General features: G+C 63.8%; 105 protein-coding genes and 1 tRNA gene (2 of these 106 cut by a window edge). 49 read left to right on the top strand and 57 right to left on the bottom strand.

The genetic code is table 11. From position 1 onward, the window contains the following. Positions 1-516: the 3' portion of an SAM-dependent methyltransferase gene (locus BM136_RS09335; RefSeq protein ID WP_092971582.1), read on the top strand. It extends 216 nt beyond the left edge of the window; 516 of the gene's 732 nt are visible here — the last part of the coding sequence; its start codon lies off the left edge, out of view; it ends in the stop codon at positions 514-516. 16 nt (positions 517-532) lie between these two features. On the opposite strand, the gene BM136_RS09340 is transcribed toward BM136_RS09335, so the two are convergent. Genes BM136_RS09340 through BM136_RS09355 form a run of 4 tightly spaced genes read right to left on the bottom strand, consistent with a single transcriptional unit; the run spans position 533 to position 3,753 of the window. Further along, positions 533-1,645: a S49 family peptidase gene (locus BM136_RS09340; protein WP_092971583.1), complete on the bottom strand. Its 1,113-nt coding sequence runs from the start codon at positions 1,643-1,645 to the stop codon at positions 533-535. Between the two features lie 39 nt (positions 1,646-1,684). Continuing rightward, positions 1,685-2,086, bottom strand: coding sequence for a Rieske (2Fe-2S) protein (locus BM136_RS09345; RefSeq protein ID WP_092971584.1), 402 nt, complete (start codon positions 2,084-2,086; stop codon positions 1,685-1,687). After that, positions 2,079-2,738: an HAD-IA family hydrolase gene (locus BM136_RS09350; protein ID WP_004635673.1), complete on the bottom strand. Its 660-nt coding sequence runs from the start codon at positions 2,736-2,738 to the stop codon at positions 2,079-2,081. The genes BM136_RS09345 and BM136_RS09350 overlap by 8 nt, the downstream gene beginning before the upstream one ends. Then, on the bottom strand, positions 2,719-3,753 hold the full coding sequence (locus tag BM136_RS09355; protein WP_092971585.1) for an RluA family pseudouridine synthase: 1,035 nt from the start codon (positions 3,751-3,753) through the stop codon (positions 2,719-2,721). The genes BM136_RS09350 and BM136_RS09355 overlap by 20 nt, the downstream gene beginning before the upstream one ends. Before the next feature lie 738 nt (positions 3,754-4,491). On the opposite strand from BM136_RS09355, the gene BM136_RS09360 reads away from it, so the two are divergent. The 5 genes from BM136_RS09360 (at position 4,492) to BM136_RS09380 (ending at position 11,181) form a co-directional block, all read left to right on the top strand. After that, positions 4,492-7,497, top strand: coding sequence for an Rne/Rng family ribonuclease (locus tag BM136_RS09360; protein ID WP_092971586.1), 3,006 nt, complete (start codon positions 4,492-4,494; stop codon positions 7,495-7,497). A 183-nt stretch (positions 7,498-7,680) separates the two neighbouring features. Beyond that, entirely contained in the window at positions 7,681-8,802 is a 1,122-nt protein-coding gene (gene moaA, locus BM136_RS09365) for a GTP 3',8-cyclase MoaA (protein ID WP_092971587.1), read from the top strand. A gap of 20 nt (positions 8,803-8,822) precedes the next feature. Continuing rightward, positions 8,823-9,437, top strand: coding sequence for a molybdenum cofactor guanylyltransferase MobA (gene mobA / locus BM136_RS09370; RefSeq protein WP_092971588.1), 615 nt, complete (start codon positions 8,823-8,825; stop codon positions 9,435-9,437). A 33-nt stretch (positions 9,438-9,470) separates the two neighbouring features. After that, on the top strand, positions 9,471-10,751 hold the full coding sequence (glp, locus tag BM136_RS09375; protein ID WP_092971589.1) for a molybdopterin molybdotransferase MoeA: 1,281 nt from the start codon (positions 9,471-9,473) through the stop codon (positions 10,749-10,751). 151 nt (positions 10,752-10,902) lie between these two features. Next, a complete protein-coding gene (locus tag BM136_RS09380) occupies positions 10,903-11,181 on the top strand; it encodes a hypothetical protein (RefSeq protein ID WP_004635681.1) in 279 nt (92 codons plus the stop codon). Between the two features lie 84 nt (positions 11,182-11,265). Here BM136_RS09380 and BM136_RS09385 read toward each other — a convergent pair whose 3' ends face one another. The 5 genes from BM136_RS09385 to pncB all read right to left on the bottom strand — a co-directional run bounded on the left by BM136_RS09385 (position 11,266) and on the right by pncB (position 17,309). Further along, entirely contained in the window at positions 11,266-12,750 is a 1,485-nt protein-coding gene (locus tag BM136_RS09385; RefSeq protein ID WP_092971590.1) for a DNA recombination protein RmuC, read from the bottom strand. A gap of 12 nt (positions 12,751-12,762) precedes the next feature. After that, positions 12,763-13,764, bottom strand: coding sequence for a 2-hydroxyacid dehydrogenase (locus tag BM136_RS09390; protein WP_092971591.1), 1,002 nt, complete (start codon positions 13,762-13,764; stop codon positions 12,763-12,765). A 19-nt stretch (positions 13,765-13,783) separates the two neighbouring features. After that, on the bottom strand, positions 13,784-15,193 hold the full coding sequence (locus tag BM136_RS09395; RefSeq protein ID WP_092971592.1) for a sodium:proton antiporter: 1,410 nt from the start codon (positions 15,191-15,193) through the stop codon (positions 13,784-13,786). A gap of 137 nt (positions 15,194-15,330) precedes the next feature. Beyond that, complete coding sequence (locus tag BM136_RS09400) at positions 15,331-16,050, bottom strand: LutC/YkgG family protein (protein ID WP_092971593.1); 720 nt, start codon at positions 16,048-16,050, stop codon at positions 15,331-15,333. 89 nt (positions 16,051-16,139) lie between these two features. Further along, complete coding sequence (gene pncB, locus BM136_RS09405) at positions 16,140-17,309, bottom strand: nicotinate phosphoribosyltransferase (protein WP_092971594.1); 1,170 nt, start codon at positions 17,307-17,309, stop codon at positions 16,140-16,142. A gap of 180 nt (positions 17,310-17,489) precedes the next feature. Here pncB and prfB point away from each other — a divergent pair. The 4 genes from prfB to BM136_RS09425 all read left to right on the top strand — a co-directional run bounded on the left by prfB (position 17,490) and on the right by BM136_RS09425 (position 21,939). After that, positions 17,490-18,594, top strand: a protein-coding gene (gene prfB / locus BM136_RS09410; RefSeq protein WP_139219361.1) for a peptide chain release factor 2 whose coding sequence is annotated in 2 segments (ribosomal slippage) — positions 17,490-17,570 and positions 17,572-18,594 — 1,104 coding nt in all. Because the reading frame shifts where the segments join, the coding sequence is not laid out codon by codon here. 25 nt (positions 18,595-18,619) lie between these two features. Then, positions 18,620-19,360, top strand: coding sequence for an SDR family oxidoreductase (locus BM136_RS09415; RefSeq protein WP_092971595.1), 741 nt, complete (start codon positions 18,620-18,622; stop codon positions 19,358-19,360). Positions 19,361-19,384: 24 nt separating this feature from the next. After that, positions 19,385-20,929: a lysine--tRNA ligase gene (lysS, locus tag BM136_RS09420; RefSeq protein WP_045204415.1), complete on the top strand. Its 1,545-nt coding sequence runs from the start codon at positions 19,385-19,387 to the stop codon at positions 20,927-20,929. A gap of 266 nt (positions 20,930-21,195) precedes the next feature. Further along, a complete protein-coding gene (locus BM136_RS09425) occupies positions 21,196-21,939 on the top strand; it encodes a glycine zipper 2TM domain-containing protein (protein ID WP_092971596.1) in 744 nt (247 codons plus the stop codon). A gap of 79 nt (positions 21,940-22,018) precedes the next feature. Here the strand turns inward: BM136_RS09425 and iscX are convergent, their stop codons facing one another. The 9 genes from iscX to iscR form a co-directional block, all read right to left on the bottom strand. Further along, the gene (gene iscX / locus BM136_RS09430) at positions 22,019-22,213 is read right to left on the bottom strand and encodes a Fe-S cluster assembly protein IscX (protein ID WP_009238557.1); all 195 of its coding nucleotides are present in this window, start codon (positions 22,211-22,213) and stop codon (positions 22,019-22,021) included. A 31-nt stretch (positions 22,214-22,244) separates the two neighbouring features. Continuing rightward, positions 22,245-22,583, bottom strand: a complete 339-nt coding sequence (gene fdx, locus BM136_RS09435) for an ISC system 2Fe-2S type ferredoxin (protein ID WP_092971597.1) — start codon at positions 22,581-22,583, stop codon at positions 22,245-22,247. A gap of 44 nt (positions 22,584-22,627) precedes the next feature. Next, positions 22,628-24,493 carry a Fe-S protein assembly chaperone HscA gene (gene hscA / locus BM136_RS09440; protein WP_092971598.1) on the bottom strand — a complete coding sequence of 622 codons (1,866 nt, stop codon included), beginning with the start codon at positions 24,491-24,493 and terminating at the stop codon, positions 22,628-22,630. 69 nt (positions 24,494-24,562) lie between these two features. After that, positions 24,563-25,102 (bottom strand): Fe-S protein assembly co-chaperone HscB, encoded by a 540-nt coding sequence (gene hscB / locus BM136_RS09445; RefSeq protein ID WP_092971599.1) that lies wholly within the window; start codon positions 25,100-25,102, stop codon positions 24,563-24,565. Positions 25,103-25,146: 44 nt separating this feature from the next. Beyond that, on the bottom strand, positions 25,147-25,347 hold the full coding sequence (locus BM136_RS09450; RefSeq protein WP_092971600.1) for a DUF3565 domain-containing protein: 201 nt from the start codon (positions 25,345-25,347) through the stop codon (positions 25,147-25,149). Positions 25,348-25,357: 10 nt separating this feature from the next. Beyond that, positions 25,358-25,678 (bottom strand): iron-sulfur cluster assembly protein IscA, encoded by a 321-nt coding sequence (gene iscA, locus BM136_RS09455; protein WP_024976135.1) that lies wholly within the window; start codon positions 25,676-25,678, stop codon positions 25,358-25,360. 26 nt (positions 25,679-25,704) lie between these two features. Next, the gene (gene iscU / locus BM136_RS09460) at positions 25,705-26,106 is read right to left on the bottom strand and encodes a Fe-S cluster assembly scaffold IscU (protein WP_004635709.1); all 402 of its coding nucleotides are present in this window, start codon (positions 26,104-26,106) and stop codon (positions 25,705-25,707) included. A 70-nt stretch (positions 26,107-26,176) separates the two neighbouring features. Further along, positions 26,177-27,394, bottom strand: a complete 1,218-nt coding sequence (locus BM136_RS09465; protein ID WP_092971601.1) for an IscS subfamily cysteine desulfurase — start codon at positions 27,392-27,394, stop codon at positions 26,177-26,179. Between the two features lie 74 nt (positions 27,395-27,468). Further along, entirely contained in the window at positions 27,469-28,062 is a 594-nt protein-coding gene (gene iscR, locus BM136_RS09470) for a Fe-S cluster assembly transcriptional regulator IscR (RefSeq protein ID WP_092971602.1), read from the bottom strand. Between the two features lie 423 nt (positions 28,063-28,485). On the opposite strand from iscR, the gene BM136_RS09475 reads away from it, so the two are divergent. The 5 genes from BM136_RS09475 to rbsK are packed head-to-tail and all read left to right on the top strand — an operon-like array spanning position 28,486 to position 34,114. Next, positions 28,486-29,445 (top strand): sugar ABC transporter substrate-binding protein, encoded by a 960-nt coding sequence (locus tag BM136_RS09475; RefSeq protein WP_092971603.1) that lies wholly within the window; start codon positions 28,486-28,488, stop codon positions 29,443-29,445. 29 nt (positions 29,446-29,474) lie between these two features. After that, a complete protein-coding gene (locus BM136_RS09480) occupies positions 29,475-31,055 on the top strand; it encodes a sugar ABC transporter ATP-binding protein (RefSeq protein WP_092971604.1) in 1,581 nt (526 codons plus the stop codon). After that, complete coding sequence (locus tag BM136_RS09485; RefSeq protein ID WP_092971605.1) at positions 31,045-32,052, top strand: ABC transporter permease; 1,008 nt, start codon at positions 31,045-31,047, stop codon at positions 32,050-32,052. Before BM136_RS09480 ends, BM136_RS09485 begins: the two co-directional genes overlap by 11 nt. A gap of 18 nt (positions 32,053-32,070) precedes the next feature. Continuing rightward, on the top strand, positions 32,071-33,111 hold the full coding sequence (locus tag BM136_RS09490; RefSeq protein ID WP_027677791.1) for a LacI family DNA-binding transcriptional regulator: 1,041 nt from the start codon (positions 32,071-32,073) through the stop codon (positions 33,109-33,111). Between the two features lie 37 nt (positions 33,112-33,148). Next, entirely contained in the window at positions 33,149-34,114 is a 966-nt protein-coding gene (gene rbsK, locus BM136_RS09495; RefSeq protein WP_027677792.1) for a ribokinase, read from the top strand. Between the two features lie 2 nt (positions 34,115-34,116). Here rbsK and BM136_RS09500 read toward each other — a convergent pair whose 3' ends face one another. Together BM136_RS09500 and uvrB are read right to left on the bottom strand one after the other, a co-directional pair. Beyond that, positions 34,117-36,201, bottom strand: a complete 2,085-nt coding sequence (locus BM136_RS09500; RefSeq protein WP_092971606.1) for a site-specific recombinase — start codon at positions 36,199-36,201, stop codon at positions 34,117-34,119. Between the two features lie 163 nt (positions 36,202-36,364). Then, positions 36,365-38,455 carry an excinuclease ABC subunit UvrB gene (uvrB, locus tag BM136_RS09505; protein ID WP_092971607.1) on the bottom strand — a complete coding sequence of 697 codons (2,091 nt, stop codon included), beginning with the start codon at positions 38,453-38,455 and terminating at the stop codon, positions 36,365-36,367. Between the two features lie 336 nt (positions 38,456-38,791). On the opposite strand from uvrB, the gene BM136_RS09510 reads away from it, so the two are divergent. After that, a complete protein-coding gene (locus BM136_RS09510) occupies positions 38,792-39,988 on the top strand; it encodes an amino acid aminotransferase (RefSeq protein ID WP_092971608.1) in 1,197 nt (398 codons plus the stop codon). Positions 39,989-40,193: 205 nt separating this feature from the next. Then, positions 40,194-41,465: a polyhydroxyalkanoate depolymerase gene (locus BM136_RS09515; protein WP_092971609.1), complete on the top strand. Its 1,272-nt coding sequence runs from the start codon at positions 40,194-40,196 to the stop codon at positions 41,463-41,465. Positions 41,466-41,534: 69 nt separating this feature from the next. Here BM136_RS09515 and BM136_RS09520 read toward each other — a convergent pair whose 3' ends face one another. After that, positions 41,535-42,230: a TetR/AcrR family transcriptional regulator gene (locus tag BM136_RS09520; protein ID WP_092971610.1), complete on the bottom strand. Its 696-nt coding sequence runs from the start codon at positions 42,228-42,230 to the stop codon at positions 41,535-41,537. A 140-nt stretch (positions 42,231-42,370) separates the two neighbouring features. Between BM136_RS09520 and rsxB the strand changes: the two genes are divergently transcribed. Both rsxB and nth read left to right on the top strand, forming a co-directional pair. Beyond that, a complete protein-coding gene (gene rsxB, locus BM136_RS09525) occupies positions 42,371-43,201 on the top strand; it encodes an electron transport complex subunit RsxB (RefSeq protein WP_092971611.1) in 831 nt (276 codons plus the stop codon). 14 nt (positions 43,202-43,215) lie between these two features. After that, complete coding sequence (gene nth / locus BM136_RS09530; RefSeq protein ID WP_092971612.1) at positions 43,216-43,860, top strand: endonuclease III; 645 nt, start codon at positions 43,216-43,218, stop codon at positions 43,858-43,860. Between the two features lie 61 nt (positions 43,861-43,921). Here the strand turns inward: nth and BM136_RS09535 are convergent, their stop codons facing one another. Further along, the gene (locus BM136_RS09535; protein ID WP_092971613.1) at positions 43,922-44,509 is read right to left on the bottom strand and encodes a malonic semialdehyde reductase; all 588 of its coding nucleotides are present in this window, start codon (positions 44,507-44,509) and stop codon (positions 43,922-43,924) included. A gap of 570 nt (positions 44,510-45,079) precedes the next feature. Between BM136_RS09535 and BM136_RS09540 the strand changes: the two genes are divergently transcribed. Then, entirely contained in the window at positions 45,080-46,921 is a 1,842-nt protein-coding gene (locus BM136_RS09540) for a S10 family peptidase (RefSeq protein WP_092971614.1), read from the top strand. 72 nt (positions 46,922-46,993) lie between these two features. On the opposite strand, the gene BM136_RS09545 is transcribed toward BM136_RS09540, so the two are convergent. After that, a complete protein-coding gene (locus BM136_RS09545) occupies positions 46,994-47,929 on the bottom strand; it encodes a DMT family transporter (protein ID WP_092971615.1) in 936 nt (311 codons plus the stop codon). 115 nt (positions 47,930-48,044) lie between these two features. Here BM136_RS09545 and BM136_RS09550 point away from each other — a divergent pair, with 115 nt between their 5' ends. Beyond that, complete coding sequence (locus tag BM136_RS09550) at positions 48,045-48,479, top strand: DUF1841 family protein (protein ID WP_009238576.1); 435 nt, start codon at positions 48,045-48,047, stop codon at positions 48,477-48,479. A gap of 61 nt (positions 48,480-48,540) precedes the next feature. Here BM136_RS09550 and BM136_RS09555 read toward each other — a convergent pair whose 3' ends face one another. Both BM136_RS09555 and BM136_RS09560 read right to left on the bottom strand, forming a co-directional pair. Beyond that, positions 48,541-48,939 (bottom strand): c-type cytochrome, encoded by a 399-nt coding sequence (locus tag BM136_RS09555; RefSeq protein WP_009238577.1) that lies wholly within the window; start codon positions 48,937-48,939, stop codon positions 48,541-48,543. 11 nt (positions 48,940-48,950) lie between these two features. Further along, a complete protein-coding gene (locus BM136_RS09560; protein WP_012435195.1) occupies positions 48,951-49,319 on the bottom strand; it encodes a c-type cytochrome in 369 nt (122 codons plus the stop codon). A gap of 300 nt (positions 49,320-49,619) precedes the next feature. Here BM136_RS09560 and BM136_RS09565 point away from each other — a divergent pair, with 300 nt between their 5' ends. Genes BM136_RS09565 through BM136_RS09575 form a run of 3 tightly spaced genes read left to right on the top strand, consistent with a single transcriptional unit; the run spans position 49,620 to position 52,326 of the window. Next, positions 49,620-50,513, top strand: a complete 894-nt coding sequence (locus BM136_RS09565; protein WP_092971616.1) for an AAA family ATPase — start codon at positions 49,620-49,622, stop codon at positions 50,511-50,513. Between the two features lie 12 nt (positions 50,514-50,525). Further along, entirely contained in the window at positions 50,526-51,134 is a 609-nt protein-coding gene (locus BM136_RS09570; protein ID WP_092971617.1) for a GNAT family N-acetyltransferase, read from the top strand. Positions 51,135-51,150: 16 nt separating this feature from the next. After that, on the top strand, positions 51,151-52,326 hold the full coding sequence (locus BM136_RS09575) for a vWA domain-containing protein (RefSeq protein ID WP_024973123.1): 1,176 nt from the start codon (positions 51,151-51,153) through the stop codon (positions 52,324-52,326). A 29-nt stretch (positions 52,327-52,355) separates the two neighbouring features. On the opposite strand, the gene BM136_RS09580 is transcribed toward BM136_RS09575, so the two are convergent. Further along, entirely contained in the window at positions 52,356-53,171 is an 816-nt protein-coding gene (locus BM136_RS09580; RefSeq protein WP_217649353.1) for a hypothetical protein, read from the bottom strand. Between the two features lie 542 nt (positions 53,172-53,713). Between BM136_RS09580 and BM136_RS09585 the strand changes: the two genes are divergently transcribed. Next, a complete protein-coding gene (locus BM136_RS09585; RefSeq protein WP_092971618.1) occupies positions 53,714-54,112 on the top strand; it encodes a nuclear transport factor 2 family protein in 399 nt (132 codons plus the stop codon). 64 nt (positions 54,113-54,176) lie between these two features. Here the strand turns inward: BM136_RS09585 and BM136_RS09590 are convergent, their stop codons facing one another. From BM136_RS09590 to BM136_RS09600, 3 genes are all read right to left on the bottom strand, one after another. After that, the gene (locus BM136_RS09590; protein ID WP_092971619.1) at positions 54,177-55,052 is read right to left on the bottom strand and encodes a class I SAM-dependent methyltransferase; all 876 of its coding nucleotides are present in this window, start codon (positions 55,050-55,052) and stop codon (positions 54,177-54,179) included. An 8-nt stretch (positions 55,053-55,060) separates the two neighbouring features. Continuing rightward, the gene (locus tag BM136_RS09595; RefSeq protein WP_092971620.1) at positions 55,061-55,819 is read right to left on the bottom strand and encodes a tetratricopeptide repeat protein; all 759 of its coding nucleotides are present in this window, start codon (positions 55,817-55,819) and stop codon (positions 55,061-55,063) included. Positions 55,820-56,032: 213 nt separating this feature from the next. After that, the gene (locus BM136_RS09600) at positions 56,033-56,542 is read right to left on the bottom strand and encodes a DUF1993 domain-containing protein (protein WP_092971881.1); all 510 of its coding nucleotides are present in this window, start codon (positions 56,540-56,542) and stop codon (positions 56,033-56,035) included. Between the two features lie 431 nt (positions 56,543-56,973). On the opposite strand from BM136_RS09600, the gene BM136_RS09605 reads away from it, so the two are divergent. Together BM136_RS09605 and BM136_RS09610 are read left to right on the top strand one after the other, a co-directional pair. Then, the gene (locus BM136_RS09605; protein WP_092971621.1) at positions 56,974-57,705 is read left to right on the top strand and encodes a type IV pili methyl-accepting chemotaxis transducer N-terminal domain-containing protein; all 732 of its coding nucleotides are present in this window, start codon (positions 56,974-56,976) and stop codon (positions 57,703-57,705) included. A 19-nt stretch (positions 57,706-57,724) separates the two neighbouring features. Further along, positions 57,725-58,519, top strand: coding sequence for a type IV pili methyl-accepting chemotaxis transducer N-terminal domain-containing protein (locus BM136_RS09610; RefSeq protein WP_254775645.1), 795 nt, complete (start codon positions 57,725-57,727; stop codon positions 58,517-58,519). Between the two features lie 7 nt (positions 58,520-58,526). On the opposite strand, the gene BM136_RS09615 is transcribed toward BM136_RS09610, so the two are convergent. The 3 genes from BM136_RS09615 to BM136_RS09625 all read right to left on the bottom strand — a co-directional run bounded on the left by BM136_RS09615 (position 58,527) and on the right by BM136_RS09625 (position 62,611). Further along, complete coding sequence (locus BM136_RS09615; protein WP_092971623.1) at positions 58,527-59,024, bottom strand: DNA-deoxyinosine glycosylase; 498 nt, start codon at positions 59,022-59,024, stop codon at positions 58,527-58,529. A gap of 8 nt (positions 59,025-59,032) precedes the next feature. After that, positions 59,033-60,955, bottom strand: a complete 1,923-nt coding sequence (gene htpG, locus BM136_RS09620) for a molecular chaperone HtpG (protein WP_092971882.1) — start codon at positions 60,953-60,955, stop codon at positions 59,033-59,035. 102 nt (positions 60,956-61,057) lie between these two features. After that, positions 61,058-62,611, bottom strand: a complete 1,554-nt coding sequence (locus BM136_RS09625; RefSeq protein WP_175537109.1) for an aminotransferase-like domain-containing protein — start codon at positions 62,609-62,611, stop codon at positions 61,058-61,060. A gap of 53 nt (positions 62,612-62,664) precedes the next feature. On the opposite strand from BM136_RS09625, the gene BM136_RS09630 reads away from it, so the two are divergent. The 7 genes from BM136_RS09630 (at position 62,665) to BM136_RS09660 (ending at position 69,065) form a co-directional block, all read left to right on the top strand. Further along, on the top strand, positions 62,665-63,384 hold the full coding sequence (locus tag BM136_RS09630; protein ID WP_092971625.1) for an alanyl-tRNA editing protein: 720 nt from the start codon (positions 62,665-62,667) through the stop codon (positions 63,382-63,384). Between the two features lie 9 nt (positions 63,385-63,393). After that, a complete protein-coding gene (locus BM136_RS09635) occupies positions 63,394-64,332 on the top strand; it encodes a DMT family transporter (protein WP_092971626.1) in 939 nt (312 codons plus the stop codon). 45 nt (positions 64,333-64,377) lie between these two features. After that, a complete protein-coding gene (locus tag BM136_RS09640) occupies positions 64,378-64,848 on the top strand; it encodes a RidA family protein (protein ID WP_092971627.1) in 471 nt (156 codons plus the stop codon). Positions 64,849-64,988: 140 nt separating this feature from the next. After that, complete coding sequence (locus BM136_RS09645) at positions 64,989-66,179, top strand: aminotransferase-like domain-containing protein (RefSeq protein ID WP_092971628.1); 1,191 nt, start codon at positions 64,989-64,991, stop codon at positions 66,177-66,179. Positions 66,180-66,226: 47 nt separating this feature from the next. After that, the gene (locus tag BM136_RS09650) at positions 66,227-66,868 is read left to right on the top strand and encodes a glutathione S-transferase family protein (RefSeq protein ID WP_092971629.1); all 642 of its coding nucleotides are present in this window, start codon (positions 66,227-66,229) and stop codon (positions 66,866-66,868) included. Positions 66,869-66,957: 89 nt separating this feature from the next. Continuing rightward, the gene (locus BM136_RS09655; RefSeq protein ID WP_092971630.1) at positions 66,958-68,244 is read left to right on the top strand and encodes an MASE1 domain-containing protein; all 1,287 of its coding nucleotides are present in this window, start codon (positions 66,958-66,960) and stop codon (positions 68,242-68,244) included. Next, positions 68,241-69,065, top strand: a complete 825-nt coding sequence (locus BM136_RS09660; RefSeq protein WP_092971631.1) for an alpha/beta hydrolase — start codon at positions 68,241-68,243, stop codon at positions 69,063-69,065. The genes BM136_RS09655 and BM136_RS09660 overlap by 4 nt, the downstream gene beginning before the upstream one ends. A 12-nt stretch (positions 69,066-69,077) precedes the next feature. Here BM136_RS09660 and BM136_RS09665 read toward each other — a convergent pair whose 3' ends face one another. The 3 genes from BM136_RS09665 to BM136_RS09675 form a co-directional block, all read right to left on the bottom strand. Next, the gene (locus BM136_RS09665) at positions 69,078-72,233 is read right to left on the bottom strand and encodes an efflux RND transporter permease subunit (protein ID WP_092971632.1); all 3,156 of its coding nucleotides are present in this window, start codon (positions 72,231-72,233) and stop codon (positions 69,078-69,080) included. Positions 72,234-72,235: 2 nt separating this feature from the next. Continuing rightward, on the bottom strand, positions 72,236-73,417 hold the full coding sequence (locus BM136_RS09670; RefSeq protein ID WP_092971633.1) for an efflux RND transporter periplasmic adaptor subunit: 1,182 nt from the start codon (positions 73,415-73,417) through the stop codon (positions 72,236-72,238). A 168-nt stretch (positions 73,418-73,585) separates the two neighbouring features. Then, positions 73,586-75,931: a patatin-like phospholipase family protein gene (locus BM136_RS09675; protein WP_092971634.1), complete on the bottom strand. Its 2,346-nt coding sequence runs from the start codon at positions 75,929-75,931 to the stop codon at positions 73,586-73,588. A gap of 259 nt (positions 75,932-76,190) precedes the next feature. On the opposite strand from BM136_RS09675, the gene BM136_RS09680 reads away from it, so the two are divergent. Together BM136_RS09680 and BM136_RS09685 are read left to right on the top strand one after the other, a co-directional pair. Then, on the top strand, positions 76,191-77,867 hold the full coding sequence (locus tag BM136_RS09680; protein WP_092971635.1) for an L-lactate permease: 1,677 nt from the start codon (positions 76,191-76,193) through the stop codon (positions 77,865-77,867). 356 nt (positions 77,868-78,223) lie between these two features. Continuing rightward, a complete protein-coding gene (locus BM136_RS09685) occupies positions 78,224-80,056 on the top strand; it encodes an ABC transporter ATP-binding protein (RefSeq protein WP_092971636.1) in 1,833 nt (610 codons plus the stop codon). Between the two features lie 3 nt (positions 80,057-80,059). Here the strand turns inward: BM136_RS09685 and BM136_RS09690 are convergent, their stop codons facing one another. From BM136_RS09690 to BM136_RS09725, 8 genes are all read right to left on the bottom strand, one after another. Continuing rightward, the gene (locus tag BM136_RS09690) at positions 80,060-81,379 is read right to left on the bottom strand and encodes an MFS transporter (protein ID WP_092971637.1); all 1,320 of its coding nucleotides are present in this window, start codon (positions 81,377-81,379) and stop codon (positions 80,060-80,062) included. Between the two features lie 39 nt (positions 81,380-81,418). Continuing rightward, a complete protein-coding gene (locus tag BM136_RS09695) occupies positions 81,419-82,801 on the bottom strand; it encodes an amino acid permease (protein WP_092971638.1) in 1,383 nt (460 codons plus the stop codon). Between the two features lie 241 nt (positions 82,802-83,042). After that, complete coding sequence (locus BM136_RS09700; protein WP_175537110.1) at positions 83,043-83,588, bottom strand: chromate transporter; 546 nt, start codon at positions 83,586-83,588, stop codon at positions 83,043-83,045. Further along, a complete protein-coding gene (locus tag BM136_RS09705; protein ID WP_092971640.1) occupies positions 83,570-84,142 on the bottom strand; it encodes a chromate transporter in 573 nt (190 codons plus the stop codon). The genes BM136_RS09700 and BM136_RS09705 overlap by 19 nt, the downstream gene beginning before the upstream one ends. A 4-nt stretch (positions 84,143-84,146) precedes the next feature. Then, complete coding sequence (gene parC, locus BM136_RS09710; RefSeq protein WP_092971641.1) at positions 84,147-86,489, bottom strand: DNA topoisomerase IV subunit A; 2,343 nt, start codon at positions 86,487-86,489, stop codon at positions 84,147-84,149. Between the two features lie 49 nt (positions 86,490-86,538). Then, positions 86,539-87,429 carry a lytic transglycosylase domain-containing protein gene (locus tag BM136_RS09715; protein ID WP_092971642.1) on the bottom strand — a complete coding sequence of 297 codons (891 nt, stop codon included), beginning with the start codon at positions 87,427-87,429 and terminating at the stop codon, positions 86,539-86,541. Between the two features lie 16 nt (positions 87,430-87,445). After that, positions 87,446-89,431, bottom strand: coding sequence for a DNA topoisomerase IV subunit B (locus tag BM136_RS09720; protein ID WP_092971643.1), 1,986 nt, complete (start codon positions 89,429-89,431; stop codon positions 87,446-87,448). Positions 89,432-89,603: 172 nt separating this feature from the next. Continuing rightward, complete coding sequence (locus BM136_RS09725) at positions 89,604-91,514, bottom strand: ATP-binding cassette domain-containing protein (RefSeq protein ID WP_092971883.1); 1,911 nt, start codon at positions 91,512-91,514, stop codon at positions 89,604-89,606. Positions 91,515-91,687: 173 nt separating this feature from the next. Here BM136_RS09725 and BM136_RS09730 point away from each other — a divergent pair, with 173 nt between their 5' ends. Together BM136_RS09730 and BM136_RS09735 are read left to right on the top strand one after the other, a co-directional pair. After that, positions 91,688-91,894, top strand: coding sequence for a hypothetical protein (locus BM136_RS09730; protein ID WP_092971884.1), 207 nt, complete (start codon positions 91,688-91,690; stop codon positions 91,892-91,894). A gap of 463 nt (positions 91,895-92,357) precedes the next feature. Next, positions 92,358-93,269 carry an amino acid ABC transporter substrate-binding protein gene (locus BM136_RS09735; RefSeq protein ID WP_092971644.1) on the top strand — a complete coding sequence of 304 codons (912 nt, stop codon included), beginning with the start codon at positions 92,358-92,360 and terminating at the stop codon, positions 93,267-93,269. A gap of 60 nt (positions 93,270-93,329) precedes the next feature. Here the strand turns inward: BM136_RS09735 and BM136_RS09740 are convergent, their stop codons facing one another. Together BM136_RS09740 and BM136_RS09745 are read right to left on the bottom strand one after the other, a co-directional pair. Beyond that, positions 93,330-94,304, bottom strand: coding sequence for a Kdo hydroxylase KdoO (locus BM136_RS09740; RefSeq protein ID WP_092971645.1), 975 nt, complete (start codon positions 94,302-94,304; stop codon positions 93,330-93,332). Between the two features lie 131 nt (positions 94,305-94,435). Continuing rightward, positions 94,436-94,651 carry a hypothetical protein gene (locus tag BM136_RS09745; RefSeq protein ID WP_024976225.1) on the bottom strand — a complete coding sequence of 72 codons (216 nt, stop codon included), beginning with the start codon at positions 94,649-94,651 and terminating at the stop codon, positions 94,436-94,438. Between the two features lie 311 nt (positions 94,652-94,962). On the opposite strand from BM136_RS09745, the gene BM136_RS09750 reads away from it, so the two are divergent. Continuing rightward, a tRNA-Arg gene (locus BM136_RS09750) sits at positions 94,963-95,037 on the top strand. A gap of 111 nt (positions 95,038-95,148) precedes the next feature. On the opposite strand, the gene BM136_RS09755 is transcribed toward BM136_RS09750, so the two are convergent. Beyond that, positions 95,149-95,337: a hypothetical protein gene (locus BM136_RS09755; protein ID WP_012435166.1), complete on the bottom strand. Its 189-nt coding sequence runs from the start codon at positions 95,335-95,337 to the stop codon at positions 95,149-95,151. Between the two features lie 498 nt (positions 95,338-95,835). On the opposite strand from BM136_RS09755, the gene BM136_RS09760 reads away from it, so the two are divergent. Continuing rightward, a complete protein-coding gene (locus BM136_RS09760) occupies positions 95,836-97,707 on the top strand; it encodes a DEAD/DEAH box helicase (RefSeq protein WP_092971646.1) in 1,872 nt (623 codons plus the stop codon). A gap of 150 nt (positions 97,708-97,857) precedes the next feature. On the opposite strand, the gene BM136_RS09765 is transcribed toward BM136_RS09760, so the two are convergent. Together BM136_RS09765 and egtD are read right to left on the bottom strand one after the other, a co-directional pair. After that, positions 97,858-99,156 carry an ergothioneine biosynthesis protein EgtB gene (locus BM136_RS09765; protein WP_092971647.1) on the bottom strand — a complete coding sequence of 433 codons (1,299 nt, stop codon included), beginning with the start codon at positions 99,154-99,156 and terminating at the stop codon, positions 97,858-97,860. 65 nt (positions 99,157-99,221) lie between these two features. Then, entirely contained in the window at positions 99,222-100,268 is a 1,047-nt protein-coding gene (gene egtD, locus BM136_RS09770) for an L-histidine N(alpha)-methyltransferase (RefSeq protein ID WP_092971648.1), read from the bottom strand. A gap of 516 nt (positions 100,269-100,784) precedes the next feature. Between egtD and BM136_RS09775 the strand changes: the two genes are divergently transcribed. Continuing rightward, a complete protein-coding gene (locus BM136_RS09775; RefSeq protein ID WP_092971649.1) occupies positions 100,785-101,477 on the top strand; it encodes a TerC family protein in 693 nt (230 codons plus the stop codon). Here the strand turns inward: BM136_RS09775 and BM136_RS09780 are convergent. Continuing rightward, on the bottom strand, positions 101,474-102,475 hold the full coding sequence (locus BM136_RS09780) for a threonine dehydratase (protein WP_092971650.1): 1,002 nt from the start codon (positions 102,473-102,475) through the stop codon (positions 101,474-101,476). The genes BM136_RS09775 and BM136_RS09780 overlap by 4 nt on opposite strands. A gap of 216 nt (positions 102,476-102,691) precedes the next feature. On the opposite strand from BM136_RS09780, the gene BM136_RS09785 reads away from it, so the two are divergent. Both BM136_RS09785 and BM136_RS09790 read left to right on the top strand, forming a co-directional pair. Beyond that, a complete protein-coding gene (locus BM136_RS09785; RefSeq protein WP_092971651.1) occupies positions 102,692-103,486 on the top strand; it encodes a thymidylate synthase in 795 nt (264 codons plus the stop codon). A gap of 4 nt (positions 103,487-103,490) precedes the next feature. After that, positions 103,491-103,994 (top strand): dihydrofolate reductase, encoded by a 504-nt coding sequence (locus tag BM136_RS09790; RefSeq protein WP_092971652.1) that lies wholly within the window; start codon positions 103,491-103,493, stop codon positions 103,992-103,994. 64 nt (positions 103,995-104,058) lie between these two features. Here the strand turns inward: BM136_RS09790 and pmbA are convergent, their stop codons facing one another. Beyond that, on the bottom strand, positions 104,059-105,432 hold the full coding sequence (gene pmbA / locus BM136_RS09795) for a metalloprotease PmbA (protein ID WP_092971653.1): 1,374 nt from the start codon (positions 105,430-105,432) through the stop codon (positions 104,059-104,061). Positions 105,433-105,525: 93 nt separating this feature from the next. Here pmbA and yjgA point away from each other — a divergent pair, with 93 nt between their 5' ends. Then, positions 105,526-106,143 (top strand): ribosome biogenesis factor YjgA, encoded by a 618-nt coding sequence (yjgA, locus tag BM136_RS09800; protein WP_302848163.1) that lies wholly within the window; start codon positions 105,526-105,528, stop codon positions 106,141-106,143. Next, positions 106,140-106,787, top strand: coding sequence for a molybdopterin adenylyltransferase (mog, locus tag BM136_RS09805; RefSeq protein ID WP_092971655.1), 648 nt, complete (start codon positions 106,140-106,142; stop codon positions 106,785-106,787). Before yjgA ends, mog begins: the two co-directional genes overlap by 4 nt. Positions 106,788-106,790: 3 nt before the next feature. On the opposite strand, the gene orn is transcribed toward mog, so the two are convergent. Further along, positions 106,791-107,450, bottom strand: coding sequence for an oligoribonuclease (gene orn, locus BM136_RS09810; RefSeq protein WP_092971656.1), 660 nt, complete (start codon positions 107,448-107,450; stop codon positions 106,791-106,793). A 64-nt stretch (positions 107,451-107,514) separates the two neighbouring features. Between orn and BM136_RS09815 the strand changes: the two genes are divergently transcribed. Genes BM136_RS09815 through BM136_RS09825 form a run of 3 tightly spaced genes read left to right on the top strand, consistent with a single transcriptional unit; the run spans position 107,515 to position 110,062 of the window. After that, positions 107,515-108,774, top strand: a complete 1,260-nt coding sequence (locus tag BM136_RS09815; protein ID WP_092971657.1) for a M48 family metallopeptidase — start codon at positions 107,515-107,517, stop codon at positions 108,772-108,774. After that, on the top strand, positions 108,771-109,718 hold the full coding sequence (gene rsgA / locus BM136_RS09820; protein WP_092971658.1) for a ribosome small subunit-dependent GTPase A: 948 nt from the start codon (positions 108,771-108,773) through the stop codon (positions 109,716-109,718). The genes BM136_RS09815 and rsgA overlap by 4 nt, the downstream gene beginning before the upstream one ends. A gap of 29 nt (positions 109,719-109,747) precedes the next feature. Then, positions 109,748-110,062 carry a hypothetical protein gene (locus BM136_RS09825; protein WP_092971659.1) on the top strand — a complete coding sequence of 105 codons (315 nt, stop codon included), beginning with the start codon at positions 109,748-109,750 and terminating at the stop codon, positions 110,060-110,062. 29 nt (positions 110,063-110,091) lie between these two features. On the opposite strand, the gene BM136_RS09830 is transcribed toward BM136_RS09825, so the two are convergent. From BM136_RS09830 to rpsP, 6 genes are all read right to left on the bottom strand, one after another. Further along, positions 110,092-111,033: a CobD/CbiB family protein gene (locus tag BM136_RS09830; protein ID WP_092971660.1), complete on the bottom strand. Its 942-nt coding sequence runs from the start codon at positions 111,031-111,033 to the stop codon at positions 110,092-110,094. Positions 111,034-111,141: 108 nt separating this feature from the next. Further along, positions 111,142-111,846: a CoA pyrophosphatase gene (locus BM136_RS09835; RefSeq protein WP_092971661.1), complete on the bottom strand. Its 705-nt coding sequence runs from the start codon at positions 111,844-111,846 to the stop codon at positions 111,142-111,144. Positions 111,847-111,951: 105 nt separating this feature from the next. Continuing rightward, on the bottom strand, positions 111,952-112,338 hold the full coding sequence (rplS, locus tag BM136_RS09840; RefSeq protein ID WP_045204485.1) for a 50S ribosomal protein L19: 387 nt from the start codon (positions 112,336-112,338) through the stop codon (positions 111,952-111,954). A 73-nt stretch (positions 112,339-112,411) separates the two neighbouring features. After that, on the bottom strand, positions 112,412-113,200 hold the full coding sequence (gene trmD, locus BM136_RS09845) for a tRNA (guanosine(37)-N1)-methyltransferase TrmD (protein WP_092971662.1): 789 nt from the start codon (positions 113,198-113,200) through the stop codon (positions 112,412-112,414). Between the two features lie 23 nt (positions 113,201-113,223). Then, positions 113,224-113,778: a ribosome maturation factor RimM gene (gene rimM, locus BM136_RS09850; RefSeq protein ID WP_092971885.1), complete on the bottom strand. Its 555-nt coding sequence runs from the start codon at positions 113,776-113,778 to the stop codon at positions 113,224-113,226. 133 nt (positions 113,779-113,911) lie between these two features. Beyond that, entirely contained in the window at positions 113,912-114,166 is a 255-nt protein-coding gene (gene rpsP, locus BM136_RS09855; RefSeq protein ID WP_024976244.1) for a 30S ribosomal protein S16, read from the bottom strand. 145 nt (positions 114,167-114,311) lie between these two features. On the opposite strand from rpsP, the gene BM136_RS09860 reads away from it, so the two are divergent. Continuing rightward, a protein-coding gene (locus BM136_RS09860) for a PQQ-dependent sugar dehydrogenase (protein WP_254775660.1) crosses the window boundary here: on the top strand, positions 114,312-114,378 show its 5' end (the start). The gene runs 1,007 nt beyond the window's last position; the window shows 67 of its 1,074 coding nt (coding positions 1-67); it begins with the start codon at positions 114,312-114,314; its stop codon lies beyond the right edge, outside the window.

A 114,378-nucleotide genomic window follows, 5' to 3' on the forward strand; every position in this document is an offset into this window, starting at 1 on the left:
AACGTCAAAACGCCGGAATCGGAACTGGAAGCACTGTTGGCGCCAGTGGCTGCCGGCCAGGACGCTGGGTTGATGTCGGAAGCCGGGGTGCCGGCGGTGGCCGATCCGGGCGCGAATCTCGTGCGCCTCGCGCACCGACGCGGCGTGCGCGTAAAACCGCTGGTGGGGCCGAGTTCGATTCTGCTGGCGGTGATGGCGTCCGGATTGAACGGCCAGAGCTTTGCGTTCAACGGCTATCTGCCCGTCGACGCCGCTGAGCGTAAGACCAAGCTGCGCGCATTGGAACAGCTTTCACGCACTGCAGGGCAAACACAGGTGTTTATCGAGACGCCGTACCGAAATGGCGCGTTGCTCGAGGCCATTCAGGCTGGCTGCGCGCCGAGTACGCTGCTCTCGATTGCGGTGGACCTGACGCTGCCCGACGAGCAGGTCGTCACACTGCCCGTGAGCGACTGGCGCGCCGACCGCATAAACCTGCACAAGCGGCCGGCGATCTTCTCGCTGCTGGCGCGATAGCGCGCCTCTTCCTTCTTTACTCCTTCATCAGCAGCTTAAGCTGGCCCGTAGCGGCCAGCGCCTTCACCGCGCCCGCGCCCATCGCCGTGCCGAGCTTGCGCGCTACACGCGAGGCGAAGTTTTCCTTGACGGTGTAGTCGACCACGTCCGGCGCCTTGATAACGCTGCGCGCCACAAAGTCCGAGCTGCCGATCGCATCAGCCAGGCCAAGGTCCACAGCCTTGGTGCCCGTCCAGAACAGACCCGTGAACAGCGTCGGATCGGCCTTCAGACGGTTGCCGCGGCCCTGCTTCACCACATCGATGAACTGCTGGTGCACCTGATCGAGCATTTCCTGCGCATACTGTTTCTGCTGGGGCGACACGGGCGAGAACGGATCGAGCATCCCCTTGTTCGAGCCGGCCGTAAGTAGGCGGCGCTCGACGCCCACCTTGTCCATCAGTCCAGTAAAGCCGAAGCCGTCCATCAGCACGCCAATCGAGCCGACAATGCTGGCCTTGTCGACGTAAATCTTGTCTGCCGCGGCGGCCACGTAATAACCGCCTGACGCGCACATCTCTTCGACCACGACGTACAGCGGAATCTTCTTGTACTTGGCGCGAAGACGGCGAATTTCATCGTTGATCATGCCCGCCTGCACCGGCGAGCCGCCCGGCGAATTGATCTTCAGGATCACACCGACGGTGTTGTCGTCTGCAAACGCAGCCTGCAACGAGGCGTTGATGTTCTCGGCGCTGGCGTTTGTGTTGGCCGCAATTTCACCATCGAGCGTGACAACCGCCGTGTGGCGGCCCGTGCTAACGGTTTCGCCTTCCAAACTGGCGAACGCGTAAATAAGCACCCCGATCAGGCCCAGCGTCACGAAGCGGAAAAAGATGCGCCAGCGGCGCGCGGCGCGCTGCTCACGGACGGTTGCCATCAAGACTTTTTCCAGCACCTCACGCTCCCAGCCGCTGCCCTGCGCGGATGCTGCTGGCGCAGATGCCGAGGCCGGCCTGCCTGCGGCCGAGTTACGCAATTCAGCCTCAAGCGGATGATCAGCGTGCTGGGCGACTTCCAGCGCTTCTGGTTTGCCTGCACCCTCATTTGGGGCGTCGTCTGGCCCTTTCGGCGGAATCGAGTCGGTCATAGACAAGGAGAAAAACGGTCGAGAAGAAAAACTGCGCTGCTAGGCGGAGGGGGTTGGCTCCGGCGCGGGCACGGGCACCCGAAATAGTGCATCCGGCTGCCACCAGACTGCGCCGTCGCGCTCCGCCACCGCAAGTTTGGACAAATGCGAGCCCCGGCACGGGCCGCCGACGCACCGGCCAGTATCTGGTTCGTAAATGGCGCCATGCGTTGCACACATCAAATACAGGCCCGAGCTTTCGAAAAACTGGCCTTCCTGCCAGTCCATTTCCATCGGCACGTGCGCGCACTGGTTCAAATAACCATGGACGCCACCCGCGTAACGGACAACAAACGCGCTGACGAGCCGCCCCCGCACCTCCACCTGAAACCGGACCCCAAGGCCGCCATCTTCCAGCGCAGTGCTTTCGCACACACGGATCTGTTCCGCCATATCAGGCATGTTGCGTCAGCCAATTGTGTAAATCGGGAACCGACTTGGCGCTATACAACGGCGTAAGGGAATCCAGCACATCGGCAGGATGCGCGCCGTATGTGACGGCTACGCCAGCGGCGCCCGCATTGGCCGCCATCTGCAGATCGTGGGTCGTGTCGCCAATCATCACCGTGCGCTCGACCTCCATGCCGAGATCGCGCGTGAGTTCGAGCAGCATCGCGGGGTGCGGCTTGGAGAACGTCTCATCGGCGCAGCGTGTGTTGTCGAAGACGCCCGTCAGATTCGTCGCCTCCATTGCACGTTGCAGGCCAACGCGGGATTTGCCCGTCGCCACCGCCAGCAGATAGTTCTGGCGGCGCAGCGCTTCCAGCATTTCGCGCACGCCCGGAAACAACACGAGATGCGCGTCGCGGCTGAGGTAATGGAAGCGATATCGATCGGCCAGCTTGCCGTAGTCGGCAGGATCGAGCGTGGGGACCGCATATTCAAGCGCATCCCGCAGGCCCAATCCGATCACGTGACTCGCCCGCGCGTCATCGGGCACAGGCAGATCAAGATCCCGGCAGGCTAGCTGGATCGACCGGGTGATGGCCGACGTCGAATCCATCAACGTGCCATCCCAGTCGAAAACGATCAGGTCAAAACGCTGCTGCGGCATCAGAATCGGGGCCCTTGAAAGCGTTGAGGAAATCGGCACACTCGGCGGGCAACGGCGCATTGAACGTGATGGTTTCTCCGCTTTGCGGATGCGTCAACTGCAGGCGATGCGCGTGCAAGAACATCCGCGCCAGTCGCGGCGAAGCATTCGCACGTGACAGCGCCTTGTTCAGGGCGAAATCGCCATACTTGTCGTCGCCCAGGATAGGGAAACCGGCGTGCGCAAGATGCACACGAATCTGGTGCGTGCGCCCGGTCTTCAGCTCGGCCTCCAGCAACGTGTAGGGACCAAACACCCCTACTTTGTTGAAGATCGTGTGCGATGCCTGCCCGTCGGCCTGCACACGCACCCGGCGCTCGCCTTCGGGCGTGGTGTATTTGTGCAGGGGCGACTTGATGTGTTGACGCTTGTGCGGCCAGACGCCCTTCACAGCCGCAAAGTACCGCTTGTCCAACTGGCCTTCACGGATCTGCTCATGCAGCGCTACCAGCGCAGAGCGCTTTTTGGCGAGCAACAGCACACCCGACGTTTCGCGGTCGAGCCGGTGCACCAACTCTAGAAACTTTGCGTCCGGGCGAGATTGGCGCAATTGTTCGATCACCCCGAACGCCACCCCGGAGCCACCGTGCACGGCCACCCCTGCGGGCTTATCGATCACCAACAAGTGCGTATCTTCGTGAAGGATCGTGAATTCTGCCGCAGGAGCTACACGCGGCGATTCGGCCTGCTGGGCGATTCGGAGGGGAGGAATACGGACGAGATCGCCAAGTTTCAGGCGATATTCCGCGTCAATGCGACTCTTGTTAACCCGCACCTCGCCGGAACGCAGGATGCGGTAGATATGGCTTTTGGGCACGCCCTTGGCCACGCGCATCAAGAAGTTGTCGATGCGCTGACCTTCAGCGTCCTCGCCGATTTCAACATAGGCGACCGACTTGCCGTCGAGTGCATCGCCGAGTGTGCCACGTCCGGCCTGTTGAATGCGGCCATCAAATGGATGGCGTAACTCATTCATTTTCAATATAATTTTCTCGCTGGACAGTCGTTTAGGCGCCAGCAACAGCCGGTCGGAACGAAACAACAGGTATTGTACACAGCCACCGTTTCGGTCCGGAACGCGCCGATCTCTCGCCCACTTGTGTTACAAAGCTAATCACGTGGCCGACTAATCGGCACGAAAGCAGCACGCACCGCTGTCCCACTGAGCAGGACGTGAACCAAAGATCACGTCGGCTCCGTCGGCCAGCGTAGAACGAGCAGCTGGTAGAACAGAATTCAAAGGCGGGCGCCACATGGTCATCCATACGGCGCCCGCTTGGTGAAAGAAGCCCTTGCCGCACCAGACTGGTGCCGGCCGGCTGAACATCCGGTTACCGCGTTGCCATGGCGGTCCGGCGGCAAAACTCCAAAAAGCAGCACGCCGCCCGATTTGCCCCGCCGCGGGTTTCGTCCGGACAGGCCGTCCGTCAATTCGCTCTTTGTGGTCGCTTCACGCGACTCGCCGCTGCCGGCCCGCCTGCAAATGCAACGGGGCCCGTGGCACGAGTGACAGGACGCGCAAACTGGACGCCAACCGCGTCCGCGGACTCCGCCCTGCCATCCATGATGACGCGTGGAATGCCCTCATTTCTTTCACCCGTGCCCAGTCGCGCCTTTTTTGTTGGCCGACACCTCGGCAATTCGTTGACCACCCGCTCCGCCTTTGCGTGCTCCATGAAGCGCCGTGCTTGCACGGCATTGGAGTGAGGTTGCAATGAAACGCATGTTATTCAATGCGACGCAGCAAGAAGAATTGCGCGTCGCCATTGTCGATGGTCAGAAACTGATCGATATCGACATCGAAACCGCCGGGCGCGAACAGCGCAAAGGCAATATCTACAAGGGTGTCATCACCCGCATCGAACCGTCGCTGGAAGCGTGCTTCGTCAACTACGGCGAAGAGCGGCACGGTTTTCTCCCCTTCAAGGAAGTCGCCCGCGCCTATTTCAAGGACGGTGTGGACGTGCGCGGCGCGCGCATCCAGGACGCCCTGTCTGAAGGCCAAGAGCTGATTGTCCAGGTCGAAAAGGAAGAGCGCGGCAACAAGGGCGCAGCCCTGACCACGTTCATTTCGCTGGCCGGTCGCTATTTGGTGCTGATGCCGAACAACCCGCGTGGCGGTGGCGTGTCGCGCCGCATCGAGGGCGAAGACCGCCAGGAACTGCGCGAGACGATGGCGCAACTGCAAGTGCCGGACGGCATGAGCATCATCGCCCGCACCGCCGGCATCGGCCGCTCGGCTGAAGAGCTGCAGTGGGACCTGAATTACCTGATGCAGCTGTGGAAGGCTGTTGATGGCGCCGCCGTCGACAACAAGGCCCCGCTGCTGATCTATCTCGAATCCAGCCTGGTCATTCGCGCGATTCGTGATTACTTCCAGCCGGATATCGGCGAAATCCTTATCGATACGGACGATATCTACGATCAGGCCCGCGCTTTCATGAGCGTGGTAATGCCCGACAACATGAATCGGGTGAAGAAATACCGCGACGACGTTCCCCTGTTCTCGCGCTTCCAGATCGAACACCAGATTGAGTCTGCGTACTCGCGCATGGTCATGCTGCCCTCGGGCGGCGCCATCGTGATCGACCACACCGAGGCGCTCGTCGCCATTGACGTGAACTCGGCACGCGCCACCAAAGGCGCCGATATCGAAGAAACTGCCGCGCGCACCAACCTTGAGGCTGCAGACGAAATCGCTCGCCAGCTCCGCCTGCGTGACTTGGGCGGCCTGATCGTGATCGACTTCATCGACATGGAGTCGAGCAAGGCCCAGAAGGACGTCGAAACCCGTCTGAAAGACGCGCTGCGCCACGACCGCGCCCGCGTGCAGATGGGCAAGATCAGCCGCTTCGGCCTGATGGAGCTGTCGCGTCAACGCCTGCGTCCGTCGCTGTCGGAAGGCTCGCACGTCACTTGCCCGCGCTGTAACGGCACGGGCCATATTCGCGATACCGAATCCTCTGCCCTGCAGGTGCTGCGCATCATCCAGGAAGAGGCGATGAAGGAAAACACCGCCGCGATCCACTGCCAGGTGCCAGTGGAAGTGGCTGCGTTCCTGCTCAACGAGAAGCGCCCGGACATCAACCTGATCGAGACGCGCTTCAAGGTCAACGTGCTGCTGATCCCGAACAAGCATCTGGAGACGCCGCACTACAAGCTGGAACGTCTGCGCCACGACGATCCGCGCCTGGACGACGACAAGGCCAGCTACAAGATGGCCGAAGAGGCCGCCAAGGAACTGGAAGCCGACACCGCATACAGCACCCGTAAGGAAGCTGCCAAGCCGCGCCAGGAAGCCGCCGTCAAGGGCATCACGCCGGACCAACCGGCACCCGTGTCGGTGCCGCGCGCCGAGCGTCCGGCGCGTGCCGAAGCCGCTCCCGCACCGCAGGCGCCGGCTCCGGTGCCCGCCCAGGGTGGTTTTGTTTCGTGGCTGAAATCGCTGTTTGGCGCCAAGCCGGCCGAGCCGGTGGTGGCAGCGCCCGTCGAAACGCCGAAGCAACGTGCTGAAGAAGGCAACCGCCAAGGCCGTGGCAATCGCCAGGACCGTGGTGGCCGCGGCCAGCGCGGCGAACGTGGTGAGCGCCAAGGTCAGGGCCAAAACGGCCGTGACGGCAACCGCCAGGGCCGTGAGCGCAACGAAGCCCGTGAAGGTCAGCAACAAGTCCAGCGCGAAGGTCAACGTGACGGTCAGCGCGGCAACCGCGATCGCAACCGTCAACCGGCCCAGGTCGAGGGCGGTGTTCGCGAGACGGCAGAAGCCCGTCAGCCGCAGCAAGGCCAGGAAGCGCGCGGCGAGGGTCAGAACCAGGGCCAAGGCCGCCGCGAACGCAATCAAGAACGCCGCGAACGCCAGCCGCGTGAAGCCCGCGAGGGTCGTGAACCACGCGAGCCGCGTGAAAGCCGCGAGCCCCGCGAAAGCCGCGGCGAGCGCGACCAACAAGCCAAGGAAGCCGCAGCCGTGGCCACCGAAGCGCTGATCGACCAGACCGCCGCATCGCAAGTGCCGCAGCCGCTGTTCGACACCGCTGCTCCGGCAGAAGGCGTCGTGGACGAAGGCGTGACTCCGGGCGCAGAAGGCAACGGTGAAGGTGAAGAGCGCCGTCGCCGTGGCCGCCGTGGCCGCAACCGCTATCGCCGCGACCGCGAGGGTGCGGAAGGCGTCCGTGCGGAAGGTGAAGGCGAAAACGAAGGCGCTGAAAGCGCAGACGAAGCCGTCGCTGAAATGCATGCCGAGCCGGTACTGCCCGCGACCGTGACGGAACCGGTGCAGACGACATCGTTCGCACCGGTTGAGAACCCGGCTCCGGTGGTACACGAACCGGTGCATGCGGAAGCCGTCGCACCTGTGTCGGCCCTGCCGCAAGTGCAGCCCACGGAACCCGCCCTTGCAACCGCTGCCGCAGCGCCCGCCGCGGAAGCGCAGGCGCCTCAAGAGGCCATCGTGACGGCCTTTGCGGAAGTCCCGGCTCCGGTCAGCACGATTGCAAAGGCTTCGCCGTTGCCGATCGAGACGCTGCAGAGCGTGCTGGACAACGCCGGCATGACATGGGTCCACACTGACGGTCAGAAGCTGCGCGCCTCGCAGGAAGAAGCTGCGCGCACCGTTACGGCACCGCGTGCGCCGCGCGAGCGCAAGCCTCTGCCGCCGGTCCAGCACGGCCCGATGGTTTTGGTCGAAACCAACCGCCCGGCGGGTGGTGCAGACCAGCAGTAAGCAGCACACCGGCGGGTAACCGCCGGGGCAAACACTTGAGGGCGGCTTCGGCCGCCCTTTTTCCTGTGCGCGATATATCGAGTATGAAACCCCACCGCTCGCGCGGAACGGGTGCTGCGCTACACTCGAAGTTGTATCGGATGCAACAGTCCCGCTTCGCGGATTGACGCACCGCACCACACCATGACCGAAACCGTCATCCCCCTCTACGATCTGCGTGATGGCCAGCACCATCGCGCCACGGTGCCTAATGTCCCCAATGTGCTCGTCCCAGCAGAGGGCAGGCTGACGGACACGCGCGGCCGCCGGCTGCACGATCTGCGCATCTCGGTGACGGACCGCTGCAACTTCCGCTGCGTCTACTGCATGCCGAAGGACGTGTTCGACAAGGATTACCGCTTCCTGCGGCATTCCGAGCTGCTCTCGTTCGAAGAGATCGAACGCATGGCTCGGTTGTTTATCGAGCACGGCGTCGAGAAGATCCGCCTGACCGGTGGCGAGCCGCTGCTGCGCAAGGACATCGAACGCCTGGTCGAGATGCTCGCGCGCCTCACCACAGCCGAAGGCAAGCCGCTGGACCTGACGCTCACCACAAACGGCGCCCTGCTTGCACGCAAGGCGCAGTCGCTCAAGGACGCGGGCCTCAGCCGCGTAACCGTCAGCCTTGACGGCATCGACGATGCGACTTTCCGCCGCATGAATGACGTCGACTTTGCGGTGGGCGAAGTGCTGCATGGCATTGAAGTGGCGCACAAGGTCGGACTGGCGCCGATCAAGGTCAACATGGTCGTCAAGAAAGGCGACAACGATGACCAAATCGTGCCGATGGCGCGTCACTTCCGCGGCAGCGGCATCATCGTCCGCTTTATCGAATACATGGACGTGGGAACGACCAACCACTGGGAAATGCGTTCTGTCGTGCCCTCGGCGGAGGTCATCAAGCGTCTGTCTGCGGAGTTTGCGATTGAACCCGTGTCGGCCAACTACAGCGGCGAGACCGCCGAGCGCTGGCGCTATGTCGATGGCACAGGGGAAATCGGTGTGATTTCCAGCGTGACGCAGGCGTTCTGCCACGATTGCACGCGCGCCCGGCTGTCGACCGAAGGCAAGCTGTATCTCTGCCTGTTCGCCACAGAAGGTTTCGACCTGCGCGCGCTACTGCGCGGCGGCGCGACCGATCTCGAACTCTCCAATGCGATCCGCACGGTCTGGCAAGGCCGCGCCGACCGCTACTCCGAATTGCGTGCCAGCGGCGAGGCCCATCCGGCCGGCCGGCGCATCGAAATGTCCTACATCGGCGGCTGAACCCGCCAGCATTCAACGACATGATTCCAACATCCGACATCACCGGCCTGATCCTGGCCGGCGGCCGGGGCAGCCGCATGGGCGGCGTCGACAAGGGCCTGCAGACGTTTCGTGGCGCGCCGATGGCGATGCACACGCTGATGCGCCTGTCGCCGCAGGTCGGCCACATGCTGGTCAACGCCAATCGCAACCTCGCCGCGTACGAGTCGTTCGGCGTGCCGGTGGTGGCGGATTCGGTGCCGGACTTTGCCGGCCCCTTGGCGGGCATCCTGGCCGGGCTGGAGCAATGCCAGACGCGCTACCTGCTGACAGCGCCTTGCGATTCGCCGTTCGTGCCGACCGACCTCGCCGCCAAGCTCTCACAGGCAATGGACGAGGCCAACGCGCGTATCGCCATACCGGTGACGATGGAGCCGGATGCGCAAGGTCAACTGCGTCGGCAAGTGCAGCCGGTATTCTGTCTGATCGATGCCCTGCTGGCCGACGACCTGATCGCCTATTTGCAAGGTGGTGGCCGCAAGATCGAAACCTGGACCGCGCGCCACCCCACGGTGGACGTGCTGTTTGACGACAGCACCGCCTTCACCAACATCAACACGCTGGAAGAGTTGCACCATCTGGCCGAACGCCGCTAGAGCGCTGACGCCATCCGATCCCTCATCGACGTCATGACCACCCTCGCCTCTGTCGTTTCGTGCCTGTCCGATTACGATCCGAACGCCCTGCCCGTCGCGCAAGCGCAAGCCATCATGCGCGACTTCGTGCAGCCCGTGAGCGGCGTCGCCCGCGTGGCCATCCGCAGCGCGCTTGATCGCGTGCTGGCTGAAGACGTGCTGTCATCCATCGATGTGCCTGCGCACGACAACTCGGCGATGGACGGCTTTGCCTTTGCCAGCACGGAGCTGGCCGGCGATGCAGGCGAAGTCTCCTTGCGGGTGATCGGTACGGCGTACGCGGGTGTCGCCTTTGATGGTGCACCCAGCGCAGGTGAAGCCGTGCGCGTGATGACCGGTGCCGTCATGCCGGTGGGCTGCGATACGGTCATTCCGCAGGAATTCACGCAAGGCGATGCCAACACCGTCCGCTTTGCCCGCGATGCCGTGCGCGCCGGCGACAACCGTCGTCTGCGTGGTGAAGACCTCGCGCGAGGCAGCGCCGCGCTGTCCGCCGGCCGTACGCTGCGCCCCGCCGACATCGGCCTGCTTGCCTCGCTCGGCATCGCCGAAGTTTCTGTGCGCCGCAAGCTGCGCGTGGCGTTCTTCTCCACCGGCGACGAGCTACGCTCCATTGGTGAACCGCTCGACGCCGGCTGCGTGTACGACTCCAACCGCTACACGCTCCACGGCATGCTCTCGCGCCTGGGCGTGGAACTGCTCGACATGGGCGTCGTACGCGACGACCCGGCGGCGCTCGAAGCCGCCTTCCGCAACGCCGCCGAAAATGCCGATGCGATCATCACTTCGGGCGGGGTCTCCGTCGGCGAAGCGGACTTCACCAAACAGATGATGGCCAAGCTCGGCGACGTGACGTTCTGGAAGATCGCCATGCGCCCGGGCCGGCCGATGGCGTTCGGGCGCATCGCGTCAAATGGCCGCAGCGCTTTCCTTTTTGGCTTGCCGGGCAACCCGGTGGCAGTGATGGTGACGTTCTATCACTTCGTGCGCGGCGCGCTGCTGCGCATGATGGGCGCCACCGACGCCGGCGCACCACTGGTGCCGGCCGTCAGCGCTGCCCCGATCCGCAAGCGCCCTGGCCGCACGGAATATCAGCGCGCGATTGCCGCCCTGAATGATCGCGGCCAGCTCGAAGTCCGCCTGACCGGCCAGCAGGGTTCGGGCGTCTTGCGTTCAATGAGCGAAGCAAATTGTTTCGTCGTGCTCGCCCACGAACAAGGCCAGGTCAACGCCGGCGACGCCGTGCAGGTCCTGCTGTTCGACGGCCTCGTCTGAGCGGCGTGGCGACGGCGGCTCTTGTGCCGTCTGCAACACCGCATGCTGTCGGTTTTTTGCGTCACCTGCGGGCTGCGGGTATCGGCGCATCGGTCGATTCGCTACACTCTGCGCCAGTTTGATTGTTTCGGATTTGAGCTTGAGCACTGCCATGATGACCAAGGAGATTGCGTATCTTCACCCGGCCCACACCGCACGCGCGCTGGTGCTGGTGTATCTCTGTTTCTCGCTGCCGGTCGTAGGGCTGTTTTTCTTCGTCGGCTTCGTCCGCTACGGTGAACTGCCGACGATTGTCGTGCTCAGCGGCTTGATCCTCAATGCCCTGGTTGGTTTTGGTGCGCTGTGGCTGGCCTGCCATGCCTACAACTGGGTCGCCGAGCGCTTTGGCGGTATCGAGATCCTGCTGCGCGACGTGCCGGAAGAAGCCTGATCGCTTCTGCGCGGTCCAAGAAGAAGGGGCGGAAATATCCGCCCCTTTTCTTTTGCTGATGTCGACGTTCTATTCGGCGTTGCCTTATTCGGCCTCGGTTTCGTCGTCCTGCGGCACGGTGGTTTCCAGCCCCAACACGCTCTGCGCGGAATCGCTCGGCAGCGCCTCCACCGCCTTGAGCTTGCGGTTCATCTGACGCGTCCGCACCTCGGCCTGTTCGATGTTGCTGACGGCTCGCTCCAGCGTCTTCTTCGTCGCTGCCAGCACATCGCCAAACTTTCCGAACTCGCTCTTCACCGCGCCGAGCACTTGCCAGACTTCGCTGGAGCGCTTTTCCAGCGCCAGCGTTCGGAAGCCCATCTGCAGGCTGTTGAGGATGGCCGTTAGCGTGGTCGGGCCTGCCACCGTTACGCGGAACTTGCGCTGCAACTCGTCGGTCAGGCCCGGGCGGCGCAGCACTTCAGCGTAGAGGCCCTCGGTCGGCAGGAAAAGGATGGCGAAGTCGGTCGTGGCCGGCGGCGCGATGTACTTCTCGTGGATGGTTTGTGCCTCTTTGCGCACCGCGACTTCCAGCTCGCGGCTGGCGACGGCAGCGGCGTCGGCATCGGCCCGCTCCTGTGCATCGAGCAGGCGTTCGTACTGCTCTTTCGGGAACTTGGCGTCGATCGGCAGCCAGACCGTTGCATCGTGATCGGCATCGGTCTTGCCGGGCAGGCGAATGGCAAATTCCACGCGCGCGCCGGTGCCGTGCACGGTTTCGACGTTCTTGTCGTATTGCTCGGGCGTGAGCATCTGCTCCAGCAGCATCTCAAGCTGGACTTCGCCCCAGGTGCCGCGCGTCTTCACGTTGGTCAGCACCTTCTTCAGGTCACCCACGCCTTGTGCCAGCGCCTGCATTTCGCCCAGGCCGCGATGCACCTGCTCAAGCCGATCCGACACCAACTTGAACGATTCGCCAAGCCGCTGCTCCAGCGTGGCGTGCAGCTTTTCGTCGACAGTGCGGCGCATCTCGTCGAGCTTGGTCGCGTTGTTCGCCTCGATGTCCTTGAGCTTCTGTTCGAGCGTGGCGCGTACCTCAGCCAGGCGGCGCTCATTGCCCTCACCCAATTGGGAGAGCTGCTGCTGCATCGACTCGCCAAAGCGGCGCAGCGCGTTGCCCTGCTCTTCGCGTGCCTGCTGGGCTTGCTGCTGCAGGTGCTGGCGCACGGCCTCCAGTTGCTGCGTGTTCGTCTCTGTCAGCTTGGTGAGCTGCTGCGCAAACGTGTCGATCTGGTTGTTCTGCAGCGTGGCGACGCTGGTGAGCTGCGTGGCCAGCACCTGCTGGAACTGCCCCAGTTGCTGGGTGACGTCGCTGCGGCCGATGCGGGCGGTCTCAGCAATTTCGCCGCGCAGTTCGCGCTCGATGCGTTCGTTGCCGCGCGTGAGTTCCCGCATGAGCGCATCTTGCAGCGCCGCGAGCATCGGCGACATATCGTTTCCTGCAGGGCGAGACACGCCACGCCAGATCAACACACAGAGCACAGCCACCATGGCTACGCCCAACAACGTCAGTAAAGCCAGCCAGTCCATATCTGCGTTCGGTCAGGAGGAAGCGCGCTGCGCGAGCGCATCCGGGTTCAACAAGTTGGGCGGCTGCCCCGCGTGCGGGCCGAAGCCCAGTGCAGCAATCAGGTTATCGGCCGCCAGATTGGCCATGCCCAGGCGCGTGCCAACGGTGGCACTGGCAATGTGCGGCGTGAGTGCAACGTGCTCGGCCTCGAGCAACGCCGGATGCACCTTCGGCTCGCCCTCGTACACATCCAGGCCGGCCGCGAAGATGCGTTTGTCCGCTAGCGCCTGCGCCAACGCTGCGTCATCCACGATGCCGCCGCGCGCGAGATTGACCAGCGTAGCGGTCGGCTTCATCTGTGCCAGTTCAGCGGCGCCGATGGCGTGGTGGCTTTCCTTGGAATACGGCAGCACCAGCACGAGATGATCTGCCTGCTTCAGCAAATCGTCCTTGCTGACGTACGTAGCGCGCGTGTCCTGTTCGAGTTCAGGCGAAAGCCGGCTGCGGTTGTGATAGATCACGCGCATCGAGAAGCCGCTCGCGCGCCGTGCCAGTGCCTGGCCGATGCGGCCCATGCCGAGAATGCCCAGCGTGCTGCCATATACCTCGGCCCCGAGGAAGGCGTCGTAAGTCCAGCGCTTCCAATGCCCCTCGCGTAGCCAGCGTTCGGATTCGGACACACGGCGAGCGGCGGCCATCAGCAGAGCCCAGCCGAAGTCGGCGGTGGTCTCGGTCAGGATGTCGGGCGTGTTGGTAGCGAGGATGCCCGCGCGCGTCATCGCTGCGAGGTCAAAGTTGTTGTAGCCGACGGCCATGTTGCATACCGCGCGCAGCGTCGGCACGCGGCTGATCAGATCGGCGTTGATGGTGTCGGCGGCGTTGGACAGCAGGCCAACGCGACCCTGCAGACGCTCCGCCAGCGCTTCGGGCGGATAAACGACGTCCGCCTGGTTGTCGATCACGTCGAAGGTCTCGCGCAAGCGCCCAAGCACTTCGGGAAACATCGCGCGGGTGACAAGGATTCCGGGTTTCATACGTTCAGCACACGTTCGGTTAGCGGAAGAAGACGAAGGTCATCAGAACGAAAATCGGCACGAGAATGCAAACGGACCACAACATGTAGCCAAAGAAGCTCGGCATCTGCAGGCCACGGCTTTCGGCGATTGCCTTGACCATCAGGTTGGGCGCGTTGCCAATGTAAGTGTTGGCGCCCATGAACACGGCCGCAGCGGAAATGGCGCCCAGTGTGGAGGCACCCTCGCTCATCAGCATGCGCGCGTCACCGCCTGCGGTGTTGAAGAACACCAGATACGTCGGCGCATTGTCGAGGAACGACGACAGCAACCCCGTCGCCCAGAAGTACATCGCGTTGTTCGGCTGGCCCGCGCTGTCGTTAACGAGATGGACGATGCCCGCGAAAGGGCCGTCCACGCCGGCCTTGAGCATGGCGATCACCGGCCCGATCGTGATGAAGATGCCGGCAAACAGCTTGGCAACTTCCAGGATGGGCTCCCAGTTGAACTCGTTGCCGGCGCGCGCGCCCCTAGGCGTGAGCCACAGAGAAAGCAGCGCGATCACCACCAGCCCGATGTCGCGCACTACGTTCTGCAGCAGCACCTCGGTGCCCATCACATAGAAGACGATGCCGGGCTTCCACAACCCGCTCATCAGCACGAGTCCGAGAATGCCTGCCAGCAGCACAAAGTTGACGTTGCCCTCGAAGCGTAGCGGGCCGGCGTCGTCCGGCGTCGCATCAGTGATGTTGGGCAGCTCTTCCTTGCCCGTGTGATAGAGGTAGCTATCGATGACGAAGAAGATCGCCAGCAGCAGCACCCACATCGTGAGCGTCTGCCGCCACAGATATTGCGTGGTCCAGAAGAAATCAACGCCCTGCAGGAAGCCGAGGAATAGCGGCGGATCGCCCAGCGGCGTGAGCGCTCCACCGGCATTGGCTACCAGAAAGATGAAGAACACGACGACGTGTGCGCGATGCCGGCGTGCTTCGTTGGCGCGCAGCAATGGCCGAATCAGCAGCATGGCCGCGCCGGTCGTCCCCATGATGCTGGCCAGCGCCGTGCCAAGTGCGATCAAGCCGGTATTGAGCTTTGGCGTGCCGTGCAGATTGCCGCGAATGCAGATGCCGCCTGCGACAACGTACAAAGCGGCGATCAGCGCGATGAAGGGAATGTACTCAGCAAGGGCGGCATGATTGACGGAAGTGATGGCCGCGTCAGAACCGAACACGATCCCGAACGGGACCAGAAGCGCCAACGCCCACGCCGCCGCGATCTTGCCGTAATGGTCGTGCCATAGTTTGGGCACGACAAGCGGCGCAATGGCAATCGAGAGCAGGATGCCCGCAAACGGCACACCCCATAACAGGTGCAACTCAGCACCGCTTACATCAGCGGCGCGCGCCAGGCCACAGACAAACAGGAAGACAAGGGGCCAGAGGCGTTTCACGTCGGCGTTCTCCTAAGCGCGGGCGCAGCAAACGCCGCCGCGCCACACAAACAAAGACGCCAGTGTAAACGCCTGAGGTCTGTCGCCTCCTAAACGTCCACGGATGTTTGATGGGCCAATGCGCCTAGGACGCCGCGTCAGGCGGTCGTCACAACAATCACGTGTACGCGATACGGCCCATGTGCACCGAGCACGATCGTCTGCTCGATATCGCCCGTGCGCGAAGGCCCGCTGATGACGTTGGTGGCGCGCGGCAGTTCGCCCCGCTCCATGCGCATCAGCGTATAGGCGTCTTCCAGATTGGCGACGATGCGCGATTGCGGCACCACGGCGATATGCGTCTCGGGCAGCAGCGCCGTGGAGGCGACGTTCTCCGGCCCCGACAGCAGCATCAGCGAGCCCGTCTCGGCAATCGCGCAGAAGCAACCCGTAATGCCGACGAGATCGCCGTGTTCCTGATCGGCTTGCGCTTCACGGACGGGCGGACGGAATTGGATATCGATGCCGGCGGCCGTCCAGTCGAGGGACTGCAACGTCGTCCAGGCCACCGCCTGCGGCTTAAGGCTAAGGCCGGCCAAGTAGCGAGCCACAGCGCCCGGCACGTCGGATAGCGCGTCCACCGACTCCAGCGTGGAGGCCATCTTCAGTGCCTGCTCGGCGAAATGCGCGGCGAGGTCCTCGGGCATTGGCGGGCGCGGACCGGCGGGATGCCGCGCGAGGTAATCCGCCACGGCGTCGCGCTCACCCTGTGTCGGTTTCGCGGGACGATGCTGCGCATTGCGAATGCGCGCAAAGATGGCATCCCGTGCGCGGCTGGTGTCGAGCGGGTCGACGGGGGTGTCCGGTTGTGATTCCATGGCGGCTCCGAAAGATCGGTCGATTATACGAGCCGCTTTGAGCGCGATCGGCCAACGCCGTTGAAACTTATTCGGCGCTGGCGTGAGCCTTATTGCACGCCGAACACTTGCTTCAGATACGTGAGGTAGGCCGGATCGTCGCACATGGTCTTCTCCGGTGCATCCGACAGTTTGGCCACCGGCTGGCCGTTGCAGCGGACCATCTTGATGACGATCTGAAGCGGCGTATAGCCCAGGTCGTTGGTCAGGTTCGTTCCCACGCCAAAGGCCAGCTTGCAGCGGCCATGGAAACGCTCATACAGGCCGATGACCTTGGGCATGTCGAGACTGTCGGAGAAGATCAGCGCCTTGGACTTCGGCTCGGCGCGCATGTCCTCGTAATGCTTGAGCATGCGCTCGCCCCACTCGAACGGGTCGCCAGAATCGTGGCGAACGCCATCGAAGAGCTTGCAGAAAAACATGTCGAAGTCGCGCAGGAAGGCGTCGAAGCCGTAGGTATCCGACAGCGCGATACCGAGATCGCCGCGATATTCCTTGGCCCAGGTTTCCAGCGCAAAGGTCTGGGAATCGCGCAGGCGCGGACCGAGTGCCTGACAGGCTTGCAGGTACTCATGCGCCATGGTGCCAAGCGGCGTCATGCCGTGCTTCATGGCGAAGTAGACGTTGCTGGTGCCCGCGTACTGGGCGCCGAGCTGCGCACACGTCTCCAGCAGCACATGTTCGTGCCAGGTGTGCGAGAAGCGGCGGCGGGTGCCGTAATCGGCAATGCGGCAGTCTTCCAGGCCGGGGCGCTTCAGCGACGCCAGCTTGTCGGTCAGGCGGCGTTTGCCCTCCTCCCACTGCGGGTGCGTCTGCGTCCGACTGAAGAACACCTCGTTGACGATGGCCAGGACCGGCACCTCGAACATGATCGTGTGCAGCCACGGCCCCGCGATGACGATCTCGATCTGCCCATCGTTGCTGGGCGCCTGACGCACGTCGATGTACTTCTCGTTGAGATGGAACAGGCCGAGAAAATCGACGAAATCGCTCTTGATGAAGCGCATCCCGCGCAGGTAATCGAGCTCCGCATCGGTAAAGCGCAGGGTGCAGAGATGGCGGATTTCCGCGCGAATCTCGTCAATGAACGGCACCAGATCGACGCCCGCGTTGCGGCACTTGAACCGGTATTCGACGTGCGCGCCAGGAAAGTGATGCAGCACCACCTGCATCATCGTGAATTTGTACAGATCGGTATCGAGCAGCGAGCGGATGATCATCGGACGGCGCCAAAAGCCATATGAACTGGCCGTCATGCTAACCGAAGCCACGCGGCACGCCTGCGGCAGTCACACAAATCCCGCTACACGGCCCGGAAAATGGCCGTTTTGGGGTTCCAACCGGACGGGAAACCCCTTGATTCCGCTATAATTTCCGGTTTCCGACCGGATTTTTGCACCATGGAAGCAGAACGCCTCAATGCCGTCCAGAACACGTTGGCCGACCTGAAGTCGCGCGCCGACGACCTTCGGAGGTATCTTTGACTACGACGTCAAATCTGAACGTCTAGTTGAAGTCGACAAAGAACTCGAAAACCCCGAGGTCTGGAACGATCCCAAACGCGCCCAGGAACTGGGCCGCGAGAAAAAGTCGCTTGAAACCGTCGTGCTGGCACTGACCAAGCTCGACGAAGACCTCACCGGGGGCGCCGAGCTGTTCGAGCTGGCCCGCGAAGAGGGCGACGACGACACGATCGAAGCCATCGAGGCCGACACCGCAGGCATGCGCGCCATTGTCGAAGACATGGAATTCCGCCGCATGTTCTCCGGCCCGATGGACGCCGCCAACTGCTTCATCGACATCCAGGCCGGCGCCGGCGGCACCGAGGCGTGCGACTGGGCGTCGATGCTGCTGCGCCAGTACCTGAAGTATTGCGAGCGCAAAGGCTTCAAGACCGAAGTCCTGGAAGAGTCCGAAGGCGACGTGGCCGGCATCAAGAGTGCGTCGATCAAGGTCGAAGGCGAATACGCCTTTGGCTTCCTGCGCACCGAGACCGGCGTGCACCGCCTGGTGCGCAAGTCGCCATTCGACTCGGCGGGCGGGCGCCACACGTCGTTCTCGTCGATCTTCGTGTATCCGGAAGTCGATGATTCGATCGAAATCGAGGTCAATCCGGCGGATCTGCGCGTCGATACGTACCGCGCTTCGGGCGCGGGCGGTCAGCACATCAACAAGACGGATTCGGCCGTGCGGATTACGCACATCCCGACCGGCATTGTCGTGCAGTGCCAGAACGACCGCTCGCAGCACCGCAACCGCGCCGAAGCGATGACGATGCTGAAGTCGCGTCTGTACGAACACGAGCTGCGCAAACGTCAGGCTGCTGCCGACGCACAGGAAGCAGCGAAGACCGACGTGGGCTGGGGCCATCAGATCCGCTCGTATGTGCTGGACCAAAGCCGCATCAAGGATCTGCGCACCAACGTGGAAATCTCCAACACGCAGAAGGTGCTGGACGGCGACCTCGACCCGTTTATCCAGGCCAGCCTGAAGCAGGGCGTCTGATCCAAGCCAAACCAGAGCGACTGCCATGTCTGACACGTCCCTGTTCATCCTGACCGGTGCCTCGCGCGGCCTGGGCGCCGCGCTGGCCCAGGCGCTGATGCAGCCCGGTCGCCGCCTCATCTGTGTGGCACGCGGCGATAACGCCGAATTGCGCGCGCAGGCGGCAGCCGCCGGTGTGCCGCTCGACTGGCACCAGATCGACCTGTCCGACGCGCATGCCGCCGAGGCTTGGATGACCAAGACGCTTGCCGCCCTGCCCGCCTTTGCCAACGTGACGCTGGTGCTCAACGCCGGCGCGGTCGAGCCGATCGGCGCCATCGACACGTTGCGCGCTGACACGCTGCTGCCGCACCTGCAACTGAACCTGGCCGGCCCGATGGCACTGACCTCCGCCCTGCTGCGGGGTACCGTCGGGTGGAATGCGCAGCGCCGCGTGCTGGCGATCTCGTCGGGCGCGGCCCGCCGGCCGATCGCCGGCTGGGCCGCGTATTGCACCGGCAAGGCGGGGCTGGACATGTTCGTGCGCGCCATCAACGCCGATGGCGACGCCAGCGTGCGCGCGGTGGCGCTGGCCCCGGGCGTCATCGATACCGACATGCAACGCACCATCCGTGGCGCCGACTTTGCCGGCGTGCAGCGCTTCCGCGATCTGCACGCGCATGGCGAGCTGGTCTCGCCGCAAGACGCCGCCGCGCGCATCGCCGCCTACCTCGTCCGCCCCGACTTTGGCGCGACCGAGCTGGACGACCTGCGCAACATCGCCTGAACCGACATTTCTCTCATCACCATCATGACCGAACAGAACAACCCGGCCGAATCGAACACCGCGGCCGCCGTGCCGGCGCAGGACGACAACAAGATCATCGCCGAGCGCCGCGAGAAACTGGCAGAGATCCGCCAGCAAGGCGTTGCGTTCCCGAACGATTTTCGCCCGACGCACCATGCCGGTGATCTGCAAGCCAAGTACCGCGAGCTGGAGCAGGCTGCTCTGGAAGCCGAACCGGTGCAGGTGGCCGTTGCTGGCCGCATGATGCTCAAGCGCGTGATGGGCAAGGCCAGCTTTGCCACCGTGCAGGACGCCACCGACCGCATCCAGTTCTATATCAGCCGCGACGCCGTGGGCGAAGACGTCTACGCCAGCTTCAAGAAGTGGGACTTAGGCGATATCGTGGCCGCACGCGGCACGCTGATGAAGACGAAGACTGGCGAACTGTCGGTGGCTGTGACGGAGCTGCGCCTGCTCTCGAAGAGCCTGCGTCCGCTGCCGGGTGACTACTACGGCCTGGCCGACCAGGAACAGAAGTACCGCCAGCGCTACGTCGACCTGATCGTCTCGAAGGAAACGCGCGACACGTTCCGCGCCCGCACGAAGGCCATGGCCTCGCTGCGCAACTTCATGGCCGGCAACGGTTTTATGGAAGTCGAGACGCCGATGCTGCACCCGATTCCTGGCGGCGCGGCAGCCAAGCCGTTCATCACGCACCACAACGCGCTGGACATGCAGATGTTCCTGCGCATTGCGCCAGAGCTGTATCTCAAGCGCCTGATCGTGGGCGGTTTTGAGCGCGTGTACGAAATCAACCGCAACTTCCGTAACGAGGGCGTGTCGCCGCGACACAACCCCGAGTTCACGATGATGGAGTTCTACGCGGCCTACACGGACTACCGCTGGCTGATGGACTTCACCGAACAGCTGATCCGCCAAGCCGCCATCGACGCCTCGGGCACCGCCACGCTCACCTATCAGGGCCGCGAGCTGGATCTTGCCAAGCCGTTCCATCGCCTGACCATCTGCCAGGCAATCCAGAAGTACGCGCCGCAATACACCGACGCGCAGCTGGCGGATGTCGACTTCCTCCGTGCCGAGCTGAAGAAGTTCAAGATCGACACGAACGCGCCGCAATTCCTGAACGCCGGCGTGGGTACCCTGCAGCTTGTGCTGTTTGAGGAAACCGCCGAATCGCAACTGTGGGAGCCGACGTTCATCATCGACTACCCGGTCGAAGTGTCGCCCCTGGCACGCGGCTCCGACACGCTGCCTGGCATCACCGAGCGCTTCGAGCTGTTCATCACCGGCCGCGAAATCGCCAACGGCTTCTCCGAGTTGAATGACCCCGAGGACCAGGCCGAACGCTTCCGCAAGCAGGTTGAGCAGAAGGACGCCGGCGACGAAGAGGCCATGTTCTATGACGCCGACTACATCCGCGCGTTGGAATACGGCATGCCCCCGACTGGCGGCTGCGGCATCGGCATCGACCGTCTGGTGATGCTGCTCACGGACAGCCCGAATATCCGTGACGTGATCCTTTTCCCGCACCTGCGTCGGGAAGACTGACCGGCTCGGCTAACGCTTTGAAAAGACGCCCCTTCGGGGGCGTTTTTTATTGCCTGCGCAGGCGCAAAACGCGCGCCCACCCCGCTATTTGTAACATCGCCCCGCTTTCACAATATGTATCAAAGCACGCCAAATATTTGATTTTCAAGGGAAAAGTCCGAGTACAGATGCTTACAAATTAAAACGGCATCCGTTTGGGCGATGGACCACACTGTGATCATCGAAGGCCGAACCCCGAACCAACCACGGGCCGCAGGAGAACGAAGATGAACAACAATATCCAACCGAACCAAGGTCAACAGTACGGTGGCACGTCGCCGGGTCAGGTCCCGTCGTCGTCACGCCGCATGCATCCCTTGATGACGACGGCGGCTGTGGCCGTGATCATTGCCAGCCTGACCGCGGTGGCCGCCATCACTGGGGTGCTGCCGACGTCGAAAGCGACGCAGGGCAGCACCGATCCGAATGTCGCTGCGCAATCAGCAGCGGCAATGCCGGGCGCTTCGGCCCCGATGGCGCTGGCTGCACCGGGCCAGACAACGCAGCCGAATCAGGCCGCTCCGTATCCGGCCCAGAACGTGGCACCCGCTCCGGCGCGCGCCCGTGAGCCGTCGTACGCAGAGCGCGCGCCGTCGGCCAACCCGAGCTATGCGCAAACACAGCCGCGCCAGTCGGCCAGTCCGTATGCCGGCCATGTGACGTCAGTCACCCCGATTACCACGCAAGGTAAGGAAACTGGCCTGGGCATGATCGGTGGCGCTGTGGTGGGTGGTTTGCTGGGTAACCAGATTGGCCGCGGCAATGGCCGCACGCTCGCGACAGTCGGCGGCGCAGTGGCAGGCGGTTACGGCGGCCACGTGGCGGAGAACTACTACAGCCGCGACACCCAATACCGCGTGAACGTGCGCATGGACAACGGCACGAACCGCAGCTTCACGTACAAGGCTGCCCCGGGCTTCCAGGCAGGCGAGCGCGTGCATATCGAGAACGGTACGCTGGTGGCTGGCTAACTCGCCGTCGCCTTCGCCCCAAAGAAAAACCGGCCTTCGGGCCGGTTTTTTCATGCGTACGCGTTTTAGCGCTACGCGCTTATTCCGCTTCGTCGATCCAGGCTTGCTGGATGGCCTCGAGGAACTTCTCGCCGCCACGCTTGTGGTCGTCGTCGAAGCCTTCCAGCGTGACGACCTTGTTGTGCAAGTCCACAAAATTCAGGCGCGTCGGATCGACGTCGGGGTACTTGTCGTACAGCGCTTCCGCGATCTGCTGAATGTCGTTCCATTTCATGATGGGCTCCCTCCTCCGCTGGCCGCTCGGCTCAGTGGTTTTCCTTGGCGTGGTTGATCGTGTATTTCGGAATCTCGACGGTCAAGTCGGTATCCGCCACCTTGGCCTGGCACGATAGGCGCGAGTTCGGCTCCAGGCCCCAAGCCTTGTCGAGCAAATCTTCTTCCTTCTCGCTCGCCTCATCCAGCGAATTGAAGCCTTCGCGCACGATCACGTGGCAGGTCGTGCAAGCACACGACTTCTCGCAGGCGTGCTCGATCTCGATGTCGGCGCCCAGCAGCGCATCGCAGATGGTCGTGCCGGACTTGGCTTCGATCACGGCCCCTTCCGGGCAGTATTCGACGTGAGGAAGGACGACGATTTGTGGCATGAAGAACTCGTTCGATAAGTGTGTTTGGGGGATGCGATCGGCGATCAGCCGAGCTCCTCGATACGTTTGCCGGCAAGCGCCTTCCGGATGCCGCGATCCATACGGCGCGCGGCGAATTCGTCAGTGCCGTGCGACAGGGCATCCACGGCGTCCTTGATGGCGCGGTGATCTTCTCCCTGCATGGTGGCGCGCAGCGCAGCAATTTCGGTGTCGATGGCGGCGCGCTCCTCCGGCGACAGCAGGTCGCCATCGGCCGCCAGCGCCTGCGACAGCGCCTCAAGCAAGCGCTCGCCTTCAACGCGCTCTTCCGCCAGCGCACGACGGCGCATGTCGTCTTCGGCGGATTGAAAACCTTCCTTCAGCATACGGGCGACATCGTCATCGCCCAGACCGTACGACGGTTTCACAGCAATCGCCGCTTCCACGCCCGACACCGTTTCGCGTGCCGACACGGACAGCAAACCGTCAGCGTCCACCTGATACGTCACGCGAATGCGCGCGGCGCCGGCCACCATCGGCGGGATGCCACGCAACTCGAAACGCGCCAGCGATCGGCAATCGCTCGCCAGTTCGCGCTCGCCCTGCAGCACGTGGATCGCCATGGCCGTTTGGCCGTCCTTGAAGGTGGTGAACTCCTGCGCGCGGGCGACGGGAATCGTGCTGTTGCGCGGGATGATCTTCTCGACCAGGCCACCCATCGTCTCGACGCCCAGCGACAGCGGGATCACGTCGAGCAGCAGCCAGTCTTCCCCCGGCGCACGATTGCCGGCCAGCAGGTTGGCCTGCATGGCCGCACCAATGGCGACCACCTGGTCCGGATCAAGATTCGTCAGCGGCGTCTGGCCAAACAGTTGGCCAACGGCACGGCGGATGATCGGCATGCGCGTCGCGCCACCAACCAGCACCACGCCCTTGATCTCTTCGACCGTCACGCCCGCATCGCGCAACGCGCGGCGCACCGGCGACAGCGTCTTCTGCACCAGATTGGCCGTCAGTTCGCCAAAGGTCTCTGCGGTCAACACGAGATGCACGGTCTCGCCGGTGGAAAGCATCGCGTCAATCTCGGTGCTGTCGGCGGTGGAGAGCCATTCCTTGGCGGCACGTGCCTTGTTCAGCAGCAGGCGCGTGTCTTCGGCCGAGAGCGGTTGCAGGCCGGCTTGCTCGACGATCCAGCACACGACGCGCTGGTCGAAATCGTCACCGCCGAGCGCGGAGTCACCGCCCGTCGACATGACCTCGAACACACCCTTGGTGAGCTTGAGCACCGAAATGTCGAACGTACCGCCACCCAGATCGTAAACCGCGTAAATACCTTCGGCTGCGTTGTCGAGGCCATAGGCGATGGCGGCGGCGGTCGGCTCGTTCAGCAGACGAAGCACGTTCAGGCCGGCCAGCTTGGCCGCGTCCTTGGTGGCTTGGCGCTGTGCGTCGTCAAAGTACGCGGGCACGGTGATGACGGCGCCGACAAGCTCATCGCCGAGCGTGTCTTCGGCGCGCTGGCGCAGCGTGGCGAGAATCTCCGCCGACACTTCCACCGGGCTCTTCACACCGGCCACGGTCTTCAACTGCACCATGCCGGGCGCGTCGACAAAGTCGTATGGCGTGTTCTCGATGTGGGCCACATCCTTCAAGCCGCGCCCCATGAAACGCTTGACCGAGATGATGGTGTTCTTAGGGTCACGCACGGCTTCAGCCTGAGCCTTGTAGCCGATGTGGGCGCCGCCCGTGGGCAGATAGCGCACCACGGAGGGCAGCAGCGGGCGGCCCTGATCATCGGGCAGCACTTCCGGCACGCTGCTGCGCACGGAGGCCACCAGCGAGTTGGTCGTGCCCAGGTCGATGCCCACCGCCAGACGGCGCTGGTGCGGTGCGGGCGATTCGCCAGGTTCGGAAATCTGCAGTAAAGCCATGGGGATGTCTCGATTGCGCGGATGGGCTGCCTGCCGGGGCAAACCCAACATTGTCGCAAATTCTGGGTTCTAGTCGTCCAGCCGGTCGATGGCCTCGGCGGTGTCGCGTTCGATCTTTTCGATGAACATCAATTGGCGCACGGCATCGGCCGCCGCCGCGGTGTTGCCATCGCCACCGAGCAGGCCGGACAGCGCCTGATAACGCGCGCGTTTTTCCTTGCGCAGCATGCCAAGCAGATCGTCCAGCGCATCCACATCGCGCTCGGCCTTGGCGTCGCCGAGCGTTTCGCGCCACTCCATTTGCTGCATCAGGAACGCGGGCGGCATAGCCGTGTTGTTCTCCGCCTGCACGTCAACACCACGCAGGTGCAGCAGGTACGTCGCCCGTTTGAGCGGATCACGCAGCGTCTGGTAGGCCTCATTGGCGCGCGTGGCCCATTGCATGGCGACGCGGCGTTCGGCGTCGCCCGCATGGGCATAACGATCGGGATGCGCCTGCGACTGCACGGTGCGATAGGCAGCGTTCAGCGCCTCGTCGTCGACCTCGAAGTGCTCGGGCAGACCGAAGAGGGAAAAATGCGTCGTGTTCGCTGACAAGCCGGAATTCATGAATAAAAAAAGCGGCCGCGCCGCCTCGTGTTCCTTCGTGTTCCTCATTCGACCGGTTCACCCCGATCGCACTTCAGGCACTCCACAACCACGCCGATCTTGCTGGCGCGCCCGACTTCGGTTTCGGTCCAGGGCCGCAACTGCCAGGGCGGATCGTGGCGCATATGCTGCCCGTGTCCGCAAGCGAGACGGGCGACCCAGTGGCCCTCCTCGTCCCGCTCGAAACCGACAATCGCCTGCTTCAATGCGCCCCGCTCACACGCGGAACGACTCGCCGCAGCCGCACTCGTCCTTCACGTTCGGGTTGTTGAAGCGGAAACCTTCGTTCAGCCCTTCTCGCGCGTAGTCCAGCTCGGTGCCGTCGATGTACGGCAAGCTCTTCGGATCGACGATCACCTTGACGCCGTTGGATTCGAAGACCTCGTCTTCGGCGGCAATCTCATCTGCATATTCGAGCTTGTATGCCAGGCCCGAACAGCCCGTGGTCTTCACGCCCACGCGCAAGCCCACGCCTTTGCCGCGGCGGGTGAGGTAGCGGGAAACGTGCTGCGCGGCCTTGTCGGTCAGGGTGATCATGCTGCGTCCTTTCTATCCAAACCGGCTCAAGCAGCCTTCTGCTCGGCCGAGCCGTGCTTTTCCTTGTAGTCGGCCACGGCCGCCTTGATGGCGTCCTCGGCCAGGATCGAGCAGTGGATCTTCACCGGCGGCAACGCCAGCTCTTCAGCGATGGCCGTGTTGCGGATCTCCAGCGCCTGATCCAGCGTCTTGCCCTTCACCCATTCCGTCACCAGCGACGACGAAGCGATGGCCGAACCGCAGCCGTAGGTCTTGAACTTGGCGTCTTCGATCACGCCCTGCTCGTTGACCTTGATTTGCAGCTTCATCACGTCGCCGCAAGCCGGCGCGCCGACCATACCGGTACCGACCGTGTCGTCGCCCTTCTCGAACGAACCGACGTTGCGCGGGTTTTCGTAATGGTCCAGAACTTGGTTGCTGTAAGACATTTCACACCTCTTTCAATCGTTGGCTGGCGCCTGCGGACACCATTCTCGCCGTTGTTCTCAAACGCCGCGCTTAGTGCGCCGCCCATTGAATGCTGTTCAGATCCACGCCGTCCTTGTACATCTCCCACAGCGGAGACAGGTCGCGCAGCTTGCCGATCTTGTTCTTGAGCAGTTCGACCACGTAATCGACTTCTTCTTCCGTGGTGAAGCGGCCCACCGTGAAGCGGATCGAGCTGTGCGCCAGTTCGTCGTTGCGGCCCAGCGCACGCAGCACGTACGACGGTTCCAGCGAGGCCGACGTGCAAGCCGAACCAGACGACACGGCAACGTCCTTGATGGCCATGATCAGCGACTCGCCTTCGACAAAGTTGAAGCTGATGTTGAGGTTGTGCGGTACACGGGCTTCCATGTCGCCGTTCACATACACCTCTTCCATCGTGTTGAGGCCGCGATACAGCCGATCACGAAGCATGCGGATGCGCTCGTTTTCGGTCGCCATTTCTTCCTTGGCGATGCGGAAGGCCTCACCCATGCCCACAATCTGGTGCGTCGCCAGCGTGCCCGAACGCATGCCGCGCTCGTGGCCACCGCCGTGCATCTGCGCTTCGATGCGGATACGCGGCTTGCGGCGCACGTACAGCGCACCGATGCCCTTCGGCCCATACGTCTTGTGAGCCGAGAACGACATCAGGTCGACCTTCAGCTTCTGCAGGTCGATGCCCACCTTGCCCGTGGCCTGTGCAGCATCAACGTGGAAGATCACGCCCTTTTCGCGGCAGATCTCGCCCAACTGCTCGATGTCCTGAACTACGCCGATTTCGTTGTTCACCATCATCACCGACGCAAGAATGGTGTCGGGGCGAATGGCTTGCTTGAAGACTTCGATATCGATCAGGCCGTTGTCCTTCACGTCCAGATACGTCACTTCGAAGCCCTGGCGCTCCAGCTCACGCGTCGTGTCCAGCACAGCCTTGTGCTCGGTCTTCACGGTGATGATGTGCTTGCCCTTGCTGCTGTAGAAGTTGGCAGCGCCCTTGATAGCAAGGTTGTCGGACTCGGTAGCGCCGGACGTCCAGACGATTTCGCGCGGGTCGGCGTTCACCAGCGCTGCAACCTGTTCGCGCGCGGTCTCGACGGCCTTCTCAGCTTCCCAGCCAAACGGGTGGCTGCGCGAGGCAGGATTGCCAAAGCTCTCGCGCAGGTACGGGATCATCTTGTCGACCACGCGCGGATCCACCGGCGTCGTCGCGGAATAGTCCATGTAGATGGGAAGATGCGGGGTGCTCATATCTTGTCTGCCTTGTGTGGGGGGCGATGTTCTTGTGTGGGGCTGGCGTCGTGGCTGGCCTCACGCCGGCGCAATCACGACTGCGCCAGACTGAAAACGGAGTTGACCAGCGGCGCGCGCTTGACGGGCTCGGCAGCCACTGACGTCACGGCCGGCGCATCAGTGGTACGGGCGCGTGCCGGTGCGCGTTCGCGGCGAGCCGGACGCGCTTCACGCATGTCCTGAATCACTTCGGGCTGACGTTCGCGTTGCTGATCGACCAGGTTCTGAAGCGACACCGAATCGAGATACTCGACCATCTTCTGATTGAGCGTGGCCCACAGGTCGTGCGTCATGCAGCGGCCCGTGTGACCGCCGACATGCTCTTCGCCGCCGCAGTTGCCCTTGCCGCCACATTGGGTGGCATCCAGCGGCTCATCCACGGCGATGATGATGTCGGCAACGGTGACGTCGTCGGCACGGCGTGCGAGGCTGTAGCCGCCGCCCGGACCGCGCACGCTTTCCACAATTTCGTGGCGGCGCAGTTTGCCGAACAGCTGCTCCAGATACGACAGCGAAATCTTCTGACGCTGGCTGATGCCAGCCAGCGTGACCGGACCCTGCTCTTGGCGCAGCGCCAAGTCAATCATGGCGGTGACCGCGAAGCGGCCTTTGGTGGTCAATCTCATGGCGTCGGGGAAATACCTGATCGTTTTGCTCAAGTATAAAGGAACCCGACAAAATCGGTCAACTAAGGTGTCGGGGGATTCCGCGTCGCAGCAAGGGGATTTGCAGAGCCCGAAAACCGGGATGGCCACGCGGCAGGCCGTATTGTGGACTAAAACAATCAACCACGTTCGATAGGGCTATCACACCACTCCCGCAACGCAACTCACGGGGCCCTCGCGAAGGCGCCGTCACTGCGGGTTTTTCCTTATGCGGTGAAAAGCGCAATTTGATTGACTTCTGTTACGCGGTAGCCGAGACTGTCAGATACGCAAACGTTTGCGAAGAGCGAGGCGCGATTGCCCTTAGGAATGCCTTACGGCATGAAGCGGCAACGACGCCCGCATCCCACCCGCCCAGATAGGCCTCTTCCTGGAGGAGACACCATGGATATCCGCCGTCGCCGCGCCCTGCAACTTGGCGCGGGCTCTGCCGTAGCTGCTGCTCTGCCCTTCCCGTTTTCGCTGGCGTACGCGGCCAATCAGCCGCCCAAAGTGGCGCTGGTCATGAAGTCGCTCGCCAACGAGTTCTTCCTGACCATGGAGAACGGCGCCCGCAAGCATCAGAAGGACCACGCGTCGGAGTACACGCTGCTGACCAACGGCATTCGCGACGAAACCGACACCGCCGGGCAGATTCGCCTGGTCGAGCAGATGCTCGTCGCGCGTGTGGACGCGCTGGTGCTGGCGCCGGCCGACTCCAAGGCGTTGGTGCCGGTCGTCAAGAAGGCCGTGGACGCGGGCATTCTCGTCATCAACATCGACAACCGGCTCGACCCGGCGGCGCTCAAGGAAAAGGGCCTTAACGTGCCTTTCGTGGGGCCGGACAACCGCAAGGGTGCGCGACTGGTGGGCGACTTTGTTGCCAAGTCGCTCAAGCCGGGCGATGCCGTGGGCATCATCGAGGGCATTCCGACCACCACAAATGCCCAGCAACGCACCGCCGGCTTCAAGGACGCGGCCGAAGCCGCCAAGCTGAAGATTGCAGGCGTGCAGTCCGGCGAGTGGGAAATCGACAAGGGCAACAAGGTGGCGGCCGCCATGCTGCGTTCCGAGCCCAATCTGAAGGCGCTGCTGTGCGGCAACGACAACATGGCGATCGGCGCCGTATCGGCGGTGCGCGCGGCCGGCAAGCTGGGCAAGGTGCTGATTGGCGGCTATGACAACATCGACGCCATCAAGGCCATGCTGGCTGATGGGCGTGTCGTTGCGACGGCCGATCAGCACGCCGATCAGCAAGCCGTCTACGGCATCGAGACCGCCCTGAAGGCGCTGGCCTCCAAGACGCCGCAGGCGAAGCTGTCAGGTGTCGTCGAGACACCGGTCAACCTCGTCACGCGTTCCTGACCCGACAGACCGGCCAGCCGCCGCCAGCCATGTCTGCCGCTTACGAACCGCGCGCGCCGCTGCTGCGCGTCTCCGCGCTCAGCAAGCACTACGCCGCCCCCGTGCTGCGAGATATCGATCTCGACGTGCACGCGGGCGAGGTGCTTGCGCTCACGGGAGAGAACGGCGCCGGCAAGAGCACGCTCTCCAAGATCCTTTGCGGACTGGAGACGGCGACTTCCGGGTCGATGACGCTGGCCGGCACGCTGTACGCCCCCGATTCGCGCAGCGCAGCCGAAGCGCTGGGCGTGCGCATGGTGCTGCAGGAACTGAGCATGGTGCCCACGCTGACGGTGGCCGAAAACCTGTTCCTGGGCGACCTGCCCCAGCGGCTCGGTTTCGTGGATCGCCCCGCGTTGCGCGAGCGGGCTGAACAAGCGCTCGCGCGCGTCGGCCTGGACCTCGACCCGTGGACGCCCGTCCAGACGCTGGGCATCGGCCACCGGCAGATGATCGAGATTGCCCGCGCGCTGGCCAGCGCATGCCGTGTGCTGATCCTCGACGAGCCGACGGCAATGCTGAGCGCGCACGAGAGCGCCACGCTGTTCGAGCGCATCGACGCGTTGCGCCGCGAAGGCGTGGCGATCGTCTACATCTCCCACCGCCTGGACGAACTCGCGCGCATTGCCGATCGCATCGTCGTGCTGCGTGACGGCAAGCTCGTGACCGATGCGCCGGCTGCGACGGTCACGCAGGATGCGCTGATCCAGGCGATGGTCGGTCGCGACGTGGCCGCCGCATCCGAAACGCAACGCACCACGCGCGCGCCGTGGCCCGGTGACGGCTCCCCAGCGTTGCGGGTGACCGGCCTCACGCGTGCGCCGGCCGTGCGCGATGTGAGCTTTGACGTGGCGCCGGGGGAAATCTTTGGCATCGCGGGGCTGGTCGGTGCGGGGCGCACGGAACTGCTGCGGTTGATCTTCGGTGCGGACCGCGCAGACGCGGGCACCGTCGAAGTGGGCTCGCCGCTGGCACCTGTGCGCATCCGTTCGCCCGGCGATGCGGTACGCCACGGCATCAGCCTGCTCACCGAAGACCGCAAGGACGAAGGCCTGATGCTGAGCCTGCCCATCGCCACGAACATCGCACTGGGCAACATGCCGGGCGTCACGAAGCGCGGCTGGCTGCAACCCGCGCAAGAGCGTGCGCTGGCGCAGCGGCACATCGGCGCCCTGCGGGTCCGATGCGCGGGTCCGGAGCAGCCGGTGGGTGAACTGTCCGGCGGCAATCAACAGAAGGTGGCCATCGCCCGCTGGCTGGAGCGCGACACGCCCGTGCTGCTGTTCGATGAGCCCACGCGAGGCGTCGATGTCGGCGCCAAGTTCGACATCTACACGCTGCTGGAGGCGCTGGCGGTGCGAGGCAAGGCGCTGGTCGTGGTGTCGAGCGATCTGCGCGAACTCATGCAGTTGTGTGACCGCATCGGCGTCATGCGCGCCGGGCGGCTCACGCACATCTTCCAACGCGGTGACTGGAGCCAGGACGCCCTGCTCGCCGCCGCCTTCGGTGAATCGGAAAAAGCCGAGTCACCTGCACCTCAATCCCCCTCGGAGACGGCAGATGCGCTCTGATTCCACCCTGCCCCCGACGCCGCCCGCTGCCCCTGCCGGCACGCGCGCGGCGCTGGGCATGTCGCTTGGCACCATCGGCGGGTTGCTCGCTGCGCTGATCGCCATGCTGGTGCTGTTCGGCACGCTGTCGCCGACGTTCTTCTCGCTGCCCACGTTCACAACCATCGCCAACGAGATCCCGGACTTGCTGGTGATGGCCGTGGGCATGACCTTCATTCTGATGATCGGCGGCATTGATCTGTCGGTGGGCTCGGTGCTGGCGCTGTCGGCTTCGGTGCTGTCTGTTGCCATGACCCAGTTCGGCTGGGGGTTGCTGCCAGCAGCGCTGGCGGGCGTGGCGCTAGCCACGGCGGCCGGCATGCTGACCGGCACGGTCACGGTGCACTGGGGTATTCCGTCGTTCATCGTGTCACTGGGCGTGTTGGAAATGGCGCGCGGCCTCGCCTACAGCCTCACCGATTCGCGCACGGTGTACATCGGCAGCGCGGTCGACTGGCTGGCCAACCCCATCACGTTGGGCATTGCGCCGTCGTTCCTGATTGCGATTGTCATCACGATCGTTGGCCAGATCGTGCTAGTGCGCACGGTGTTCGGCCGCTACCTGGTGGCCATCGGCACCAATGAAGAAGCCGTGCGGCTAGCGGGCGTGAATCCGCGGCCATACAAGGTTGCCGTGTTTGCGCTGATGGGATTGTTGTCGGGGCTGGCGGCGCTGTTCCAGGTGTCGCGTCTGGAAGCGGCCGATCCGAACGCGGGCGTAGGCATGGAACTGCAGGTGATCGCGGCCGTGGTGATCGGCGGCACGAGCCTGATGGGCGGACGCGGGTCGGTCGTGCGCACGCTGTTCGGCGTGCTGATCATCTCGGTGCTCGAATCAGGCCTTGCACAGATCGGCGCATCGGAGCCCACCAAACGAATCATCACGGGCGCGGTCATCGTCGCGGCCGTGGTCATGGACACCTATCGCAGCAAGCGCAACCGCAGCAAGCAACATTAAGAGACAGAGGAGATCGTCATGGCAACCATCAAGGACGTGGCCGCACTGGCCGGGGTTTCGTTCACCACCGTCTCGCACGTCATCAACAACACAAGGCCAGTCAACGCCGAGACACGCAAGCGCGTGGAAGAAGCCATCCGGGCTACGCGCTATGTGCCCAGCGCCGTGGCGCGTTCGCTTAAACACCGCACCACGCGCACCATTGGCGTGCTCGTGCCCACCGCCACCAACCCGTACTTTGCGGAGCTGGCGCGGGGTATTGAAGATGTGTGCGCTGCCGCTGGCTACAGCGTCATCCTCTGCAACTCCGACGACGACCCCCGCAAGCAGCGCGACTACCTGCGTGTGCTGATGGAAAAACGCGTCGACGGCATCATCGTCAGCAGCGCCGGGCCAGACACGGCGTTGGTCGAAGCGCTCGGTGAATCCGCCCTGCCCATCGTGATGGTCGACCGCCCGACCGAAGGCATCCAGGCCGACCAAGTGCAAGTCGATCACGAAGAAGGCGCGTACATGGCGACCAAGCATCTGCTGGAACTCGGCCACCGCCGCATCGCCTGCATCAGCGGGCCGTCGGCACTGAGCGTGACGGCAGAGCGCCTTGCCGGTTTCCACCGCGCGCTGCGCGAAGCCGGCGTGCCGGAAGCCTCGGCCCGCATTGCCGAAGGCGATTTCACCAGCCCCGGCGGCTACCGTGCCGCGCGCCAACTGCTGACCGAAGGCGAGATGCCCACGGCCATCTTTGCCGGTAATGACCTGATGGGTATCGGCGCGCTGCGCGCTGCGGCGGAACTGGGCATTCCTGTGCCGAAGGCGCTGTCCGTGATGGGCTTTGACGACATCGAACTGAGCCGCTACGTCTACCCGGCGCTGTCCACCGTCGGCCAATCGATCCGCCAACTCGGCGAGACCACCGCGCAGACGCTGCTCGAACACCTCGGCGACAACGCCTTGCGACATCCCGTGGAGGAGCACCGTGCGCGCCGCATCGTGCTGCCGCCGCGCCTGTCTTTGCGCGAGTCGACCGCCGAGCCCGAGCGCCCCGCCCGCGCCGCCTGATCCCGCATTCCTTTCACGCCTTCAACGTAGTCCCGCCATGGTGGCCAAGCGCCCTTCCGCCTCTTCCGCGCACCCCGCTGCCGACGTGCTGATCGTCGGCAGCCTGAATATGGATCTCGTGATCCGCACGCCGCGCTTGCCGCGTCCCGGGCAAACGGTTGCTGCGCCTGCGCTGGAAACCATCCCAGGCGGCAAGGGTGCCAACCAGGCCGTGGCGACTGCGCGCCTGGGGGCCCGTGTCGCCATGCTCGGCTGCGTGGGTGACGATGCATACGGCACCGCACTGCGCGAAGGCCTGCGCCGCGAGGGCGTGGACACATCGATGGTGTCGGTGCACGCCGGGGCAGCCACCGGCATCGCCTGCGTGACCGTGGCCAACAGCGGCCAGAACACCATCGTCATCGTGGCTGGCGCCAACGAATTGCTAACGCCAGCGATGATCGAAGCGCAACAGGCAGCGTTCGAACGCGCGCGCGTAATCGTTTGTCAGTTGGAATCTCCGCCGGATGCGGTGGAATGCGCGCTCAAGCTCGGGCAGCGGCTTGGCAAAACGGTCATCCTGAACCCGGCGCCTGCCATCGGCCCGCTGCCTACCCCATGGATTGCGGCCTGTGATTACCTCATCCCGAACGAAACCGAAGCGGCGCTACTGACAGCCCGCCCTGTCGATTCGCCCGAAGCCGCACTGGATGCCGCCGCTGATCTGCATGCACAAGGTGCGCGGCACGTGATCGTCACGCTGGGCGCGCGCGGCGTGGCTTACGTAGATGCGCAGTCGCGCCTGTTGATGCCGGCACCGATCGCGCACGCCATCGACACCACCGCTGCCGGCGATACGTTTGTCGGCGCGCTGGCTGTGGCACTGGCAGAAGGCGTGTCGCCCGATACGGCCATCGAATTCGGGCAAGCCGCGGCGGCAGTGTCAGTCACGCGGCTCGGCGCGCAGCCATCCATTCCGTTCCGCAGCGAGTTGGGCGCGCCTGCCGCTCCCGCAACCCACTAGACCTAGACCGGCGTGCTGGTGCTGGGCGGCGTGCTCACAGTCGGGGCGCGCGGCACCAGCAGGCACAGCGGATCCCGCAAGATGCGACGCCACACGGCGCCCGTCACGCGCTTACGATCGACCCCGCGCAGGTTGCGTGAGCGCATCGCCATGTTGAAGGCCAGCGCGAACGACACCAGCACGTTCAGCACACCCATCAGCGCAATGCCGGCCACAGCCAGCCAGAATGGTGCGGTATGCATCACGCTTGGGCCCAGCACGCCCACGGCGGTTGCCACCGCACCGGTCGACAGCGTGACGTGACGCACTTCCATATGCGGGCCGAAGAACGACAGGATCTCGGGCCCGAGCCCCAGCATGAAGCCCAGCGACACGTTGGCGACAATGCCCGACAGATTGCGCTTCCAGAAGCTGGCAATGCGCTGCGCGCCCTGCGTGCCGACCATGAACCGAAGGCGCCGGTGGTAGGCGATCACGTCATGCACACGGTGTAGCGCGAACCAGTTGTCTGCCCAGCCCGCCGCCAGGCTTGACGCCCACAGCAACACGCCCGTGAAGATCGCGTACAACGGCGTCGGCCCAAGGATCGAAAAGGAATCGATGGTCGCCATCGCCTTCGCTGCCGAAATCAGATCGGTATGGAAGAAGCGCCCGGCCAGCCACTGCACCAGGAAGGCTACCGGTGCCACGGCCACAAGATTGCCCGCAATCGCCGCCGCGTTGGAGCGGATCATGGCGACCGTGTCGTCGACAAAGCGGTCCAACCCTTCCTGGCGCCCCACCTGATCGAGCCGGTGCGCCAGCGCAGGGGCCGTCATGGCAGGTTGTTTGGTGGCCAGCGTGAAATGCGCGAAATGGATGCCGAGAAAGCTGACCGCATAGTTGATCGACGCGAACAGCCCTTCGGTAAAGCGCGACAGATGCGCGCCGGTGATAAAGAACTTGATGTACACGGTGGCCGCCGTAATGACGCCACCGCCGGCCGCAGCCTTGACCATCGCGCCGTATTCTTTGCCGTCGCGCGTAATGTAGTGCTCGCCGCTCTCCGCTGAGCGCTCGACCACCTTGCGCGCCAGATCCGCAAACGTGGAGCGAATCAGATACCCCACACTGCGGCGATGCTGGCTGGCCGACACCAGTTCGGCCGTCATATGCACGAAACGGCGTGAGCCCTGTGTATCTGCCCACGCGGTGAGCAGCAAATCGATGCGGCCCAGCCACGCCTTCATCCGCTCGACCTGGAACACGACTTCCACCGAGACGCCGTTCTCATCCAGATGTTGATACACGCTGGCGGTAGCCGAGCGGCAGCGGTCCAGCACAGCGCGGAAATAGTTGAGTTCCTGCAGGAACCGCTCGGGGCTCGCCAGCGCGGCGTTGGGCCGCTCAAGGAAGATCGCGTTGGCTGCGTCGGCCAGCAGATAGAACGGAGAGTCCGTCAGTTCCGCATGGTCCATGCGGCTGCGGATGCCGCGCGACAGCCCAGCCGCGCGCACCTGACTGATCAGGATCTGGATACCGATGCCGAGGCTGCGCTCCAACCGCGTCTGGCCCGCTGCGTGCTCGTCTTCAGTCATCCCGGCACGGAACAACGCGTAGAGGCGCGTGACCAGTTCGTCGTCCAGACCATCGACCCACTGCGCGTCGGTCGGTCCCACAAACATCAGCGCAAACAACGCCGCGAGTTGCGGCTGGTTCGGTGCAGGCGGCAGCAGGCGCGCCTGCCAACGGTCGAGCAACTCACTCCAGAAACCCGAGCGTGACGACAACCCCGTATCGCACAGCAGCGACACCGGATCGTTGTCTTGCACGATGCTGCGCAATGTCTGTCCGGCGCGTTCTGCCAGGGCCGGATTGTTCTCCAGCACCTGCAACAGATAACGCAGACGGGCATAACGCCAGGACTCCGACGCGGCACCCTCAGGCCGGTCTGCCCGACGCAGCCAGTAAGTCAGCTCGATCAGCCATTCGTTGCGTTCGGCCAGACTGCGCGTGGGCTCGAACTGGGCGAGGATGGCGTCGAGTTGATGGCTGGCGTGCCGGGAAGCGCGCCACTTGCGCCATGGGTTAAGCAAAAAATTGAACATCGGACTCCCTTGATGGCGGACGCGTGCAGTCGAGCGCTGCAGCACGTGCCGATTCCCCGGTCAGGCGACGCGCAGTGCCTGAATTTGATCTGAAATGGCGTTGACAGCAACCCCCGCCGCCTGCGGCAAGGCGGGAGTCCGACAACGCAGGTGGCCGCGCAGTTCAGGCAGCCGGAACGATATGGTCTTCGCCGCTCGCCCCGAAGAGCTGCGACTTGAGCTTGGCAAGCTGATCGCGCACCGCCGCCGCCTTTTCGAATTCGAGGTTCTTGGCGTGGTCGAGCATCTGTTTTTCCAGGCGCTTGATTTCCTTGGACGCCTGCTTCTCGCTCATGTCTTCGTACTTGGCGGCCTCTTGCGCGGCCTTCAGTTCGGCGCGCGCGTCGTCGACGTTGTACACACCGTCGATGATGTCCTTGATCCGCTTGACCACACCGCGCGGCGTGATGCCGTGCGCCTCGTTGTGGGCGATCTGCTTGGCGCGGCGGCGCTCGGTTTCGCCAATCGCCTTCTTCATCGAATCGGTCATGCGATCCGCATACAGGATGGCGGTACCGTTCACGTTCCGCGCCGCACGGCCGATGGTCTGGATTAGCGAGCGCTCGGCGCGCAGGAAACCTTCCTTGTCCGCATCCAGGATCGCCACGAGCGAGACCTCGGGAATATCCAGGCCTTCGCGCAGCAGGTTGATGCCGACCAGCACATCGAACGTGCCCAGGCGGAGGTCGCGGATGATCTCCACGCGTTCCACGGTATCAATGTCCGAATGCAGGTAGCGGACTTTGACGCCGTTCTCCGACAGGAACTCGGTCAACTGCTCGGCCATGCGCTTGGTGAGCGTGGTCACCAGCACACGCTCGCCGGCCTCGACGCGCACATGGATCTCGGACAGCAGATCGTCGACCTGCGTCGTAGCCGGGCGCACCTCGATCGTCGGGTCGACGAGGCCCGTGGGGCGCACGACCTGCTCCACGACTTCCGTGCCGGCCGTCTTCTTTTCGTAATCCCCCGGTGTGGCAGACACGAACGTCACCTGCCGCATCTTGGTCTCGAACTCAGCAAATTTGAGTGGCCGGTTGTCGAGCGCGGAAGGCAGTCGGAAGCCATATTCGGCCAGCGTTTCCTTGCGCGCGCGGTCACCGTTGTACATGCCGTTGAGCTGGCCGATCAGCACGTGCGATTCATCGAGGAACATCAGCGCATCCGGCGGCAGGTAGTCGACCAGCGTCGGCGGCGGTTCGCCCGGCGCGGAGCCAGACAGATGGCGCGAATAGTTTTCGATGCCCTTGCAGAAGCCCAGCTCCTGCAGCATCTCCAGATCGAAGCGCGTGCGCTGCTCGAGCCGCTGCGCTTCCACCAGCTTGTTTTCCTTGTAGAAGAAATCGAGCCGTTCGCGCAGCTCGGCCTTGATGGTCTCGATGGCGCGCAACACGGTCTCGCGCGGCGTCACATAGTGGCTCGACGGGTACACCGTAAATCGTGGAATCTTCTGCCGCACGCGCCCGGTCAGCGGATCGAACAGCTGCAGCGATTCGACTTCATCGTCGAACAGTTCCAGGCGCACCGCCATTTCTGCATGCTCGGCCGGGAAGATGTCGACCGTGTCGCCGCGCACGCGGAAGGTGCCGCGCTGGAAATCCGTCTCGTTGCGCGTGTACTGCATGGCGATCAGGCGTGCGATCACGTCGCGCTGGCTGACCTTGTCGCCCGCGCGCAGCGTCAGGATCATCTGGTGGTATTCGCTCGGGTTACCGATACCGTAAATGGCCGACACAGTGGCCACGATCACCACATCGCGGCGCTCCAGCAGGCTCTTGGTGGCGGAGAGCCGCATCTGCTCGATGTGCTCGTTGATCGACGAATCCTTCTCGATGAACAGATCACGCTGCGGCACATAGGCCTCAGGCTGGTAATAGTCGTAGTACGAGACGAAGTACTCCACCGCATTGCGCGGGAAGAACTCGCGAAACTCCGAATACAGCTGCGCCGCCAGCGTCTTGTTCGGCGCAAAGACAATGGCAGGCCGCCCCACCTGCGCGATCACATTGGCCATGGTGAAGGTCTTGCCCGAGCCCGTCACGCCCAGCAGGGTCTGGTACGACAGGCCGTCGCCAATGTTCTCCACGAGCTGGCGGATCGCCTCAGGCTGGTCGCCGGCCGGCGGATACGGCTGGTACAACTGGAACGGCGAGCCCTCGAAAGTCACGAACTTCGACTCGTCGTGCGGGCTGGGGACTTGGCTCAGATCGGTCATGGCGGCGGGTAGGAGGGCAGCGCGGGAAGTCGACAAAGTGACTCGCACGCCTTCAGCAAATGAGGGCGGCAGCGGCAATTGCAACCAATCGTCTAGTGTAGCGTGCGGCCCGAGCAATCGTTTGGATAGCCGGGGCGGCCTATCTGTACTGGCCGCTGAAACGCTTTAGGCGCCTGTTCTGCAAGGATTTTTCGGGCGATTAGAGCCTGTATTCGGTACAATCCATCTTCGTGCGCGCCTCGTTGTACTTCTGGCGCCGGGCGACCCGCCCCGGAGTCCGCGCCGCACCGCCTGCAAGATCCCACCGAATTCCGAACCAACCGATCGAGACATCTCATGTCGCTTTTCTCCGCCGTCGAACTGGCTCCGCGCGATCCCATCCTGGGCCTGAATGAAGCTTTCAACGCCGATACCCGCAGCACCAAAGTGAATCTGGGCGTGGGCGTGTACTTCACCGACGAAGGGAAAATTCCGGTGCTGCGCGCCGTGCAGGAGGCCGAAAAGGCCCGACTGGCCGCCGCTGCCCCGCGCGGCTACCTGCCGATCGAAGGCATCGCCGCCTACGACCAGGCCGTGCAGAAGCTGCTATTCGGCGCCGAGTCGCCGCTGATCACCGAAGGCCGCGTGGTCACCGCGCAAGCCCTGGGCGGCACCGGCGCACTGAAGATCGGCGCCGACTTCCTCAAGCGCCTGTACCCGAACGCCAAGGTCGCGATTTCCGACCCGAGCTGGGAAAACCACCGCGCGCTGTTCGAGTCGGCCGGCTTCGAAGTGGTCAACTACGCGTACTACGATGCCCCGTCGCACGGCCTGAACTTCGCCGGCATGATGGATTCGCTGAACAGCTACGCGCCGAACACGGTCGTCGTGCTGCACGCCTGCTGCCACAACCCGACCGGCGTGGACATGACCACCGAGCAGTGGAAGCAGGTCGTGGAAGTCATCAAGGCCAAGAACCTGATCCCGTTCCTCGACATGGCCTACCAGGGCTTTGCCGACGGCATCCAGCAAGACGGCCTGGCGGTGCGTCTGTTTGCTGAATCGGGCCTGCCGTTCTTCGTTTCTAGCTCGTTCTCGAAGTCGTTCTCGCTCTACGGCGAGCGCGTCGGCGCACTGTCGATCGTGACGACCAGCAAGGACGAGGCCGCTCGCGTGCTGTCGCAAGTCAAGCGTGTGATCCGCACGAACTACTCGAACCCGCCGACGCACGGCGGCACGATCGTCGCCAGCGTGCTGACGAGCCCCGAGCTGCGCGCGATGTGGGAACAGGAACTGGGCGAAATGCGCGATCGCATCAAGTCGATGCGCAACGCGCTGGTCGACAAGCTGGCCGCCAAGGGCGTGAAGACCGACTTTTCGTTCGTGAAGGCCCAGCGCGGCATGTTCTCGTACTCGGGCCTGACCTCCGCGCAAGTGGATCGCCTGCGCACCGAGCACGGCATCTATGCCGTGTCGACCGGCCGCATCTGCGTGGCCGCGCTGAATACGCACAACATCGACGCCGTGGTGAATGCCATTGCTGATGTTCTGTAAGGTGCAGTAGGCGTCACCCCTTACCGGCAATTGCAAAAAGAAAAGCGGCTTCGGCCGCTTTTTTGCTGCATCGGACTAGACTGACACGGGCGCATCATAGAAGCAGCGCAACACTCCGTTATCAGGGTTTATGCTGCATCGCAGTAACCTGCACCCAGGTGCATAATCGTTTGCGTCGCCTTCGCCACCAGAGACCGGTCCAGCCATGCTTTACCAGCTTCACGAATTCCAGCGCGCCCTGCTCAGCCCCATGACGGCTTGGGCCCAGGCAACTGCCAAGACCTTCACCAACCCCCTGAGTCCGCTGTCCCTGATGCCCGGCGCGCAACGCTACGCTGCGGGCTACGAGCTGCTGTATCGCCTGGGCAAGGAGTACGAGAAGCCGGAATTCGGCATCCGCTCCGTCAAGTCCAACGGCCGCGACATTCCGATCGTCGAGCAGACCATCATCGAGAAGCCGTTCTGCCGCCTGATCCGCTTCAAGCGCTACGCCGACGACGCCGAGACCATCAAGCTGCTCAAGGATGAGCCGGTCGTGCTGGTGTGCGCGCCGCTGTCGGGTCACCACTCCACGCTGCTGCGCGACACCGTGCGCACGTTGCTGCAGGATCACAAGGTCTACGTGACCGACTGGATCGACGCCCGCATGGTGCCGGTCGAAGAGGGTGCGTTCCACCTGTCGGACTACATCAACTACATCCGCGAGTTCATCAACTACATTGGCGCCGACAAGCTGCACGTGATTTCGGTGTGCCAGCCGACGGTGCCGGTGCTGGCCGCCATCTCGCTGATGGCCTCGGACGGCGAGAAGACGCCGCGCACGATGACCATGATGGGCGGCCCGATTGACGCGCGTAAGAGCCCGACCGCCGTCAACTCGCTGGCGACGAACAAGTCGCACAGCTGGTTCGAGAACAACGTGATCTACACGGTGCCGGCCAACTATCCGGGGCACGGACGCAAGGTCTATCCGGGCTTCCTGCAACACGCCGGCTTCGTGGCGATGAACCCGGACCGCCACCTGTCATCGCACTACGACTATTACCTGAACCTGATCGAGGGCGACACGGAAGACGCTGAAGCCCACGTACGGTTCTACGACGAGTACAACGCCGTGCTCGACATGGCTGCCGAGTATTACCTCGAAACCATCCGCGATGTGTTCCAGGAATTCCATCTGGCCAATGGCACGTGGGTGGTGGAAGGCAAGCCGGTGCGCCCGCAGGACATCAAGAGCACCGCGCTCTTCACCATCGAGGGCGAGCTGGACGACATCTCCGGCAGCGGTCAGACCGAAGCCGCGCATGGCTTGTGCACCGGCATCCCGAACGCGCGCAAGCAGCATCTGACGGCACCCAAGTGCGGCCACTACGGCATCTTCTCGGGTCGCCGCTGGCGCGAGCAGGTGTATCCGCAGTTGCGTGATTTCATTCGCCGCAACGAAGAGAGCGCTCCGCGCATCAAAGCAGTCGCGTAAACCTTAAGCACCCAAGAAAAAGCCTCGCACCTGCGAGGCTTTTTTGTTACGCGACGATGCTTCCGCCGATCAACTCTTGGGCCGATCCAGATACGCCAGCAGCATCTTGATATGCAGTTGCGCGAAGGCTTCGTGCTCGTCGGCCGAGGCAATGTCGCGGCCCACGACGGCGCTGATCGTGTAGCGGTTGGACAGCACGTAATAACCCAGCGCCGAGATCGTCAGATACAGGCGCGACACATCGACGTCCTCGCGGAAGATGCCGCTGCGCTGGCCACGCTCGACCACGCCGCGCAGCACATCGATAACCGGGTTGACCAGCTCGACAAGGTGCGGCGAGGTCTTCAGATGCCGCGCCTCGTGCAGGTTTTCGCTGTTGAGCAGGCGGATGAACTCGGGGTTCTCGTAATAGAAGTCCCAGACGAACCGTGCAAGCTGAATGACTGCCTCACGCGGGTCCGACGACTCGATCTGCACCTGCTCTTCCGCCTCCTTGAAGCGAAAGTACATGTGTTCGAGCACGGTCAGGAAGAGCTTTTCCTTGCTGCCGTAGTAGTAATACAGCATGCGCTCATTGGTCTCGGCGCGGCGGGCGATGGCGTCGACGCGGGCACCGGCAAAACCGCCCCGCGAAAACTCCTCGATGGCTGCGGCAAGAATGCGTCGGCGCGTGCCGGCGGGGTCACGACGCGTGCGGGGTGCGGCGGATTCGCCATGAGCATCGACTTCGATGTCGGCGATGGGCGCGGCTGGGTGAGACGGCATGGCACGTCGGTCCGTTTAGAACGCAGGAATTATGTCATAGGGTTAAGACATGCCCGCCGTATGCGATGTCAGGGCATGCACGCCTTGCGCGGGGACCAAATCGGCGATAATGGCAGGCTATTCAAACGATAAGTCCCATCGTGGTTTCCTTGGTCCCCGCAGTGGCCGCATCCCTGGCCGACCGGCTCGAAAACCTCCTGCCGCAAACACAATGCACCAAGTGCGGCTACAACGGCTGCCGCCCTTACGCTGAAGCCATGGCCAACGGCGAGGCGCTACCCAATCGCTGCCCACCCGGCGGCGCGGAAGGTGTCCGCCGGCTGTCCGACGCTCTCGGCCGCACGGGTGACCTGTTGCCGCTGGACCCTTCCAACGGCATCGAACAGCCACGCGCCGTGGCGGTCATCGACCCGGAGCGCTGTATCGGTTGCACGCTGTGCATTCAGGCATGCCCGGTCGATGCCATCGTCGGTGCACCCAAGGCGATGCACACGGTGCTGGAAGACTGGTGCACCGGCTGCGACCTCTGCGTACCGCCCTGCCCCGTCGATTGCATCGACATGATCCCCGTCACCGGCGAACGCACGGGCTGGGACGCATGGAGCCAGCAGCAGGCCGATGTCGCGCGGGACCGCTACATCTTCCGCAACGCACGCCTCAAGCGCGAACAAGCCGAGAACGAAGCGCGGCTTGCCGCCAAGGCCGCAGCCAAACTCGCTGCCGTCAGCGCCGAACAACCGGCTGACAATGCCGAACTCGCCGCGCAGGCCCGCAAGAAGGCGATCATTCAGGCCGCGATTGAACGCGCGCGCCAGAAGCAGGCCGAGATGGCCGCGCGCGGGCAAGGTCCGCGCAACGTGACTGACGTGTCGGCGGATGTGCAAGCCCAGATTGACGAGGCCGAAGCGCGCCGCAAACGCATCGCCAGCCAGATCGAACACGGCACCAAACCCGACGCGGACAAACCCTGAACCCCTGCCCGACGATGAATCCCGCCAAGCGCCACGCCATCTTCGAGACCCTGCGCGAAAACAACCCGACGCCGACCACCGAGCTGGAATACACCACGCCGTTCGAGTTGCTGATTGCGGTGCTGCTCTCGGCGCAGGCAACCGACGTTGGCGTGAACAAGGCAACGCGCAAGCTGTTTCCGGTGGCCAATACGCCCGCCAAACTGCTGGCGCTGGGCGAGGAAGGCATTACCGAATACATCAAGACCATCGGGCTGTATCGCACCAAGTGCAAGCACATCCTGCAGACGTGCCGGATCCTGCTCGACCAATACGGCGGTGAAGTGCCGCGTGACCGCGCTGCGCTGGAAGAACTACCGGGTGTGGGCCGCAAGACGGCCAACGTGGTGATGAACACGGCTTTCGGTGAGCCCACGATTGCCGTGGACACGCACATCTTTCGCGTGGCCAATCGCACCGGGCTGGCGCCGGGCAAGAACGTGCTGGAAGTCGAGCTGAAACTGCTGAAGGTGGTGCCGGAAGAGTTTCGCCAGGACGCGCACCACTGGCTGATCCTGCATGGTCGCTACGTGTGCAAGGCGCGCAAGCCCGAGTGCTGGCATTGCGCTATCGAGCCGCTGTGCGAATTCAAGCCGAAGACACCGGCACCGAAGGAATGAAAAAACGGGGACCGCCGTTACAGATGCGAGTCCCCGTTTTGCTTGCGCGACCGGTTGTGGATCAAACGATCTTGCACGCCTCTTCGAACGACAGGCGCGGGTTGCGCGGGTGCAGCTTCTCGGCGTCGCCGTAGCCGATGTTCATGATGAAGTTGACCTTCCACTGGCCATCGGGGAAGAACGTCTCGTTCACTTTGTCAGCATCGAAGCCGGCCATCGGGCCGCAGTCCAGGCCCAAGGCACGCGCGGCGAGCACCAGGTAGCCCCCCTGCAGCGAGCCGTTCATCAGCGCAGCCGCATTGATCTTGGCCTGGTCGCCGGCGTACCACGAACGCGCATCGGTATGCGGGAACAGCTTGGGCAGTTGCTCGTGGAATTGCGTGTCATACGCAACGATCACGGCGACGGGCGCTTGGCGGGTCTTTTCCTGATTGCCGGCCGACATGCACGGAATCAGGCGCTCCTTGGCGGCCGCGCTCTTGACGAACACGAAGCGGGCCGGCGTGCTGTTGGCGGCAGTCGGGCCGTACTTCACGGTGTCGTACAGCGTATGCAGCAGTTCGTCGTCGACCGGCTTGTCCAGCCACACGTTGTGGGTACGGGCTGCGTGGAACAGTTGGTCCAGCACGGACGGTTCAAGCATCGGCATTGCAAGGTGCTCCGGAAAGAGTTGAGGAGCGCATTGTAATGCGCTGTTTCAGCGCGTGCCGGACACCTGCACGCCCCGGATGGGAATCCCATACCAGTCAGCAGCACGCCTACTTTAGAAAAAACGGCATGCCTTGTTTGTATTTAATCGCACTTATTGCGAGGCGGCATGGCGTGGGCATGGTGATTTTTACAGCCCATCGCGCACAACGGAAAAGAGCCCTTTACAACGGTTTGCTTACGAACTACTTTTTGGTTCGTTATTGCATTACCCGCAGGGCTGGACGTATCGGATACGCATCTGATTTTAAAACAGGTGCGCGGCCGCATTCATCCCCACGTTTTCGCACAGTCCTTGTGAGGCTTTGCGCAAACGCCCGCGGGCTTGACCCCATGATCGTTTTCTTTTTGAGATCCGCTCGGATTTCAGGGACGTCTTTTGCCAAAAAATAAACAATTGCATTAATTTCCGCAGACAAGGCGGGAAATCAGAATATTCGCCTTGCGTCGTATAGAAATGACAAAACGCAAAACGAATATGGAGCCCACTTAAAACCAACCGTTTTAAGTGATGGCGTTCGTCACCCTGAAGAAGGTCATTATCGCCATGAAAAAATCCAGGTTATCGACCAGTGATTTTGCAGGTTTGTCTCGAACCTTTGGTGTATCGTTTGCGGCCGCAGTGCTGTCAGCCGTGCTGCTGGCGGGTTGCGGCGGCGGAGACTCATCCGCCACGGCCAACCCCAGCGGCGTTGCCGCCAACGCCGGCAACGCAACCACGCAGCCGGTAGCTGCCGCCGTACCGCCCGACCAGCCTTACGTCGACCCGAACGTCTACGGCACCGGGCCCAACGACGCCCTGGCTGCCGACCCGGGCGAAAGCGCAGCCATCACGCACCACACGGTCACGATCGGCGGCAAGAGCATCGCCTACACGGCCACGGCCGGCCACCTGACGACCATCGACCCGGTTACGTCGCAATCCAACGCGACGATGTTCTACGTGGCGTACACGCAGGACAACCCGGACCCGTCAAAGCCGCGTCCGGTGACGTTCTTCTATAACGGCGGCCCTGGCTCGTCGTCGGTGTTCCTGCTGCTGGGCTCGTTCGGGCCGAAGCGGCTGCAGTCGTCGTTCCCGAACTTCACGCCACCGGCGCCGTACAAACTGCCCGACAACCCGGACAGCCTGCTCGACCGCTCCGACCTGGTGTTCATCAACCCGGTCGGCACCGGTTATTCAGCCGCCATTGCACCGGCCAAAAACAAGGACTTCTGGGGCACCGACCAGGACGCGCATTCCATCGACCGCTTCATCCAGCGCTACCTGACCAAGAATTCGCGCTGGAACTCGCCCAAGTTCCTGTACGGCGAGTCTTATGGCACGGCGCGCAGTGCGGTGCTGTCGTGGGTGCTGCATGAAGACGGCATCGAGCTGAACGGGATCACGCTGCAATCGTCGATTCTCGACTACGCGAATGCGCTCTCGGCCGTCGGCACCTTCCCGACGCTGGCAGCAGACGCGTTCTACTGGAAGAAGACGACACTCAACCCCGCACCGACCGACCTCGACAGCTACATGGTCCAGGCACGCAACTACGCTGACAACACGCTCGCACCGCTTGCGCAAGCGCCAAGCGCCGCGGACGGCGGCTTCGTCAACGTGCGCCTGAATCTGAACCTGGCGACAGCGCAGACGATGGGCTCGTACATCGGCACCGATCCGGTCTCGCTGATCCAGACGTTCGGCAATCCGGCGGCGCTGGGCAACGTGCCATCGCAGAACAACAACCCGCCGTACACGTTCTTCCTGACGCTCAATCCGGGTATTCAGATCGGCCAGTATGACGGCCGCGCCAACTACACGGGCCAGGGCATCGCGCCGTTCATCCTGCCGAACTCGGGCAGCAACGATCCGTCGATCTCGAACATCGGCGGCGCGTACACGGTGCTGTGGAACAGCTACCTGAACACCCAGCTCAAGTACACGTCGACGTCGTCGTTCGTGGACCTGAACGACGCCGTGTTCAACAACTGGGACTTCAGCCACATCGACCCGACGGGCGCCAACAAGGGCGGCGGCAACACGCTGTACACCGCTGGCGACCTCGCCTCGACGATGAGCCTGAACCCCGACCTGAAGGTGCTGCAGGCCAGCGGCTATTTCGATGCCGTCACGCCGTTCCACCAGACCGAGCTGACGCTGGCGCAAATGCCGCTCGACCCGACGCTCAAGGCTAAGAACCTGACGATCAAGAACTACCCGTCGGGCCACATGATCTATCTGAACGATGCGTCGCGCACCGCGCTCAAGGGTGACCTGGCTTCGTTCTACGATGGCGTGATGGCCGATCGTCCGGCCCTGATGCGGGTGCAGAGCCTGCAACGCCTGCCGGCCGGGCAGAAGAAGTAATCGCCTCAAGGCAGAACGCAAAACCGCCCAGTTCACGCTGGGCGGTTTTTTGTTGGGACCGAAGATCCGGCTTCAAGCCATGTCATCCACGCTGTGACCTGCAGGTTTCGCGTCTGCGCGCGTGAGCCAGAGGACGCCCGCGAGGATCAATGCGCCGCCCGTCATCTGCATGGGCGCGATCGATTCGCCGAGCAGCAATGCCGCGAGCAGTACGGTCACCACCGGCTCCAGCGTCGACAGCATCGACGCCTGCGCGGCCCCCAACTTCTGCAAGCCGGCGAAGAACGTCAGGATTGCCACCACCGTCGACAAGCCAGCAATGGCCAGCGCCGCAGCCCAGCCGCTGAGCGTGCCCGGCAGATGCGCAGGCGCGCCAAGCAACGCCATCCCCGTATACACCACGGCCGCAGCGGTACAGATGACGGTCGTACACGCCAATGGATCCAGCCCGCGCGTGACCCGTGCACCGACCGTGATGTAGATCGAGTAAATCACCGCGGAGGCCACCCCCAGCCCAATGCCGAGAAGGCTGCCGCCTGACAGGCCCGCACCGCCCACCGTCAGCCCCGCCCCGACCGAGCAAAGCACCAGCGCGATGATCGCCGCGGTAGTCAGCCGCTCGCGCAGGAAAATCGCCGCCAGTACCGTCACGAACATCGGATACAGATACAGCAGCAGCGCCACCAAGCTGGCCGGCGCGTAGTTCAGCGCCGTAAAAAACGCGAACGACTGCCCGGCATAGCCGATGCCGCCCATGGCCGCCAGCCCCGCCACGCGTGACCAGGGCGGTATGCCGATGCGGCGGACACGCATCACGACCATCAGCGCCGCGGCCGCGATCACAAAGCGTACGATCAGCAGCCCCACCACGTTCGCGCCGCTCGCATAGGCGTAATGCGTGAAGATGGCCATCGCGCCGAAGGATGCGGCGGACACGGCGATCAGCAGCACGCCGAGGAGCTTGTCAGCGGCGCGGGCAGCGAGGGGGGAGTCGGCGGCTTGTCTCATGGGGGGCGGCGTTTTTGTTGGAATCGACCTCTGCGGGAGCGGGCGCCATTGTAGCGTTGCCGTCTCGCGAAGCTGTGCGGCAGGCATCGAGGCGCGCCGGTACAATGGCGGGATCATGTTCAATCCCTCCCGCGACGAAGTCCGTCAATTTTTCTGCGGCGCGTGGCGCAAGCACCGCCAGGCAGAAATCCTCACGCCGCTCGAAGCCATGGCGCTCGACTGGATGCTGCAGCATCCCGAATACCACGACACCCTGGAAGCCGGCGAAGAAGCCCTCGCCCGCGACTACACGCCGGAAAGCGGCCAGAGCAACCCGTTCCTGCACCTGTCGATGCACCTGTCGATCAGCGAGCAGGTATCGGTGGATCAGCCGCGCGGTATTCGCGCTGCATATGAGGCGCTTGCCCAGCGGCTCGACTCGCCGCACGAAGCACAGCACCAGGTAATGGAATGCCTGGGCCAGATGCTGTGGACGGCGCAACGCACCGGCCTACCGCCAGACGGCGACGCCTATATCGAATGCGTGCGCAAGCGCGCCACTGCGCGCTAAATCCAACGCCATAAAGAAAAACCGCTCCGAAGAGCGGTTTTTCTTTACCGGCGATGCCGCATTACTTCTTGAGCACCAGCGAACCGGGCAGAGATTCGATGTACGCGGCAATGTCCTTCAGCTCAGCCTGCGTGAACGGACGCGGCTTGCCGTCGGCACCGATCGTGGCAGGGTTGCTGTTGACCTGGCCCGCCATGATGGCGTTGCTGCGCCCCACCAGCGGGTTGTTGCTGGTCTGATAGGCCAGCAGCGCGTGATAGATGTAGTCGCCGTGCTGCCCGGCGAGCTTCGGATAGTCCGGCGAGATCGGGGCGTTCAGGCCGGCGCCATGGCAGGCCACGCAAGCGCCCTTCTCCACCAGCTGCTTGCCCTTTTCAATATCGGCAGCCTGCGCCGACACAGCGGCAGCCAGCATCAGCGCACCCAGATTGAACGAGATTGCGAGCGAGATCTTCTTCATATTCTTCCTCGTCACTTCTGGGGATTGTTTTGGGTGGCCGGCGTCTGCGCCGCGTAATAGGCGGCCAGGTTGGCAATGTCTTGATCGGTCAGCGAGCCGGCAATGGCGCGCATGGTCGGGTGCTTGCGGTCACCCTTCTGGTACGCATGCAGCGCGCTTTCGATGTACTTGGCGTTCTGGCCGCCCAGATAGGGCACGCGATACACCTCGGGGAACGACGTCTTGTAGTCGGGGATGGCATGGCAGCCGATGCACATGGCGACCTTGTTCTCGGCGGCGGCAGCGTTGCCTTGAACGTCGGCAGCGGCGGCGCTGTTGGCTGCGGCGGACAGTGCGCCTAATGTGCCCAAGGCGGCCACCATGGTGAGGATCTTTTTCATCTCGTTCTTAAGCGTGGAGTTTCAGAATCCTGCTCGCCCTGCCGGCTTGGCTCGTCTCAGCCGGCTGTCTCGCTGGGCGCATTCACCCGCCGTTGGCAACTGGCCAGAGGACGGTCATTTGAGGTGCGTCAAACCGGCGCATTGTACCGCACCGTTTTTTTGCCAGTCCAGTTAGGGCTCCCGTGACTTGACAGCAAGGAATGGCACGGCGCATCCGCCACGCTGCCGCCCGGCGTCAAACGCCCAAATGCTCTTATACTGGCCGCTTCCAAATCTTTTACCGCTCAGTAGGCTTGCACGATGAACACCACCACCTCGCCTGCCCCATCCGACCAGCGCTCACGCTTCGAAGGCTCCGACCAATACGTCGCCACCGATGACCTCAAGCTTGCCGTCAACGCGTCCATGACGCTCCAGCGCCCGCTGCTCATCAAGGGCGAGCCGGGCACGGGCAAGACCATGCTAGCCGAGGAAGTGGCCGCCGCGCTGGGCATGCCGCTGCTGCAGTGGCACGTGAAATCGACCACCAAGGCCCAGCAGGGCCTGTACGAATACGACGCCGTCTCGCGCCTGCGCGACTCGCAGCTTGGCGACAAGGAAAGTAGCAACCGGGTCCACGACATCCGCAACTACATCGTCAAGGGCGTGTTGTGGCAGGCCTTCGAGGCGGATAAACCTGTCGTACTGCTGATCGACGAGATCGACAAGGCCGACATCGAGTTCCCGAACGACTTGCTGCGCGAGCTGGATCGCATGGAGTTCTACGTGTATGAAACGCGCGAAACCATCCGCGCCAAGCACCGCCCGCTGGTGATCATCACGTCGAACAACGAGAAGGAATTGCCCGACGCGTTCCTGCGCCGCTGCTTCTTCCACTACATCAAGTTTCCGGATGCGGAAACCATGCAAGCCATCGTCGACGTGCACTACCCGGGCATCAAGCCAGTGCTCGTGAAGGCCGCACTGGATGCGTTCTACGAGATGCGCAACCTGCCGGGGCTGAAGAAGAAGCCGTCGACGTCCGAGCTGATCGACTGGCTCAAGCTACTGCTGGCCGAAGACATTCCGCCGGAATCGCTGCGCAGCCAAGACAAGAACGCGGCGATTCCGCCGCTGCACGGGGCGCTGCTCAAGAACGAACAGGACGTGCACCTGTTCGAGCGCCTGGTCTTCATGAACCGAGCCAACCGCTGAGCGAGTCCGACCATGTCGCGCCTGATCGAGCCCGTCACGCTGTCCGGCCAGCACGCCTGGCTGGAGCCGCTCGGCCCGGAGCACGAGGACGAAGTGCGCGCCGCGGCCGCCGATGGCGAGCTGTGGAAGCTTTGGTACACATCCGTCCCCTCGCCCGACAAGACCGGTGAATGGCTGGCCACTGCGCTGGACATGCGCGAACGCCTCGGCGCCATGCCGTTCGTCGTACGCGAGATGCGCGATGGGCAACCCGGCAAGGTGATCGGCGCTACGCGCCTCTTCAACGTGGACGAATCCAACCGCCGGCTGGAAATCGGCCACACGTGGTATTCGAAGGCAGCCCAGCGTACGGCCATCAACACGGAATGCAAGTTGCTGCTGCTCACGCACGCGTTCGAGACACTGCACTGCATTGCGGTGGAATTTCGCACGCACTGGATGAATCACCAGAGCCGCGCAGCCATCGCCCGGCTGGGCGCCAAGCAGGACGGCGTGCTGCGCAACCACCAACGCATGCCGGACGGCAGCTTCCGCGACACGGTCGTGTTCTCGATCATCGAATCGGAATGGCTGACCGTGAAACGCCATCTGCAATACAAGCTCGAGCAACCGCGCGCCTGAGCGCCGGAGGACCACCATGCTCATCGATTTCTTCTTCACGCTGCGGCACGCCAAGCTGCCGGTCTCGGTCAAGGAATACCTGACGCTGCTTGAAGGGCTCAAGCAGCAGGTCATCGCGCCGTCGCTCGACGAGTTCTACTTCCTGGCGCGCATGACGCTGGTGAAGGACGAAAAGCACTTCGACAAGTTTGACCAAGCGTTCGGCGCCTACTTCAAGGGCGTGGAAGGCGCGGTCGATTGGCGCGCGGACATTCCGCTCGATTGGCTCACCAAGAAGCTGGAGCGCGAACTCTCGCCGGAGGAGAAAGCAAAGATCGAGGCCATGGGCGGCCTCGACAAGCTGATGGAGCGCTTGAAAGAACTGCTGAACGAGCAGCACGAGCGTCACGAAGGCGGCAACAAATGGATCGGCACGGGTGGCACGTCGCCATTCGGGCACGGCGGCTACAACCCGGAAGGCATCCGTATCGGCGGCCCATCAAAGGGCAACCGCACCGCGGTCAAGGTGTGGGAAGCACGCGCGTACAAGGACTACGACGACACCGTTGAACTCGGCACCCGCAACATCAAGGTGGCGTTGCGCCGCCTGCGCAAGTTCGCGCGTGATGGTGCGGACATCGAGCTGGACCTGGACGACACCATCCACTCCACCGCCGCCAACGCCGGCTTGCTCGACATCAAGATGCGCCCCGAGCGGCACAACAACGTCAAGGTACTGATGCTGATGGATGTGGGCGGCTCGATGGACGACCACATCAAGCGCGTGGAAGAACTCTTCTCCGCCGCCAAGACCGAGTTCAAGCACCTCGAGTATTACTACTTCCACAACTGCGTCTACGAATGGCTGTGGAAGAACAACCGGCGCCGCCATGCGGAACGCTTCTCCACCTGGGACGTCATCCGCAAGTACCCGCCCGATTACAAACTGATCTTCGTGGGCGATGCGACCATGAGCCCGTACGAAATCCTCCAGGCCGGCGGCTCGGTCGAATACAACAACGCTGAAGCCGGTGCCACGTGGCTCAAGCGGCTGATCGAACAGTTCCCGAAATTTGTCTGGCTCAACCCCGAGCCGGAAGGCCTGTGGGAGTACCGCCAGTCCATCTCGGTCATCAACCAGATCGTGAAGACGCGGATGTATCCGGTGACGATTGCGGGGTTGGAATCGGCGATGCGGTTGTTGTCCAAGTAAGTGTCTTGGGGATGCCGGCCCCGTCAATTTCACCGGTCTGGCAACATGGCATGGGCCGCCTCGATGATTCGTTGCGCCTCTGCTGACCGCTGCTGAGGCGGCACGCCAAGCTGTTCTGCAACGCGCGCGGCCAGTCCATGAATCTGGGCCCGATGCGCGGGAGCCGCAAGCTTGCCCTTCACCCGTTGCGAGAAATTTCCGTCAAGAACGTGCTGCTCGCGCCAGTGACCAACACCGCTTGGCAGGACAGAATCGATAAAGGCAGCGAAGCGGGCGGTAGGCCCGGCCTCACTTTGCACACGCCGGGCAATTTCTGCGGGACCTGCAGACCGTGCCTCCAGAACCAGATCATTCGCGGCAATGCGGGCGTCGCGGCCCGTTTCCGCATTGAAGTGCAGCGTAGTTTCCAGCCCGGCACGACGCTTGGCGAAGCGGGCATCGGATGCGAGTACCGCGGGTCCAGCGGCCCAGGCGTCCATCACGACCGTCCGCTCCGACTGTTCGGCAACTGGAGCGGTTGGCACTCGGCCTTCTGCCCACGTGTGTCCAACGGCCGGGGCACTCACGTAATGCACTTCTTCGTGGGGCGCCAACCGGCGGCTGTGATAGACGCTCGTCGTGCTGGTGTGCTCGCCACAATTTCCAGCGCCAAATACCGATGCCGCGGCGGCGGAATAAGGCGCGCGCTGGGTGAACGCGTTCCAGGGCACCTTCGCTTTCCGCTCACGTTCCAGCCTGAAGGTCCGCGCTGCCTTCGTCCGCCAAGTACTTTCGTTGTGGGTGGCTCGCACGTCCACGTCGACGTTGCCGCGACCATGCTTAAGCAGTTGGCGGGTTTCGTTCACGCTGGCGTTCGCCAAGCGAAGGCGAGATATTTCCGATGCAGCCACCGGGCGCCCATCCACTGCACGCGCAAGCAGGTACGCAGCGAGTGCCAGCTCCGCGTCGGAAACTTTGGCCGGCGCGGCGGACACCCGCGCTGAGCCGCCAGTACGCGAGCTGGGAAGGCTCGCCAAGGTCGGGGAACGCATGCGCACCGTCGGTTGATTTGCCCCTTCTTGAAGCGTGCGCTCTGTTGGGGATACAGACGATGGCAGCGGTGAGAGACTGCGCGATGGCTCGCCTGTGATTTTCTTGTGCATGCCGGACCTCCAATCGGAGGTCGAAGGCTACCGGAGTCTCACCGTCGATCTGCGAGCGCATGCGAAAGACGGGATCAGGGGACGAAACCGGATGAGATGCAGTGCCCTGCGTATTCCTGTTCGGGAGAGTGCCGATTACCTGACGCGTAATCGACACCATCCACGCTGGCGCCGAAGATGAAGCCATCCAGCGCGATCGCTCATCCCGCGCTGGCCAAGCTCCCCACTTCGAACGGAGAAACGCCATGACTGCCACCCAACTTGCCGCCAACGACACGCTCGCCGATACGCTGGTCGATCGTTATATCGCCGCGTGGAACGCGACGGACGCTGCCCAGCGCAGCGCCCTCGTCACGCAGACCTGGACAGAAGGCGCCACGTATGTCGATCCGCTCATGCAAGGCACCGGACATAGCGGCATCGAAGCGCTCATTGCAGGTGTGCAGGCCAAGTTCCCAGGTTTCCGCTTTGCGCGCGACGGCGGCGTGGACGTTGTACATGACACGATCCGTTTCCGCTGGACGCTTGGCCCCGAGGGGCAGGCGCTGGTCAAGGGCACCGACTTCGTGCGCATTGAAGGTGGCCGCATGCACGCGGTGACTGGCTTCATCGACCAGATGCCCGGCATGGGCGACGCCGCCTGAGCCGTCTCCCAAAAAGCAAACGCCCCGCAATGCCGGGGCGTTTTGCATTGGCTGCATGCAAAGATCAGATGGACAGCGCGTCTTCCTGGCCGGCATTGGCACTGCGCAGTCCGTCTGCCCAGCCTTTGGTCGGCAGCTTGAGCGAGGACTGCAGCGCAGCGGCGCGCGCCTGCACGGCTTCCCAACTAACATGCAGCGGCGGGCCATTGAACGCCAGCGCGATCACGTTGCCGTCGTGCACCTCAGGGAAGACCAGCACGCGATTGTCGAACGCATCGCAAATGCGCTCGATATTGCGCGGGAAGCTGGTGTGGTCGCCAAACAGGTTGATCGTCATCACGCCCGGGGAGCGCAGTACCTGGCGGCAAGCCTTGTAGAACGCCGGCGTATCCAGCACCGGGCCGCGCGCGGTGGCGTCATACAGGTCGATCTGCAGTGCATCGACGGTGCCGTGGTGGCTGGCGTCCATCACCCAGTCGTAGGCATCCTGTTCGAGCACGCTCAAGCGCGCGTCGTCAAACGGCATGCTGAACATGCTGCGCGCTGCGACGATCACGGACGGGTTCAACTCCACCGCCGTCACCTGCGCGGGCGCGAGTTGGCGGTGGCAGAACTTCGTCAGCGCGGCAGCGCCAAGACCAAGTTGCACGACGTGGAAATCCGGCCGCGCGGCAGGATCGAGAAACAGCATCCAAGCCATCATCTGCTGTGCATATTCCAGTTCGATGGCATCGGGCTTGGACAGGCGCATGGCGCCCTGCACCCATTCAGTACCGAAGTGCAGATAGCGCACACCGGCCAGTTCAGAAAACGTGACCGGCGCAAAGCGCGGGGCCATGCGCTTCGGTTCATCGTCGTGGTCCAGGCGGTCTTCGCGTTTTGCGCGGGCCGGGCGGCGCGAGGCGACGGCCTCGATGGATTTACGTTTCAACAGCGTCATAAAGCGGATCAACGGGAAGAAGACTGAGCGGCAGCGGCGCGCTGCAGCCACTCGCGATTGTGATCTTTGGCGTAGCGCGTCCAGTGCTTGGCGTCGCGCAGGATCTCTTCAAACAGGGTCTGGGCGCGCTGTTTGTCGGCGTCGTTGTTCTGCACGAGCAGCCATTCGCCGAAGAGGCAGCGGGCAGCCGCGTCGTTCGCACAGGTCAGGGCTTGCTCGAATGCCTCGCGCGTGTTCGGTGCGTTTGTCGCGGCCAATGCGCGTGCGTAGAGCAATGTCGGATCAGGCTGCTGGCGCGTCACACGATGCGCTTCGAACAGTTTGTCGAGCGTGCCCTTGGCAAGTGCCGCATCGCCGGTGGCGAACTGCGCGCGGGCCAGGCCCAACAGCACGGCCGGGTCGCCCGCAAACGGGCCTGTGGCTGCCTGCTCAAAATGCTCGCGCGCCTCTTTGGCATTGCCGGCTTCCAGCAGTGCTTCGCCCAGGCGCAAGCGGTGTTGCACGGTCGGGGCGCGGTCGAAATCGTTGCGCGCCTCGCGCACGGCGCGGTTCGGGTCGATCAGTTGCGTCACGGCGCGGCTGGCAACGCGTGCGCCGCGCGAGTGGCGCATCTCAGGCAGATAGATCGCGAAGAAATACACCACGCTGCCCAGCAACGGAAACGCAAAGAGAATGAACAACCAGTACATGTTCTGGTTGTTGCGCACGACGTGCACGGCAAAGAACAGCGCAACGATGACGTGAAATCCGATTCCGAGAAACGGCATGTGAAGGCTCGATAGTGAAATGCACCGACACCCCCCGCGTCGGCCACGGGCGCGATTGTGACAGATGCGCTGCGGCATCGGTGTGACGCGCCCTTAACGTTTGCGCATTGACACCCCCGAACCCGCGTGGAGCCGACCTTGACAGCCGACCCATCAATAAACGCCGGCGCCTGTCGTCAGCCAGCCGGCGTTGTCTTTGAAGCAAGGCGCTTCTTAGGGGCGACCGAGGAAATCCATTTTGCCGATCTCCACGCCGTTATGGCGCAGCAGTGCATAAGCGGTCGTGATATGGAAATACAGGTTCGGCAGCACGAAGCCTCGCAGGTAATCAATGCCCGAGAACTGCAGCTCGCGCGTCGGGCTCTTGAGCGTGATCTGGCGATCTTCGCTGCCGGCAAATGCCGCGGGGTCGATGCTGTTGACGAACTCCAGCGTCTTGGCAATGCGCGCCTTCAGCTCTGGAATGGTCGTCTCCACATCCGGGTACGACGGCACCTCGTTGCCCGACAGACGCGCCGCACCGCCCTTGGCCTGGTCACAGGCAATCTGCACCTGCCGCGGGAACGGATGCATGTCCGGCGCCAGACGCGCGGTCATCAGATTGACCGGGTCGAACTTCTTCGCCTCTGCGTGGGCAGCCGCCTTGTCGAGCAGGGCCGACAGGTTACCCAACATGCGGTTCACGGTCGGGACCAGAAACTCGTACATCGAAGGTGTGGTCATGGAAGTGATTTCCTTGGTATCCATCGTTGTGGCCGCCAGCGATTCTCTGCACGACTCGCCGGCGCCGCGCTTTCTTGCGCAGGGCACAGTGTAGGGCAGCGATTCGGCCGCTGCATGAAGCACGCGCACGCCTCGTCATGAGGCATTTGGCACGAGATCAGTGCGGCGAACGCTCTTGACGTGGGCTGATCGACGGGCTCGCCGGCATCTCTCGCGTGGCATGGCTATTGCATGGGCAAGGACAAGGCCAACGGCGGCCTTGATCCACCTTGGCACATCGCGACAACACGCTCCGCAAGGAGCGTCCGGGGCAACGGCGCTCCGAGGCGACACGGCACGACCCGGGCACCCGGAGAGTCGCCGTCTCGCTTCGGAGCGCTTTTTTTCTGGCCATCGCGGCTGCGCGTCGACACCACCACCAAGGCAATGACATGAACGCTTCCACCACCCAGGCTTCCACGTCCGACGTGTCCGTTGAGACCATTGGCGAGCTGATCAACCTGTCCGGACGGCAACGCATGCTGTCGCAGCGGATCGTGCTGCACACGGTGTTGGCCGCGCAGGGTCACGCCGCTGCGCTCGACATCGCGCGGTCATGCCTGGCGACATTCGCATCGGCCCACACCGATCTTGCCGAGGGCAATAAACGCCTGCCCGGAGCATTCTCGGAGGCGTTGCGTCAGCTCTACTTCGGCAAACTTCGTGGTGACGCGCGCATCCGCGAGTTCATCGTTCTAGTCAAAAGCGCGATCGATACCTTGTCGACCGGCGCGACCCAACGCAACGCGTCGCTTGATGCACTGGTGGCACAGGCCACGCCCATGCTGGAACTGCTGCAGACCATTACGCAGGCCTATCAAGAGGAGATGCACGTGTGCGAAGTCGCACTGCGCAAACGCCAGGCAGAAATTGCCGCGCACCTCGGGCGCATCTCGATGCAGGCCAACATCGTCGCCATGAACGCGCGCGTCTCGGCAGCAAGGGCGGGCCCATATGGGCGCGAGTTCTCAGTGATCACCACGGTGCTCGCGGACATCATCCAGGAGATGGACCAGTTGATCCGCAATGTCGTCGGAACCGACGATGCCGCACAGCCCGGCGCCGGCACACGCCGGTCATCGACGCCGGCATCGCGCACATTCGGGCACATGTCGCTGCGTTGATCGTGAGACGGAGAACCGCTTGAAACCCTACCTGCAATTCATCCGCTTGCTTGTGTGCTCCGCCCTGCTGTCTGGGCTGATTGGAAGCGCCTGCGCGCAACCGCTGACGATCAACTCAGCCATCAACAAGGCGGGCCGCCAGCGCATGCTGTCGCAGCGCATGGCCAAGGCGTATTGCCAGATCGGCCTGGGCGTGGAGGTCGAGCGATCGAAGAAAATTCTTGAGCAGTCCGTCGCACTCTTTGATCGGCAGCTTACGGAGTTGAAGGCATTCGCGCCCACACCCGAGATCAAGGACACCTACGCCAAACTTGAACAGTCGTGGCTCATCTACAGGCAGTTGCTGACAGCCGGGGACCCGAACATCGACAACGCGAAGAAGATCGCCCAAGCCAGCGAAGACGTGCTGAAGCTCGCGCAACAGGGCACGGTGTTGCTGGAAAAACAATCGGGCACGGCGACGGGCAAGCTGATCAACGTGGCGGGCCGTCAGCGGATGCTTTCGCAGCGCATCGCCAAGCTAAGCATGTTCCGTGCGTGGGACATTACCTCTGCGCAGATGACGCAGGATCTCGCTTCAGCCATGAAGGAGTTTACGGCCGCTCAGGTCTTCCTCACGTCTGCGCCGCAGAATTCCGGGGCGATCAATAACGAGCTGCAACTGGCCAGCACGCAATGGCTGTTCTTTGCCGACGCGCTCAAACAGACGGAAGGCACGCGCGCGGAACAGTTGCGCAACGTTGCCACAACCAGCGAGCGCATTCTTCAGGTAATGGATGACGTGACCGGTCTGTACGAGGGGCTGGCCAAATAGCTGAGCGCTACGACAGCCACTCACGCAGCGCTTGCCACGCCACCAACTTTTGGGCGTACGGCACGGCTGCATAAGCTGGACTGCTGGAAGGGAGTTTGAGGATGGTGTGCCGGTCGCCGATGTCGCCCAGCGCCTTCGCACCAATGCGCGCGGCGGTGCCGCCGTTGAAGGCGATCACCGCCAGCTCGGGTAGCGAAGCAATAAGGCTGGCCAGATCATTGCCGGCATGGTCGCGGATCTTGCTGTCGAGACTGCCATCTCGCCTGGCCTCGGCCACCACATCCCACAGGCCGATGCGATGGGCGAGCAGCGCCTTCAAGCGCGCGGCGTATTCCATGCCCGGCAGGTCCTGGCCGATCACCTCGCCGGCCAGGCGCCAGAACTGGTTGTGCTTGTAGGCGTAGTACTGCGATTGCGCAAGCGATGCTTCGCCGGGCAGGCTGCCCAGGATCAGCACGCGCGTGTGCGCGTCGACCACGGGCGGAAAGCATCGTTTGAGCGTCACGCTCGTCGTCAGGCCAGCAGGCGGTTCACGCGTTGCACGTACGCCGCCGGGTCGGCCAATGCGCCACCCTCGGCCAACAGTGCCTGGTCGAACAGCACATGCAAGCGATCTTCAAACGCGGCGCGGTCGGCTTCGTTGCCGGTCACGGTTTCCAGCAGCGCGAGCTTGCGCACCAGCGGGTGCGTGGGGTTCAGTTCCAGCACCGGCTTGCTGTCGGGCGCTTGTTGGCCGGCCTGCTTGAGCAGACGCGCCAGCGTGCCGCTGATATCGCCTTCATCGGCCACGAGGCACGACGGCGAATCGGTCAGTCGATGCGTGATGCGCACGTCCTTGGCCTTGTCGCCCAGCACCGCCTTGGCACGCTCAACCAGCGCCTTGAACTCGCCCTCCACCTTGGCGTGCTCGGCCTTCTCGGCCTCGTCTTCCATCGCGCCCAGGTCGAGATCGCCACGCGCCACCGACACCAGTTCCTTCTCTTCGAAGTCGTGCAGGAACGAGAGCATCCATTCGTCCACGCGATCGGTCAGCAGCAGCACTTCCACGCCCTTCTTGCGGAAGATTTCCAGATGCGGGCTCGACTTGGCAGCCGTCCAGTTTTCGGCCGTCACGTAGTAGATCTTGTCCTGACCTTCCTTCATGCGGCCGATGTAATCCGCCAGCGAGACGGTCTGGGCGCTGTCTTCGTTGTGCGTGGACGCAAAGCGCAGCAGCTTGGCAATGCGGTCCTTGTTGGCCTGGTCTTCGCCAATACCTTCCTTGAGCACTTGGCCGAAGTTCTGCCAGAACGTGGCGTACTTTTCCTTCTCGGCCGCGTCATCCGACTCGGCCATCGATTCGAGCATGCCGAGCACACGCTTGGTGGAGCCTTCCCGGATGGCCTTCACATCGCGGCTTTCCTGCAGGATTTCGCGCGAGACGTTCAGCGGCAAATCGGCCGAATCGATCACGCCCTTCACGAAGCGCTGATAGGCCGGCAGCAGTTGCTCGGCGTCGTCCATGATGAAGACGCGCTTGACGTACAGCTTCAGGCCGCTGCGGCGCTCGCGGTCCCACAGGTCGAACGGCGCGTTGGTCGGGATGTACAGCAGTTGCGTGTATTCGCTGCGACCTTCCACACGGTTGTGCGTCCAGGCGAGCGGCTTGCCGTTTTCGTGGGCGATGTGCTGGTAGAACGCGATGTACTGCTCGTCGGTCACGTCTGCGCGCGGGCGTGCCCACAGTGCGCTGCCCTGGTTGATGGTTTCCCATTCGTCCTGGGCCACCATCGTTTTCTTCTCTTCGTCCCACGCTTCCTTGCGCATCTGGATCGGCAGGGAGATGTGGTCCGAATACTTCTGCACGACTGACTTCACGCGCCAGGCGGAGAGGAAATCGTCCTCACCCTCGCGCAGGTGCAGCGTGATGGTCGTGCCGCGCTCGGCGCGTTCGATGGTGTCGACGGTGAATTCGCCGTCGCCGGTGCTTTCCCAGCGCACGCCTTCATTGGCGGCCACGCCGGCGCGGCGCGAGTCCACCGTCACGCGGTCGGCCACGATAAACGCCGAGTAGAAGCCCACGCCAAACTGGCCAATGAGAGCCGCGTCCTTCTGCTGGTCGCCCGACAGCTGGCTGAAGAACTCGCGCGTGCCCGAGCGGGCGATGGTGCCAAGGTTGTGGATGGCCTCATCGCGGCTCATGCCGATACCGTTGTCGGCAATCGTGATGGTGCGCGCGGCAGCATCGAAGCCGATGCGGATGCCAAGCTCGCCACCGCCTTCCAGCAGCGACGGGTTGGCGATGCCCTCAAAGCGCAGCTTGTCCACCGCATCCGACGCATTGGAAACCAGCTCCCGCAGGAAGATTTCCTTGTTGCTGTACAGCGAGTGGATCATCAGATGCAGAAGCTGCTTCACTTCTGCCTGGAAAGCCATCTTCTCGTGCGGTGCGCTCATGGTGTGCATAAAAAGTCTGGAAAGTGGAAAGAGAAGCGGGCTACACGTTGCGCATGCGCCCGCATGAATTTGTGAGGCTAGATAAGGCGTGGCGGCCGGTTTTCAAGCCCCGCGATCGAGCTGTTCCGCCAGGAACCGGAGCAACTCCGGATCGGCGCTGGTCGCAATGTTGAAGCGCATCCACGTCGACGGCATCTGCGACGGCGAAAACAGGCTCCCGGGCGCAAACACATAGCCTTGTTCGTGCCCGGCGCGGGCAATGGCGTTGGTGTCCTGACCGGTATCGGCCCAGAGAAACATGCCGGCCCCCTGCTGCGCAAACAGCTTCAGGCCCATGCGCTCCAGGCTGCGCTGCACGCCGTCGCGGGCGCGGTCCAGACGGGCGCGTATGCGTTCGACATGCTTGCGGTAATGGCCTTCGGTCAGGATCTTGTAGAGCACGCGCTCGTTGATCTCGGGCGTGACCAGACCGGTCAGCAGTTTGCCGTCGACCAGGTTCTTGGCCAGCTCGGGGTGGCAGGCGATGAACCCCACGCGCAGGTTGGCCGCCAGCGTCTTGGAGAAGCTGCTCAGGTAGATCACGCGTCGCAGCTGGTCCAGACTGGCCAGCCGTGTCCCGGGATGTCCGGGCGGGGCGAGATCGCCGTAGATATCGTCTTCGACGATCAGGAAACCGTACTGCTCGGCCAGCCGCAGCAACTGAAACGCCTTGGCCGCCGACAGCGACGTGCCCGTCGGGTTATGCAGGATCGAGTTGATGATCAGCAGCTTGGGCCGGCGCACCTGCACCAGCCCCTCCAGCGCCACCAGGTCGGGCCCCTCGGCGGTGTACGGCACGCCGATCACCTGCGCCCCTTGCGCGGCAAAGCGGCCGAACATCAGGAACCACGCCGGATCGCCCACCAGGACCGTATCGCCGGGCTGCACGTACTGGCGCGCGATCAGGTCCAGCGACGAGGTGATGCCCGAGGTCATGACGATCTGGTCCGGCCGCGCGCCGATCTCCAGCTCCGCCAACCGCGTCTGCAACTGCTGGCGCAGCGGCAAAAAGCCCTGCGGCGATCCCCACGCCAGAAACTGGTTGCCGTTCTGCCGGCCGAGCGTGCGCAGCGCGTTGGCGATCAGCTCGCCGTCGAGCCAGCCGTTGGGCAGAAAGCCGATGCCCGGCGCCTTGCGTGGCTCGGCGGAATGGAACATGTTCCGCAGCAGCCACGTCACGTCGATCTTGCGTGCGGCGGTGGGAGGCGGTGCGACCGGCTCCTCGGGCAGCGGCGTGTGGCGCTCTTTCACATAGAAGCCCGAGCCCCGGCGCGATTCCAGATATCCCTGCGCCACCAGCCGCTCGTACGCCTCCACCACGGTAAACCGCGAAATGCTCTTCTCCTGCGCCAGTTGCCGGATCGACGGCATGCGCATGCCCGCGCGAAACACCCGCTCATCAATGCGCATGCGCGCCCACTCGGTGAGCTGATCCACCAGCGTCATCTGCGCCGACGGAATCGGGTCAGGCAACTGCTCCGCCGCTGGGCGGGCGGCCGCGCGACGGGCGTCCAGGCTGATGATGTGAGAAGTGGAATTCATGACGGGGTAGGCTGAAGCGGGCCGAAAACTGTACAGAAAGCGCCACGACAAAGTGTACAGGTACTGTACAGACACAGTTCGGTAGGATCAAGGTCAGAATTCCGCCCACACCGAACCGGAGACATCACATGCCCACGTTGAAACGCTTTGACGAAGACGCCTACCGCGCCACCTGCGACGCCACGGTCGTCGCCGTGCATCCGGAAGGCATTGAGCTGGACGCGACGGTGTTCTACGCGCGCAGCGGTGGCCAGGCTGGCGACACCGGCACGCTCACCCTGGCCGATGGGCAAACCATCGCGATTGCCGACACCGTCTACAGCCCCGATCGCCAAACCGTTCTGCATGTGCCTGCCGACAACGCTGGCCTCACGCTGCTCGTGCCCAGCACGCCCGTCACGGCCGCCATCGACTGGGACCGCCGCCACCGGCTGATGCGGCTCCATACGTGCCTGCACCTGCTGGGCTCGCTGATTCCCGTGCCGGTCACGGGCTGCGGCATCTCGCCGGACGCCGGTCGCGTCGATTTCGACTTGCCTGAATCGACACTCGACCGCGACACCCTCACCACGCAACTGAATGAACTCATCGGCCGCAACACGCCGGTGCGCATCGATCTGATCACGCCGGAAGAACTCGCCGCGCAGCCCGAACTCGTGCGCACCATCGGCGCGGCACCGCCGGCGGGGGCATCGGCCATCCGCATCATCCATATCGACGGCATCGATCGCCAGCCGTGCGGCGGCACCCATGTGCGCGCCACCGGAGAAATTGGCCGCGTGGTCGTCACCAAGATCGAAAAGAAGAGCCGCCAGAACCGACGCGTGGCTGTGGCGTTTGCAGATTGAGCGGCCGCCATGAACAAGTCCGCCGCCCTGCCCATGCAACACGTCGACCACGCTGAACGCCGAGGCCTGCTGCTCGGCTTCATAGGCGTGGCCATCTTCAGCCAGACGCTGCCGTTCACGCGCATGGCCGTCGCCGAGCTGGATGCCACATTCGTGGCGCTGGCGCGCGCGGTGCTGGCAAGCGCGCTGGCGCTGGGCCTGCTTGCGGCAACCGGCGCGTTTTCTGCGGCCAAACGCCCGCACGGCAATCAGTGGTGGCAACTTGCAGTGACGGCGATGGGCGTGGTGGTGGGTTTTCCGCTGTTTTCATCGCTGGCCATGCGCGATGTACCGGCCGCCCATGGCGCCATCATCACCGGCCTCCTGCCGCTTGCGACCGCCATCTTCGCCGCCTGGTTCGGGCGCGAGCGGCCGTCCGCAGGGTTCTGGCTATGCGCCGTGGTGGGCAGCGTGCTTGTCGTTTCTTTTGCGCTGTTGCAAGGTGCCGGCGCCCTCCACCGCGCCGATTGGCTCCTCTTCGCCGCGATGGTGACAGGCGCCCTCGGCTATGCCACCGGCGGCAAGCTCGCGCGCGAACTGGGCGGCACGCAGACGATTGCCTGGGCGCTGGTCGTCTCGCTGCCCGTGCTGCTGCCGCTGGTGGGCGCGCTTGCGTGGCTGCCGTCCACACATCAGGCCGAAGCGCTGGCGCATGCGTCGTCCCGCGCCTGGATCGGGCTGGCTTACGTGTCGGCCTTCTCCATGTTCATCGGCTTCCTGTTCTGGTATTCCGGCTTGGCAGCGGGCGGTGTTGCGCGGGTCGGCCAGATACAATTGCTGCAACCTTTCATGACATTGATCGGCGGCTGGCTGCTGCTGGGCGAATCGCTCGATGCGCCGACCGTGCTGTTTGCGCTGGCCGTCATTGCCGTGGTCGGCATCGGCCGGCGCACGTCGGTCCGCCGATAGCAACGTCTTCCCTCTTTTGTTGACCGCACTTACCAAGGAGTCTTCATGACCGCCTCGCACGACGCTCAGGCCAAGCTCAAGCAACTCGGCATCGAACTGCCCGCCGCCGGCGCCCCCGCTGCCGCCTACGTCATGGCCGCGCAAACCGGCAATCAAGTCTTTCTGTCCGGGCACATCGCCAAGAAAGACGGCAAGCCGTGGGTCGGCAAGCTCGGCGCCGATATGACCACCGAACAAGGCAACGCAGCCGCACGCGCCATCGCCATCGACCTGATGGCCACGCTGAACACGCACCTGGGCGGTGACCTCAGCCGCGTCAAGCGCATCGTCAAGGTGATGAGCCTGGTCAACTCCACCCAGGAGTTCACCGAACAGCACCTGGTGACCAACGGCGCATCGGAGCTGTTTGCCGACGTGTTTGGCGACGCCGGAAAGCATGCCCGCAGCGCCTTCGGCGTCGCACAGATTCCCTTCGGCGCCTGCGTCGAGATCGAGCTGATTGCCGAAGTCGCCTGAGCGATCTGAGCCGCGCTTTTCACTACAGTCTCTAAGGTGGCGGCCCAATGTTAGACGGGCCGGTTGCCTGCTATTCTCATTGTTTTGCCCACCCACGGCGCCTGCTCACGAGGTGGGCGCCGCAACACTAGGACCACACCATGGACCACACCGCCTGTACCTTCTCCAGCCGCGCTCAGAAACTGACCAGCTCGGCGATCCGGGAAATCCTCAAGATCACCGAACGTCCTGAGGTCATTTCGTTTGCCGGTGGCCTGCCCGCCCCCGTCACCTTCCCGGTCGAAGCGATTCAGGCGGCGTGCGCCCGCATGTTTGCTGACAACCCGCAGGCCTCGCTGCAATACACCCCGACCGAAGGCCTGTCGGTGCTGCGTGAGTGGATCGCCCAACGTCATGGCACCACCGCCTCGCGCGTGCTGATCACCACGGGTTCGCAGCAGGGGCTGGACCTGCTCGGCAAGATCTTTATCGACCCGCAAAGCAAGGTGCTGGTCGAAACGCCGACGTACCTGGGCGCGCTGCAGGCGTTCTCGCTGTTCGAGCCGACTTATACGTCCATCGCCACCGATGACAAAGGCCTGCTGCCGGATGCGCTCACGCCAGAGCTGGCTGCCGGCGCCCGCTTCTTCTACACGATCCCGAACTTCCAGAACCCGACCGGCCGCCGTCTGCCGCTGGACCGCCGCCAAGCCCTGGTGGCCCGCGCGAAAGAACTCGGCGTGCTGCTCGTGGAAGACGATCCGTACGGCGAACTGAGCTACACCGGCGATGCCCTGCCGTCGCTGCGCTCGCTCAATCCGGACGGCGTGATCTACATGGGCTCGTTCTCGAAGATCCTCGCACCGGGCATGCGCCTGGGTTACATCATCGCGCCCGAACATATCCACTTCAAACTCGTGCAGGCCAAGCAGGCATCGGATCTGCACACGCCCAGTTTCACGCAGCGCGTGGCGTACGAGGTGTTGAAGACCGGTCTGCTCGATACGCACATCCCGAGCATCCGAAACCTCTATGGCAAGCAGTGCGAGGCGATGCTCGACTCGCTCACGCGCCATATGCCGGCCGGTGTGCATTGGAATCGTCCGGAAGGCGGCATGTTCATCTGGGTTGAGGTGCCGGAAGGCATCGACACGATGGCGCTGCTGGAAAAGGCCGTCGCGCGCAATGTGGCGTTCGTGCCGGGCGCACCGTTCTATGCCAATGCGCCGCGTCGCAATACGCTGCGGCTGGCGTTCGTGACGGTGGCACCGGAGCGCATCGAGCAAGGCATTGCCGTGCTGGGCGAGTTGATCCGCGCGGAAATTGCAGCGCTCACGCCCAAGGCCGCCTAAATTACATAACGATCCATTCCATCCATTCAAGAAAGGAGCCGTCGTCGATGCTGCGGATCTGGGGAAGACTCTCTTCGGTCAACGTTCAGAAAGTGGTCTGGTGCGCGCGCGAGCTGTCGCTGGACCATGAGCGCATCGACGTCGGCGGCGCCTTTGGCGGTGTCGACACGCCGGAATTCAAGGCGATGAACCCGAACGGGATGATCCCCGTCATCGAAGACGGCCTGAACGATTCCGGCGATACGCGCTTCGTGCTGTGGGAATCCAACGCCATCGTGCGCTACCTCTCGGCGCGCTACGGCCCGGGCAACCTCTACCCGCTCGAGCTTCACGAGCGCGCCGATGCCGACCGCTGGATGGACTGGCAAACCACGTCGTACAGCCCGTCGATGGTGGATGCGTTCATGCAGCTCGTGCGTACGCCGGAAGACCAGCGCGACGCCGAGCGCATTGAACGCTCGCGCCAGGCCGCCGAGCGCAGCACCGCCGTCCTCGAAGCTGTGCTGGCCAAGCAGCCCTACGTGGCCGGCCGCCGATTCACCATGGCCGACATCGTCTGCGGCTGCGCAACGCACCGCTGGCTCGGCCTGCCGATGGACCGCCCGGCGCGACCGAACCTCGAGCGGTGGATGGCCGAGTTGCGCGACCGCCGGGCCGCGCGGGAAGTCCTGGCGCTGCCTGTCGTCTAAGCCCGCCCGAAACCGGTTGCGGTAGCATCACCAACCGCGCACGGCACCCACGCCGGCGCGGTTTTTTGTTTTCACCGAGGGAAACCCGGATGCCATTGAACCGACCTTCCACCACCGTCGCCACGATCCTGTGGGGCGCGCTTTACCTGGTTGCCGCCATCGTGTCGCATCGGCTGAATGGGCCGGTCGACATGACGGGCTACATCTGGCTGCCGGCGGGCGTGACCATGGCCGCTTTCATGCTGCGGCCGTACCGCGAATGGCCGGGGCTGGGCGCAGCGTTTGCCGTAGCGCAACTGGCGCTGGCAGCCATTGAACACACCAACCCCGCGCACGCCATGCTCTTTGTACTCGACGAGGCGGGTAGCGCGGCGCTGGCCGTGGCGCTGGTGCGACTGGCGCGCGTGCCGCTTGAAGGGCTCTACTTCGTACGCGCGATGCTGGTGGCAGGCGCGGTCAGTGCGCTGCTGGGGGCGCTGTTCGGGGCGGCATGGTTTGCATGGTCACAAGGCGGCTCGTTCGGGCACGTACTGCGCATCTGGGCGGCATCGGATTTTCTGGGCGTGCTGATCGTCACGCCGGTACTGGCGGCATGGTCGCGCTTTCGCGCGTTCCGCTCGGGCGGCACGGACCGCACGGATTTCGTGCTCGGTCTGGCAGCCGTCGTTGCGCTGGCGCTGTCGGCGTACGTCATCTTCGATGGCAACAGCGATGCCAAATTTGGCGACGGAATCGGCTTTGCGCTGACGTACGTCCCGCTGTTCTTTGCCGTGGTCGTGGCCCTGCTGTGGGGCGGCCGCGGCGGCTCCATGGCCGTGCTGCTGCTCACGCTGGTGGCGCTCACACAAACCGCCGAGGGCGACGGCCCCTTCGCCGTGCTGGATCACCACTATGGCCAGTCGCTGCTGGAAGCGCAGCTGTACCTGGGCATTGCCGCGCTGCTGGTGCTGCTGGTGAGCGCGCTCAAGACCACGCGCGAACAACTGCACGAGCAAAGCGCGCAGTGGCAGAACCGCGTGGAACTGGCGTTGGCGGCGTCGGGCCAGCTCGTCTACACCATCGACCCCGCCAGCGGCCGCATCGACTGGGGCGGCGACGTGGCTCTCGTGTTCGGACACGAACCGGCGAGCATGGCGTCGATCTCGACCGTGCTGCAACTGGTGCATCCGGATGACCGCGACGCGCTGCGTGCGCGCTGGCTCGGCGCAGCCGCGCTGGAAGACGAGGCCGCGACGCCCGCACGCCGCCAGACGTTGCGCATCACGGCGCGCGACGGCACGCTGCACACCGTGGTGGACACCGGTCGCCCACTGACGGACGCCGTTGGCAACACGGCGCTCGTAACCGGTACCTGGTCGGTCGAGACCGCACTGTGACCTCATCGGCGCCCGGCAGCACGGCTGTGCTGCTGATCCATGGCCTGGGCGGCACGGCCTACGACCTGGGCGTGCTGCAGAAAGCGCTGCGCAGCGCTGGCGCCGTCACGCACGTGCCGACCTTGCCCGGCCACGGCACGCGCCCAGAAGACCTCATCCACATGCCCGCCGAAGCATGGCTTGAAACGCTCACGCAAACGTATGAGCAGCTCGTCGCCGAGCATGACACCGTGCATATCGCGGGGATGTGTATGGGCGCATTGCTGGCGCTGGTGCTGGCGCATCGCGTTCGGCATGGCATTGCGCGCCCGCAAGACAGGCTGGCGCTGCTCGCCACGCCCATCCATATCGATGGCTGGTCCACGCCGTGGTATCGGGATCTGCGCTACGCGGTCTATCGCATCCCGGGCATGGCTGCGCGCATGCGCGTGGAAGAAGATGAGCCGTTCGGCATCAAGAACCCGCTGTTGCGGCGGATCATCAAAGCCAAGCTCGCGCGAGGTGACAGCTTCCATTATCCGTGGGTGCCGCTGGCGTGCATTCGTCAGGTGGACCGGCTGCGGCGCTGGGCGCTGGCCGGGGCGCCCGAGACGCAGTGCCAGACGCTGGTCATCCATTCCCGCGAAGACGAACTCACCAGCCTGCGCTCGGCCCAAACGTTGCAGGCCACCCTCCCCCATGCGCGCAGCGTGGTGCTGGAAAACAGCTACCACATGATCTGCGTGGACAACGACCGCGATCAGGTCGCCGCAGAGGTCCTCGGCTTTTTCGGTTTCAACCCGGCAGCAGCCAGGCGCAAAGGCCCAGCCGCCGCAGATTGATCACGACGCCGATCAGGCCGCCGGCCCTGCAGTCTCGTGCTCGTGCGCCGCGTCCAGCCGGCGCTGCCGCTCGCTGCCCTTGAACACGCCTCGCACCACCACAAAGAACACCGGCACCAGAAACACCGCCAGCACTGTCGCCGCGATGATCCCGCCCAACACGCCCGTGCCGATGGCGCGTTGGCTGGCCGATGCAGCGCCGCTTGCAATCGCCAGCGGCACGACTCCAAACGCAAATGCCAGCGACGTCATCACAATCGGCCGGAAGCGCAGGCGCGCGGCCTCCAGCGTGGCTTCGATCAGGCCCATGCCCTGCGCCACCAGATCCTTTGCCACTTCGATGATCAGGATCGCGTTCTTGGCCGACAGCCCGATGGTGGCAATCAGCCCAACCTTGAAGTAGATGTCGTTGGGCAGGAAACGCAGCGCGGCGCCCAGCAGCGCGCCCAGCACGCCCAGCGGCACCACCAGCATGACCGCCAGCGGAATCGACCAGCTCTCGTACAAGGCCGCGAGGCACAGAAACACGACGAGGATCGACAACGCAAACAGTGCCGGCGCCTGCGCCCCCGACAGCCGCTCCTCGAACGATTGCCCCGTCCACTCGTAGCCGAAGCCTTCGGGCAGACCGCGCGCAATCGACTCCATCGCCGCCATGGCCTCGCCTGAGCTATGACCGGGTGCCGGCGAGCCGGTGATCGTCATGGCCGGAAAGCCGTTGTAGCGATCGAGCTTGAGCGGCCCGACGATCCACTTCGTCGTGGTGAACGCCGAGAGCGGCACCATCGCCCCCGCGGCATTGCGCACGTGCATGCGACCAAGCTGTTCGACCGAGACGCGCTGCTTGCCGTCGGCCTGCACGATCACGCGGCGCACCTGGTTGCGGTAGACAAAATCGCCCGCGTAGTCGGAGCCGAACATCACCGCCAGCGTGCGGTTGATGTCTTCGATCGACACGCCCATCGACAGCGCCTTCTTGCGGTCCACATCGATCAGCACCTGCGGTGCATCGCCCTGGCCCGCAAACGTGACTTCCGACAGCGCGGGATGCTTGGCGGCCTCAGCGAGCATGCGGTCGCGTGCCTGCGCGAGGCGCTCGTAGCCGGCGCCGCCGCGGTCCTGCAGACGCAGGTCGAAGCCGGGCTTGCTGCCCAGCTCCGGCAGCGCAGGCGAGTTCATCGCCATGACCATCGCGCCCTTGATCTTGCCGAACGCCGCATTGGCGCGCTCGACCACGGCGTCGACGTGCTGGTCAGCGCCCTTGCGTTGCTTCCAGTCCTTGAGCGTCAGGAACAGCATGGCCGCGTTCTGGCCGTTGCCGTACAGGCTGAAGCCCGTGATGGCCAGCGTGGACGCAACGGCCGGCTCCTGCGTCATGAAGTGCTGCTCGGCCTGCCGCACCACGTCGAGCGTCTGCGCCTGTGTGGCGCCCGTCGGCAGCATGACGACGGTCATGAACTCGCCGGTGTCTTCTTCCGGCAGAAAGGCCGTCGGCAGTTGCGTGAACAGCAGCACCACCACGCCGATGACGGCGCCGTACACCACCAGCGCGCGGCCCGTGCGGTTCAGCAGCTTGGCAACGCCGCCTTGGTAGCGTGCCGTCAAACGCGCAAAGCCCCGGTTGAATGCGCCAAAGAAGCCCTTGCGCTCGGCATCGTGGCCGGCCTGCACCGGCTTGAGCAGCGTCGCGCAAAGCGCTGGCGTAAGCGTCAATGCCAGGAATGCCGAAAACACCATCGACACCGCCAGCGACAGCGAAAACTGCCGGTAGATATTGCCCACCGCGCCGCCAAAGAACGCCATCGGCACGAACACTGCCGTCAGCACCAGCGAGATGCCGACGATGGCCCCACTGATCTGCCGCATCGCTTTGGCCGTCGCCTCGCGTGGCGAGAGCCCCTCTTCGTGCATCACGCGTTCGACGTTCTCCACCACCACGATGGCATCGTCGACAAGGATCCCGATGGCCAGCACCAGGCCAAACAGCGTCAGCACATTGATGGAAAAACCCATCGGCAGCATCACCGCAAACGTGCCCAGCAGGGCGATCGGCACCACCAGCGTCGGGATCAGCGTCGCGCGCAGGTTCTGCATGAACAGCATCATCACCAGGAACACCAGCACCACGGCTTCGAGCAGCGTCTTGACGACTTGCTCGATGGCGATGCCGACAAAGCGCGAGCTGTCGTACGCCACCTCGTAGCGCACGCCGGGCGGGAAATGCGCCTGCGCTTCGTCCAGCACCACGCGCACGCGCTTGGCCACACCCACGGCATTGGCGCCAGGGGCAAGCTTGATGCCGATGGTCGTGGCCGGCTTGCCGTTCATGCGCGACAGGTAGAGGTAATCGCTGCCGCCCAGCTCCACGCGCGCCACATCGCGCAGCAGCACCATGCGGCCCTGTGCGTCCGCACGCAGCGGAATCTGGCCGAATGCATCGGGCGTGGTGAGCCCATCGTCACCGGTGACGCTCGCGTTGATGGGCGCACTGCCCGGCACGGCGCCGCTGCCGATTTCGCCCACGGTGATGCGCGCGTTGTAGCGGCGCACGGCGTCGCTCAAGTCACCGGCGGTCAGGCCCAATGCGGTCAGCTTGTCGGCATCGGGCCAGATGCGCATGGCGTATTCCGCATCGAACAACTGCGCGGTGCCAACGCCCGGCACGCGGCGCAACTGCGGAATCAAATCTGACGAAGCGAGGTCACCCAGGTCGATGCCGTCAAAGCGGCCACGCTCGGCCGTCAGCGACAGATACATCATGTAGTTCTCGGCCGCCTTCTCGATGCGGATGCCGTTGCGGCGCACGACTTCAGGCAGGCGCTCCTCGACGATCTTCAGCCGGTTCTGCACCTCCACCGCCGCAAGATCGGGGCTCGTGCCCTGCGTGAACGACAGGTTGATCGATACGTTGCCCGCCGCGTCGGACGAAGACGACATGTACAGCAGCCCCGGCGCGCCGTTCATCTCGCGCTCGATGATGGCGGTGACGGCGCTCTCCACCGTGCGCGCAGACGCCCCCGGGTAGTTGGCCGAAATGCTGACATTGGGCGGCGCGATGTTCGGATACTGCGCCACCGGCAGCTTGGGCAGCGCGAGCACGCCGGCCAGAATGATGGCCAGCGCAATCACCCAGGCAAAGACCGGGCGGTCGATAAAGAAGCGTGCCATGGTCAGCCCTTCTTCGGCTTGGTGTCAGCACGCGGTGCTGCGGGCACCGGCTTGACCGCCATGCCTGCTTCCAGCGTCTGCATGCCCGGAATGGCGAGGCGCTCTCCGCCGGACAGCCCGCTTGTCACCAGCCATTGGTCACCGGCCAACGTTTGCGCAGCCACGGGACGCACGGCCAGCGTATTGTCGGCCTGCACCAGGAACACCGATGCCCCCTGGCGGTCGCGCTGCAACGCGCCCTTCGGAACCGTCACCGCGCCCTGCTGCACGGCGTGCGAAAGCTTCACGCGCACGTACATGCCAGGCAGCAGCAGGCCGTCGGGGTTGGGCAGCACGGCGCGCATCGAAACGTTGTCCGTTGCGCGGTCCACCGCCAAGTCGGAGAACAGCAGCCTGCCCGGGCGCTCGTACGCCACGCCGTCGCTCAGGATGACCTGCACGCCGATGTCCTGGCCGCTCAATGCGGCGGCCTGGCCCTTCTTGAGCGCGCGCTGCAAGGCCAGCACTTCGGCGGCGGGCTGCGCAAAGTCCACGTAGATCGGATCGATCTGCTCGACAGTGGTGAGCGGCGTGGCAGCGTCTTCCTTGACCAGCGCACCTTCGGTGACCTGCGCGCGGCGCGAGCGGCCGGCGATGGGGGCCGTGACGGTGGCATAGCCCAGGCGCAGTTGTGCGGTTTCCAGGGCGGCACGGCTGGACACCACGTCTGCGGCGGCCTGACGCTCGGCGGATTGCGCTTCAGCGTATTCCAGCTCGCTCACGGCGCGCGTGGCGGCCAGCCCCTTGTAGCGCGCAGCCTTGTCACGAGCGATAGCGAGTTGCGCCTGCGCACGGGCAAGCGCGCCTTGCGCGGCGTCCACCTGCGCCTTGAGCGGTGCCGGGTCGATGCGGAACAGCACCTGGCCGGCCTTGACCACCTGGCCTTCTTCGTAGGCGCGCTTGAGGACGATGCCGTCAACGCGCGCGCGCACTTCGGCAGTGCGATACGGCTCAAGGCGGCCCGGCAATTCGGTCACCAGCGGCGCATCGGAGCGCTGTGCAACGACAAACTCGACCTCCGGCGGACCAGCGGGCTTGGCGGCCTCATCAGCATGCTTGCCGCACGCCTGCAACACAGTCAGGGCGCACGCGCACAACAACCACCGGGACGAACGGGAACGACGGAACAACACGGAGAACATCATGGAAAGGGGGCTGGGCGCGGCCGCGCCCGAGGTCTTGAAAAAGCGAAGCGGAAGGCTAGCACGCACATCCGCCGCAGTCTGACCGATTGATTTCCCAGTCTGATCAAGACCTTACGAAGCAGGCGCTGCGTGCGTACGCAGGCCGGCCTGCTTCTGCTTGACGCTGTTTCAGAAGACGCGACCCAGCTGCAAATACACGTTCCACACGCCCTGCGGCGCCACCGCAAAACCGAAGTACAGCGGCCCGATGGGGCTGTTGCCGCCAACAAATACGCTGCCGCTCTTCAGGTAAGGGCCCCGCCCGAAGTTGTTGCGCAACTGCCAGACGTTGCCGGCCTCGGCGCTGGCGCCGAACACCGGAGCGCGCAGGCCGAGCAGGTCGTCCACGCGCAGGTCGTACAGATACGTCAGGCGGCCGTACAACATGTACTGGCCGTTGAACTGGTCCTGCGCGTAGGCGGAAAGGTGCTGGAAGCCGCCCAGGAAAAAACCCTCGTTGGCGCCATTGCCCGTGTTGCCATCGTTTTCGCGCGTCGGGCTGTTCACGCCAAACTGGCCCGCCCCCTCCAACGCCACATTGAACGTGTGACGGCCGTAACTCGTCGCCCACAGGCCCTTGGCCTGGGCGGTGTTGAACTTCTTGTCGAGCGAACCGAAGCCCGCTTCCACACTGCTGTAGAAGTAGTAGCCGCTGCGCGGGAACAGCGGGTCATCCAGCTGATCCAGCGTCAACTGGGCGCGGAAGGCCGGCTGCTTGGCGCGAAGCGTCGGCAAGTCCAGCGCGCCTTCCTCCGTCAACGCCAGGTAATTGAACGCCGCGCTCTTGCTCATGTAGTTCACACCCAGCCGCAGTTCGCCCTTGCGGCCGAGCGGGATACCAAGGTCCACGCCGGCACGTGCGGTCTCCAGGGTCATGCTGTTGAACGGCTTGGCGTCCTTGGTCGGCGCCTCGTCGTCAAAGTAGAGATCCGAGCGCCGGCGCGAGTACTCGGCATACGGCGCCACGTAGAACCCGCGCGCCTGCCACAGCGGCTGGCGCAACTCGGTATGGATGCTCGCCCGGTTGCTGCCGAGCACGATGTCATTGCGCCACTCCAACCCGCTCTGCGTGAGCCACGGATACCGATGGCCGAGATTGACGTTGAACGCGCCGCGCCCGTCGAAGTTGGTCGACATGCCCAGCCCGAACAGGAAGAACTGGTTGCCCCACGACTTTTCATGCGCGTCGATCTTGAGCGTGTGCACGCCGTTCTCTTCCACCAGTTGCTGCGTGACGGTTTCGAAGTCGCCGGTGGTGGCCAGCGCCGACAGCTCGCGGTTGAGCGCTTCGGCGTCATACGCGTCGCCTTCGCGCACCTTGATCAACTGGCGCACGCGCGCGGGCGGCACACGGCCGCTGGTGGTCACATCGATGGCGTCGATGCGTGCGCCCGCCACCAACGTGCCCTGCGGCTCATGGGCCGTGCGGTACACGGCATACGCCTGCGGCGACAGCGACAACGTCGCGAGCTTCGCTTCAACGCCCTGCGCCGCGCGCTCGCCCTCCCGCACGCCCTGCGGGCCCTTGGCGAAATCGGTGAACGAAAGCTCCGAGAGCTGCGGCTCGATCAGCACATCCTTGCCGCGCAGCAGCGCCTTTTGCGCCCGCACGTTCTGGCCGACGAGGATGGTGATCATCTGCTGCGTCACCGCCGCCGGCGAGGCCAGGTCTTCCGGCCGCTGCAAGTCCGACCCGATGTTGACGGCGATGATGATGTCCGCCCCCATGTCGCGCGCGAGTTGCACGGGCAGGTTGCTCACCAGGCCGCCATCCACCAGCGTGCGCCCGCCCACCTCGATGGGCGCAAACAAGCCCGGTACCGCCATGCTGGCGCGCATCGCCAGCGGCAGCGAGCCGTGGTCGAGAATCACCCCGTCGCCCGTGGCCAGATCCGTCGCCATGGCCTTGAACGGAATGGGCAGGCGCGAAAACTCGATGTTGTCGGGCCACTGCGCCGTCCAGTTCTTGAGCAGCGCGAGCAGGCGGTTGCCCTGCACCAGCCCGGCGGGCAGCTTGAGCTTGCCGTCGCCATAGCCAGCGGACAAGCCGATCGGATACTGGAAATCATCCTCGCGCAGCGATTGCGGCAGCTTGGCCCGATCGTTGCGATCGAACGCGATGTCGCTCAGGTCCACCTGCGAGAGTTTCTGCTCCAGCGCATCGGCACGCATGCCGCTGGCGTACAGCCCGCCCACCACGGCGCCCATGCTGGTGGCGGCAATGACATCCACGGGAATGCGCATGCGCTCCAGCATCTTCAGCACGCCAATATGCGCATAGCCGCGCGCCCCGCCGCCCGACAGCACCAGGCCGATACGCGGCCGCGTCGATTCGGTGTTTGCCTGCGCGGGCGCTGGCGCAGTCTGGCCATGCACGGCAGGCGACAGCGCCGCCAATGCCACAAACACGGTGACCACGGCGGTAGCCAATCGGGAGCCGTGGCGGCGAAGCAGGAAGGCCGTCAGAGAAGCCATGAATGGAGGGCGAATTGGGGTGGTGGGCAGCGCTGCAGGCGCAATGATTCCACAACCCGGATTTACCCGGTGCGATTGCGTGCGCCGCGTCAACCCTCGCACCGCCGCCGATGAATACTTTTCAGGGCGAAAGTGACAGAATATTGCCGGGACCCGGACACGCTTGTTCCTACAATCCGCGTTTGCCCCTGCGAAAAGGGGCGACAGAAGACGTTCGGTATCGACAAGAACTGAAACGCCCAAACAGGAGGAGATCAAGATGTGGAATCAAGTCTATGACCCGCTCGGCAGTGCCGTGTGGTCAACCCTAGCGGCCGGGGTACCGGTTGCGGTGCTGCTGTGCTCGCTGGCGTTCTTCCATATGCAGGCGCATCTGGCCGCCGGCCTGGCGCTGATTGTCGGGGTGGGGATCGCCTCGTTCGTGTTCGGCATGCCGACCGCCATGGCCGGCAAGGCAGCCGGTCTGGGCATCGTCTCCGGCCTGTTCCCAATTGGCTGGATCGTTCTCAACATCATCTTCCTGCATCGGCTCACCACCTTGAACGGGTCGTTCAAGGTCTTACAGAGCTCGATTTCCGGCATTACCGAAGACCGGCGCCTGCAACTCCTGCTCGTGGCGTTCAGCTTCGGTGCCTTCTTTGAAGGCGCAGCGGGCTTCGGCACGCCGGTGGCCGTCACGGGTGCCATCCTGATCGGTCTGGGCTTCTCGCCGCTGGCCGCGTCTGGGCTGGCCCTGATCGCCAATACCGCGCCGGTGGCCTACGGCGCACTGGGCGCGCCACTCATCGGGCTGGCGTCGGTCACGGGGCTGGACCTGCTGCAGCTCTCCGCCATGGTCGGCCGCCAGCTGCCGTTCTTCTCGGTGCTGGTGCCGTTCTGGCTGATCTGGGCGTTCGCGGGCTTCCGCGGCATGCTGCAGATCTGGCCGGCGATCCTGGTGGCGGGCGTGTCGTTTGCGATTCCGCAGTTCCTGGTGTCGAACTTCCACGGCCCATGGCTGGTTGACGTGATTGCCGCGCTGGTGTCGATGGGCACGCTCACGCTGTTCCTGAAGGTGTGGAAACCCAAGACGATCTGGACGTCGACCGCCCTGCGCAACCGCGAAGACAACTCCCGCGTCGACCCCGAAGCCGCCGCCGAGGCGCGCGAAGCCACCACCGGCACCAACGGCAAGATCACGCGCGTGCAGGCATGGCTGCCCTGGGTGATCCTGACGGTGTTCGTCTTCATCTGGGGCGTACCGCAATTCAAGGCGTTTGCCGACGGCCTCTGGGCATTCAAGTTCGCCATTCCGGGCCTCGACAAGATGGTGCTCAAGGGCCCGCCGGTGGTGCCCAAGGTGATTGCCGAAGGCGCGGTGTTCAACTTCAACGTCCTGTCGATGGCGGGCACGGGCATCCTGGTGTCGGCCATCGTGGGCGGCCTGCTGATGGGCTACTCGCTACCGCGCATGCTCAAGGAGTACTGGAACACCATCAAGCTGACGCGCTATTCGCTGCTGACGATCTGCGCGATGTTTGGCATCGGTTACCTCACGCGCTACTCCGGTCTGGACGCGACGCTGGGCCTGGCCTTCGCCCACACGGGCGTGCTGTACCCGCTGTTCGGCACGATGCTGGGCTGGCTGGGGGTGGCGCTGACCGGCTCGGATACGGCATCGAACGTGCTGTTCGGCGGCCTGCAGAAGACCACGGCCGAACAGCTGGGCCTGTCGCCGATCCTCATGTCCGCAGCCAACAGCTCGGGCGGCGTGATGGGCAAGATGATCGATGCTCAGTCCATCGTCGTGGCCTCCACCGCCACCAAGTGGTACGGCCACGAGGGCGACATCCTGCGCTACGTGTTCTTCCACTCGCTGGCGCTGGCCTTCCTGGTGGGGCTGATGATTACCCTGCAGGCCTATGTGGAGCCCTTCACGCGGATGGTGGTGCACTGAGCGCCCGCTCTCGACGGAAGCTGAAAGCCGCTCAACCGAGCGGCTTTTTTCATGCGAATCCGACACGTCGAGCTAAAAGCCTCGCAAGGCGGGTTCCGAACTCCAACGGCGGAGCAAAAAGCCTCACGCGTCGAGCTCTGAGCTCCAACCGCCGAGCAAAAAGCCCCACGCGTCGAGCTCCGAGCTCCATCCGCCGAGCAAAAAGCCTCACGCGTCGAGCTCTGAGCTCCGCCCGCCGAGTCCTGCACTCCGTAAGCCAGCTCGCCAGCAAGGGCACTTTCACGCGCGTATCATGGGCGGCTCTTCCGCGCACGTCCCGCCCTGGGGCGTCGGTCTCCTCTTCCCCCCGACCCGACATGCTGCTGCGCCGCCTGGAAAAACTCATCGATCCGTTCCGTCCCCTGCCCGACACCCAGCCTCCGGCCAATGTCTGGCGTTTCTATGCGTACTTCCTACGTGAAGTGCGCGGCGTCTTCGCGTTCCTGCTGGTGGTGGGGTTGCTGGGTGCGCTGATCGAGGTCGCGCTGTTCGACTTCCTCGGCCGCATCGTCGACATGATCCAGGCAACACCCGGCCCGGAATTCTTCGGCCGCCACCGCAACGAGCTGTTGTGGATGGCCTTTGTGGCGCTGATCGCGCGGCCGGTCATCTTCGGTCTGCACGACGTGCTTGTGCACCAGGTCATCAACCCCAACCTGTCGAACCTGATCCGCTGGCAGAACCACCGCTACGTGCTCAAGCAGAGCCTGACGTTCTTCCAGAACGACTTTGCGGGCCGCATTGCGCAACGCATCATGCAGACCGGCTTTTCGCTGCGCGATTCCGCCGTGCAGTCGGTGGATGCGCTCTGGCATGTCGTGATCTACGCGATCAGCGCGATGGTGCTGTTCGCCAGGGCCGACTGGTGGCTCGTGGTCCCGCTGCTGGTGTGGATTGGCTGCTACATCGCGGCGCTGAGCTATTTCGTGCCGCGCGTGAAGGCGCGATCGGTCATCGCCACGGAGTCGCGCTCCAAGCTGATGGGCCGCATCGTGGATGGCTACACCAACATCACCACGCTCAAGCTGTTCGCGCATACGCAGCACGAAGAAAGCTACGCGCGCGACGCCATGGCCGAGCAGACCGACAAGACACGCCTGTCCGGCCGCATGATCAGCGGCATGGATTTCACCATCACCGCCATGAACGGCCTGCTGATCGTCGGCACGTCGGCGCTCGCGCTCTGGCTGTGGAGCGAGGGCCGTGTGAGCGCCGGCACCATCGCGCTGACCACGGGGCTGGTGATCCGCATCAACAACATGTCGGGCTGGATCATGTGGGTGGTCAACGGCATCTTTGAAAACGTCGGGCAGGTGCAGGACGGCATGCAGACCATTGCGCTGCCGCGCGCCGTGATCGATCAGCCCGATGCCAAGCCGCTGCATGTGACGCGGGGCGAAGTGCGCTTCGAGCACGTGGGCTTTCACTACGGCAAGGGCAGCGGCGTGATCGAAGGGCTGGACCTCGTGGTGCGCCCTGGCGAACGGATCGGGTTGGTCGGCCCGTCGGGTGCGGGCAAATCGACGTTGGTCAACCTGCTGCTGCGCCTGTACGACGTGGAGCGCGGCCGCATCCTCGTCGACGGTCAGGACATTGCGGCCGTGACGCAGGAGAGCCTGCGCGAGCAGATCGGCATGGTCACGCAGGATACGTCGCTGCTGCATCGCTCCATTCGCGACAACCTGCGCTACGGCAAACCCGACAGCACCGAGGCGGAGCTGATGCAAGCAGTGCGCCGGGCGCGCGCCGACGAGTTCATCCCGCAGCTATCCGATGTGCAAGGGCGACGCGGCTTTGATGCGCTGGTGGGTGAACGCGGGGTGAAGCTCTCGGGCGGTCAGCGGCAGCGCATCGCGATTGCGCGCGTGCTGCTCAAGGACGCGCCGATCCTGATCCTGGACGAAGCCACGTCCGCGCTGGATTCGGAAGTGGAAGCCGCCATCCAGGAAAGCCTGGAAACGCTGATGCAGGGCAAGACCGTGATCGCCATCGCGCACCGGCTCTCGACCATCGCGCGCATGGACCGGCTGGTCGTGCTCGATGGCGGGCGCATCGTCGAGAGCGGCACGCACGCGGAGCTGCTGGAACACGGCGGCCTGTATGCGCGGCTGTGGGCGCACCAGACCGGCGGTTTCGTCGGGGTGGACTGAGCGTTACGAGAGGCGGCGGCCGAGCGTCTCGGGCACCATCGCCAGACCGATCAGCGAAACCAGCCCGCAGCCGATCACGTAGAAGGCCGGCGCGTTTGCATTGCCCGTGAGTTGGATCAGCTCGGTCGAGAAGAACTGCGCAAAGCCACCGAAGATGGCAATGGCAACGCAGTAGGCAATCGACAGCCCCGTGGCGCGCAGCCGCTGCGGCAGCACCTCGCTGACGAGCACCATCGAGGCCGGCGAGGTCATCGACATCGGCACCGACAGGCAGCCGACCACGATCAGCAACCGGGCAAGCGAAGGCTCTGCGTTGATGAGCGCGAAGGCCGGATAGATCATCGCCAGCAGCGCAACGCGCGACCACAGCACCACCTTGCGACGCCCGACGCGGTCGGCCAGCCGGCCGGCGAACGGCGACAGCACCACTTGCACCAGCGCCGCAATGCACGCCGCCCAGATGCCGAGCGACAGCGGCATGTGCAGCACGCTCACAGCGTAGTTGCTGAGGTAGTAGACGATGATGTACGTGGACGAGGCCACGCCGATCATTAGCAGAATGCTGGCTACCAGCGTGCAGCCGTGTTCGCGCAACAGCGGCAGCGTGGCGTCGGCTTCGCGCGTGCTGGACGGGGCGGCGGTTTCCTCCAGACGGCGACGGATGATCAGGCCGACGGGGATCACGAGAATGCCGATCACGAACGCGAGCCGCCAACCCCACGACTCCAGCGCCGCGGGCGCCAGCAGGTTGCTCAGCAGCAAGCCGACCAGCGCGCCGAATAGCGCCGCCAGCCCCTGGCTGAACGGCTGCCAGCTCGTATAGAAACCGCGCGAGCGGTCGTCGGCGTATTCCAGCAGCAGCGCAGTCGAAGCCCCCATCTCACCGCCGATGGCAAAACCCTGCACGAGTCGCGCAAGCACGACGAGCATGGGCGCGAGGATGCCGATCTGGGCGTAGGTCGGCGTCACAACGAAGATCAGCGACGACAGGCCCATCAGCCACAACGTGAGCGCCACGGCGGGCTTGCGGCCTGCGCGGTCGGCGTACATGCCGATCAGCAGACCGCCGAGCGGCCGCATCAGGAAGCCGACGCCAAACGTGGCGAACGACATCAGCAACTGGCCGGTTGCGTTGCCGACCGGAAAGTACAGCCGGCCGATCAACGTGGCGAAGAAGCTGTAGACCACGAAGTCATAGAACTCCAGGCCGTTGCCGATGGTGATGGCGGCAATGGCGCGCGTGCGTGACAGCGGTTGCGCGTGGCCGGTCGCCTGCGCGTCGGCGCGGCCGGCGTAGGACGGCGCAGAGGTGTGGTTCGACATGGGGTGTCTCCGAAACTTGTCTTTGCGGGCAGGCCGGGCTCACACCCCGCTTGCCTCTTCAGCCAGAACGGCTGCTGCGTTGGGCTTCACGCGCAGATACCACGCGGCCGACATGAGCAGCACCCAGCCTGCGCCAACGTACAGCGCTACGCGGGTGTCTTCCATATAGCCCAGCACGCCGATCACGAACAGCATGAACGCGATGGCGAGAGCCGGCCCGACGGGCCACAGCGGCACCTTGAACTTGAGCGCACGCACTTCTTCGGCCGACAGACGCCGGCGCATGGCCACCTGCGAGAGCAGGATCATCAGCCAGACCCAGACGGTCGCGAACGTGGCGATCGACGCGATGATCACGAAGACGTTTTCGGGGATCAGGTAGTTCAGCACCACGCCGCCCAGCAGCGCACCGGCCATGAACAACACCGTCACCCAGGGCACGCCATGGCGCGAGGTTGCCGCAAAGATGCGCGGCGCCTGGCCCTGCTCGGCCATGCCGTACATCATCCGGCCCGCGCCGAAGATGTTGCTGTTGATGGCCGAGATGGCTGCCGAGATGACGATGAGGTTCAGGATCGCCGCCGCAGACTGGATGCCCAGCCCCGAGAAGATCTGCACGAACGGGCTGCCCTGGCCGTCAATGCCCGTCCACGGGAAGATCGCCATCAGCACACACATGGTCAGCACGTAGAACAGCAGGATGCGCGCCGGCACAGCATTGATGGCCTTCGGGATGACCTTGTCGGGGTTCTGCGCTTCACCGCCGGTAATGCCGATGATCTCGACGCCGCCGTACGCAAACATCACCACGGCAAACGACGCAATGAGGCCGCCCACGCCGTGCGGCAGGAAACCGCCGTGCGACCAGAGATTGCTCAAGCCCGACGCGTGCTCGCCGTTCATCTTCACGCCGAGGAACAGGATGACGGTGCCGCCAACGATCATGGCGCCGATCGCCACGATCTTGATGAGCGCGAGCCAGAATTCCATCTCGCCGAACACCTTGACGTTGCACAGGTTCAGGCCGCAGATGAGCATGACGATGCCAAGCACCCAGACCCAGTGCGGCACCTCGGGAAACCAGAAGCCCATGTAGATGCCGAAGGCCGTGACGTCAGCCAGGCAGACGATCACCATTTCGAGGATGTACGTCCAGCCGGTCAGAAAGCCGGCGAGCGGACCGAGGTTGTCGCGCGCATAGCGCCCGAACGAACCGGAGACCGGCTGGCGCACCGCCATCTCACCAAGCGCGCGCATGACCATATAGACGGCCGCGCCGCCGATGATGTACGCAAGGATCACGGCCGGCCCGGCCAACTGGATGGCCGAAGCGGACCCGTAGAAAAGGCCCGTGCCGATGGCCGAACCGAGCGCGAGAAAGCGGATATGTCGCGCGCGCAGGTTGCGTTGAAGGTGTTCCAAACTGTCTCCTCTTTATGTCGGCGAGGTCGCCTGCAGGGCGGGTCGCGGCTCGACCGGTGGGCCGAGCGGACTCGAATTCACATACAGACAACATCGCTTTGATCGATATGTTGTTGTATATACATTATGAACGGCATTGGGGTATTCCCGAGGGCTGTGCGCCCATCTCGGTGGCGAGCGGGCCAAGAAAAAAGGCGGACATGCGTCCGCCTTGGATTTCGCTGGCCGTGCGGCGCGGGCGCTACACCCAGCCCATGCCGCCGACCAATGCCCCCAGCCCCACCAGCACCAGGGGGTGGACGCGGGTGAAGGAGCACGCCACGACCGTCGCCACGGTCAGCGCGATGGTGCTGAAGCTGCTGTCTGCCCCGCGCGCCAGCACCCAGCCGGTGGAGAACAGCAGGCCGATCGTCAGCGGTGCGAGGCCACGGCGGACCAGCGCGATCCAGCGCGCGTCGGGCTTGCGATCCATGACGCGCGCGATGACGGCAGCAATCACGCACGACGGCCCGCAGATGCCGACCAGCGAGGCAATCGCCCCACCCAGACCCGCCGCCTGCCAGCCGAACAACTCTACGAACAGCACATTGGGGCCCGGGGCCGCCTGCGAGATGGCATACATGGCGCTCAATTGCTCGCTTGTCATGTAATGCCGCGTGTCGACCAGGAAACGGTGCATGTCGGGCAGCGTCGAACTGGCCCCGCCGATAGCGAGAAACGACAGCACCAGAAAATGCCAGAACAGATCGAAGACGGTGGTGAGGTAGCTCATCGCATCGCCCACCATTCGAGCACGAGTGCGAGCGGAATCAGTACCAGCATGACCGGCAGTAACGGCCATTGCAGAACGCCAATGGTCAGGAAAACCGCCAGGCCGATGCCGACCGCACGCCACGTGCGCGACTGCCCCTGCGCCAGCTTGACCGCCGTGGAGAGCACGAGCCCCGCAGCCACGGCCGCCATGCCTTTGAGCAGGTTCTGCACCACCGACAGCGCGCTGTAATGGTCGTACAGCATGACGATCAGCAGCAACAGCACCGCGGGCACCAGCACCAGGCCACCCATGGCGGCCGCGGCGCCGCGCACGCCGTGATAGCGGTAGCCCAGCATGACCGAGAGGTTGACGATGTTCGGGCCGGGCAACACCTGACCCAGGCTCAGCAGCTCGGCGAACTCGGTGTTGGAGAGCCAGCGGTTGCGATCGACAATGCCGGCGCGCGCAAAGGGCAGCACGCCGCCGAAGCCCGACAGGCCCATCCGCGCAAACTCGGTGAAGAGCTTGCTGCAGGACGGCATGTTTGCTGCGGTGTTGGCTTCAGGCGCGGCGGTCGGATCGCTCATGGGCTCAGGCGGCGTCCGGCACGGGCTTGGGCAACGAGAGCTTCGGATCGCGCAGCTTGGGCTCCAGCGTCTTGCCTTTGCGTGCGCGCTTGCCGGCGTACGGCTCTTGGGCGCGCGTCGTCAGGGTCTGCTCGACTGCCTTGCCGCCGCGCGGGCCGGTGCCCGAGAGCACAAAGCCCGCTGCACCAAAGGCCACAGCCTGAAGCAGCGTTTCGTTCTTCTCCAGCTCCATCAGGATCACGCCCCGGCCACCGCTGGCGAGCGTCTTCAACTCGCTGATCTGGAACAGCAGCATGCGGCCGCCTTCCGACAGGCACGCCACGCCATAAGCGTCAGCCGGCACCGGCGCCGGTTTATTGGGCTGGTCGCCCTCGTCCAGCGTCAGGAACGCCTTGCCGGCCTTCTGGCGGCCGACCATGTCGCCCACCTTGGCAAGGAAGCCGTTGCCGCCACGCGTGGAGATCACCAGGCTCTGTTCAGCATGCCCCGCGAACGTGTGGGCGATATGCGTACCCGGCGCGAGTTCGATCAGCGTCGTCAGCGGCACGCCGTCGCCACGGCCACCCGGCAGATTCGCCACGGCCACGGAATAGACACGACCCGTGCCCTTGTCGTCGCGCGTACCGAAGATCAGCAGCGCGTCGGTGGTGCGGCATTCAAACGTGTCGTACAGCGTGTCGCCCGCCTTGAAGGTGAATTGCGTGGCGTCGTGGCCATGGCCCTGGCGCGTGCGCACCCAGCCCTTCTGCGAGACGATCACCGTGACTGGTTCGTCGACGACCTTCACTTCGGCAGCAGCGCGGCGCTCTTCCTGGATGAAGGTGCGGCGGTCGTCGCCGTATTGCTTCGCGTCGGTCTCGATCTCCTTGATGATGCGACGGCGCATCATGGTCTCGGACTTCAGCAGCACGTCCAGCTCGCCCTGTTCTTCGCGCAGGTTCTTCAATTCCTGCTCGATCTTGATGGCTTCCAGGCGAGCCAACTGGCGCAGGCGGATTTCCAGGATGTCTTCGGCCTGACGGTCGCTGAGGTTGAAAACCTGGATCAGCGCGGCCTTGGGGTCTTCGCTCTCGCGGATGATGCGGATCACATCCTCAATGCGCAGCAGCACCAGCTGCCGCCCCTCGAGGATGTGGATGCGGTCTTCCACCTTGCCCAGACGATGGCGCGTGCGGCGCGTGACCGTGGCAAAGCGGTAGGCGATCCATTCGCGCAGGATCTCCGCCAGCCCCTTCTGGCGCGGGCGGCCATCCGTGCCGATCATCACGAGGTTGATGGCCGCGCCCGACTCCAGCGACGTGTGTGCCAGCAGCGTGTTGGCAAATTCCTGCTGGTCGATGTTCTTGCTCTTGGGCTCGAACACGAGGCGCACCGGCGCGTCCTTGCCCGACTCATCGCGCACCGCGTCGAGCAGACCCAGCATGGTCTGCTTCATGGTGAGCTGATCCGGCGACAGCGACTTCTTGCCCGTGCGCACCTTCGGATTCGTCAGCTCTTCAATCTCTTCCAGCACCTTCTGCGACGAGGTGTTGGGCGGCAATTCGTTCACCACGAGTTGCCACTGGCCGCGCGCGAGTTCTTCGATCTTCCAGCGCGCACGCACCTTCAGGCTGCCGCGACCGCTCTCATATACCTGCGCAATGTCGGCTGCGGACGAGATGATTTGGCCGCCGCCCGGGAAGTCCGGACCCGGCATGTACTGCATCAGGTCGGTGCTGGTGAGCTTGTCGTCGCGGATGAGCGCCACGGTGGCGTTCGCCACTTCGCGCAGGTTGTGCGACGGGATCTCCGTGGCCATCCCCACCGCAATGCCCGATGCGCCGTTAAGCAGCACGAACGGCAAGCGCGCCGGCAGCAGCTTCGGTTCATCCATCGAACCGTCGTAGTTCGGGATGAAGTCGACCGTGCCCTGGTCCAGCTCTTCGAGCAGCAGACGCGAGATGGGCGTGAGACGCGCTTCGGTGTAGCGCATCGCCGCCGCACCGTCACCATCGCGCGAGCCGAAGTTGCCCTGCCCGTCGATCAGCGGGTAGCGCAGCGAGAAATCCTGCGCCAGGCGCACCAGCGCGTCGTAGGCGGATTGATCGCCGTGCGGGTGGTATTTACCCAGCACGTCGCCCACCACGCGCGCCGATTTGACCGGCTTGGCATCGGAGCGCAGGCCCATCTCGTGCATCGCAAACAGGATGCGGCGCTGCACCGGCTTCTGGCCATCGGCCACCTCGGGCAGCGCGCGGCCCTTGACCACGCTGATGGCGTAGTCGAGATAGGCGCGCTCGGCATAGGCGCCAAGCGTGAGCGCTTCGGCCGGCTCGCTGGGGTCGAAGAGGATGTCTTGTTGTTCCATGGAGGCTCAAGCGAAAGCGGCGCGCTTCAACTTGGCGGCGCCGCCGGGATCAATGTTGGGGTAGGTTCGTGGCCACGCCGGTGGCCGGGTCCAATACGAGTTCGATGCGTGCGGGCCGGCCCGTGCGACCGGGCTTACGCGTGGCGATGACGCCGTTGGCGCTCACGTTCATCAACCCAGGCACGGCGGCAACGGGGTTGTAGTAACGATAGAACTGCAGCACCGTCTTCACGTAGTTCTGTGTCTCGGCGTAGGGCGGAATGTCGTTGCCGTGCTTCTGCACCGCGCCTTCGCCCGCGTTGTAGGCGGCCAGCACAAGCTCAAGGTTGCCTGAGAACATGCGCAGCAGATCGCTCAGGTAACGCACGCCGGTGGTGATGTTCGTTTTCGGGTCGGCCAGCTTCTGTGCAGCCGTGCGGCGGGCGTCGCCAGTCACGCCGTAACGCGCGCCGGTGTCCGGAATCACCTGCATCAGCCCGATTGCACCTTTGGGCGACACGGCCTGCGGGTTGAAACCCGATTCAGCGGCAATCACGGCCTTCACCAGCGCGGGGTCGATACCGTGCTTGCTGGCGGCCTGGCGGATCAGCGGCTCCACCGTCGGCACGTTCGGATGCTGCAGCACCGCGCGCACCAGGCGCTGGCGCATGCCGGCGGCGTTGTCGAGAGCATCGCGCTTGCTGGCGTTGAGGTACGCATCGGCATCGGGCAGCTCGGTTGCCTGCAGGGCGATGGCGCTGTCGTCCTTGGCCTTGTCGTCACCCTTGCTCGCCACCGCCGCGCCCTTCATGAACAGCACGTAGCGATCGTCCAGCCGTTCGGCGGCGAAGTGCGCGAGACCGTTTTCATCAATGTAGCCGTAGACGTCCGCGCGCACCGGCTGGCTGGCCAACAGGGCCAGCGCCGTCAATGCGAATGCGAAACGTGCAAACAGCTTCATCGTTGTCGGTCAGCGATCAAATATCGGCTTCGACTTCGTTGCCGCGCGCTTCCAGCCACGTGCGGCGCGCGCCGGCTTCGCCCTTGCCCATCAGCATGTTCATCATGTTGATGGTCTGGTCTTGGCCCAGTTCGCCGAGCGCCACGGGCAGCAGACGGCGCGTGTCGGGGTTCATGGTGGTTTCCCAGAGCTGCTCGGCGCTCATTTCGCCCAGGCCCTTAAAGCGGGAAATCTGCCAGGCGCCTTCCTTCACGCCGTCCTTGCGCAGCTTGTCTTCAATGGCTTCCAGCTCGCCGTCGTCCAGCGCGTAGAGCTTCTGCGCGGGCTTCTTGCCGCGCGCGGGGGCATCGACACGATACAGCGGCGGCCGGGCCACGCATACGTTCCCGCGATCGATCAGTTGCGGGAAGTGCTTGAAGAACAACGTGAGCAACAGCACCTGGATGTGCGCGCCGTCCACGTCAGCATCGGACAGGATGCAGATCTTGCCGTAGCGCAGGCCCGACAGGTCGACCGCATCGTTCGGCCCGTGCGGATCCACGCCGATGGCGACTGCAATGTCGTGCACTTCGTTGTTGGCGAACAGGCGGTCGCGCTCGGTTTCCCACGTATTGAGCACCTTGCCGCGCAGCGGCAGGATGGCCTGGAATTCCTTGTCGCGGCCCATCTTGGCCGAGCCACCGGCGGAGTCACCTTCCACCAGGAAGAGTTCGTTGCGGGTCACGTCGTCGGACTCGCAATCGGTCAGCTTGCCAGGCAGCACGGCCACGCCGGAGCCCTTCTTCTTCTCGACCTTCTGCGAAGCACGTGTACGCGCCTGCGCCTGCTTGATGACAAGTTCGGCCAGCTTCTTGCCGTGCTCAACGTGCTGGTTCAGCCACAACTCCAGCGCCGGGCGGCTGAAGGTCGACACGAGCCGCACTGCATCGCGGCTGTTCAGGCGTTCCTTGATCTGCCCCTGGAACTGCGGGTCGAGCACCTTGGCTGACAGCACGAACGAGGCACGCGCAAACACGTCTTCGGACATCAGCTTGACGCCCTTGGGCAGCAGCGCGTGCATCTCGACAAAGCTCTTCACCGCCTGAAAGAGACCTTCGCGCAAACCCGATTCGTGGGTGCCGCCGGCGGGCGTGGGGATCAGGTTGACGTACGACTCGCGCACCGGCGAGCCCTCTTCCGTCCAGGCCACCACCCACGATGCGCCTTCACCGAAGGCAAAGCCTTCTTCGCCCGGCTTGTCGGGATCGGCAAAGTGCTCACCTTCGAACAGCGGGATCACCGGCTCGGCACCGCTGCCCTGCGCAAGCGATTCGATCAGATAGCCGCGCAGGCCCTGGTCGTATTGCCATTCGAGCGTCTCGCCGGTTTTTTCCAGCGTGAGGGTGACCTTCACGCCCGGCAGCAGCACCGCCTTGCTGCGCAGCAAGCGCTGCAGCTCGGCCTGAGGGATGTTCTCGGAATCGAAATACTTGGCGTCGGGCCACGCACGCACGCGCGTGCCGCTCTTCTTCTCGCCGCGCTCGGCCTTGCGGGTGGTCAGCGGCTCGATCACGTCGCCGCCGGAGAACGCGAGCGTCGACACGTTGCCGTCACGCCAGACCGTTACTTCCAGCCGCGTCGACAGCGCGTTCGTGACCGACACGCCCACGCCGTGCAAGCCGCCGGAGAACGCGTATGCGCCGCCGCGGCCCTTGTCGAACTTGCCGCCGGCATGCAGACGCGTGTAGACGATCTCGACCACCGGCACGCCCTCTTCGGGGTGAATGCCGACGGGAATGCCGCGCGCGTCATCTTCCACACTCACGCTGCCGTCCTTGTGCAGCGTCACGGCAATCAACTTGCCGTAGCCGCCCAACGCCTCGTCAGCGGAGTTGTCGATGACTTCCTGCACGATGTGCAGAGGATTGTCGGTACGCGTGTACATGCCCGGCCGTTGCTTGACCGGTTCCAGGCCCTTGAGGACCTTGATCGACGATTCGCTGTATTGGGAGGTTTTGCTCATGGAAGGCGGAAAAACTGACCAGGCTTGGGTCTGTCCCCAAGCACCGGGAATGCAGCGCGCATTGTAAAGGAAGCCGTCCTCAACAATGCGGAGGGATCGTCAGCGTTGGAATGCGACCCGAAACCCACATCCGGTCGACATCCCGCTGACATATTGCGTAGTTACTGCGGCATCACACCGTGCCGGCGCGCTTGGCCTCGAGGGCTTCCCAGCGCTCCAGCGCCTCCAGCAGTTCCAATTCGATGGCTTCGTGGCGCTCGGCCAGCTTTTGCGCGCGCTCGGGGTCGCGGCCGTAGATCGTGCCGTCCTCCAGTTCGCCGCCAACCTGCTTCTGCTCCGCCTCCAGCGCCTCGATGGTGGCGGGCAACGCGTCGAGTTCGCGCTGCTCCTTGTAGCTGAGCTTGACCGTGGCACGCTCGCGCGACTTGGCCACCTCGGGCTTCTTCTCTTCAGCGACGGGCTTGACGGCTTGCGCCATCTGCGCCGAGCGCGCTGATTGCGTCTGCCAATCTGAAAACCCGCCCACGTATTCGCGCCAACGGCCCTCGCCCTCTGCCGCAATCACCGAGGTGACGACGTTGTCGACGAACGCCCGATCGTGCGAAACCAGAAATACGGTGCCGCTGTACTCCTGCAGCAGCTCTTCCAGCAGTTCAAGCGTGTCGATGTCCAGATCGTTGGTCGGCTCGTCGAGCACCAGCACGTTGGCCGGACGGGCAAACAGGCGCGCCAGCAGCAGCCGGTTGCGCTCGCCGCCCGACAGCGAGGCCACCGGCGAGCGTGCACGCTCGGGCGGGAAGAGGAAATCGCCCAGATAGCTCATCACGTGCTTGCGCTGACCGTTGACTTCGATCCAGTCGCTGCCCGGGCTGATGGTGTCGGCGAGCGACCGATTCAGGTCCAACTGGGCGCGCATCTGGTCGAAATAGGCGACCTGCAGGTTGGTGCCGTTGCGCACCGTGCCCGAATCGGGTGCCAGTTCGCCGAGAATCAACTTCAGTAGCGTGGTCTTGCCGACCCCGTTGGCGCCGAGAATCCCAACCTTGTCGCCGCGCATGATTGTGGCGGTGAAGTTGTCGACGACGGTCTTGTCGCCATAGCGCTTGGTCACGTCGATCAGTTCGGCAACGATCTTGCCCGAGCGATCGCCCTGCGAGACCTCCAGCTTGACGTTGCCCTGCACCTCCCGGCGCGCCTGGCGCTCTCCACGCATCTGTTCCAGCCGCGCCACGCGGCCGACGCTGCGTGTGCGGCGCGCTTCCACGCCCTTGCGGATCCACACTTCTTCCTGCGCGAGCAGCTTGTCGAAGCGGGCGTTCTCCAAGGCTTCGGCTTCCAATTCCTGCGCCTTGCGCGTCTGATACGCCGTAAAGTTGCCGGGGTAGGAACGCAGCTTGCCGCGATCGAGTTCGATGATGCGCGTGGCGACGCGGTCGAGAAACGCGCGATCGTGGGTGATGAACAGCACGCTGCCGCGGAAGGCCAGCAGCAAATCTTCGAGCCAGCGGATGGAGTCGTAGTCGAGGTGGTTGGTCGGCTCGTCCAGCAGCAGGATGTCGGGCGCGCCCACCAGCGCCTGCGCAAGCGCCACGCGCTTGGTCAGGCCGCCCGACAGCGAACCGATGCGCGAGCCCGGTTGCAAACCAAGCTGCGCAATGGTGGTTTCCACGCGGGTGTGCAATTGCCAAGCATCAGCGGCGTCGAGCTGGGCTTGCAGGGCGTGCAACTTATGCATCGCCTCATCATCTTGTGCATCGCCCATGGAGGCGATCAGCGCCTCGTATTCAGCCAGCAGGCCGGCGGCATGCGGCACCCCCATCGCCACGGCTTCGGCCACGGTCTGCTCCGGGTCGAATTCGGGCTCTTGCGGGACATAGGCCGAGGTCACACCGCTCTGGCGGGCGATCAGGCCGTCATCCGGCGAGGTCGTACCCGCCACGATCTTGAGCAGTGACGACTTGCCGGTGCCGTTGCGGCCGATCAGGCCTACGCGCTCGCCGGCCTCCAGCGAGAAATCGGTGTGGTCGAGCAACGCCACGTGGCCGAACGCCAGTTGCGCATCGGTAATGGAAAACAGGGCCATGCTGGAGTGAAAAGGATGCAGGCCGTATGCGGCCGGAAGGCGCGTATTGTAGTCGCCCCGCGCCTCGTCTATCGGCGGCATTGCGCTTACAGATGCCGGTGCTATAACGCTTGTGCCGCCGGACTCGCTTTTTCCGGCCGCGCCATTCATACCGTTACGGAAGGGGAATGACGATGCGCGGACTATTCGGGCTGTTGATCATCTTGATCGTGGCAGGCATTCCAGTGCGGCAGATCTTGCTGCGGACCGGCTTCTCACCTTGGTGGACGCTGCTTGTGCTGGTACCGGTGGTGAACCTGGTGGCGCTGTGGATTTTCGCGTTCTCGAACTGGCCGCGGCAGGCGTCCCAGCCCGGCAACGTGCTGCCCAACCAGAGCTAGAAGGCGGGCCCACCCAAGAAAAACGGCCCGCTTTCGGCGGGCCGGAAGAGTCTCTCCTCGATGCCTTGCGAACAAGACATGGCCGGAGCATAGCGCCCCTCGTCCATCTCCGGCAGTCGGGACAAACCCGGTAGGGAAAAACGCCTAACGCTATGCCCCGTGCGGCTTCGCACCGCAGCAACGCATGCCCCGTCAAGCCTGCACCGCAGGTAAGTGCACTGCACCGGCTCGACAGTTGTAGTGGTGCGTCGCGCACGCCGCATGTGCGCAGTGCACCACTGCAAGGCCATCGTCGCGAATCGACTTTTAGAAGGCGACATCCGCCCTTGCAGCCTGCTTACAACACCAGAAAAGCGCAGGCCAGCAGGTTGCAGCGCCGGGCCGTATCATGCGGCAGGCCCTCCGGTCACGAGCCGGGCATAACGATAAAGTGGGCCGCCGATTCTTTCCGGGGGATACAACCATGCCGTTCTTCACGCGCGCACTGCCGGCTGCAGTGCTGCTCTACGCTTCGCTGTCCAGTTTCATACCGGGCGTTGCCTTCGCCTCCTCCACGCCGGTGCTTGATCGCATCCGTGATACCGGCACCGTCCGCGTCGCCTACCGCGAAAGCTCCGTACCCTTCTCGTTCTATGACGCCGATAAAAAGCCCGTCGGCTACGCCATGGACCTCTGCCTGCGCGTGGTCGACAAGCTGCGCAGCGACCTCAAGCGGCCCGATCTGAAAGTGCAATATGTGATGGTCACGCCTTCAACGCGGATGCCGGCCATCATGGAGGGCAAGGCCGACCTCGAATGCGGCTCGACCACCAACAACCGCGAACGCCGCGAGAAAGTGGCCTTCACGATCCCGCACTACATCGCGGGCATCCGCATGATCGTCAAAGCGTCGTCGGGCATCCACAGATGGGATGACCTGCGCGGCAAGACCGTCGTCACCACCAAGGGCACCACCAGCGTGGCGGAACTGCGCAAGATGAACGACGTGCGCGTGCTGAACATGAAGTTCCTCGAAGCCAAGGACCACGCTGAATCGTTTGCGATGGTCGAAGCTGGCAAGGCGGACGCCTTTGCGATGGACGACGTGCTGCTCTATGGCTTCCGCGCCAACACCAAGACGCCAAGCGACTACGCCGTCGTCGGCGACATGCTGACGGTCGAGCCCTACGCGATCATGCTCAGCAAGGACGACGCCGAGTTCAAGCGCCTCGTTGATCGCGCGATGACCAACATCATCCTCGACTACGACGCCGACAAGCTCTACAAAAAGTGGTTCCAGCAACCGATTCCGCCGCACAGCGCGAAGCTGGATATTCCAATGAGTTTCCTGCTGCGCGATTCGTTCAAGTATCCGAGCGACAAGGTCGCCGACTGAACGCACCTGTGTAATCAGGCAACGCCGCCGCGCAGTCAGGCGGCGTTTTGCTTAGCGCTGTCAGCGCTGGACCGGCAGCATCGGCTTGTTGAGCATGCGCGACAGGACAGCTTCGGGCGAATGGGTGCGATCGGCAATCGCCGCTGGGTCAAGATAGAAAGTCTGCTCCATCATCGCGCGGCCATGCATCGCCGCATGCAGCGTCTGATCGCTGAAGACCACCCACGTCGCACCCGGCGCGAATTCGAACGTCTGCTGCGGTGCCCGGCGCTGATAGACCAGATCCGCCTTCGCGAGATCGTGCAGCTGCAGCATGCGGTGGTCGTATTCGGAGCGCGGGCGTTTGGTGACATGCAGCTTGTGCATCAGCCACGATTGTCCCGGCAGCATCCCACGTGTTTTCGGCACAAACCGCTGGGCGAAGTCGGCAAAGGGTTCGCCGATGCGCCAGACGCGCGGGGCATCCGGATCGACGTTGTGGAACACACGCAAGAGGCGCTGGCCGTGCAGCGGATTCGACGGGAATGCGTCGACGTGCAGGCGTGTGTCGTCCTTACGCCAGCTGACTGGCCGCCCGGCAATCTCGGCTGGCCGCAACGACGTGCCGGCCCGCTTCAGGTGCGGGGCATAGCTGGGAAACAACCTCAGCACGAGGCGCTCGGCAGCATCGGCGTAACGCCGGATCAGGGTAGCGAGATCGCGCAGGTCAGCAGGCTGCCCGACGGCGCCGCGCACGCTGGATTCATTCGCCCGCAGGTTGATGTTCTTCGTCTTGCCGTCAGACCAGCGTGCGTCAAGAAAGCGCTGCTCCCCAGCATCAAGTGGGAAATCGAGCGCGGGAAAGTGCAGCACATTGCCGCGCTCCAACGCGGACCGCATGGCAGCCGCCTCATCGAACGTCACCGCGGGTGACCATTCACGCACCGGCCACGGCACCACCATGTCGATAGCCGTCGGCGCAGCGCCGACTTGCTGACCAGCATCATGGTTGTACGTCCGCGGCGTGGCGGGCGCAAACCCTTGCATACTTCCCATGAACTTATCAATCGCTTACGTAAAATATTTGCGAATGATAGAGCGCTCACCAGTTCAGTGCATCGTCAAGAAACACAACACATCATGTCTTACGACATGTGCCGAAGACTTACCGGGGCGGGAAACGGATTTCAGAGAAAGTGTTTGACGACCTGCTCTTCGAGGCCGACAAAGCGCACGAGCTGGCGTGAACCGTCAGGAAATTGCTTGATGACGTGGCCGTCAGGGGTATCGGTGTGACGGAAATAGATCGGTCGATCAATCGTCCCGGGCCGATGCTTGGGAAGCAGACTTTCCAGCGACGGCTCCACCGTCCACGGATCGTCCCGTTCTTCGGATGTCAGCATGTTGGTCGCCTAGGGTTTCGGAAATGGGTGATGAAGCATAACTTCCGTGAACAACCGTGGAAAGTTCGTAATACTTAAATCTGATTCTTTGACCGATCGTTCGTTCGCTTTAGCGTTTGCCCCCCTCACAGGAACATCTGGACTGTGGGCAACAACCTACAAAACTCGGGGCGTCATCATCGTTTCATATGGCGTCGGTAGGCGCTGCCGACGCGGCCCCGTGCTTCGGCGGCTCTCTGGTCTTGGCTCTGCAAATTGCGTAGAATCGCGGCTCGCTCGGGCGGCCGTTGGCGTCACCCGGGAGTCGGTCACTCGCCGTAGCACAATGGATAGTGCACGCGCCTCCTAAGCGTGAGATACAGGTTCGATTCCTGTCGGCGGGACCAGCAGATACGACGAAGCCAGGCAACACGCCTGGCTTTTGTTTTTTGCCCGCACGAAACAACGAGGCCCGCCACATACGGGCGGGCCTATGGCTGCGGATGGCCCCGGGCCATCTAGGTCAGCACCGGCAGCGCTTCAAGCACGAGCAGCCCGATCAGCACCCCGATGATCGTCAACAGCACGCGAATCCCTACTCGCGCGCCTCGAATCACCAGTGGCGCAGACGCCAGTCCAATCACGCCCGCAACGCAAACGGCGAGCAACAGGTACAGGTTGGAGAAGGCCATCGGGAATTCCATCATCCGCCCCTTTCCGGCCGTGAGCATGGCCGGTCTTTTGAGTATAGGCCGCAGGTTCAATCGGGCAAGCGGCGGCGCGGGCACATACATCAGTGGCGCCGGTATTTTTGCGCACTGCAAAAATACGTGCTATAGTTCGTGGCTTGGCTGCTTACTGCCGTATTTTTCGGTCCGCGGTGGGTCGATGGCTGGTATCAAAATCAGTGTCATCGCCAGAATCCCCGTCCGTTGCATGCATGCGCAGCCGATTGCCATTGTGCTTGGCATCGTCTCCGATCTCCCGCGTGGATTCACATCACGCCGAAGGGACCGCCGCCCCACCTCGCTGACCTGTTCAGCTTGAGGCCGGCCCACTCCCCCGCCTGTCCGTTCTGCAGCCCGTCTGTCGAACCGGCCTTATCCGATTGGCGCCGACGCCCGTGATTAACCGGTCGCCGTATCCCATTTCCGTCGTCTGCATCCGTTGATGTAGCGGCGCGGCAGCCTTACTACCTATTCGACATGACGCAGCCTCAAGACGGCAGCGGCGCTATTGCGCACGCTGAAACCAGCAACACCAATACCGAAAACCTCATCGCCGAAACCGCGACCCGTGCCAGCGCCTTTGCTGCACTGGGCCTGGACGACCGCATCGTCCGTGCGCTGGGCGAAGTGAACTACACCACGCCGACGCCAGTTCAGGCGCAAGCCATTCCGGCCTGCCTGTCGGGCCGCGACCTGCTGGTCACGAGCCAGACCGGTTCGGGCAAGACCGCCGCGTTCATTCTGCCGGCCATCCAGCGCATCAGCGAGCAGCCTGAGCCGCAGCGTCCGCGCATGGACGGCCCGCCGCAACGCATGAAGGGCCGCCGCCCCCGCCCGGCACCGGCCAAGCCGTCGCTGCTGGTGCTCACGCCCACGCGCGAACTGGCCCTGCAAGTAACCACCGCCACCGCACAATACGGCCGTCATCTGCGCCGCATCGTCTGCGCGAGCATCTTGGGCGGCATGCCCTACCCGAAGCAGCTCGACATGCTGGCACGCATGCCGGACATCATCATCGCCACGCCGGGCCGCCTGCTGGACCACATCGACTCGGGCCGCATCGACCTGTCGGCACTCGACATGCTCGTCTTTGACGAAGCCGACCGCATGCTGGACATGGGCTTCTCGGATGACATCGAAGCCATCGTCGGCGCCACGCCGGCCACGCGCCAGATGCTGATGTTCTCGGCAACGATGGACCGCCGCATCGAGCAACTGGCCGAGCGCATGATGCGCGAGCCGCAGCGTATCGAAATCGCCGCCGCGAAAATCGACCAAAGCAACATCGAAGAGCGCCTGCACTTCACCGACGACATGTCGCACAAGCAGCAGCTACTGGATCACCTGCTGCGCGATGCGTCGCTCAAGCAAGCCATCGTCTTCACGGCGACCAAGCGTGATGCCGATTCGCTGGCCGAACGCCTGACCGAGCACGGTTTCTCCGCTGGCGCGTTGCACGGCGACATGCATCAGGGCGCACGTAACCGTACGCTGACGGCGCTGCGCCGCGGCCAGTTGCGCGTGCTGGTGGCCACCGACGTGGCGGCCCGCGGCATCGACGTGCCGGACATCACGCACGTGGTCAACTTCGACCTGCCCAAGCAAGCTGAAGATTATGTGCACCGCATCGGCCGTACGGGCCGCGCGGGCCGCAGCGGCATCGCCATTAATCTGGTGAACCACAACGACACGTTCCAATGGCGCCGTATCGAGCGCTTCGTTGATCGCCGCATCGACGCATCGGTGGTTGAGGGCCTGGAGCCGAAGCGCTCGGCCAAGCCCCGCACTGGTGGCCCGCGTGCCGGCGGCGACCGTGGCGGCTACCGTGGAAACGGTGGTAACGGCGGCGGTTATCGCGGCCAGCGTGAAGGCTACGGCGCACGCCAAGGCGGCAACGGTGGCAATAGCGGCAACAACGAAGGCCGCTTCCAACGCAGCTTCGGCGGCGACCGCGACGGCTTTGCTCCGCGCCGCGACGACCGCAACGGCAACGGCGGCGGCTACCAAGGCGCCCAACGCGAATGGAACCGCGACGACCGCGCCCCGCGTCCGTCGTATGGCCAAGGCCAGCAAAACCGTGGCGACTGGCAACAACGCCCCGCGCGTACGCAAGGCCCGCAAGACGGCAACCGTGGCTACGGCAACAGCGCCGGCACCGGCACCGGTGGCGGTTATGGCAATCGTGATGGCAACCGTGAAGGCGCCGCCCCGCGTCGCTTCGGCGACAACAACGGCGGCAGCCGCTTCGGCGACGGTGGCAACGGCGCGCAGCGTCGCAGCTACGGCAATCGCGACGGCAACCGCGACAGCTATGGCAGCAAGGGCCGTTCGCGCGATTTCGATCGTTGATCGTTGATCGATGAGGGGTCATCTTTTCCGGATGGCCTTAGCAGACAGCCAACAAAAAACCCCACGTCTAACAGCGTGGGGTTTTTTGCTTCTTGGGCAACGCCGGTCAATCGCGACTCGACTTGCCGGTCGTGCCCGAAAAGGCTTACATCACAGCGCACAGGTTCGGAAGCCAACAAAGACGTCATCACGCTCCGGCAGCAGGAAGCCCCGGAAACGCGGGTGACGGGTGCGTTGCGGCGTATGTGCGGCAGCGCCTCGCACCGCCTGCATCGTCATGAAGTGCGGCGCCGACAGGCTCGCCACACGACCGCGCGGCATGCCCGGTACAAAATCCGGATACGGCTCGAACGGCGACGACGTCCACTCCCACACCTGCCCCCAATGAAAGCCGGCCCGACCCTGCACCGCGGCCATCTCCCATTCGTCTTCGGTCGGTAAGCGACGGCCGGCCCAGCGGCACCACGCCTGGGCTTCGTACAGGCTCACATGGCGCACGGGTTCGTCGCGGTTGATCGTACGTGCCTGACCGTAGCGCAGTGCCTGCCAGGTACGCGTGGCGGGATCGCGCTGCCAACCCAGCGGCGCTGATCGCTCCTGCATCATCAGCCACTCCATGCCGGCCGGCGACCACCATTGCGGATGGTCGTAACCGCGGTCTTCGATGAACTCCAGGTATTGGCCATTCGTGACCGGCTGCGCATCGATCTCGAATGCGGGCACATACGTGCGGTACGGCGGACACTCGTTGTCGAAGAAGAACCCATCGGCGTCTGGCCAGCCCATCTGGAAGCGGCCGCCGGGCAACGACAGTGTCTGCGCAGCCGGCACGGCCACGGCGGCCAGCGGCGGCTGGCCAGCGGGCTGCAGGCCCAACACCTGCAGCAGGCCGTGCAGATGTTCGGCGCGCAGGTCTTCGTGGAACACAGCCCAGCGGAACGGTTCGAGCGCCGCATCGTCATCACTGCCGAGCGTGGCGAGCTTGCGCAGCACGCGGTCGAGCACGTCATGCGCGTACTGCTTGATCGCGGCAATGCCGGGCAGCGTCAGCTCCCAGCACGCTTCTGGCGGCATGCGATCCATGTCGAAGAAGGCGTCGGCGCCATCAAGTGCGGCGGGCAACGTAGCTTGCCACAGCGCCAAGTCCCACTCGGTACCGGCGCCGTCTTCGATGGTGTCGCTGCCGTTGCGCCGCGGTTCGCGCAGGCACCAGAACTCTGCAAACCAGGCCAGTTGGCCGAGTGTCCAGAGCGGCGGAGCGTGATGCTCCACGCGTTCAATCTGCCAGCCGCGCTGCGTATCCCCGAAGGCCGACAACAGCGCCAGCGTGCGGTTGCGCGCATCGACCAAGCTGTGCGCGATGCCCTGGCGCGGCAAGCGGCGGCCATCGGTCCAGTCGGGAAGCGATCCGATGAAGGTCGGATCAGGGAGCATGAAGAATTCAGCCATCGCGGCAAACCTCGGGCAGGAATCGATCCATTATCGCACCGGCCTGCCAGGCGCCGCGTTCGTGCCTAACGGCCTACGCTCGCATGGCAGACGGCAAAGTCGCCGCCGGTGTCAGTCCAGGCATGCAGATCCTCGAACCCGGCATCGGCAAACATCACTTGAAGGCTCGCCAAGTCGTACTTGACGGAGTTCTCGGTGTGCATGCGGTCGCCGGCGGCGAAGGCGCGGGCTTGCTTGTCCCATCGCACCGTTACATCGCGACGAGCTTCTAGGTGCATCTCAACGCGATGGGCTTCTGGGCGGTACAGCGCGACATGGCGCCAATCCCGCACGTCGAAATCCGCCCCCAGGAGCCGATTCAGGTTGCGCAGCACGTTCAGGTTGAACGCGGCGGTCACACCGAGCGGATCGTCGTAAGCGGCTTCGAGCCGTTGGGCGTCTTTGATAAGGTCGATGCCGATCAGCACGCTGTCGCCAGGCGCGGAAGCCTCGTGCAGGCGTGAGAGAAATGCCCTCGCCTCTTCCGGCGTGAAATTGCCAAGGCTCGAACCGGGGTAGAACCACACGCGGCGCCCGTCGCCCACGGCATCAGGCAACACCAGCGGTGCGCACAGATCGGCGCCAATGCCGACCATCGGCAATTGCGGATGCTGACGCGCAAGCCCACGCAGCGTATCGCGCAGAAAATCCGCCGAGATGTCGATCGCCACATAACGGGACGGCGCAAGCGTACGGAACAGGCGTGCGGCCTTCTCGCAATTGCCGGCGCCCAGGTCGATCAAAGTGGCGCCGCGACCTACGCGCATCGCGATCTCGGCCGCGTGCAGGCTGAAGATGGCGGCTTCGGTGCGCGTCGGGTAATACTCGGGCAGGTCGGTAATCGCTTCGAACAGACGCGAGCCGAGGGCATCGTAGAAGAACTTCGGGCTGATATTGGCCGCGGGCGAAAGCAGGCCAGTCTCCGCCTCGGCACGCAGTGCAGCGTCGTCTTCCGTAAAGAGCTGGTAGAAAGTCAGGCCCGCGCCAATAGCGTCGACCGTGGGCTGGGGCTGGATCAGACGAGCCAGCGCGCGGCGGGCATAGGCATCGGCGGACGGCTTGGTGGCCTGCATGGTGTCTCCCGTTGTGGGTGGAACGGCACGGTGCTGCATGGTCATGAGGGCCGTTGACAGCGAGAAATGTGCCATCGCGCCTATGCCATCACCGCACGTCGGTGACGCGCGGATGAAATTGCAGCGTAGACGCCGCTTTGTGACAGCGCCACCGTTCTTTCGCCGGAGGCTGCCACAACGCGGCATCGCGCTAATCGTAAAAATCACCCGCACCGCTGAAAAAATCACGCACACCTTGCTGCTAGGCCAACGTTGCGTTTTTGCAGCGCACAATCCGCTCGCTGCGATATAATGCGGGCTTCCTCAAAGGGGAGTAGCTCGGGGGTTCTTCAGCCCCAGGCACGATCGTCATGACGAAGCCCACGCTTCCGGTCGTGCCGGCACCAGCAGGTTCCTAACCTGTTCGTGTCGAGCAAGACCTTTGCAACCGGATTTCATGGTCTGCAAAGCGTCTCGCCCCAGCATTCCATGCAGTTCGGTCAACCGATTTTTATTGTTGTTTGACTTGGAGCCACCATGGAATGGTTGTCTGACATCTTCACCATGCAGTTTGCCGCCGCGCTGGCGTCGATCATCGTGATCGACCTCGTGCTTGCGGGCGATAACGCCATCCTCATCGCGCTGGCCGCGCGCAACCTGCCGCCCGCGCTACAGAAGAAAGCCATCATGTGGGGCGCCGCGGGCGCCATCATCGTGCGTGCGCTAATGACGCTGGCAGTGGTGTGGCTGCTGAAGATTCCAGGCCTGATGCTGGTGGGCGGCTTGGCGCTGGTGTGGATCGCATGGAAGCTTCTGGCTGACGACGGCCAGGGCGGCGATGAACACGGCGCGGGCAGCACCACGCTGATGGGCGCCATGAAGACCATCATCATCGCCGATGCAGTGATGGGCATCGACAACGTGCTCGCCATTGCCGGTGCATCGCATGGCAGCTTCCTGCTGGTGGTGCTGGGTCTGTTGATCAGCGTGCCGGTCGTCGTGTGGGGTAGCGGCGTGGTACTGCGCCTGATCGAACGCTTCCCGGTCATCATCTACGGCGGCGCCGCTGTGCTGGCTTATACGGCCGCGCACATGATCGTGGCCGAACCGGTTCTCAAGGCGTTCTTTGCCGCACAGCCGCCGCTTAAGTGGGCAGTGTATGTGGTGGTGTTCGTGGTCGTGTTGGGCGGCGGCTGGCTTGTCCAACGTCGCCGCCAACAACCCGCCTAAGCCAGGATCGGCTGACCGGCAAGCACGCGTGCCAGCTTGGCGCGATCAATGTTGCCGCCGGTCAGCGGCAGGCCGACACGCAGGCCCGCAATCCGCTCCCGCTGCTGCCATGCCCCCGCAAGGGCGGCGGCGGCGGCGCCCTCCGCCACGTTGTGCGTGGTAGAAAAGTACAGCCGAATAGCCTCCGCCACATCGTCATCCGTCACCGCAATGATCTCGTCGACGCCGGCGCGGATCACCTCAAGCGCCTTCGCATCCGGTGTGCGGCATGCAAGCCCGTCAGCCAGCAGCGTCGACACCGGCGCCGACACCACGGTACCGCTTGCAAACGACTGCTCGTAGCATCGGGCATGTGCTGACACGACGCCGACAATGCGTGTCGACAGACCCAACACATCGCGGGCCCGCACCGCCGCGCAAATCCCCGAGCCCATGCCGATCGGCACGTAGACCACATCCAGCGGCGTGGCCTCAAGAAACTCCAGCCAGTAGCTCGCCACCCCGACGACCAGATCGTCGTGATACGAGGGCACAAAGTGCAAACCACGTTCACCGGCCAATTGATCGGCGAACTCGCGGCTTGCCTGGAAGTCATCACCCGCTTCAATAAGCTCTGCGCCAAGTGCACGCATGGCGGCATTCTTCTCCACGCTATTGCCATGTGGCACGACGATGGTGACGGCGATACCGTTCCCGCGCGCCGCCAATGCAATCGACTGACCGTGATTACCGCGCGTCGCCGCAATCACACCGCGCACCTCTGGCTCACGTTGGCGCAAGGCATGCAGATAAGTCAGCCCGCCCCGCACCTTGAACGTGCCCACTTCGGTGTGGTTTTCATGCTTAACCCACACCGCCGCCCCCATCGCTTCCGAGAGCAACGGCCAGCAGTACTGCGGGGTCGGCGCAATCGCCGCATGGACCACGTTGGCGGCTGCGCGAAGAGAGCGCAATTCGGCGGCACGGGTGGTCGAAGCCTGGGTAGCCATAGACGACACGGTGTTTCTCCGGCGGACAGTTGAAAGTGATGTGGCGATCTTGCCAGCGTTGCCTGCCAGGCAACATCGACAATTCTGCGCTTTGCCAGTCCTACCGTGCCGCTCATCCGGCCGGGCCAGTTTCCGGACACTGCCGGTACAGTCGGCGCCGCGCGGCTCACGTTACAATGCGGCTCACCTGATATCCGACGCCCCCGCCTTCTCGCCCGCGCTCGCATGAAGCCATATCTCGACCTGATGCGCCATGTCTACGAACATGGCACCGACAAAGCCGACCGCACCGGCACCGGCACGCGCTCCGTGTTTGGCCACCAGATGCGCTTCAACCTGCAGGACGGCTTTCCGCTGGTGACCACCAAGAAGGTCCACATCAAGTCCATCGTCTATGAACTGCTGTGGTTCCTCCAAGGCTCGACCAACGTGCGCTGGCTGCAAGACAACGGCGTGACGATCTGGGACGAATGGGCTGACGCCGACGGCGAGCTGGGCCCCGTATACGGTTCCCAATGGCGCTCCTGGCCGACGCCCAACGGTGAACACATCGACCAGATCGCCGAACTGATCGCCCAGATCAAGCGCAACCCCGATTCACGCCGGCTGATTGTTTCCGCCTGGAACGTGGCCGAGATCCCGCGCATGAAGCTGCCGCCCTGCCACGCGTTCTTCCAGTTCTATGTGGCTGACGGCAAGCTCTCGTGCCAGCTCTACCAGCGCAGTGCGGATATCTTCCTCGGCGTGCCGTTCAACATTGCCAGCTACGCGCTGCTGGTGCACATGGTTGCGCAGCAGACTGGCCTCGATGTGGGCGACTTCGTCTGGACGGGCGGCGATTGCCACCTCTATAGCAACCACTTCGAACAGGTCGAGACGCAACTCGCACGTGAGCCGCTGCCGTTGCCAAAGCTGCACATCAAGCGTAAGCCTGAAAGCATCTTCGACTACCAGTACGAAGACTTTGAGATCGTCGGCTACCAAAGCCACGCTGCCATCAAAGCACCGGTGGCCGTGTAACCGTATGACCATCCTGACGCTCATCGTCGCCCGCGCCCGCAATGGCGTGATTGGCCGCGACAACACCCTGCCCTGGCGCCTGCCCGAAGATCTCGCCCACTTCAAGCGCACGACCATGGGCGCACCCATCGTGATGGGCCGCAAGACGTACGATTCGATCGGCCGCCCGCTGCCAGGCCGGCGCAACATTGTCGTCACGCGTAATGCCAAGCTCGAGCTGCCGGGCTGCGAGATCGCCTACTCGATGGAAGATGCGCAGCGTCTGTGCGTAGGCGCCGAGCAGATCTTCCTGATCGGTGGCGCGCAACTGTATGCGGATGCCCTCCCGAGCGCAGACCGCCTGATCGTCACGGAAATCGACGCCGATTTCGAAGGCGACGCGCACTTCCCCGCGCCCGACCCGAAGCTCTGGCACGAGGTCGCACGCGAGACGCACCACGCGGCAGCGCCCAACGATTTCGACTACGCGTTCGTTACGTATGAACGTCCGCCATCGGACGAGCAGTAACCAGCGGCAGGCAATAAAAAACGCGCTCAGTTTCGAGCGCGTTTTTTATTTAGGCAGTGACGATTTATTCGCCGGCGATCGTCATCTGTTCGATCAAGATCGAGCCAGTTTCCTTCGTACCACGCACGAGCGCATCGGCTCCGATGGCAACGATCTGGCGGAACATCTCACCCAGGTTGCCGGCAATCGTGATCTCCTCCACCGGATATTGAATCACGCCATTTTCGACCCAGTAGCCCGACGCGCCGCGCGAGTAATCACCCGTCACGTAGTTCACGCCCTGGCCCATCAGTTCGGTGACCAGCAAGCCCGTGCCCATGCGGCGCAGCATGCCGGCAAAGTCGTCTTCTGGCGTGGTCTTGTCGGAGAACAACGTCAGGTTGTGCGAGCCGCCGGCATTGCCCGTGGTTTGCATGCCCAGCTTGCGCGCGGAATACGTCGACAGGAAGTAGCCTTCCACCACGCCGTTCTTCACCACATCGCGGCGCTGCGTGCGTACGCCTTCCTCATCGAACGGAGCGCTGCCCATTCCGTTGAGGACGTGTGGGTCTTCTGTGATCTGCACATGCGGCGCGAAAACTTCCTTGCCCAGCGTATCGAGCAGGAACGTCGACTTGCGATACAACGCGCCGCCCGACACCGCCTGTACAAAGGCGCCCAGCAAACCTGCAGCCAGCGGCGCCTCGAACAACACGGGGCACTTGCGCGTTGTCAGCCGACGCGCGGACAAACGCGCCAGCGCACGTTCTGCCGCGTACTTGCCGATCGCTTCGGGCGCAGCCAGATCGTCCGGCGAGCGCTTGGACGAATACCAATCGTCGCGCTGCATATGCGCGCCCGAACCGGCGATCGGCGCAGCAGAAATGAAGTGACGCGAATACGGGTAGCCCGCCATGAAACCGCGCGACGTGGCCAGCACGAAGTGCGAATGCTGCGCCGAGATGCTCGAGCCGTCGCTGTTGCGGATCTTCGGGCTTACGGCAAAGGCAGCAGCTTCCGCGGCGCGAGCGATCTCCACGGCGGCTTCCGCGTCGATCATCCACGGGTGATAGAGCTGCAGGTCTTGCGGGTGTTTCTCCAGCAGTTCTTCTTCTGCCAAGCCGGCACAATCATCGTCGGCGGTGAAGCGCGCAATGTTGTAGGCAGCCTCGACGGTGGACCGCAGTGCCGCCGGCGAAAAGTCCGACGTGCTGGCGTTGCCGCGTTTCTTGCCGAGCATGACCGTCACGCCAACGATCTTGTCGCGGTTCTGCTCGATGGTCTCGATCTCGCCCTTGCGCACCGTGACCGACAGGCCTTGGCCTTCGGAGATTTCCGTTGCGGCATCGGAGGCGCCGAGTTCGCGTGCAATGCGGAGCACATCGGTGGCCATCTCCTCGAGCTGTTCGCGGCGGTAGGCAAACACAGGGGCGGTCTTGGAATCGAGCGTTTGAGACATAGGCAATGGAGGGGAGAAACGGGCGCCGCGATTTTGCCAAAAGCAGGCAAGAACTGGCGAAAGTGCCCATCATAGCAAGATACAATGCGCGCCATGAGCCGAGCATCCCGACACAACCCCACGTATCTCCAACCCGTCGTGCGCACCGACATCGGTGACGAGGACGATCCGGATACGCCCAAGAGCAAATCGCAGCGCAAACGCGAGGTAAACGCCTTGCAAGACCTGGGCACTGCCCTGGAAGCGCTGCCCAAGGACAAACTCGCCAAGGTACCGCTGCCCGAAAAGCTGCTCGACGCCCTGCGCGAAGCCAAACGCACCACCGCCCATGAAGGCAAGCGCCGCCAGATGCAGTACATCGGCAAGCTGATGCGCACCTTGACCGACGAGGAAGTGGAGGCCATTCGCCGCGTCCTGGCCACCTTCGTTGGCGCCTCGAAAGCGGAAACCGCGCGCCTGCATGCCATGGAGCGTTGGCGCGACCGCCTGATCGCCAGCGACGACGCCGTTACCGAGTTCATTGCAGCGCACCCGGATTCCGACGTGCAGGCGCTGCGTACGCTGGTGCGCAATGCGCGCAAGGAAGCGCAGTTGGCCAAGCCGCCCAAGTCGTCGCGTGAGCTGTTCCAGATGGTCAAGCAGGCCCTGGCCGGCAATGATCGTGATGAAGACGACGCCGATCAACCCGAAGCCGAAGACGACGAAGCATGACTGCCTCTGCCCCCTCCGCGTCGATCACTCGCCGCCACGCCGATGAGCTGGTCCTCGGTTTTGTGTCGATTTCGGACCGCGCCTCGGCCGGCACGTATCAGGACGAAGGGATTCCCGCGCTGCGGGACTGGTTTGGCACCGCGCTCTCATCGCCGTGGCAAGGGGTGGAGCGGCTGATTCCGGACGATCAAGCGGCGATTGCCGAAACACTGATCGACCTCGTCGATCATGTCGGCTGCGATCTGGTGCTCACCACGGGCGGCACCGGCCCGACGCGCCGCGATGTGACGCCCGAGGCCACGCTGGCCGTCGCCACGAAGGAAATGCCGGGTTTTGGCGAGCAGATGCGCCAGATCAGCCTGCATTTCGTTCCGACGGCGATTCTGTCGCGTCAGGTGGCGGTGATCCGCGAAACGCCGTCGCGCGCCACGCTGATCATCAACCTGCCTGGTCAGCCGCGCGCCATCAAGGAAACGCTGGAAGGCGTGAAGGATGTGGAAGGCCGCGCCACCGTGCCGGGCATCTTTGCGGCCGTGCCGTACTGCATCGACCTGATCGGCGGCCCATATGTCGAGACGCACGACAGCGTGGTCAAGGCCTGGCGGCCCAAGCATGCTGTGCGCCCAAAACCGCTGCAGGTTTAACGCTTACGGGGCCACCGAAGACGCCAGCGCTTCAGCGTCCGGCGTTTGCGGCACGTCGCGGATGAAGTGCTCGCGGTAATAGCGCAGTTCTTCGATCGATTCGATGATGTCTGCGAACGCCGTGTGCCGCTGGTGCTTCGTAAAGCCCTTGGCAATGGCCGGCTGCCAGCGCTTGCAGAGCTCCTTGAGCGTAGAGACGTCCAGGTTGCGGTAGTGGAAATACTCCTCCAGCTTGGGCATGTAGCGCGCCATGAAGCGGCGGTCCTGGCAGATGGAGTTGCCGCACATTGGCGACTTGCTCTTCGGCACCCACTTCTTGAGGAAAGCCAGCAGTTCCGCTTCCGCTTCCGCTTCGGTCGTGGTGGATGCCTTGACCTTGTCGATCAGGCCCGAACGCCCGTGCGTGCCCTTGTTCCAGGCGTCCATGCCGTCGAGTAGCTCGTCGGACTGATGAATCACCAGCACCGGACCTTCAGCAAGAATGTTCAGCTCCGAATCCGTCACCACCACGGCCACTTCGATGATGCGGTCGTTCTCAGGGCTCAGGCCGGTCATCTCCATGTCGAGCCAAACGAGGTTGTTATCGCTTTTGGCGGCAACGCGGCTGGGGGTGGACGGGGATGCGGCGGACGGGGAAACGGCGGTACTCACGGGGGTGCTCACTCAAGGGCCTTGAGAAAATGACTGAAGGCTATAATTTTCGCATATCTGATAGGTGTTTCCCCACATGCCCGCCTTTACCGCTGTCTACCTGATCGCCCTTGTATTGATGTCCGCCACGCGCCTGTGGCTGGCCGCGCGGCAAGTCCGTTACGTGGCGCGTCACCGCGACGCCGTGCCTGGGCAGTTTGCCGAGTCGATCACACTGGACATGCACCGCAAGGCCGCGGACTACACCATCGCCCGCACCCGTCTGGCGATGCTGGAAGTGCCGGTTCAGGCCGCGCTGCTGATCGCCCTGACGCTGCTCGGCGGGCTGAACTGGATCAACCAGGCGTGGCTGGGCGTGTTTGGCCCCGGTTATGCGTATGGCGTGGCGCTGATCGCATCGGTCATCGTGATCAGCAGCGTGATCGAGTTGCCGTTTTCGCTGTACGCACAGTTCGTCGTCGAGGAGCGTTTCGGCTTCAACCGCATGACGTTCAAGCTTTGGCTGGCCGACAACCTCAAGGGCTTGGCCATCGGTACCGTGCTGGGTCTGCCGCTGCTGCTGGCGGTGCTCTGGCTGATGGACAAGATGGGCGCGCACTGGTGGCTGTACACCTGGGTCGTGTGGATGGCGTTCATGCTGTTTGTTCAGGCCATCTACCCGAACGTCATCGCGCCGCTCTACAACAAGTTCACCCCGCTGCAGGACGAGGAAATGCGCTCGCGCATCGAAAGCCTGCTCAAGCGCTGCGGCTTCGCCAGCAAGGGCCTCTTCGTGATGGACGGCAGCCGCCGCAGCGCCCACGGCAACGCCTACTTCAGCGGCTTTGGTGCAACCAAGCGCATCGTCTTCTTCGATACGCTGCTAGCCCGCCTGAACCCGTCCGAAATGGAAGCCGTGCTCGCGCATGAGCTGGGCCATTTCAAGCGCCACCACATCACCAAGCGCATCGCCGTGACGTTCGTGCTGAGCCTCGGTGCCCTGGCGCTGCTCGGCTGGCTCATGACGCGCACGTGGTTCTACCTGGGCCTAGGCGTCGCGCCCAACCTGTTCTCCGACAACCATGCGCTGGCGCTGATGCTGTTTTTCCTGGTCCTGCCGGTGTTCACGTTCTTCGTGTCGCCGCTGGCGAGCCTGTCGTCGCGCAAGGACGAGTACGAAGCGGATGCCTTTGCCGCCGAGCACGCCGACGCAAATCAACTCGTCTCGGCGCTGGTCAAGCTGTTCCAGGACAACGCATCGACGCTCACGCCGGACCCGGTCTACTCAACGTTCTACTATTCGCACCCGACTGCATCGCAGCGCGTGGAGCGCCTGGTGCAGGCCCGCACAGCATGACGCGCGGCAAACCGAGCCGCGCTCATAAGCAGGCCGCCACCGGCGAACACGGGCTCGTCATCGCCGCACACGGGCGCCATTACCTGGTGGAACGCGAGGGCGGCGGCTTCCTGCAATGCTTCCCGCGCGGCAAACGCAGCGAATGCGCTGTCGGCGATCGGGTGGTCTATGAAGCCACCGCCGTCGACCAGGGCGTCGTCGTGCGGGTTGACGAGCGCCGCAACCTGCTCCACCGCTCCGACCAGTTCAAATCGAAGGTGCTGGCGGCGAACCTGGATCAAGTCATCATCATGCTCGGCACCGAGCCCAGCTTTTCGGAAGACCTGCTCGGCCGCGCGCTCGTCGCAGCAGAATCCCTTGGTCTCACCCCACTCATCCTGCTCAACAAGATCGACCTGACCGCGCGGCTGGAGACGGCTCGCTCACGCCTGGCGCTCTATCGGGACCTGGGTTACACCATTGTGGAACTGACGGTGCATGGTGCGCCGGACGCCGCGCACGCCGCGCTCGAACCGCACGTGACCGGGCGCGCTTCGATCCTGATCGGGCAGTCGGGTATGGGCAAGTCGTCGCTGCTGAACCTGCTGATTCCGGGTGTGGATGCGCAAACGCGCGAGATCTCCGAAAAGCTGGATTCCGGCAAGCACACAACCACGTTCACACGGCTCTATCACCTCCCTACTGAATGGGGCCAGGGCGGCGTGCTGATCGACTCGCCGGGCTTTCAGGAGTTCGGTCTGCATCACTTGAGCGAAGGGATGCTGGAACGCGCCTTTCCCGAGTTCCGCCCGCGCCTGACCGAGTGCCGCTTTTATAACTGCCGGCACCTGCAAGAGCCCGGCTGTGGCATTCTGGGCGCGATTGCCGAAGGCAAGATCGATCCACGGCGGCACCAGCTTTACGCGCAACTGCTGCACGAATCGGAGCAACAGAAGCCTTGGTAACGGCTTCGTAACACGTTCGGGGGGCTGGGATGAAGTTGCTGATCAGCAGTTCATCGCTCGGCATGGCCGCACACTGGCAGAACGTGCTGGCTGCAGCCGGCATCCGCACCGAGCTGCGCAACATTTACCTGAGCAGCGTAGCGGGTGACGTTCCGCCGCAGGACTGCGCGGCGCAAGTCTGGCTCGTGAACCCGGAGCAGGAAGCGCAGGCCCGAGCGCTGATCGATCAGGCGCAGCACCCGCCCACCGGGCCGGCATGGCGTTGCGTGCATTGCGGAGAGAGTCACGAGCCGCAGTTCGCCCAGTGCTGGCGCTGCGGCAAAGATCGCGAGGATGCGGCCTGATTGATCGTTCAGCAGCTAGGCGAGCCGCATCAGCCCAGCCACACGGCAATCGACAGCATCGCCAGCAGCAGCATCCACAGCACCACCGCGCGCCACACTAGTCCCACAGCCGACTGCAGCGTGCGTACACTTGGCTCCTGCCCCACTTCCATTGGATAGGCGCCGTCTTCGTCGGCAATGCTATCGGCAGAATCGCGTTGTGGAATGGGCGTGCCCAGACGCACGCCGAGTGCACCGCCGCCGGCGGCCAGCAGGATGCCATTCACTTCATCGTTCCACTTGGCAGCGCGGTTGCGCCACGCGTACACGGCATCTTCAAAGTTGCCGACGATGGAGAAGCCAATCGCAGTCAGGCGCGCGGGGATGTAGTCGATGACGAAAAACGCCTGACGGGCGAATAGGCCCAGCGCGGGGCTGCGCTCCGTCGACGTATCGCTCCAGTGGCGAGCGAGGTATTCAGCGCCGCGATACAGCACCACACCCGCCGGCCCAATTGGCACCAGAAACCAGAAGAACACGCCAAACACGTGACGATGCGCCGCCACGATCGCGCATTCGAGCGTATGGCGGACGATCTCGTTGACGGGCATATCGGTCGTGTCCCGGCCCGACCATTCGTTGAGTAGCAGGCGCGCAGTGACAATGTCATCGTTGCGCAGCGCCTCATGGATGTCGGTGAAGTAGTGGCTGAACTGGCGGAAACCGAGCGTCAGATAGACCATCAGCACGTTCCACAGGAACGCCAGCCCAAGGCTGATCGACGACAGCAGATAGTGCACCAGCGCCACGACCACCACGGCCGGCAGCGTGACCACACACCAGGCGAGCACAGCATCGCGACGATGGCCCGTGTCGAACCATTCTTCTGCCCGCGCGGCCAGTGCGCGTACGACGTCGTAGATCGGGTTGTCCCGGCTGAGCGCACGGAACTGTTCAAGAATCAGCGCGCAGAGTACGGAGAAAAAAGTCATTGGAAGGGCGTTGCGAAGGCGTGGATCACGCCGTGGAGGCGATGTGCAAGACGATAGCACACAGCGTGCGCGCAACAGCGCACCTTCGGGCCCATATTCGCGCCGACGCTACGCTGCCAGCAGGTGATACAGGTTGCGCAGCATACCCGCCGTCGCACCCCATATAAAGTGATGACCAGAGTCAGATGCTTGGCCAGATCGCCCAGATCGTCGATAAGGCATCGCATAGAAACGACGCACACGGTCTTCCCACCGCAGCTCGCGCACTTCGTGGTTAGCCGGGTCCATCAAAAAGGCCAGCGGCACTTCAAACACCTCGGCCACTTCACTTGGGTCAGGCTGAAGTGTGAAATCAGGCACCAGCAACCCGACAATCGGGCTCACGTGGAAACCCGTTCCGGTGATGTAGTCAGGCAGGCGACCGATCACTTCAATGTGATCCGCACTGATGCCGACTTCCTCCATCGTTTCGCGCAGCGCGGTATCAACCATGTCCCGGTCAAAGTCCTCGCGCCCGCCGCCCGGAAAACTGACCTGGCCAGCATGTTGGCTAAGCGACGCATTGCGTTGGGTCAGCAGCACCGTCAGACCCGCTTCGCGCTGCACCAGCGGCACCAACACCGCTGCCTCGCGCAACTTGAACGAGGCGTCGATCAAGCGGGATTCATCCGTCTGCTCCGGCTGCCAGTCGGGCGGCATTTGCAGCCGCTCGCGCACGAACTCGGCGGTCAGGCGCGCGACCCCGAGCGCAGGCAATGATGCCTCGGTCGGCACCACCGGCAACTGCTCAGGATCGAACACGGGACGGCGCATCGGATGGGAATGTATGGGTATGGGCCGAAGAAACATATGCGGTCAATCTTCCGCCGCAAAAGAGAAAAAAGGCACCCGAAGGTGCCTTTTCGCAACGCGCGCAGATTACTCCGCTACGGCTTCCTTGCGCTTGAAGGTCAGCTTCTCCTTGATGCGTGCCGACTTGCCCGAGCGTTGGCGCAGGTAGTACAGCTTCGCACGGCGCACATCACCGCGACGCTTCACTTCGATGCTCGCCAGCAGCGGCGAGTACAGCTGGAACGTACGCTCCACGCCTTCGCCCGAGGAAATCTTGCGAACGATGAACGACGAATTCAGGCCACGGTTGCGCTTGGCAATCACGACGCCTTCATACGCCTGCACACGCTTGCGGGTGCCTTCAACGACGTTCACGTTGACGATCACGGTGTCGCCAGGGGCGAACGGGGGGATCGTCTTGTTGGCCGTCAGGCGCTTGATTTCTTCCTGCTCGATTTGCTCGATGATATTCATCTTTTTCTCCTGGACCATCATGCCGGCGTTTTGCCTGATCGGTTGATCGCGGCCCCGGTAGAGGATGGGAACTTCACTTGGTCGAACCTTCCTGTGTGGAAGCCTCTGACCCCTTTGCCGTTATCGCCGCGGCAGCGAGGAAGACCTCATCGCCGCGGGACAACAAACCCTGCTTGCGCGCTACCTCGATCAGATCGGGCCGCTTGCGCATCGTATTCAACAGCGCCTGCTGGCGGCGCCACTTTTCGATCTCGGCATGGTGCCCCCCCAACAGCACATCGGGCACACGCACACCTTCGTACTCTTCCGGCCGCGTGTAGTGCGGGCAATCCAGCAAACCGTTGACGAAGCTGTCTTGCACCGCCGACTGCGCATCGCCCAGCACGCCAGGCAATTGCCGCACTACGGCGTCGATGATTGCCATCGCAGCAATCTCTCCGCCGGAGAGGACGAAATCACCAAGGCTGATTTCCTCATCTACGCGACGGTCGACCAGACGTTGATCGATCGCTTCGTAACGGCCACACAGCAACGTGAGGGCCGGCAGTTGCGCCAGTTCCATCACCCGCTTGTGCGTAAGCGGCTTGCCTTGCGGCGACAGCAGCACCACATGCGACGCCGCAGGCGCTTGCGCCTCCTGAATCGCGTCCAGCGCCGCTTCCAGCGGCTTGGCCAACATCACCATGCCTGGGCCACCGCCGTAAGGGCGGTCGTCCACGGTGCGGTAGTTGTCCGTCGTGAAATCGCGCGGGTTCCAGGTGCGCAACGTGTACACCTGCTGTTTGGCTGCACGGCTGGTGATCCCCCAGTCCGTGAGCGCCCGGAACATGTCCGGAAACAGCGAGACGACGTCGAACTGCATCGCCGAATTCTCCGGCCGCATGTTCAGTAATCCAGACCCCAGTCGACGACGATGCGCTTGCCCGCAACATCCACCGACTTCACGTAAACCTCGACAAACGGCACGAGCCGCTCGACCTCGCCTTCACCGACGATACGCAGGATTTGATGCGCGCCGTTATCGATCAGGCCGCCCACCGTGCCAAGCGTTTCCTCTTGCTCGTTGACGACCGTGGCGCCGATCAGATCGACCCAGTAGAACTCGTCATCGTCCGGCTCGGGAAAATCGGCCCGGCTAACCCACACGGCATAGCCGCGCAGTGCCTCGGCAACATTGCGGTCAGGCGCGGCAGGCGAACCCGCCACCACCGTACCGCTATGCTCACGCGACGTGCCGACGGGAAACACCCGCCAGTCCGCCGACGTTGCCAGTGCGCCAGCAGCCGGCTTGAGCCACCAGGTGCGAGCATTCAGCAGCGCGTCGGCGTCGCCGTGCAACTGGACCTTGATCCAGCCGCGAATACCGTAAGCCCCACCCACATAACCCACCTCGACGAGATCGTCGGGGAGCGCCGGGTTGGAGCCCGCGCCCGGGCGCATGGCTTGCAGCCGTTCGGCAACCTTTTGCGAGGTCGCTTGCGTTGCAGCAGCCACAGGACCGGGCCGTGTCGATGCGGCGCGCGTCACAGCAGGAAGTGCTCGGACGGCACCGTCGATCGACGCATGCTAAAACTTAGGCAGCAGCTTTCTTGCCGTTTTGCTTCACCAGACGGGCAACCGTCGGCGACAGTTGTGCGCCCACGCCTTCCCAGTAGGTCAGGCGGTCTTGCACGATGCGCAGACCTTCTTCGCCTTCACCGGCGAGCGGGTTGTAGAAACCGACGCGCTCGATGAAACGGCCATCACGGCGGTTACGCGAGTCGGTCGCAACGATATTGAAGAACGGGCGCTTCTTGGAGCCACCGCGGGCCAGACGGATCACGACCATGGATCTTTTCCTTGAAAAACTGGATATGCGTACAGAGAAACACGCAAGTATAGCGCAATTCCTCCGGCCAAACAAACACTTAGGCGTAGCGAATGGAGATGCCGGGCGGTACGCGCGGCAACGACGGTACATAAAGCCCGCTATTGTGGTCGCAGCTTGGCTTGGTACAGTCACCGCGGCGCTCGCGAAGCTGCCCATCGAGACACTCCACG

The organism is Ralstonia sp. NFACC01 (assembly GCF_900115545.1).
Taxonomy (GTDB): Bacteria; Pseudomonadota; Gammaproteobacteria; order Burkholderiales; family Burkholderiaceae; genus Ralstonia; species Ralstonia mojiangensis.

What these genes read in the sequence shown, in the direction of transcription:
- mobA (WP_092971588.1), top strand. Translation starts at nt 8,823, where the DNA reads ATGATTCCAACATCCGACATCACCGGCCTGATCCTGGCCGGCGGCCGG.
- BM136_RS09740 (WP_092971645.1), bottom strand. Translation starts at nt 94,304, where the DNA reads ATGGGAAGTATGCAAGGGTTTGCGCCCGCCACGCCGCGGACGTACAAC.
- BM136_RS09775 (WP_092971649.1), top strand. Translation starts at nt 100,785, where the DNA reads ATGGAATGGTTGTCTGACATCTTCACCATGCAGTTTGCCGCCGCGCTG.
- fdx (WP_092971597.1), bottom strand. Translation starts at nt 22,583, where the DNA reads ATGCCACAAATCGTCGTCCTTCCTCACGTCGAATACTGCCCGGAAGGG.
- BM136_RS09765 (WP_092971647.1), bottom strand. Translation starts at nt 99,156, where the DNA reads ATGGCTGAATTCTTCATGCTCCCTGATCCGACCTTCATCGGATCGCTT.
- BM136_RS09595 (WP_092971620.1), bottom strand. Translation starts at nt 55,819, where the DNA reads ATGCCGTTTCTCGGAATCGGATTTCACGTCATCGTTGCGCTGTTCTTT.
- trmD (WP_092971662.1), bottom strand. Translation starts at nt 113,200, where the DNA reads ATGCAGTTCGACGTCGTCTCGCTGTTTCCGGACATGTTCCGGGCGCTC.
- BM136_RS09825 (WP_092971659.1), top strand. Translation starts at nt 109,748, where the DNA reads ATGAAGTTGCTGATCAGCAGTTCATCGCTCGGCATGGCCGCACACTGG.
- BM136_RS09570 (WP_092971617.1), top strand. Translation starts at nt 50,526, where the DNA reads ATGTCGCGCCTGATCGAGCCCGTCACGCTGTCCGGCCAGCACGCCTGG.
- BM136_RS09475 (WP_092971603.1), top strand. Translation starts at nt 28,486, where the DNA reads ATGGATATCCGCCGTCGCCGCGCCCTGCAACTTGGCGCGGGCTCTGCC.
- BM136_RS09355 (WP_092971585.1), bottom strand. Translation starts at nt 3,753, where the DNA reads ATGAATGAGTTACGCCATCCATTTGATGGCCGCATTCAACAGGCCGGA.
- BM136_RS09600 (WP_092971881.1), bottom strand. Translation starts at nt 56,542, where the DNA reads ATGACCACACCTTCGATGTACGAGTTTCTGGTCCCGACCGTGAACCGC.
- hscA (WP_092971598.1), bottom strand. Translation starts at nt 24,493, where the DNA reads ATGGCTTTACTGCAGATTTCCGAACCTGGCGAATCGCCCGCACCGCAC.
- BM136_RS09400 (WP_092971593.1), bottom strand. Translation starts at nt 16,050, where the DNA reads ATGGAATCACAACCGGACACCCCCGTCGACCCGCTCGACACCAGCCGC.
- BM136_RS09520 (WP_092971610.1), bottom strand. Translation starts at nt 42,230, where the DNA reads ATGCCGTCTCACCCAGCCGCGCCCATCGCCGACATCGAAGTCGATGCT.
- rimM (WP_092971885.1), bottom strand. Translation starts at nt 113,778, where the DNA reads ATGCGCCCGGGCGCGGGCTCCAACCCGGCGCTCCCCGACGATCTCGTC.
- BM136_RS09385 (WP_092971590.1), bottom strand. Translation starts at nt 12,750, where the DNA reads ATGGACTGGCTGGCTTTACTGACGTTGTTGGGCGTAGCCATGGTGGCT.
- pncB (WP_092971594.1), bottom strand. Translation starts at nt 17,309, where the DNA reads ATGATCATCCGCTCGCTGCTCGATACCGATCTGTACAAATTCACGATG.
- BM136_RS09720 (WP_092971643.1), bottom strand. Translation starts at nt 89,431, where the DNA reads ATGAGCAAAACCTCCCAATACAGCGAATCGTCGATCAAGGTCCTCAAG.
- BM136_RS09785 (WP_092971651.1), top strand. Translation starts at nt 102,692, where the DNA reads ATGAAGCCATATCTCGACCTGATGCGCCATGTCTACGAACATGGCACC.
- htpG (WP_092971882.1), bottom strand. Translation starts at nt 60,955, where the DNA reads ATGAGCGCACCGCACGAGAAGATGGCTTTCCAGGCAGAAGTGAAGCAG.
- BM136_RS09815 (WP_092971657.1), top strand. Translation starts at nt 107,515, where the DNA reads ATGCCCGCCTTTACCGCTGTCTACCTGATCGCCCTTGTATTGATGTCC.
- iscX (WP_009238557.1), bottom strand. Translation starts at nt 22,213, where the DNA reads ATGAAATGGAACGACATTCAGCAGATCGCGGAAGCGCTGTACGACAAG.
- BM136_RS09590 (WP_092971619.1), bottom strand. Translation starts at nt 55,052, where the DNA reads ATGACGCTGTTGAAACGTAAATCCATCGAGGCCGTCGCCTCGCGCCGC.
- BM136_RS09585 (WP_092971618.1), top strand. Translation starts at nt 53,714, where the DNA reads ATGACTGCCACCCAACTTGCCGCCAACGACACGCTCGCCGATACGCTG.
- BM136_RS09830 (WP_092971660.1), bottom strand. Translation starts at nt 111,033, where the DNA reads ATGACTTTTTTCTCCGTACTCTGCGCGCTGATTCTTGAACAGTTCCGT.
- BM136_RS09635 (WP_092971626.1), top strand. Translation starts at nt 63,394, where the DNA reads ATGAACAAGTCCGCCGCCCTGCCCATGCAACACGTCGACCACGCTGAA.
- BM136_RS09345 (WP_092971584.1), bottom strand. Translation starts at nt 2,086, where the DNA reads ATGCCTGATATGGCGGAACAGATCCGTGTGTGCGAAAGCACTGCGCTG.
- BM136_RS09655 (WP_092971630.1), top strand. Translation starts at nt 66,958, where the DNA reads ATGCCATTGAACCGACCTTCCACCACCGTCGCCACGATCCTGTGGGGC.
- BM136_RS09685 (WP_092971636.1), top strand. Translation starts at nt 78,224, where the DNA reads ATGCTGCTGCGCCGCCTGGAAAAACTCATCGATCCGTTCCGTCCCCTG.
- glp (WP_092971589.1), top strand. Translation starts at nt 9,471, where the DNA reads ATGACCACCCTCGCCTCTGTCGTTTCGTGCCTGTCCGATTACGATCCG.
- BM136_RS09745 (WP_024976225.1), bottom strand. Translation starts at nt 94,651, where the DNA reads ATGCTGACATCCGAAGAACGGGACGATCCGTGGACGGTGGAGCCGTCG.
- BM136_RS09665 (WP_092971632.1), bottom strand. Translation starts at nt 72,233, where the DNA reads ATGGCACGCTTCTTTATCGACCGCCCGGTCTTTGCCTGGGTGATTGCG.
- BM136_RS09640 (WP_092971627.1), top strand. Translation starts at nt 64,378, where the DNA reads ATGACCGCCTCGCACGACGCTCAGGCCAAGCTCAAGCAACTCGGCATC.
- BM136_RS09565 (WP_092971616.1), top strand. Translation starts at nt 49,620, where the DNA reads ATGAACACCACCACCTCGCCTGCCCCATCCGACCAGCGCTCACGCTTC.
- rpsP (WP_024976244.1), bottom strand. Translation starts at nt 114,166, where the DNA reads ATGGTCGTGATCCGTCTGGCCCGCGGTGGCTCCAAGAAGCGCCCGTTC.
- BM136_RS09700 (WP_175537110.1), bottom strand. Translation starts at nt 83,588, where the DNA reads ATGGTGGGCGATGCGATGAGCTACCTCACCACCGTCTTCGATCTGTTC.
- egtD (WP_092971648.1), bottom strand. Translation starts at nt 100,268, where the DNA reads ATGCAGGCCACCAAGCCGTCCGCCGATGCCTATGCCCGCCGCGCGCTG.
- BM136_RS09540 (WP_092971614.1), top strand. Translation starts at nt 45,080, where the DNA reads ATGGCGTTCGTCACCCTGAAGAAGGTCATTATCGCCATGAAAAAATCC.
- BM136_RS09730 (WP_092971884.1), top strand. Translation starts at nt 91,688, where the DNA reads ATGCGCGGACTATTCGGGCTGTTGATCATCTTGATCGTGGCAGGCATT.
- BM136_RS09675 (WP_092971634.1), bottom strand. Translation starts at nt 75,931, where the DNA reads ATGGCTTCTCTGACGGCCTTCCTGCTTCGCCGCCACGGCTCCCGATTG.
- BM136_RS09490 (WP_027677791.1), top strand. Translation starts at nt 32,071, where the DNA reads ATGGCAACCATCAAGGACGTGGCCGCACTGGCCGGGGTTTCGTTCACC.
- BM136_RS09535 (WP_092971613.1), bottom strand. Translation starts at nt 44,509, where the DNA reads ATGCCGATGCTTGAACCGTCCGTGCTGGACCAACTGTTCCACGCAGCC.
- iscA (WP_024976135.1), bottom strand. Translation starts at nt 25,678, where the DNA reads ATGATCACCCTGACCGACAAGGCCGCGCAGCACGTTTCCCGCTACCTC.
- BM136_RS09835 (WP_092971661.1), bottom strand. Translation starts at nt 111,846, where the DNA reads ATGCGCCGTCCCGTGTTCGATCCTGAGCAGTTGCCGGTGGTGCCGACC.
- yjgA (WP_302848163.1), top strand. Translation starts at nt 105,526, where the DNA reads ATGAGCCGAGCATCCCGACACAACCCCACGTATCTCCAACCCGTCGTG.
- BM136_RS09605 (WP_092971621.1), top strand. Translation starts at nt 56,974, where the DNA reads ATGAACGCTTCCACCACCCAGGCTTCCACGTCCGACGTGTCCGTTGAG.
- BM136_RS09545 (WP_092971615.1), bottom strand. Translation starts at nt 47,929, where the DNA reads ATGAGACAAGCCGCCGACTCCCCCCTCGCTGCCCGCGCCGCTGACAAG.
- BM136_RS09705 (WP_092971640.1), bottom strand. Translation starts at nt 84,142, where the DNA reads ATGAGCGATCCGACCGCCGCGCCTGAAGCCAACACCGCAGCAAACATG.
- BM136_RS09680 (WP_092971635.1), top strand. Translation starts at nt 76,191, where the DNA reads ATGTGGAATCAAGTCTATGACCCGCTCGGCAGTGCCGTGTGGTCAACC.
- BM136_RS09645 (WP_092971628.1), top strand. Translation starts at nt 64,989, where the DNA reads ATGGACCACACCGCCTGTACCTTCTCCAGCCGCGCTCAGAAACTGACC.
- BM136_RS09630 (WP_092971625.1), top strand. Translation starts at nt 62,665, where the DNA reads ATGCCCACGTTGAAACGCTTTGACGAAGACGCCTACCGCGCCACCTGC.
- BM136_RS09425 (WP_092971596.1), top strand. Translation starts at nt 21,196, where the DNA reads ATGAACAACAATATCCAACCGAACCAAGGTCAACAGTACGGTGGCACG.
- BM136_RS09755 (WP_012435166.1), bottom strand. Translation starts at nt 95,337, where the DNA reads ATGATGGAATTCCCGATGGCCTTCTCCAACCTGTACCTGTTGCTCGCC.
- BM136_RS09485 (WP_092971605.1), top strand. Translation starts at nt 31,045, where the DNA reads ATGCGCTCTGATTCCACCCTGCCCCCGACGCCGCCCGCTGCCCCTGCC.
- BM136_RS09690 (WP_092971637.1), bottom strand. Translation starts at nt 81,379, where the DNA reads ATGTCGAACCACACCTCTGCGCCGTCCTACGCCGGCCGCGCCGACGCG.
- nth (WP_092971612.1), top strand. Translation starts at nt 43,216, where the DNA reads ATGAATCCCGCCAAGCGCCACGCCATCTTCGAGACCCTGCGCGAAAAC.
- BM136_RS09340 (WP_092971583.1), bottom strand. Translation starts at nt 1,645, where the DNA reads ATGACCGACTCGATTCCGCCGAAAGGGCCAGACGACGCCCCAAATGAG.
- BM136_RS09415 (WP_092971595.1), top strand. Translation starts at nt 18,620, where the DNA reads ATGTCTGACACGTCCCTGTTCATCCTGACCGGTGCCTCGCGCGGCCTG.
- BM136_RS09510 (WP_092971608.1), top strand. Translation starts at nt 38,792, where the DNA reads ATGTCGCTTTTCTCCGCCGTCGAACTGGCTCCGCGCGATCCCATCCTG.
- BM136_RS09650 (WP_092971629.1), top strand. Translation starts at nt 66,227, where the DNA reads ATGCTGCGGATCTGGGGAAGACTCTCTTCGGTCAACGTTCAGAAAGTG.
- rsgA (WP_092971658.1), top strand. Translation starts at nt 108,771, where the DNA reads ATGACGCGCGGCAAACCGAGCCGCGCTCATAAGCAGGCCGCCACCGGC.
- BM136_RS09360 (WP_092971586.1), top strand. Translation starts at nt 4,492, where the DNA reads ATGAAACGCATGTTATTCAATGCGACGCAGCAAGAAGAATTGCGCGTC.
- parC (WP_092971641.1), bottom strand. Translation starts at nt 86,489, where the DNA reads ATGGAACAACAAGACATCCTCTTCGACCCCAGCGAGCCGGCCGAAGCG.
- lysS (WP_045204415.1), top strand. Translation starts at nt 19,385, where the DNA reads ATGACCGAACAGAACAACCCGGCCGAATCGAACACCGCGGCCGCCGTG.
- BM136_RS09550 (WP_009238576.1), top strand. Translation starts at nt 48,045, where the DNA reads ATGTTCAATCCCTCCCGCGACGAAGTCCGTCAATTTTTCTGCGGCGCG.
- BM136_RS09560 (WP_012435195.1), bottom strand. Translation starts at nt 49,319, where the DNA reads ATGAAAAAGATCCTCACCATGGTGGCCGCCTTGGGCACATTAGGCGCA.
- uvrB (WP_092971607.1), bottom strand. Translation starts at nt 38,455, where the DNA reads ATGACCGATCTGAGCCAAGTCCCCAGCCCGCACGACGAGTCGAAGTTC.
- BM136_RS09465 (WP_092971601.1), bottom strand. Translation starts at nt 27,394, where the DNA reads ATGAGCACCCCGCATCTTCCCATCTACATGGACTATTCCGCGACGACG.
- BM136_RS09350 (WP_004635673.1), bottom strand. Translation starts at nt 2,738, where the DNA reads ATGCCGCAGCAGCGTTTTGACCTGATCGTTTTCGACTGGGATGGCACG.
- iscU (WP_004635709.1), bottom strand. Translation starts at nt 26,106, where the DNA reads ATGTCTTACAGCAACCAAGTTCTGGACCATTACGAAAACCCGCGCAAC.
- moaA (WP_092971587.1), top strand. Translation starts at nt 7,681, where the DNA reads ATGACCGAAACCGTCATCCCCCTCTACGATCTGCGTGATGGCCAGCAC.
- BM136_RS09575 (WP_024973123.1), top strand. Translation starts at nt 51,151, where the DNA reads ATGCTCATCGATTTCTTCTTCACGCTGCGGCACGCCAAGCTGCCGGTC.
- BM136_RS09670 (WP_092971633.1), bottom strand. Translation starts at nt 73,417, where the DNA reads ATGATGTTCTCCGTGTTGTTCCGTCGTTCCCGTTCGTCCCGGTGGTTG.
- BM136_RS09480 (WP_092971604.1), top strand. Translation starts at nt 29,475, where the DNA reads ATGTCTGCCGCTTACGAACCGCGCGCGCCGCTGCTGCGCGTCTCCGCG.
- BM136_RS09500 (WP_092971606.1), bottom strand. Translation starts at nt 36,201, where the DNA reads ATGTTCAATTTTTTGCTTAACCCATGGCGCAAGTGGCGCGCTTCCCGG.
- BM136_RS09735 (WP_092971644.1), top strand. Translation starts at nt 92,358, where the DNA reads ATGCCGTTCTTCACGCGCGCACTGCCGGCTGCAGTGCTGCTCTACGCT.
- BM136_RS09725 (WP_092971883.1), bottom strand. Translation starts at nt 91,514, where the DNA reads ATGGCCCTGTTTTCCATTACCGATGCGCAACTGGCGTTCGGCCACGTG.
- iscR (WP_092971602.1), bottom strand. Translation starts at nt 28,062, where the DNA reads ATGAGATTGACCACCAAAGGCCGCTTCGCGGTCACCGCCATGATTGAC.
- BM136_RS09380 (WP_004635681.1), top strand. Translation starts at nt 10,903, where the DNA reads ATGATGACCAAGGAGATTGCGTATCTTCACCCGGCCCACACCGCACGC.
- mog (WP_092971655.1), top strand. Translation starts at nt 106,140, where the DNA reads ATGACTGCCTCTGCCCCCTCCGCGTCGATCACTCGCCGCCACGCCGAT.
- pmbA (WP_092971653.1), bottom strand. Translation starts at nt 105,432, where the DNA reads ATGTCTCAAACGCTCGATTCCAAGACCGCCCCTGTGTTTGCCTACCGC.
- BM136_RS09390 (WP_092971591.1), bottom strand. Translation starts at nt 13,764, where the DNA reads ATGAAACCCGGAATCCTTGTCACCCGCGCGATGTTTCCCGAAGTGCTT.
- BM136_RS09760 (WP_092971646.1), top strand. Translation starts at nt 95,836, where the DNA reads ATGACGCAGCCTCAAGACGGCAGCGGCGCTATTGCGCACGCTGAAACC.
- hscB (WP_092971599.1), bottom strand. Translation starts at nt 25,102, where the DNA reads ATGAATTCCGGCTTGTCAGCGAACACGACGCATTTTTCCCTCTTCGGT.
- BM136_RS09715 (WP_092971642.1), bottom strand. Translation starts at nt 87,429, where the DNA reads ATGAAGCTGTTTGCACGTTTCGCATTCGCATTGACGGCGCTGGCCCTG.
- BM136_RS09555 (WP_009238577.1), bottom strand. Translation starts at nt 48,939, where the DNA reads ATGAAGAAGATCTCGCTCGCAATCTCGTTCAATCTGGGTGCGCTGATG.
- BM136_RS09515 (WP_092971609.1), top strand. Translation starts at nt 40,194, where the DNA reads ATGCTTTACCAGCTTCACGAATTCCAGCGCGCCCTGCTCAGCCCCATG.
- rbsK (WP_027677792.1), top strand. Translation starts at nt 33,149, where the DNA reads ATGGTGGCCAAGCGCCCTTCCGCCTCTTCCGCGCACCCCGCTGCCGAC.
- BM136_RS09790 (WP_092971652.1), top strand. Translation starts at nt 103,491, where the DNA reads ATGACCATCCTGACGCTCATCGTCGCCCGCGCCCGCAATGGCGTGATT.
- rplS (WP_045204485.1), bottom strand. Translation starts at nt 112,338, where the DNA reads ATGAATATCATCGAGCAAATCGAGCAGGAAGAAATCAAGCGCCTGACG.